This is a genomic window from Micromonospora sp. NPDC049529, assembly GCF_055586685.1.
In genome coordinates this window covers 1-102,552 of record NZ_JBVJHT010000014.1, presented here as the reverse complement: position 1 = coordinate 102,552, position 102,552 = coordinate 1, and the positions used below count along the sequence as shown (strand labels likewise).

93 protein-coding genes, 1 tRNA gene and 2 riboswitches are annotated in these 102,552 nt (G+C 70.9%); of the genes, 44 read left to right on the top strand and 50 right to left on the bottom strand.

Annotated elements, in window-relative coordinates:
* Positions 1-103 precede the first annotated feature (103 nt).
* From ACZ6QQ_RS24635 to ACZ6QQ_RS24615, 5 genes are all read right to left on the bottom strand, one after another.
* Entirely contained in the window at positions 104-424 is a 321-nt protein-coding gene (locus tag ACZ6QQ_RS24635) for a DUF1416 domain-containing protein (RefSeq protein ID WP_465879409.1), read from the bottom strand.
* Positions 425-427: 3 nt separating this feature from the next.
* Positions 428-1,276 (bottom strand): sulfurtransferase, encoded by an 849-nt coding sequence (locus ACZ6QQ_RS24630; protein ID WP_465879408.1) that lies wholly within the window; start codon positions 1,274-1,276, stop codon positions 428-430.
* 162 nt (positions 1,277-1,438) lie between these two features.
* On the bottom strand, positions 1,439-1,516 hold the full coding sequence (locus ACZ6QQ_RS24625) for an Ms5788A family Cys-rich leader peptide (protein ID WP_311202345.1): 78 nt from the start codon (positions 1,514-1,516) through the stop codon (positions 1,439-1,441).
* An 80-nt stretch (positions 1,517-1,596) separates the two neighbouring features.
* Positions 1,597-2,418, bottom strand: a complete 822-nt coding sequence (locus ACZ6QQ_RS24620) for an LmeA family phospholipid-binding protein (RefSeq protein WP_465879406.1) — start codon at positions 2,416-2,418, stop codon at positions 1,597-1,599.
* A gap of 133 nt (positions 2,419-2,551) precedes the next feature.
* The gene (locus tag ACZ6QQ_RS24615) at positions 2,552-3,652 is read right to left on the bottom strand and encodes a hypothetical protein (protein WP_465879405.1); all 1,101 of its coding nucleotides are present in this window, start codon (positions 3,650-3,652) and stop codon (positions 2,552-2,554) included.
* A 260-nt stretch (positions 3,653-3,912) separates the two neighbouring features.
* On the opposite strand from ACZ6QQ_RS24615, the gene ACZ6QQ_RS24610 reads away from it, so the two are divergent.
* From ACZ6QQ_RS24610 to pstB, 7 genes are all read left to right on the top strand, one after another.
* Positions 3,913-4,641, top strand: coding sequence for a winged helix-turn-helix transcriptional regulator (locus ACZ6QQ_RS24610; RefSeq protein ID WP_465879404.1), 729 nt, complete (start codon positions 3,913-3,915; stop codon positions 4,639-4,641).
* Positions 4,642-4,915: 274 nt separating this feature from the next.
* A complete protein-coding gene (locus ACZ6QQ_RS24605; protein WP_465879564.1) occupies positions 4,916-5,842 on the top strand; it encodes a polysaccharide deacetylase family protein in 927 nt (308 codons plus the stop codon).
* Between the two features lie 92 nt (positions 5,843-5,934).
* Positions 5,935-6,882, top strand: coding sequence for a mycothiol synthase (gene mshD, locus ACZ6QQ_RS24600; protein ID WP_465879403.1), 948 nt, complete (start codon positions 5,935-5,937; stop codon positions 6,880-6,882).
* Positions 6,883-7,094: 212 nt separating this feature from the next.
* The gene (pstS, locus tag ACZ6QQ_RS24595) at positions 7,095-8,198 is read left to right on the top strand and encodes a phosphate ABC transporter substrate-binding protein PstS (protein ID WP_465879402.1); all 1,104 of its coding nucleotides are present in this window, start codon (positions 7,095-7,097) and stop codon (positions 8,196-8,198) included.
* A 44-nt stretch (positions 8,199-8,242) separates the two neighbouring features.
* Positions 8,243-9,340 (top strand): phosphate ABC transporter permease subunit PstC, encoded by a 1,098-nt coding sequence (pstC, locus tag ACZ6QQ_RS24590; protein WP_465879400.1) that lies wholly within the window; start codon positions 8,243-8,245, stop codon positions 9,338-9,340.
* Between the two features lie 35 nt (positions 9,341-9,375).
* Positions 9,376-10,419: a phosphate ABC transporter permease PstA gene (gene pstA / locus ACZ6QQ_RS24585; RefSeq protein WP_465879561.1), complete on the top strand. Its 1,044-nt coding sequence runs from the start codon at positions 9,376-9,378 to the stop codon at positions 10,417-10,419.
* Between the two features lie 20 nt (positions 10,420-10,439).
* On the top strand, positions 10,440-11,216 hold the full coding sequence (gene pstB, locus ACZ6QQ_RS24580; protein ID WP_329104898.1) for a phosphate ABC transporter ATP-binding protein PstB: 777 nt from the start codon (positions 10,440-10,442) through the stop codon (positions 11,214-11,216).
* 105 nt (positions 11,217-11,321) lie between these two features.
* Here pstB and ACZ6QQ_RS24575 read toward each other — a convergent pair whose 3' ends face one another.
* Positions 11,322-12,170 carry an NUDIX hydrolase gene (locus ACZ6QQ_RS24575; RefSeq protein ID WP_465879397.1) on the bottom strand — a complete coding sequence of 283 codons (849 nt, stop codon included), beginning with the start codon at positions 12,168-12,170 and terminating at the stop codon, positions 11,322-11,324.
* A gap of 232 nt (positions 12,171-12,402) precedes the next feature.
* Positions 12,403-13,389 carry an alpha/beta fold hydrolase gene (locus ACZ6QQ_RS24570; protein ID WP_465879395.1) on the bottom strand — a complete coding sequence of 329 codons (987 nt, stop codon included), beginning with the start codon at positions 13,387-13,389 and terminating at the stop codon, positions 12,403-12,405.
* Between the two features lie 114 nt (positions 13,390-13,503).
* On the opposite strand from ACZ6QQ_RS24570, the gene ACZ6QQ_RS24565 reads away from it, so the two are divergent.
* The 3 genes from ACZ6QQ_RS24565 to ACZ6QQ_RS24555 all read left to right on the top strand — a co-directional run bounded on the left by ACZ6QQ_RS24565 (position 13,504) and on the right by ACZ6QQ_RS24555 (position 15,977).
* Entirely contained in the window at positions 13,504-14,109 is a 606-nt protein-coding gene (locus ACZ6QQ_RS24565; RefSeq protein ID WP_465879393.1) for a TetR/AcrR family transcriptional regulator, read from the top strand.
* Positions 14,110-14,247: 138 nt separating this feature from the next.
* Complete coding sequence (locus ACZ6QQ_RS24560) at positions 14,248-14,781, top strand: hypothetical protein (protein ID WP_465879391.1); 534 nt, start codon at positions 14,248-14,250, stop codon at positions 14,779-14,781.
* Positions 14,782-14,981: 200 nt separating this feature from the next.
* Positions 14,982-15,977 (top strand): Gfo/Idh/MocA family protein, encoded by a 996-nt coding sequence (locus ACZ6QQ_RS24555; RefSeq protein ID WP_465879390.1) that lies wholly within the window; start codon positions 14,982-14,984, stop codon positions 15,975-15,977.
* Between the two features lie 105 nt (positions 15,978-16,082).
* On the opposite strand, the gene ACZ6QQ_RS24550 is transcribed toward ACZ6QQ_RS24555, so the two are convergent.
* The 4 genes from ACZ6QQ_RS24550 to ACZ6QQ_RS24535 form a co-directional block, all read right to left on the bottom strand.
* Positions 16,083-17,096: an inorganic phosphate transporter gene (locus ACZ6QQ_RS24550; protein WP_465879389.1), complete on the bottom strand. Its 1,014-nt coding sequence runs from the start codon at positions 17,094-17,096 to the stop codon at positions 16,083-16,085.
* A gap of 5 nt (positions 17,097-17,101) precedes the next feature.
* Positions 17,102-17,728 (bottom strand): DUF47 domain-containing protein, encoded by a 627-nt coding sequence (locus ACZ6QQ_RS24545; protein WP_329104909.1) that lies wholly within the window; start codon positions 17,726-17,728, stop codon positions 17,102-17,104.
* A 139-nt stretch (positions 17,729-17,867) separates the two neighbouring features.
* Positions 17,868-18,785 (bottom strand): PPK2 family polyphosphate kinase, encoded by a 918-nt coding sequence (locus ACZ6QQ_RS24540; RefSeq protein ID WP_465879387.1) that lies wholly within the window; start codon positions 18,783-18,785, stop codon positions 17,868-17,870.
* 116 nt (positions 18,786-18,901) lie between these two features.
* Entirely contained in the window at positions 18,902-19,405 is a 504-nt protein-coding gene (locus tag ACZ6QQ_RS24535; RefSeq protein WP_465879386.1) for a DUF402 domain-containing protein, read from the bottom strand.
* Between the two features lie 101 nt (positions 19,406-19,506).
* Between ACZ6QQ_RS24535 and ACZ6QQ_RS24530 the strand changes: the two genes are divergently transcribed.
* On the top strand, positions 19,507-21,681 hold the full coding sequence (locus ACZ6QQ_RS24530; RefSeq protein ID WP_465879384.1) for an ATP-dependent DNA helicase: 2,175 nt from the start codon (positions 19,507-19,509) through the stop codon (positions 21,679-21,681).
* Positions 21,682-21,687: 6 nt separating this feature from the next.
* On the opposite strand, the gene ACZ6QQ_RS24525 is transcribed toward ACZ6QQ_RS24530, so the two are convergent.
* Positions 21,688-22,992 (bottom strand): AI-2E family transporter, encoded by a 1,305-nt coding sequence (locus ACZ6QQ_RS24525; RefSeq protein ID WP_465879383.1) that lies wholly within the window; start codon positions 22,990-22,992, stop codon positions 21,688-21,690.
* Between the two features lie 235 nt (positions 22,993-23,227).
* Between ACZ6QQ_RS24525 and ACZ6QQ_RS24520 the strand changes: the two genes are divergently transcribed.
* Positions 23,228-23,566, top strand: a complete 339-nt coding sequence (locus ACZ6QQ_RS24520) for a GroES family chaperonin (RefSeq protein ID WP_465879381.1) — start codon at positions 23,228-23,230, stop codon at positions 23,564-23,566.
* Here ACZ6QQ_RS24520 and ACZ6QQ_RS24515 read toward each other — a convergent pair.
* Positions 23,557-25,116 carry a PrsW family intramembrane metalloprotease gene (locus ACZ6QQ_RS24515; RefSeq protein WP_465879380.1) on the bottom strand — a complete coding sequence of 520 codons (1,560 nt, stop codon included), beginning with the start codon at positions 25,114-25,116 and terminating at the stop codon, positions 23,557-23,559. The two genes, ACZ6QQ_RS24520 and ACZ6QQ_RS24515, sit on opposite strands and share 10 nt — an antisense overlap.
* A 125-nt stretch (positions 25,117-25,241) precedes the next feature.
* A riboswitch (SAM riboswitch) is annotated at positions 25,242-25,363 on the top strand.
* Between the two features lie 45 nt (positions 25,364-25,408).
* Here ACZ6QQ_RS24515 and ACZ6QQ_RS24510 point away from each other — a divergent pair.
* A complete protein-coding gene (locus ACZ6QQ_RS24510; protein ID WP_465879379.1) occupies positions 25,409-26,695 on the top strand; it encodes an aminotransferase class V-fold PLP-dependent enzyme in 1,287 nt (428 codons plus the stop codon).
* 128 nt (positions 26,696-26,823) lie between these two features.
* Here ACZ6QQ_RS24510 and ACZ6QQ_RS24505 read toward each other — a convergent pair whose 3' ends face one another.
* A complete protein-coding gene (locus ACZ6QQ_RS24505) occupies positions 26,824-27,960 on the bottom strand; it encodes an FUSC family protein (RefSeq protein ID WP_465879378.1) in 1,137 nt (378 codons plus the stop codon).
* Between the two features lie 129 nt (positions 27,961-28,089).
* Between ACZ6QQ_RS24505 and ACZ6QQ_RS24500 the strand changes: the two genes are divergently transcribed.
* Positions 28,090-28,743 (top strand): HD domain-containing protein, encoded by a 654-nt coding sequence (locus ACZ6QQ_RS24500; RefSeq protein ID WP_465879377.1) that lies wholly within the window; start codon positions 28,090-28,092, stop codon positions 28,741-28,743.
* A 98-nt stretch (positions 28,744-28,841) separates the two neighbouring features.
* Here the strand turns inward: ACZ6QQ_RS24500 and ACZ6QQ_RS24495 are convergent, their stop codons facing one another.
* Positions 28,842-29,111: a DUF4031 domain-containing protein gene (locus tag ACZ6QQ_RS24495; RefSeq protein WP_465879376.1), complete on the bottom strand. Its 270-nt coding sequence runs from the start codon at positions 29,109-29,111 to the stop codon at positions 28,842-28,844.
* A 36-nt stretch (positions 29,112-29,147) separates the two neighbouring features.
* Between ACZ6QQ_RS24495 and ACZ6QQ_RS24490 the strand changes: the two genes are divergently transcribed.
* Positions 29,148-30,560 carry an FAD-binding oxidoreductase gene (locus ACZ6QQ_RS24490; protein ID WP_465879375.1) on the top strand — a complete coding sequence of 471 codons (1,413 nt, stop codon included), beginning with the start codon at positions 29,148-29,150 and terminating at the stop codon, positions 30,558-30,560.
* A 21-nt stretch (positions 30,561-30,581) separates the two neighbouring features.
* Here the strand turns inward: ACZ6QQ_RS24490 and ACZ6QQ_RS24485 are convergent, their stop codons facing one another.
* The 3 genes from ACZ6QQ_RS24485 to ACZ6QQ_RS24475 all read right to left on the bottom strand — a co-directional run bounded on the left by ACZ6QQ_RS24485 (position 30,582) and on the right by ACZ6QQ_RS24475 (position 33,787).
* Entirely contained in the window at positions 30,582-31,151 is a 570-nt protein-coding gene (locus ACZ6QQ_RS24485; RefSeq protein WP_465879374.1) for an NADAR family protein, read from the bottom strand.
* A gap of 67 nt (positions 31,152-31,218) precedes the next feature.
* Entirely contained in the window at positions 31,219-31,809 is a 591-nt protein-coding gene (locus ACZ6QQ_RS24480) for a hypothetical protein (RefSeq protein ID WP_465879372.1), read from the bottom strand.
* 169 nt (positions 31,810-31,978) lie between these two features.
* Positions 31,979-33,787, bottom strand: a complete 1,809-nt coding sequence (locus ACZ6QQ_RS24475; RefSeq protein ID WP_465879560.1) for a glycerol-3-phosphate dehydrogenase/oxidase — start codon at positions 33,785-33,787, stop codon at positions 31,979-31,981.
* Positions 33,788-34,078: 291 nt separating this feature from the next.
* Between ACZ6QQ_RS24475 and ACZ6QQ_RS24470 the strand changes: the two genes are divergently transcribed.
* From ACZ6QQ_RS24470 to ACZ6QQ_RS24460, 3 genes are all read left to right on the top strand, one after another.
* On the top strand, positions 34,079-36,601 hold the full coding sequence (locus ACZ6QQ_RS24470) for a S8 family serine peptidase (protein ID WP_465879371.1): 2,523 nt from the start codon (positions 34,079-34,081) through the stop codon (positions 36,599-36,601).
* Positions 36,602-36,663: 62 nt separating this feature from the next.
* Entirely contained in the window at positions 36,664-37,674 is a 1,011-nt protein-coding gene (locus ACZ6QQ_RS24465) for a GNAT family N-acetyltransferase (RefSeq protein WP_465879370.1), read from the top strand.
* 132 nt (positions 37,675-37,806) lie between these two features.
* Entirely contained in the window at positions 37,807-38,055 is a 249-nt protein-coding gene (locus ACZ6QQ_RS24460; protein WP_465879369.1) for a hypothetical protein, read from the top strand.
* A gap of 56 nt (positions 38,056-38,111) precedes the next feature.
* Here the strand turns inward: ACZ6QQ_RS24460 and groL are convergent, their stop codons facing one another.
* Both groL and ACZ6QQ_RS24450 read right to left on the bottom strand, forming a co-directional pair.
* Positions 38,112-39,734, bottom strand: coding sequence for a chaperonin GroEL (gene groL / locus ACZ6QQ_RS24455; RefSeq protein ID WP_465879368.1), 1,623 nt, complete (start codon positions 39,732-39,734; stop codon positions 38,112-38,114).
* An 811-nt stretch (positions 39,735-40,545) separates the two neighbouring features.
* On the bottom strand, positions 40,546-40,749 hold the full coding sequence (locus ACZ6QQ_RS24450; RefSeq protein WP_121157415.1) for a cold-shock protein: 204 nt from the start codon (positions 40,747-40,749) through the stop codon (positions 40,546-40,548).
* A 504-nt stretch (positions 40,750-41,253) separates the two neighbouring features.
* Between ACZ6QQ_RS24450 and ACZ6QQ_RS24445 the strand changes: the two genes are divergently transcribed.
* A complete protein-coding gene (locus ACZ6QQ_RS24445; RefSeq protein WP_465879558.1) occupies positions 41,254-41,724 on the top strand; it encodes a GNAT family N-acetyltransferase in 471 nt (156 codons plus the stop codon).
* 115 nt (positions 41,725-41,839) lie between these two features.
* Here the strand turns inward: ACZ6QQ_RS24445 and paaN are convergent, their stop codons facing one another.
* From paaN to ACZ6QQ_RS24420, 5 genes are all read right to left on the bottom strand, one after another.
* Positions 41,840-43,513, bottom strand: coding sequence for a phenylacetic acid degradation protein PaaN (gene paaN, locus ACZ6QQ_RS24440; RefSeq protein ID WP_465879366.1), 1,674 nt, complete (start codon positions 43,511-43,513; stop codon positions 41,840-41,842).
* Between the two features lie 68 nt (positions 43,514-43,581).
* Positions 43,582-44,622, bottom strand: coding sequence for a GNAT family N-acetyltransferase (locus ACZ6QQ_RS24435; RefSeq protein WP_465879365.1), 1,041 nt, complete (start codon positions 44,620-44,622; stop codon positions 43,582-43,584).
* Positions 44,623-44,943: 321 nt separating this feature from the next.
* The gene (thrC, locus tag ACZ6QQ_RS24430; protein WP_465879364.1) at positions 44,944-46,251 is read right to left on the bottom strand and encodes a threonine synthase; all 1,308 of its coding nucleotides are present in this window, start codon (positions 46,249-46,251) and stop codon (positions 44,944-44,946) included.
* Between the two features lie 11 nt (positions 46,252-46,262).
* A riboswitch (SAM riboswitch) is annotated at positions 46,263-46,393 on the bottom strand.
* Between the two features lie 211 nt (positions 46,394-46,604).
* The gene (locus ACZ6QQ_RS24425; RefSeq protein ID WP_465879362.1) at positions 46,605-47,489 is read right to left on the bottom strand and encodes an ABC transporter permease; all 885 of its coding nucleotides are present in this window, start codon (positions 47,487-47,489) and stop codon (positions 46,605-46,607) included.
* Between the two features lies 1 nt (position 47,490).
* On the bottom strand, positions 47,491-50,469 hold the full coding sequence (locus ACZ6QQ_RS24420) for an alpha/beta fold hydrolase (RefSeq protein ID WP_465879360.1): 2,979 nt from the start codon (positions 50,467-50,469) through the stop codon (positions 47,491-47,493).
* 375 nt (positions 50,470-50,844) lie between these two features.
* Here ACZ6QQ_RS24420 and ACZ6QQ_RS24415 point away from each other — a divergent pair, with 375 nt between their 5' ends.
* From ACZ6QQ_RS24415 to ACZ6QQ_RS24375, 9 genes are all read left to right on the top strand, one after another.
* Entirely contained in the window at positions 50,845-52,056 is a 1,212-nt protein-coding gene (locus ACZ6QQ_RS24415; RefSeq protein ID WP_465879358.1) for a hypothetical protein, read from the top strand.
* A complete protein-coding gene (locus tag ACZ6QQ_RS24410; protein ID WP_465879356.1) occupies positions 52,043-54,988 on the top strand; it encodes a sensor histidine kinase in 2,946 nt (981 codons plus the stop codon). Before ACZ6QQ_RS24415 ends, ACZ6QQ_RS24410 begins: the two co-directional genes overlap by 14 nt.
* On the top strand, positions 54,985-55,461 hold the full coding sequence (locus ACZ6QQ_RS24405; RefSeq protein ID WP_465879354.1) for a roadblock/LC7 domain-containing protein: 477 nt from the start codon (positions 54,985-54,987) through the stop codon (positions 55,459-55,461). Before ACZ6QQ_RS24410 ends, ACZ6QQ_RS24405 begins: the two co-directional genes overlap by 4 nt.
* Positions 55,458-55,958, top strand: coding sequence for a DUF742 domain-containing protein (locus tag ACZ6QQ_RS24400; protein ID WP_465879353.1), 501 nt, complete (start codon positions 55,458-55,460; stop codon positions 55,956-55,958). Before ACZ6QQ_RS24405 ends, ACZ6QQ_RS24400 begins: the two co-directional genes overlap by 4 nt.
* Positions 55,936-56,733 (top strand): GTP-binding protein, encoded by a 798-nt coding sequence (locus tag ACZ6QQ_RS24395; protein ID WP_465879351.1) that lies wholly within the window; start codon positions 55,936-55,938, stop codon positions 56,731-56,733. Before ACZ6QQ_RS24400 ends, ACZ6QQ_RS24395 begins: the two co-directional genes overlap by 23 nt.
* A gap of 39 nt (positions 56,734-56,772) precedes the next feature.
* Positions 56,773-57,525 (top strand): hypothetical protein, encoded by a 753-nt coding sequence (locus tag ACZ6QQ_RS24390; protein WP_465879350.1) that lies wholly within the window; start codon positions 56,773-56,775, stop codon positions 57,523-57,525.
* Positions 57,526-57,615: 90 nt separating this feature from the next.
* Positions 57,616-59,898, top strand: a complete 2,283-nt coding sequence (locus tag ACZ6QQ_RS24385; RefSeq protein ID WP_465879348.1) for an AAA family ATPase — start codon at positions 57,616-57,618, stop codon at positions 59,896-59,898.
* 195 nt (positions 59,899-60,093) lie between these two features.
* Positions 60,094-61,368 (top strand): DUF1996 domain-containing protein, encoded by a 1,275-nt coding sequence (locus ACZ6QQ_RS24380; protein ID WP_465879347.1) that lies wholly within the window; start codon positions 60,094-60,096, stop codon positions 61,366-61,368.
* Between the two features lie 259 nt (positions 61,369-61,627).
* Positions 61,628-62,206, top strand: coding sequence for a CGNR zinc finger domain-containing protein (locus ACZ6QQ_RS24375; protein WP_465879344.1), 579 nt, complete (start codon positions 61,628-61,630; stop codon positions 62,204-62,206).
* Positions 62,207-62,259: 53 nt separating this feature from the next.
* Here the strand turns inward: ACZ6QQ_RS24375 and ACZ6QQ_RS24370 are convergent, their stop codons facing one another.
* The gene (locus ACZ6QQ_RS24370; RefSeq protein ID WP_465879342.1) at positions 62,260-62,751 is read right to left on the bottom strand and encodes a GNAT family N-acetyltransferase; all 492 of its coding nucleotides are present in this window, start codon (positions 62,749-62,751) and stop codon (positions 62,260-62,262) included.
* A gap of 271 nt (positions 62,752-63,022) precedes the next feature.
* Entirely contained in the window at positions 63,023-63,865 is an 843-nt protein-coding gene (locus ACZ6QQ_RS24365) for a hypothetical protein (protein WP_465879341.1), read from the bottom strand.
* Positions 63,866-64,147: 282 nt separating this feature from the next.
* On the opposite strand from ACZ6QQ_RS24365, the gene ACZ6QQ_RS24360 reads away from it, so the two are divergent.
* Positions 64,148-64,360, top strand: coding sequence for a hypothetical protein (locus ACZ6QQ_RS24360; protein ID WP_465879340.1), 213 nt, complete (start codon positions 64,148-64,150; stop codon positions 64,358-64,360).
* Positions 64,361-64,385: 25 nt separating this feature from the next.
* On the opposite strand, the gene ACZ6QQ_RS24355 is transcribed toward ACZ6QQ_RS24360, so the two are convergent.
* The 4 genes from ACZ6QQ_RS24355 to ACZ6QQ_RS24340 all read right to left on the bottom strand — a co-directional run bounded on the left by ACZ6QQ_RS24355 (position 64,386) and on the right by ACZ6QQ_RS24340 (position 67,875).
* On the bottom strand, positions 64,386-64,853 hold the full coding sequence (locus ACZ6QQ_RS24355; protein ID WP_465879338.1) for a DUF3263 domain-containing protein: 468 nt from the start codon (positions 64,851-64,853) through the stop codon (positions 64,386-64,388).
* A 115-nt stretch (positions 64,854-64,968) separates the two neighbouring features.
* Complete coding sequence (locus ACZ6QQ_RS24350) at positions 64,969-65,979, bottom strand: ABC transporter permease subunit (protein WP_465879336.1); 1,011 nt, start codon at positions 65,977-65,979, stop codon at positions 64,969-64,971.
* Positions 65,976-66,998 (bottom strand): ATP-binding cassette domain-containing protein, encoded by a 1,023-nt coding sequence (locus ACZ6QQ_RS24345; protein ID WP_465879335.1) that lies wholly within the window; start codon positions 66,996-66,998, stop codon positions 65,976-65,978. Before ACZ6QQ_RS24345 ends, ACZ6QQ_RS24350 begins: the two co-directional genes overlap by 4 nt.
* 91 nt (positions 66,999-67,089) lie before the next feature.
* Positions 67,090-67,875, bottom strand: coding sequence for a DeoR/GlpR family DNA-binding transcription regulator (locus ACZ6QQ_RS24340; RefSeq protein WP_465879333.1), 786 nt, complete (start codon positions 67,873-67,875; stop codon positions 67,090-67,092).
* Between the two features lie 193 nt (positions 67,876-68,068).
* Here ACZ6QQ_RS24340 and ACZ6QQ_RS24335 point away from each other — a divergent pair, with 193 nt between their 5' ends.
* Genes ACZ6QQ_RS24335 through nagA form a run of 3 tightly spaced genes read left to right on the top strand, consistent with a single transcriptional unit; the run spans position 68,069 to position 71,090 of the window.
* Entirely contained in the window at positions 68,069-68,998 is a 930-nt protein-coding gene (locus ACZ6QQ_RS24335) for an SIS domain-containing protein (RefSeq protein ID WP_465879332.1), read from the top strand.
* On the top strand, positions 68,995-69,969 hold the full coding sequence (locus ACZ6QQ_RS24330; RefSeq protein ID WP_465879330.1) for an ROK family protein: 975 nt from the start codon (positions 68,995-68,997) through the stop codon (positions 69,967-69,969). Before ACZ6QQ_RS24335 ends, ACZ6QQ_RS24330 begins: the two co-directional genes overlap by 4 nt.
* Before the next feature lie 11 nt (positions 69,970-69,980).
* Positions 69,981-71,090 (top strand): N-acetylglucosamine-6-phosphate deacetylase, encoded by a 1,110-nt coding sequence (gene nagA, locus ACZ6QQ_RS24325; RefSeq protein WP_465879329.1) that lies wholly within the window; start codon positions 69,981-69,983, stop codon positions 71,088-71,090.
* A gap of 125 nt (positions 71,091-71,215) precedes the next feature.
* On the opposite strand, the gene ACZ6QQ_RS24320 is transcribed toward nagA, so the two are convergent.
* A complete protein-coding gene (locus ACZ6QQ_RS24320) occupies positions 71,216-72,490 on the bottom strand; it encodes an APC family permease (RefSeq protein WP_465879328.1) in 1,275 nt (424 codons plus the stop codon).
* A gap of 10 nt (positions 72,491-72,500) precedes the next feature.
* Entirely contained in the window at positions 72,501-73,232 is a 732-nt protein-coding gene (locus ACZ6QQ_RS24315; protein WP_465879557.1) for a phosphatase PAP2 family protein, read from the bottom strand.
* A gap of 262 nt (positions 73,233-73,494) precedes the next feature.
* On the opposite strand from ACZ6QQ_RS24315, the gene ACZ6QQ_RS24310 reads away from it, so the two are divergent.
* Positions 73,495-74,721: a DUF4032 domain-containing protein gene (locus ACZ6QQ_RS24310; RefSeq protein WP_465879326.1), complete on the top strand. Its 1,227-nt coding sequence runs from the start codon at positions 73,495-73,497 to the stop codon at positions 74,719-74,721.
* Positions 74,722-74,738: 17 nt separating this feature from the next.
* On the opposite strand, the gene ACZ6QQ_RS24305 is transcribed toward ACZ6QQ_RS24310, so the two are convergent.
* The 6 genes from ACZ6QQ_RS24305 to ACZ6QQ_RS24280 form a co-directional block, all read right to left on the bottom strand.
* Complete coding sequence (locus ACZ6QQ_RS24305; RefSeq protein WP_465879556.1) at positions 74,739-76,805, bottom strand: amylo-alpha-1,6-glucosidase; 2,067 nt, start codon at positions 76,803-76,805, stop codon at positions 74,739-74,741.
* Complete coding sequence (locus ACZ6QQ_RS24300) at positions 76,795-77,202, bottom strand: SCP2 sterol-binding domain-containing protein (RefSeq protein ID WP_465879325.1); 408 nt, start codon at positions 77,200-77,202, stop codon at positions 76,795-76,797. The genes ACZ6QQ_RS24305 and ACZ6QQ_RS24300 overlap by 11 nt, the downstream gene beginning before the upstream one ends.
* A gap of 125 nt (positions 77,203-77,327) precedes the next feature.
* Positions 77,328-77,537 (bottom strand): hypothetical protein, encoded by a 210-nt coding sequence (locus ACZ6QQ_RS24295; RefSeq protein WP_465879323.1) that lies wholly within the window; start codon positions 77,535-77,537, stop codon positions 77,328-77,330.
* Positions 77,538-77,630: 93 nt separating this feature from the next.
* A complete protein-coding gene (locus tag ACZ6QQ_RS24290; protein WP_465879321.1) occupies positions 77,631-79,112 on the bottom strand; it encodes an O-antigen ligase family protein in 1,482 nt (493 codons plus the stop codon).
* A 314-nt stretch (positions 79,113-79,426) separates the two neighbouring features.
* Positions 79,427-80,692 carry an acyltransferase family protein gene (locus ACZ6QQ_RS24285; protein WP_465879320.1) on the bottom strand — a complete coding sequence of 422 codons (1,266 nt, stop codon included), beginning with the start codon at positions 80,690-80,692 and terminating at the stop codon, positions 79,427-79,429.
* A 117-nt stretch (positions 80,693-80,809) separates the two neighbouring features.
* Positions 80,810-82,609 (bottom strand): NAD-binding protein, encoded by a 1,800-nt coding sequence (locus ACZ6QQ_RS24280; RefSeq protein WP_465879318.1) that lies wholly within the window; start codon positions 82,607-82,609, stop codon positions 80,810-80,812.
* A 111-nt stretch (positions 82,610-82,720) separates the two neighbouring features.
* Between ACZ6QQ_RS24280 and ACZ6QQ_RS24275 the strand changes: the two genes are divergently transcribed.
* The 5 genes from ACZ6QQ_RS24275 to ACZ6QQ_RS24255 all read left to right on the top strand — a co-directional run bounded on the left by ACZ6QQ_RS24275 (position 82,721) and on the right by ACZ6QQ_RS24255 (position 85,948).
* The gene (locus tag ACZ6QQ_RS24275) at positions 82,721-83,212 is read left to right on the top strand and encodes an MSMEG_6728 family protein (RefSeq protein WP_465879316.1); all 492 of its coding nucleotides are present in this window, start codon (positions 82,721-82,723) and stop codon (positions 83,210-83,212) included.
* A gap of 10 nt (positions 83,213-83,222) precedes the next feature.
* Positions 83,223-84,755: a hydroxysqualene dehydroxylase gene (locus ACZ6QQ_RS24270; protein WP_465879315.1), complete on the top strand. Its 1,533-nt coding sequence runs from the start codon at positions 83,223-83,225 to the stop codon at positions 84,753-84,755.
* A gap of 144 nt (positions 84,756-84,899) precedes the next feature.
* A complete protein-coding gene (locus tag ACZ6QQ_RS24265) occupies positions 84,900-85,028 on the top strand; it encodes a hypothetical protein (protein ID WP_465879314.1) in 129 nt (42 codons plus the stop codon).
* A gap of 184 nt (positions 85,029-85,212) precedes the next feature.
* Positions 85,213-85,656, top strand: coding sequence for an HNH endonuclease (locus tag ACZ6QQ_RS24260; protein WP_465879313.1), 444 nt, complete (start codon positions 85,213-85,215; stop codon positions 85,654-85,656).
* Positions 85,657-85,711: 55 nt separating this feature from the next.
* Positions 85,712-85,948, top strand: a complete 237-nt coding sequence (locus tag ACZ6QQ_RS24255) for an RNA polymerase subunit sigma-70 (RefSeq protein WP_465879311.1) — start codon at positions 85,712-85,714, stop codon at positions 85,946-85,948.
* A 7-nt stretch (positions 85,949-85,955) separates the two neighbouring features.
* Here ACZ6QQ_RS24255 and ACZ6QQ_RS24250 read toward each other — a convergent pair whose 3' ends face one another.
* Both ACZ6QQ_RS24250 and ACZ6QQ_RS24245 read right to left on the bottom strand, forming a co-directional pair.
* Positions 85,956-86,810 (bottom strand): peptidase, encoded by an 855-nt coding sequence (locus tag ACZ6QQ_RS24250; protein WP_465879554.1) that lies wholly within the window; start codon positions 86,808-86,810, stop codon positions 85,956-85,958.
* A 62-nt stretch (positions 86,811-86,872) separates the two neighbouring features.
* Entirely contained in the window at positions 86,873-88,156 is a 1,284-nt protein-coding gene (locus ACZ6QQ_RS24245) for a VWA domain-containing protein (protein ID WP_465879310.1), read from the bottom strand.
* Positions 88,157-88,306: 150 nt separating this feature from the next.
* On the opposite strand from ACZ6QQ_RS24245, the gene ACZ6QQ_RS24240 reads away from it, so the two are divergent.
* On the top strand, positions 88,307-88,969 hold the full coding sequence (locus ACZ6QQ_RS24240; RefSeq protein WP_465879308.1) for an RNA ligase family protein: 663 nt from the start codon (positions 88,307-88,309) through the stop codon (positions 88,967-88,969).
* A gap of 43 nt (positions 88,970-89,012) precedes the next feature.
* Here the strand turns inward: ACZ6QQ_RS24240 and ACZ6QQ_RS24235 are convergent, their stop codons facing one another.
* The gene (locus tag ACZ6QQ_RS24235) at positions 89,013-89,594 is read right to left on the bottom strand and encodes a hypothetical protein (RefSeq protein WP_465879306.1); all 582 of its coding nucleotides are present in this window, start codon (positions 89,592-89,594) and stop codon (positions 89,013-89,015) included.
* Positions 89,595-89,831: 237 nt separating this feature from the next.
* On the opposite strand from ACZ6QQ_RS24235, the gene ACZ6QQ_RS24230 reads away from it, so the two are divergent.
* A complete protein-coding gene (locus tag ACZ6QQ_RS24230) occupies positions 89,832-90,038 on the top strand; it encodes a hypothetical protein (protein ID WP_465879305.1) in 207 nt (68 codons plus the stop codon).
* A gap of 46 nt (positions 90,039-90,084) precedes the next feature.
* Here ACZ6QQ_RS24230 and ACZ6QQ_RS24225 read toward each other — a convergent pair whose 3' ends face one another.
* From ACZ6QQ_RS24225 to ACZ6QQ_RS24215, 3 genes are all read right to left on the bottom strand, one after another.
* Positions 90,085-90,225 (bottom strand): hypothetical protein, encoded by a 141-nt coding sequence (locus ACZ6QQ_RS24225; protein ID WP_465879303.1) that lies wholly within the window; start codon positions 90,223-90,225, stop codon positions 90,085-90,087.
* A 381-nt stretch (positions 90,226-90,606) separates the two neighbouring features.
* Positions 90,607-91,263, bottom strand: a complete 657-nt coding sequence (locus tag ACZ6QQ_RS24220; RefSeq protein ID WP_465879302.1) for a hypothetical protein — start codon at positions 91,261-91,263, stop codon at positions 90,607-90,609.
* 288 nt (positions 91,264-91,551) lie between these two features.
* Positions 91,552-91,625: transfer RNA gene (locus ACZ6QQ_RS24215), tRNA-Thr, on the bottom strand.
* A 321-nt stretch (positions 91,626-91,946) separates the two neighbouring features.
* On the opposite strand from ACZ6QQ_RS24215, the gene ACZ6QQ_RS24210 reads away from it, so the two are divergent.
* Entirely contained in the window at positions 91,947-93,038 is a 1,092-nt protein-coding gene (locus tag ACZ6QQ_RS24210) for an ABC transporter ATP-binding protein (protein WP_465879300.1), read from the top strand.
* A gap of 87 nt (positions 93,039-93,125) precedes the next feature.
* Here ACZ6QQ_RS24210 and ACZ6QQ_RS24205 read toward each other — a convergent pair whose 3' ends face one another.
* Both ACZ6QQ_RS24205 and ACZ6QQ_RS24200 read right to left on the bottom strand, forming a co-directional pair.
* Positions 93,126-93,755 (bottom strand): C40 family peptidase, encoded by a 630-nt coding sequence (locus tag ACZ6QQ_RS24205; protein WP_465879299.1) that lies wholly within the window; start codon positions 93,753-93,755, stop codon positions 93,126-93,128.
* A complete protein-coding gene (locus ACZ6QQ_RS24200; RefSeq protein ID WP_465879297.1) occupies positions 93,740-95,173 on the bottom strand; it encodes a hypothetical protein in 1,434 nt (477 codons plus the stop codon). The genes ACZ6QQ_RS24205 and ACZ6QQ_RS24200 overlap by 16 nt, the downstream gene beginning before the upstream one ends.
* 355 nt (positions 95,174-95,528) lie before the next feature.
* Here ACZ6QQ_RS24200 and ACZ6QQ_RS24195 point away from each other — a divergent pair, with 355 nt between their 5' ends.
* Positions 95,529-95,849 (top strand): hypothetical protein, encoded by a 321-nt coding sequence (locus ACZ6QQ_RS24195; protein WP_465879296.1) that lies wholly within the window; start codon positions 95,529-95,531, stop codon positions 95,847-95,849.
* A gap of 8 nt (positions 95,850-95,857) precedes the next feature.
* Here ACZ6QQ_RS24195 and recD2 read toward each other — a convergent pair whose 3' ends face one another.
* Positions 95,858-98,050 (bottom strand): SF1B family DNA helicase RecD2, encoded by a 2,193-nt coding sequence (recD2, locus tag ACZ6QQ_RS24190; protein WP_465879552.1) that lies wholly within the window; start codon positions 98,048-98,050, stop codon positions 95,858-95,860.
* A gap of 369 nt (positions 98,051-98,419) precedes the next feature.
* Here recD2 and ACZ6QQ_RS24185 point away from each other — a divergent pair, with 369 nt between their 5' ends.
* On the top strand, positions 98,420-99,013 hold the full coding sequence (locus ACZ6QQ_RS24185) for a hypothetical protein (protein ID WP_465879294.1): 594 nt from the start codon (positions 98,420-98,422) through the stop codon (positions 99,011-99,013).
* 572 nt (positions 99,014-99,585) lie between these two features.
* A complete protein-coding gene (locus ACZ6QQ_RS24180) occupies positions 99,586-100,419 on the top strand; it encodes an endonuclease/exonuclease/phosphatase family protein (protein ID WP_465879292.1) in 834 nt (277 codons plus the stop codon).
* Between the two features lie 69 nt (positions 100,420-100,488).
* On the opposite strand, the gene ACZ6QQ_RS24175 is transcribed toward ACZ6QQ_RS24180, so the two are convergent.
* Together ACZ6QQ_RS24175 and ACZ6QQ_RS24170 are read right to left on the bottom strand one after the other, a co-directional pair.
* A complete protein-coding gene (locus ACZ6QQ_RS24175; RefSeq protein ID WP_465879291.1) occupies positions 100,489-100,728 on the bottom strand; it encodes a hypothetical protein in 240 nt (79 codons plus the stop codon).
* 125 nt (positions 100,729-100,853) lie between these two features.
* Entirely contained in the window at positions 100,854-102,425 is a 1,572-nt protein-coding gene (locus ACZ6QQ_RS24170; RefSeq protein WP_465879289.1) for a pectate lyase family protein, read from the bottom strand.
* Between the last annotated feature and the right edge of the window lie 127 nt (positions 102,426-102,552).

The following is a 102,552-nucleotide window of genomic DNA, read 5'->3' as shown; positions in this document are numbered from 1 at the left end:
CTCCCCCCAACACAAAACACTATGGGTAAGCGCATACAACACACCCCCCCCCCCCCCCCCCCCCCCCCCCCCCCCCCCCCCCCCCCAGTGCTGGTGCTGGTGGTCAGACGACCGTGACGCCGACCTCGTTGATACCCCGGCCGGCGGTGACCAGGGTGTCACCGTTGCCGTGCCGGGACAGGGCCCGCAGGGTCCAGGTGCCCGGCGCGGCGAAGAACCGGAACTGGCCCTCGGGTGAGGTGACGACCTCGGCGGTGAACTCGCCGGTGGAGTCGAGCAGCCGGACGTACGCGCCGGGAACGGCGTCGCCCGAGTCGGCCCGGACCACGCCGGTGATGACGGTTTCCCGGTTCAGGTCCAGCCCGGCCGGCAACGGGGCCGCCTGGTCCGGAGCCGCGCAACCGGCGGCGGTGGGAGCGGTCATGGCTCAGGCCCTCCCCGGTTCGTCGCCGAGCACGATCGGCACGCCGATGAGCGAGCCGTACTCGGTCCAGGAGCCGTCGTAGTTCTTCACGTTCTGGTGGCCGAGCAGCTCCTTGAGCACGAACCAGGTGTGCGAGGAGCGCTCGCCGATCCGGCAGTACGCGATCGTGTCGAGGCTGTCGTCCAGACCGGCCTCGCCGTAGATCTTGCGCAGCTCGTCGTCGGACTTGAACGTGCCGTCCTCGTTGGCCGCCTTCGACCACGGCACGCTGACGGCGGTGGGGATGTGGCCGGCCCGCTGGGACTGCTCCTGCGGCAGGTGCGCGGGGGCGAGCAGGCGACCGGCGTACTCGTCGGGAGAGCGGACGTCGACCAGGTTCTTGACCCCGATCGCGGCGACCGCCTCGTCACGGAACGCGCGGATGCTCAGGTCCGGCTCCTGCGCGACGTACTGGGTGGCGGGGCGGGTGACCTGGCCCTGCACCAGCGGCCGGGCGTCCAGCTCCCACTTCTTGCGACCACCGTCGAGCAGCTTCACGTCGCGGTGGCCGTAGAGCTTGAAGTACCAGTACGCGTACGCGGCGAACCAGTTGTTGTTGCCGCCGTAGAGCACGACGATGTCGTCGTTGCCGACACCCCGCTCGGAGAGCAGGGCCTCGAACTGTTCCTTGTTGACCGCGTCCCGGCGCACCGGGTCCTGGAGGTCCTTGCGCCAGTCGAGCTTGATCGCGCCGGCGATGTGGCCGCCGTCGTAGGCCGTGGTGTCCTCGTCGACTTCGACGAAGACCACGCCCGGGGTGTCGAGGTTCTTCTCGGCCCAGTCGGCCGAGACGAGTGCGGTGTCGCGACTCATCAGATCACTCCTATTTAGGATGATGGATTGGTGAGCCAGCGCGGGTATCGATGATTTTCGTCGCACCACGCGCGGGACCCAGAGCGAGAGGATCACGGGTTCGTGCGACGGCGCCGCTGCCGGGCGTGAAAAATCAGAGGAAACGCGAAAGCAGCCCCGCCGTCAGATGACGGGGCGACACAGGCAGGTGGCCACGCGGCACAGGTCGACCGCGCGCCGTTTGGTGAGGAGCGTCCCCATGGGCAGGGAGCTTACCAGCCGGAAATAATCCCGTCACCAGTCGACCACGATCCGGGACGCACACCCGGTGCGGTCCGGTCTCAGCTGAGCGGCACGTCCTTCGCGGTGGCCCGTACGGCCAGCCCACCGGCGAGCGGCGTGACCTCCTGCACCTGGAGGTTGAACGGCAGTTCCGGCAGCGGCAACCGGATCGCGATCTGCCGGGCGGCCTCCTGCACGGCCAGCCGGGCCAGCGGAATCTCCGGCAGCCCGTCCACGGTCACGTTGCTGAAGCTGAGCGCCACCTCGGCGCCCTCGATCTTCACGTTCGCCGCGCCGTGCACGGTGAACTGCTGCCCCAGCAACTGCAGTGGCGCCGTCACCTGGAGCTTGCCGCCCTCCTCCTTCAACTGGATGCCGGGCTGGTCGATCAGCTTCACCACACTGTCGTACGCGATCGTCGCGGTGCCGTTCACGGTCCCGGCGGTGACCTGCCCCTGCCCGGTACGCAGGGTGTTGATCGACGCGGCGATGTCGCGGGCGTCGATGTGCAGCTCGGGCAGGTGCACCGTCGCCTGGACGTCGGGCACCGGGGCCTCCACGTCCCGCAGCACGATCACGATCGACTCGTAGTTGCCGGCGATCACCTGGGTGAGGAAGGGCGTGCCGTTGACCGTCACGTCCGGCGGGCCGGTCTTGATTCCCTGCCGGGTGGTCTCCTGGCTGATCCGGGTGGCGATCTCGCGCTCGGCGAAGCCGACCGCGTACCGGTCGGCCACCACCAGCGCCGCGATCAGCACCAGCAGCACGATCAGCAGGACGACGAGCAGCTTGCGACCGCGCCGACGCGGTTGGTCGGTCCGGTGCGACCGGGGCAACCGCCGGGGATAGCTCTCACCCTGTGCCGGATAACTGTCTGCCACGCCACCGCCTCCGCCTACCCGGACCGGCGGAGCGACCGATCGGGGAACCGCTATGTACCCGGCCCGCGCGAACCTCAACCCGGGGAATCCCATGATCCCTTATCGCCGGGTCGATGGCCGCCACGTCGGTGCCTCAGAGGAAAAAGACGGTCATCGCGTACGCCGCCGGGGCGGCCAGGGCGAAGCCGCCGAGCGGGCCCTGCATGTGCCGGGCCACCCACATGGTCGGCGGCTCACCGGCCATCAGGCGACCCGCCTCGGAGTAGTTGACGCCGAGGTCGGCGAGGACCGCCGCGGTCGCCGCGACCAGGCCGACGATCGCGCCGCTGGTCGGCGTGAAACCGACCACGTAGCCGCCGATCACGCCGCTGGTCAGGGTGCCGAGCATCGCACCGAGGACCACCCCGGCCGCCCCTCGGGGCACCTGCGGCGCCAGTCGGGGCCAGGGCAGCACCGCGTCGGTCAGCCGGGCGACGACCAGCGCCACCCCGCTCCCGCCGAGGCAGACGAAGATCGCCTGGGTGCCGATCGGCAGCCGGCTGAGCACGATCAGGCTGGCGAACGCCACCACGCCGACCACGATCAGCAGGGTGGCGCCGAGCGACTCGGTGACCCGGGCCCGGTCGGTCCGGCGGACCAGTTGGCCGAGGACGCCGACCACGAAACCCGCCACCGCCACGAAGCCCACCGGTCCGAGGGCGGCCACGTCCGGCACGATCGCGGCGACGTCCGCCCCGACGGCGACCGCCACCGAGACCCCGGCGACCAGCAGCAGCGCCGGTGGTCGCATCGCCATCGCCCAGGCCAGGACGTAGAGCAACTGCACCCCGAACACGACCAGGGCGAACGGGACCCGCGCGCCCGGACCGGAGGTCTGCGCGCCGAAGACCAGGCCCAGGCCGAGCAGCCCGGCGAAGCCGGCCACGGCCAGCGCCAGCGGACGGCGGATCGGTACCGGCTCGAACTCCTCCTCGTCCTCGTCGTCGGTGTCCGGGTCGAGGCCACTACCGGGTACGGGGTCGTCGGCGCCGCGCTTGCCACGCAGCCGCCGCCGCCCCGTCTCGGGCTCCTCGTCCACGGCGACCGGCGGCTCGTCGAAGGGCATGCCGGAGGGGCCCGGTCCGGGCGGATAGCCGCCACGGGGGGCCGGGCCGGGTGGTGGTCCGGCCGGTCCGGTACGGGGCCCGTCGGCCCAGGAATCGCGACCGGTCTCGGGTGACGTCGAGGGGAACACGCACTGATCGTGCCAGATCGGGCCGCAGACGCACGGATTCTGGTTACGGCCAGGTAAAAACCTCCTCCGTTGAGGTGGAGAACACAGCCGAAGGGGCGACCGTCCGGGATCGACGCCCTGGGAATCCGATAAGCTCGGGGCTTACCCCGCCCCGTCAGCGACGCCGGGACCGACACCATTAACCAGTGGAGCAAGCCGGCCAGAGCCGGAGACCCACTGGCCCACCGCGCGGCGATGCGCCGCCGGGACGGAGGTGATGTGTGGAGATCCTGCTGCTGGTCACCGCGCGTGCAGGCGAGCCCTCGGCCGTGCTGCCCGCTCTGGACCTGCTCCCCCACTCGATTCGTACCGCACCCCGGGACGTCCGGACCCTCGTCGCCGGGCCCAGCCCGGACGCCGTACTCGTGGACGCCCGCTCCGAGCTGAGCGAAGCTCGGGCCACCTGCCGGATGTTGCACGCCACCGGGCTCGGCGTACCGCTGATCGCGGTGGTCACCGAGGCCGGTCTGATCGCACTGAACGCCGACTGGGGCGTGGACGACGTGATCCTCGCCAGCGCCGGCCCGGCCGAGGTCGAGGCCCGGTTGCGGCTCGCCGTGGGTCGGCTCACCAACGCCATCGCCGGTGCTGGCGGCCAGATCCGGGCCGGTGAACTCTCGATCGACCCGGACACCTACGCGGCCAAGCTGAAGGGCCGCCCGCTCGACCTCACCTACAAGGAGTTCGAGCTGCTCAAGTTCCTCGCCCAGCACCCCGGCCGGGTCTTCACCCGGGACCAGTTGCTGCGCGAGGTCTGGGGCTACGACTACTTCGGCGGCACCCGTACGGTCGATGTCCACGTCCGGCGGCTGCGGGCCAAGCTCGGCTCGGAGTACGAGTCGATGATCGGCACGGTTCGCCAGGTCGGTTACAAGTTCGTCGTACCGCCGTCGTCCTCCCGCTCGCTGCCCGAGTCGGAGTCGGCTGTCGCGGCGGCCCTGTCCGTCTGACCCTCGCACCACCCGCTACCCGCGCTTTCCGAACGCCATCCGGTGAACCACCGGGTGGCGTTCGGCGCGTTGAGGCTTCCATATCGGGCCATTGCCGGATAACGCCCTTTAGTTGGCAAATCGTACGTACCCTAAGTTTTCAGGTACGGGCGTCAAGGGGGCGGCAGTGGCATCGATTCGTGGCCGCCAGTTGTCGGCCCACCGGTACAAGCGCCAACGACCCGGCGTGGCCAACCTGCGACTGATCCTGGTGCTCACGCTGGCGGTCGGCTCGATGCTCGGCGGCGTGTACGTCCTCGGCCGGGCAGCCAGCGCCCCCGACCCGGCGGCCAACCCGCACCGCATCGGTGCCTCGCCCACCCCGTCCCGGACCGACACCACCGCACCCGCCCCCTCGACACCGACGCCCACCCCGTCGGCCAGCCCGTCCCCGCTCGCGCCGACCAACCCCGACCGCGACTCCACACCCACCGACGACCGCCCCCGGCTCGCCCTGGAACGCAACGGCCCGTACGGCAGCCGGATCACCACCGGGGCACGCGAGGTGGCGCTCACCTTCGACGACGGGCCGGACCCCGAGTACACCCCGCAGGTGCTGGAGATGCTCGACCACTACCGGGTCAAGGCCACCTTCTGCCTGGTCGGTCAGCAGGTCGCCGCGCACCCCGAACTCGTACGGGCGATCGCCGCCGCCGGCCACACCCTGTGCAACCACTCCTGGTCACACGACGTCGCGCTCGGTACGCGTACCCGGACCGCGATCCGGGCCGACCTGTCCCGTACCAACGCGGCGATCCGGGAGGCGGTTCCGGGTGCCCGGATCGTCTACTTCCGTCAGCCGGGCGGGGCCTGGACCAAAGGGGTGGTCGCCACCGCCTGGGAACTCGGCATGACCTCGCTGCACTGGACCGTCGACCCTCGGGACTGGACCACTCCCGGCGCCGGGAACATCGCCTCGACCGTCACGGCCGACGTCGGTGCCGGCGCGATCGTGCTGATGCACGACGCGGGCGGCAACCGCCAGCAGACCATCAGCGCCCTGCGGACCATCCTGCCCAACCTGCTCCGCCGGTTCGAACTGGAATCCCTGCCGACCGGCCTGCCCCGGCCCACCTCGGCCGACACCGACCACGCCGACACGTCGGCGACCGGGCCCGACGGACCGACCCCCACCCCCGCCCCGTCCGCACTCACCGACTGACCGGCAGACCCTCCCGCCGCAAACCAGTGATGTCGCCCTCGGCCGACTGAACCGACCGGGTACACCTGGAACCGGCGGGCTACGGTGGCCGGGTGACCACCGCCGCGCCCGAGGTAGTCCGGACCGATCGACTCGGCCCGGCGGAGATCAGCGACATCCTGGACCTGGCCCGCGCCGCCGACCGGGCGGACGGCGCCCACCCGCTCTCCGAGCAGGCGACGCTGCGACTCCGGCCGGACGGTGCCGCCGTCGTCACCCACCTGGTCGTACGCGACCCGGACGGCACGGCGGTCGGCTACGCGCAGGTCGACCGAGCCGGTGACCCGGCGGTGACCGAGGCGGAACTGGCCGTACATCCGCTGCACCGGCGGTCGGGACTGGGCCGCGCCCTGGTCACCGCGCTGACCACCGCGAGTGCCGGCACCGAGCTGCGGCTCTGGGCCCACGGCGACCACCCGTCGGCCGCCGCGCTCGCCCTCGACCTGGGATTCACCCGCGACCGTGAGCTGTGGCAGATGCGCCGGCCGCTCGCCGGGGACCTCGCCGAGCCCGTGCTGCCCGCCGGTGTGGTCCTGCGGTCGTTCCGTCCGGGTGTGGACGACGAGGCGTGGCTCGGGGTGAACCGGCGGGCCTTCGCCGACCACCCGGAACAGGGCCGGTGGACCTCCGCCGACCTCGCCGTACGAATGGCGGAGCCGTGGTTCGACCCGGCCGGCTTCCTGCTCGCGGTCCAGGAGTCCACCGGCCGTCTGCTCGGCTTCCACTGGACCAAGGTGCACGGCCAGCCGGGGGCGGTCGACGCGGACGGGATCCACCGGCCGCCGATCGGCGAGGTGTACGTGGTCGGCGTCGAGCCGGACGCCCACGGCACGGGCCTGGGCAAGGCGCTGACCTCGGCCGGACTGCGTTATCTCGGTGACCGTGGGTTGACCCGGGTAATGCTCTATGTAGACGAATCAAATTCGTCGGCGGTGGCGCTCTACCGGCGACTCGGCTTTTCCCGTTGGACGACGCACGTGCAGTACCGACGCGCCGCATAACGGACGTAGCGAACACCCGCCCCTCAGTTCACGGAACGGACAACTCGCCCTCAGCTCCGGTCCATCCAGCCGGCCGCACCTGTTCACCCCTCGTTCACTCGCGCCCGGCGAACCGGCTACCTGGCACTTCTAACTTGCGTAGTAGCCAGCGGATAGCCGGCTCCCGGGGCACAGTTCCCGGCGCTCCGTCCATGTGAAGGGAAACCCCTCAGGTGAAGCTCCAGCGGCACGGCATTCTTGCCTGCCTCGCTCTGACTGCGGCACTTGCACTCAGTGCGTGCGGCTCGGACAACAACGAGCCCGCCGGGCCCTCGGCCTCCGGGTCCGCCGCCGCAGCCGACTGCGCCACCGGCACCATCAACGCGCAGGGTTCCTCCGCGCAGAAGAACGCCGTTGCCGAGTGGGTCAAGGCCTACCAGCAGCAGTGCAAGGACGTAACCATCAACTACGAGCCCTCCGGCTCCGGCGCGGGCATCCAGGCCTTCATCGCCGGCACCGCGGACTTTGCCGGCTCGGACTCGGCGCTCAAGGACGACGAGCAGCCGAAGGCCGACGCCAAGTGCCCGTCGGGCAAGGCCATCCACCTGCCGATGGTCATCGGCCCGGTCGCGATCGCCTACAACCTGCCCGGTGTCACCGGCCTGCAGCTCAAGCCGGCCACCCTGGCGCAGATCTTCGCCGGCAAGGTCACCAAGTGGGATGACGCCGCGATCAAGGCCGACAACCCCAGCGCGACCCTGCCGTCGACCGCCATCCAGGCCGTGCACCGCTCGGACGAGTCGGGCACGACCGACAACTTCACCGCGTTCCTGAGCAAGGCCGCCGAGACCGACTGGACCTTCGGCAAGGCCAAGGCGTGGAAGGCCCCGGGCGGCACCGGTGCCAAGGGCTCCGACGGCGTGGCCGCCCTGGTCAAGCAGACCGCCGGCACCATCGGCTACGTCGAGCTCTCGTTCGCCGAGAACTCCGCCCTCAGCACCGCCAAGGTCGCCAACGGCTCCGGCGAGTTCGTCGAGCTGAACGCCGAGTCGGCTGGCAAGACCATCGCCACCGCCGAGGTCACCGGTCAGGGCGACGACCTGAAGCTGTCGATCGACTACAACACCAAGGAGGCCGGGGCGTACCCGATCGTCCTGGTGACCTACGAGATCGTCTGCAACAAGGGCCTCGCGGCCGACAAGCTCGCGCTGGTCAAGGGCTTCCTCGGACACGCGTCCAGCAGCGAGGGTCAGGCCGACCTGGCCGACCTGGGTTACGCCCCGCTGCCGGAGTCGGTCCGTACCAAGGTCGAGGCCGCGGTCAAGAGCATCGCCTGACCCGCTAATCCAGCCCCCGGACACCACACGGAGCGAGCGAGCAGATGGGTGAAACCCCTCCCCGCTCGGCCGACGCCGGCACCGGCGGATCGGGCGTGACGACGAGTCACGACCGGCCCGCCGGTGCTTCGGCGCAATCGGCCGAGTCTTCAGCGATACCGTCCCACCGGGCACCTGACGGGGGCGGACTGGGCGGCGGTGGCGCGCTGCCCCGGCGTCGCGCATTCGGCGCCGAGCAGCTATTCCGCGTGCTGACCCTGGCCGCGGGCACGATGGTGCTGGTCATCATCGTGGCGATCGCGATCTTCCTCGTGAGCAGGGCGATCCCGGCCCTGCAGGCCAACCACGAGAACTTCTTCACCTACAAGAACTGGGCACCGAACGAGGGCGAGCCCCGCTTCGGCATCGCCGCGCTGGCCTTCGGCACCGTACTCAGCGCGGTCATCGCCCTGCTGCTCGCGGTACCGGTGGCACTCGGCATCGCGCTCTACCTCTCGCACTACGCCCACCGGCGGATCGCCACCGCGCTGGGCTTCCTGATCGACCTGCTCGCTGCCGTACCCAGCGTGGTCTTCGGCCTCTGGGGTCGCGACGTGTTCAGCGGACCGGTCACCGACTTCTCTCTCTGGCTCAACAAATACTTCAGCTGGATCCCGCTCTTCGGCGGCGAGGGACCGTTCGGCCGGTCGATCATGCTCGGCTCCGTGGTGCTGGCGATCATGGTGCTGCCGATCGTCACCTCGCTCTCCCGCGAGGTCTTCATGCAGACCCCGACCGCCAACGAGGAGGCCGCCCTCGCCCTGGGCGCCACCAAGTGGGAGATGATCCGCACCTCCGTGCTGCCGTACGGGCGGCCGGGTGTGGTCGCCGCGGTCATGCTCGGGCTGGGTCGCGCACTCGGCGAGACGATCGCCCTGGCGATGACCCTCGGCGCCACCTTCGGCATCACGTTCAACATCATCCAGTCCGGTGGCAACTCGATCGCGGCCAACATCGCCAACGGGTTCAGTGAGTCCAACGACATTGGCCGGGGTGCCCTGATCGCGTCCGGTCTGGTCCTGTTCGCGATCACGCTGGTGGTCAACATGACCGCCCGGGTGATCCTCAACCGCCGCCGCGAATTCACCGAGGGGGCAGCGTGAGCGCATCAACACTGGTCAGCCCCAGCGGAACCGGGGTGGACCTGCGCGGCCGGCGGCTCCCGAAGTGGGCGCCGATCGCCATCGCCGTACTCGCGCTGGCGCTGGCGTCCGTTGTCGTGTTCGGCACCGGCATCGGCAACTGGGTGCTGGCGGTCGTCCTCGGCGCCGTGTTCTACCTGGTCGGCCTCTACCTGGCGGCCCGCAACGTCGAGGGGCAGCGGGCGGCCAACAACCGGACCTGGAGTGCACTGATCCACTCCGCGTTCGTGCTGGCCGTACTTCCGCTCAGCTCGGTGGTCTGGACGCTGGTCTCGAAGGGCGTCGCCCGGCTGGACGGCGACTTCTTCGGCACCTCGATGAACAACATCGGCGCCCGGGACCCGAACGGTGGCGCGTACCACGCGATCATCGGCACGCTGGAGCAGGTCGGGATCGCCACGCTGATCACGGTCCCACTCGGCATCGCCGGCGCGATCTACATCGTCGAGTACGGCCGGGGCCGGTTCGCCAACACGATTCGCTTCTTCGTGGACGTGATGACCGGTATCCCGTCCATCGTCGCCGGTCTGTTCATCCTCGCGTTCTGGGTGCTCATCGTCTCGCCGCACCTCAGCTCGGACGGCCGGCCGGGCTACTCCGGCTTCGCCGCCGCGCTGGCGTTGAGCGTGCTGATGCTGCCGACGATCGTCCGGTCGACGGAGGAGATGCTCCGGCTGGTGCCGGCTCCGCTGCGGGAGGGCTCGTACGCCCTCGGTATCCCGAAGTGGAAGACGATCATGAAGATCGTGCTGCCGACCGCGCTGCCCGGCATCGTCACCGGCGTGATGCTCGCCGTCGCCCGCGCCGCCGGCGAGACCGCCCCGGTGCTCCTGGTCGCGGGTGGTACCGCGGCGATCAACTTCAACCCGTTCGAGAACAACCAGTCCTCGCTCTCCCTGTTCGTCTACGGACAGGCCACCGACGCGGGGCGTTACTCCCCGGATCGGGCCTGGACGGCCGCGCTGACCCTGGTGGCTCTCGTACTCGTCCTCACCATCGCGGCGAAGCTGCTCGCTCGCCGTAGCCAGATCTCCCGTTGAACCCCGGAGGAGCAGTCACCATGGCAAAGCGCGTCGAGGCGGAGGGCGTCACCGCGTACTACGGGTCGTTCAAGGCGATCGAGAACATCAACCTGACTGTCGAACCGAAGACCGTGACCGCCCTGATCGGGCCCTCGGGCTGCGGCAAGTCGACCTTCCTTCGCTCGATCAACCGGATGCACGAGGTGCTGCCGGGCGCTCGGGTCGACGGCAAGCTCACCATCGACGGCCAGAACATCTACGACAACGACGTGGACGTCACCGCCGTACGGCGGCTGATCGGCATGGTCTTCCAGCGCCCCAACCCGTTCCCCACCATGTCGATCTTCGACAACGTGGTGGCCGGGCTGAAGCTCAACGGCGTACGGCGCAAGTCGGTGCTGGAGGACGCGGCCGAGAAGGCGCTCCGCTCGGCGAACCTCTGGGACGAGGTCAAGGACCGGCTCGGCAAGCCGGGCGCGGGCCTGTCCGGTGGTCAGCAGCAGCGGCTCTGCATCGCCCGGACGATCGCGGTCGAGCCGCAGGTCGTGCTGATGGACGAGCCCTGCTCGGCCCTCGACCCGATCTCCACGCTGGCGATCGAAGACCTGATGTTCAAGCTGAAGGACCGCTACACGATCATCATCGTGACGCACAACATGCAGCAGGCGGCCCGCGTGTCGGACCGTACGGCGTTCTTCTCGATCGAGCGCACCGGTGACCCCGGCCGCCTGATCGAGTACGACTACACCCAGAAGATCTTCAGCAACCCGAGCGTCAAGAAGACCGAGGACTACATCACCGGCCGCTTCGGCTGACCGGCGGCACGACCTTCACCGGGCTTCCGGCGACCCACTCGGTCGCCGGGAGCCCGTTTCCGTCTCTCCGATCCCTCGGGATCAGCCGGTCCTTCGGGATGAGGCTCAGCCGAGCAGGAACCGTCCGGTGCCGTCCGGCGCCAACTCGAACCGGGGCAGCACCGGTGTGGCGGCGTCCCGCTCCGCTGCGGCGGCCGGCAACCCGGCCAGCCCGCCCGACGAGGCGATCTCGGCCAGCGTGACCCTGGTCGGCGGCAGCATCGCGATCTCGCCCGCGTCGGCCCGCGCCAGCGCCTCGGTCGGCCGGATCCACATCGTGTGGTCGGCCTCCCCGGAAACGTCGCGGGTCCGCTGCCCCGCCGGCAACAGGGCAACGAAGAAGTACGTGTCGAAGCGGCGCGGCTCGAACTCCGGCGTGATCCACCTCGACCAGGGCAGCAGCAGGTCCGCCCGGAGGGTGAGCCGCTGCTCGCTCAGCAGCTCGGCGAAGCTCGCCCGCCGCTCGACCAGTGCCTGCCGGGCCGACTCCCAGTCGGCACCGCTCACGTCACCGACGATGGTGCCGGCGCCGGGCCCGGCGAGCAGCACGCCGGACTCCTCGAAGACCTCCCGCGCGGCGGCGCAGACCACCGCCTGGGCGGCGTCGGGTGCCAGCCCCAGCCGATCACCCCAGTCCGCGGCGGCGGGACCGGACCAGTCGAGTGCCGCCCGCGAGTCGGACGGGTCGACGCCGCCGCCGGGGAAGGCGTACATGCCGCCGAACGTCATCGCGGCGAGCCGGCGGATGACGTACACCTCGAAGTTGTCCTGACCGTCGACGGCCGGGACCGGGCGGACCAGCAGGACCGTCGCGGCCATCCTCGGCTGTGCCGGCTGACCGCCCTCGGCGTAGAACCGGCGGGCATGCTCGACCAGCGACTCCGGCGCGGCGAACCCGCTGCTGTCGATCGTCATGCCGCCGAGCCTAATGCGGGATCTTGAGTGGCGGACGGGCCGGTCGGGGTGGGTCGCGGTCTCGGCGGGGTCAGCGTGGGAGGGCGAGCAGACTGTCGGCAGTCTCGGCGATGGTGTCCGCGATCGGGCGCGTCTTCCAGCCGAGCAGGCGCTCGGCCTTGGCCGAGGTGGCATCGAGGTTGCGGCCCAGCAGGAGACGCGGCCGGGGTTGCGGTCACAGTGCGCCGAGGAGTCAGGCCTTCCCGACGAGGAACGCACCGACATCGGCGGCGATCCGGTCCGGGTACTCGCCGTTGATCGCGTGCGACGCGTCCGGATAGACGATCACCGCCGCGCCACCGGGAGCACGCCTGGCCACCTCGGCTGCTTCGCCGGTGTCGTGCATCCGCGACTCTCCAGCCAAGATCGCCAGCGTGGGAACCTGCACCCCGGCGAGCTGCTTCTCGGTCAGGCGCGTCGGCCCGCTCTTCTTGCCGACGTAGGTCTGCATGCCAGCCTCGATCATCGCGGCGACCGGAACCTCCTCGACCGGTGCGTCGTTCGCCGTCCAGCTCGCAAAGTCGTCGCGGAACGACTTCGGCAATAACCGCACGCTCGCCGGAATCGACCGGACAATCGCGCCGAACGACAGGTTCGCGTACACCAGAACCGGTTCGACGAGGATCACGCTGGCCAGCTTGTCGGGACGGTGCACGACCAGGTTCATCGCGGTCCACCCGCCGATCGACAGCCCGACCAGGTGCACCTGCGGTTCCGGTAGTGCGAGCAGCATGTCGTGCAGCCACTGCGCGTGGTCGCGCGGGGTGCTGATCGGGCGCTGCTGCACACTCATGCCCGGCTCGCCGAGCATATCGACGGCGTACACGCTGCGTAAGCGCAGCAGTGACGGCAGGTTGTCGGCCCAGACCGGCGCCGCCGACATGGCACCGGGGAGCAGCAGCAGCGGCGCGGCGTCGGGGTTCGCGCCCGTGAAGTGGTACAGCCGCACCACGCCGTACCCGGTGCGGACGTCCAGCGTCCGGTCGGGCACCGGCAGGTCGTCCATCGCGCGCTCGTATGCGCGGAGAAACCGGTCCTGCGCGGTGGCCGAGGTGAAGTAGCCGACCGGTGCCGGCGTGCGTACCGCCCACCATCCCGCGAGCACGGCCACGAGGATCACCGCGATCCCGGCTCGGAGCAGGTGCCGGCGACGGATCCGACCCAAGAACTGCATTGTCATCGCCCCCATCGATTTGACCGATCGGTCAGTTTACTGACCGATCGGTTGAAAATCTAGGTGGGCGGTCGACGGCAGGCTGGACCAGCCAAGTGGGCCCGGTAAGGTGGGTGCGTCATGCCGCCACGATCCACATCGGGCCAGCGCCCGCCCACGTTCATCGAGCAGGCGCGCCGGACACAGCTCATCGACGCGACCATCGGCCTGGTGGCGCGACACGGCTACGCGGGAACCTCCCTCGCCCGCATCGCCGAGGCGGCCCAGATCTCGAAGGCCACCGTGCTCTACCACTTCCCGTCCAAGGAGGCGGTGGTACGGGCCGCCTACGAGTCGGTGATCGAGGGCCTCACCGCACAGGTTGGCGCAGCGGTCGGGACACGTACGGGTGCCGCTGCTCTCTATGCGTACATCCGCTCGCTCGTGGGCCACCTGCACGAGCGGCCGGAACGGGCCCGCGTGATCGCCGAGGCGATCCTGGGCGACGAACAGGTCACCGACCGTCCCGGGTCAGCAGCCCGTTGGCAGGCCGTCGCCGACCTCGTCGAGGCAGCCCGGACCGCCGGTGACTACCGGGCCGACGTCGACCCGCGCGTCACCGCCATCATGATCAGTGGCGCGATCGACGCGATCGTCGCCGAACGAATGGCCGATCCCGCCTTCGACACACCGGGCGCGGCGGAGCAGCTGGTGACGATGCTGAGCCGGTCGCTGGGAACCACCTGACAGCGACGCCTCGATGTTTTCGGCGACGCCAGTAGGTCCGCATGCATAGATCGGGTCGGGTGCTCGACCGGCGATCGGGCAGAGTCCTCGAAGCGTCTCCCTCGTTTCGCCCCGAGTGTCGATCGGGTAGGTGAGGGCATGGATCGCAACATGGTCAGGGTGCTGCTTGCCGCCTGGGACCAACCCGACTTCCGGGCGGGCCTGCGGCACCTGATCGACCTTGACGAGGTGACGTCCCTGCTCGCCGCACTGGCGGTCGACGATCACGACGACGAGGTGCGGCGCCGGGCAATGGAGCTTCTGCGATCGGCGCTGGAGACAGCCGAGATCCGCGATGCGGTCCTGCTGCTGATCGAGACCGACGACATCCGGCACAGCCTCGCCATCGCGATCTCGGACAACCTCGCCGGTCGTCCGGGTCTCGCGTCGTCGATCCGGTCGGCCCTGGACGATCCCGCCGTCCGCGTCGAGATCCGCGACGCCCTTGAGTCGCAGGGGATGCGGACACTGATGTGGAAGCTGGCGGAGGACGAGTTCCGCGGCCGTCGACTGACGCTGGTCGGGGAGGCGACGTTACTGCTCCTGCGGCACCGTCCCGCCCGCCGCCTGGTCTGGGCGCTCAAGCGGCACGGCGTCATCCGAGAGTTGCGCCGAGGACCGGCATCCACCTGATCACAGCCGCAGGCCGGCCGAGCAGCCCAGCCGAGGCGTGGTCACTCCCTGCCGGCGAGCGCCACCGCGACATCCAGCTCACCCATCCGGTCGGTACGGCCCCGGTTGGCGTCCCCCCGGGTCGCAGGGGATGCTTCGACGTGTTCTCACGGGCACGTCATTGCCGGACGTGACCGGCGGCCCGTGGTCGAAGGGGTGACATGGTTCAGCAAGCTGGCTCCGGGGGCGTTACCCGCTGGGGCATCCTGGCCACCGGCCACATCGCGGCCACGTTCGTCGAGGACCTGCGACTGCTTCCGGACGCCGAGGTCGTGGCGGTCGGCTCCCGGTCACTCGACGCCGCCCGGCTCTTCGCCGACCGGCACGACATCCCCCGGGCGTACGGCTCCTGGGCGGAACTGGCCGCCGACGACGAGGTGGACGTGGTGTACGTCGCCACCCCGCACGCCGCCCACTACGACGCCACCATGACCTGCCTCACGGCCGGCCGGGCGGTGCTCTGCGAGAAGCCGTTCACCCTGGACCTGGCGACCAGCACGGAGCTGATCGAGACCGCCCGGAAGCGGGACGTCTTCCTGATGGAAGCCATGTGGATGCGGTGCAACCCGACCGTACTGCGGGTGCTGGACCTGATCGCCGACGGCGCGATCGGCTCGGTCACCGGCGTTCAGGCGGCGTTCGGGGTGTCCGGGCCGTTCCCGCCGGAGCACCGGATGCGGGCCAAGGCGCTCGGCGGCGGCGCCCTGCTCGACCTGGGGGTCTACCCGGTCAGCCTGGCCCACCTGGTGCTCGGTCGGCCGGACCACATCCGGTCCTGGGCGTCGCTGAGCCCGGAGGGCGTCGACGAGAACACCGGCATCGTCTTCGGCTACGACTCCGGCGCGGTCGCGTCGCTGAGCTGCGGCATCGTCGGCGCGAGCCCGCTGACCGCGACGATCACCGGCACCACCGGCCGGATCGAGCTGGGCGAGCCGTTCTTCCGCCCGAGCGCGGCGACCCTGCACCGGGCCGGCGCCGAGCCGGAACACCTGCCCGCCGAGGCGGTCGGCAACGGCTACCAGTACGAGGCCGCCGAGGTCCAACGATGCCTAGCCGCCGGCCTCAAGGAAAGCCCCCTGGTCCCCCACCCCGTAACCCTCGACGTGATGAACCTCCTCGACACCATCCGCACCCAGATCAACGTCACCTACCCCTGACGCGCCTGCCCCTTCGGGGCGCAGATACAGAGAATGAGGGGCTGTCCGCGTGCGGGTAGCCCCTCATTCTCTGCAAGAGTTCTCTACAAGTGCGAGACGTACTCGTCAGAAGAGCGGGCGGACGGCGAAGTAGCAGATGGCGGCGATGGTGGCGGCGGCGGGGAAGGTGAGGACCCAGGCCATCACGATGTTGCCGGCCACACCCCAGCGGACGGCGGAGAGCTTCTTGGTCGCGCCGACGCCCATGATCGCCGAGGTGATCGTGTGCGTGGTGGAGATCGGCAGGCCGAGCCGGGAGGTGGTGAAGAGCACGATGCTGGCGACCGTCTCGGCGGCGAAGCCCTCCGGCGGGCCGAGGTCGATGATCTTCCGACCGAGGGTACGGATGATCCGCCAGCCACCGGCGTACGTGCCGAGCGCCAGCACGGTCGCCGAGGTCCAGAAGACCCACTCGGGAATGTGCGTCTTGCTGTCCTGGTAGCCACCGGCGAACAGGGCGAGCACCACGATGCCCATGGTCTTGGCGGCGTCCTGCATGCCGTGACCGATCGACATCGCCATCGCGGAGGCGGTCTGGGCCCAGCGGAAGCCCCGGTTCAGCTTGGCCGGGTTGCCCCGCCGGAAGATCCACATCACCGCGAGCATCATCAGCGCGCCGAGCGCGAACCCGACCAGCGGCGAGGCCACCATCGGGATGACCACCTTGATCAGGATGCCGCCCCAGAGGACCGTGCCGCCGACCCCGAACAGGGTGGCGCAGAGCGTCGCACCGACCAGCCCGCCGAACAGCGCGTGCGAGGACGAGGAGGGGATGCCGAAATACCAGGTGAGCAGGTTCCAGCAGATGGCACCGAGCACCCCGGCGAAGACCACACCGAGGCTGGCCAGACCGGTCGGGAGTTCGACCAGGCCGTCGCCGACGGTCTTGGCGACGTTGCCGCCGAGGTGGGCGCCGATGAAGTTGCCGACCGCCGCCATCGCCAGCGCCACCCGGGGGGTGAGGGCGCGGGTGGAGATGCTGGTGGCGATCGCGTTCGCGGCGTCGTGGAAGCCGTTGGTGTAGTCGAAGAGCATGGCGACGGCGATCACCGCGAGTACGGCGATCAGTTCGGGAGTCACCGGGATCAGGACTCCTTGACCGCGATGGTCTCGACGGTGTTGGCCACGTGCTCGAAGGCGTCGCAGGCCGCCTCCAGCTCGTCGGCGACCTCCTTCATCTTCAGCACGGTCAACGCGTCGTACTCGCCGGAGAAGAGCCGGACGAGCAGCATCCGGTACGCCTGGTCGCCGTCGTTCTCCAGCCGGTTGCACTCGATCCAGTAGTCCTCAAGATCGCGCATCGAGCGCAGCCGGGGCATCGCCTCGGCGGTCAGCTTCGCCTGCTGGTCGAGGACGTTCACCAGCTCGTGCATTTCGCGGGGCAGCGACGGGAGCTTGGTCAGCCCGTAGAGGTAGAGCAGGTTGCCGACCGCCTCCAGGTGGTCCATCACGTCGTCGAGCAGCGACCCGAGCCGGTAGATGTCCTCCCGGTCGAACGGCGTGATGAAGGTCGAGTTGATCTTCTTGTAAAGCTCGTGGGTGATCTGGTCGCTGTCGTGCTCTACCTCGGTGAGCCGCTCGCTCACCGACTGCACGTCGACACCGGGCAGGGCCAGCTCGTTCAGCAGCTCGGTACCCCGCACCAGGTTCTGCGCGGCCCTGGTGAAGAGCTCGTAGAAGGCGCCCTCGGTGGGGCGGAAGGAAAACTTCACGGCACGGACCTCGTCGCGTCGGCGGTGGGGGTGGCGGGCGTCAACGGACCTGCCTTGGGGAATGCTAGGAAACGACAAAATCCCGCAACCACCGGCCCACCTCTGGCCAGGTGTGATTCACTCGGGGTTTACCTGCCGTTCATCTGGCGCGGGTTGGACCCTCCGGCGCCGAAGGGCGCAGGCCGACCAGTCGCCGCCGCTCCCGCGCAAGATCGAAGGTCGGCGCCGGATAGCTCAGCCCCAACCCCGCGAAGGTCTCCCGCAACAGGTTCGCCACCGCCCAGTCGCGGTACCACTTCCGGTTCGCCGGCACCACGAACCACGGCGACCGAGCGGTGCCGCACCGCGCCAGCGCCTCCGCGTACGCGGCCTGGTAGTCCGACCAGCGGGCCCGCGTGTCCACGTCCCCCGGCTCGTACTTCCAGTGCTTCTCCGGATCGTCGAGCCGACTCAGTAACCGGTCCAACTGCTCGTCGTACGAGATGTGCAGGAACACCTTGAGCAGGGTCACCCCGCCGTCGGCCAGTTCCTCCTCGAACTCGTTGATCTCGTCGTACCGGGCCCGCCAGGTGTGCTCGGGGACCAGTCCCTCGACCCTCGGCACCAGAACGTCCTCGTAGTGTGACCGATTGAACACCCCGACGTAGCCGGGCGCCGGCAACGCGCGCCGGATCCGCCACAGAAAATGGTGCCGACGTTCCTCCTCGGTCGGCCGCCCGAACGACTTGATGTGCAGGCCGAGCGGGTTCATCGTGCCGGCCACCCGCCGGATGGTCCCGTCCTTGCCACCGGCGTCCATGGCCTGGAGCACCAGCAGCAGCCGGCGCCCGGACGCCGGGTCGACCTTGGCCGAGGCGAACAGCATCTCCTGCTGCCGGCCCAGCTCCGCCCCAATCGCCCGTACCTGCGCCCTCGCCCAGGACTTCGGATCGTGCCCGACCACCCCGGCCGGCGGCAGGCCCGGCGTCGTACGCGGATGGATCGCGCCCAGGTCCAGGCCGGCACCGCCGGTCGGCACCCGCAACAGGTCGCGGATCGGCCCCCTCGGACCGCTCATGCCGGCATCCCGGCGCGCTCGCTCATCCCCCGATCATCGCCGACCCGGCGCCGCAGCGCGACGCGACGACGAGTCACGTCTCATCGACCCACCCGTCCGAGTGGGCGGGGCGGTGCTCAGAGCACCAGGGCCAGCCACTTCCGGTACGCGGTGGCGAACGGCTCGGTCCCGTCGCCGAGCGCGTCGTAGAGCCACTCGGCGGCCGCCTCGGCCTGGACGACCACGTCCTCCGGATAGGCGAACCGGACCCGGTTCTCGGCGAACTCGTCCTCGTCGCGCAACTCCACCGCGCCGGTCGCCCGGCGCCGGACCACGTCGAGGTCGAGATCGATCAGGTGGACCGTGTCACCCTCCCAGCGGGCCTGGCTGGTGATGTCACAGTAGACCTCGCTGGTCCTCGGCGGCGGGTTGAACATGCCGGTCCACCACGCCGAATGCGGCACCAGCAGAACGAAGGGGATCTGCTCGACCGAGGGGCGACCGTGGTAGACGGACTCCGTCCCGGCGGTCACCCCGAGCCAGACACCCAGGTCGTCCTCGGTCAGCCGGCGGGCTGGGTAGTCCCGGTGCGCGGTGCCGTCGTACTTGCGGTAGACGACCCGGACCACATCGCTCGACATGCCCGCACCCTAACCGATAGCACCCACTCCGCGCCTGTACGAAGGGCCGCCGTCGGCCGAGGTGCGCGGTCGGTGTCGGCACGGCCAGGTACGGTCCTACGGTGACCGCTCCGACCACCACCGACCACGCCGCCGACTCCGGGAACACCGGCTCCGCCGACACCCCGGCACCGGCCACCCGCAAGCGGCGACGCGCCGGTCGGCCGAGCACCGACGAGCTGCTCGCCGCCGCGGTCGGCGCGGTGCCCGGCGGCTCGGCCCGGCCGGGTCAGCAGCTCATGGCCTCGGCGATCGAGGAGAGCATCGCCACCGGCGAGCACCTGCTCGTGCAGGCCGGCACCGGCACCGGCAAGTCGCTGGCGTACCTCGCCCCGGCGCTGACCGTGGACGGTCCGGTGGTGGTCTCCACCGCCACCCTGGCGTTGCAGTCGCAGCTGGTCGAGCACGACCTGCCCCGGCTCGCCGACGCGGTCGAGCCGGTGCTCGGCCGCCGGCCGACGTATGCGGTGCTCAAGGGGCGGCACCACTACCTGTGCCTGGCCCGGCTGGACAACTCCACTGAGGACGAGCCGGAGGACACCCTCTTCGACACGCCCGGACGCGGCGGGGGCACGAAGTGGCTCGGTGAGGCGGGCCGGCTGGGCAAGCAGGTCGAGCGGCTGCGCGCCTGGGCGGACAAGACCGAGACCGGTGACCGGGACGAGCTCGATCCGGGCGTCGACGACCAGGCGTGGCGGCTGGTGTCGATGCCGGCCCGCGAGTGCGTCGGGGCGGGGCGGTGCCCGTACGGGCCGGAGTGCTTCGCCGAGGCGTCCCGGGTCCGAGCTCGCGAGGCCGACATCGTGGTGACCAACCACAGCCTGCTCGCCGTCGACCTGCTGGCCGACCGGCACATCGTGCCGCCGCACAAGCTGCTGGTGGTCGACGAGGCGCACGAGCTGGCCGACCGGGTCTCGTCGGCGTCCCAGGCCGAGCTCGTCCCGGAGCAGGTCGACCGGGCGGCCCGACGGGCCCGGCCGCTGCTGACACCGGAGATCGCCGAGTCGCTCATCGCGGCCGGCGACGCGCTCGCGGTCGGGCTGGCCGAGGCGCCGGCCGGGCGGATCACCGCCGGGCTGCCGGGTCCGCTGCGCGAGGCGTGCACCCTGCTCGACGCGGCCACCCGTGCCGCGTTGGACAAGGTCGGCGAGATCAAGGCCGATGATCCCGACCCGGTACGCAAGCAGCAGGCCAAGGCGGTCCTCGACGACCTCTCCAAGACCTCGCAGCGGCTACTGGAGGAGGCCGATCACGACGTGGCCTGGGTGGAGAAGTCGGACGGCCCGGGGGCGGGACGCCGGGCCCTGGTCGTCGCGCCGCTCTCCGTCGCCGGGATGCTCGCCAACGAGCTGTACGACGAGCGTACGGTCGTGGTGACCTCCGCCACCCTGGCCCTCGGCGGGCGGTTCGACACCGTCGCCCGCGCCCTCGGCCTCGGCCCGGTGACCGTCGACCCGCCGTCGCCGGCCGCCGCCGCGCTGGCCGCCTCGACCGCCCCGGCGCGGAAGACCAAACCGGCACCGAAGGCCGCCGGGGACGCCGCCCTGATCGAGAGCGAGTCGGGTTCGGGGTGGCGGTCGCTCGACGTCGGCTCACCGTTCGACTACGGCCGCCAGGGCATCCTGTACGTCGCCGCGCACCTGCCCCGCCCCGCCGCCTCCGGCCTGCCCGACGCCGCCGGTACGGAACTGCTCGAACTGGTGACCGCGCTCGGTGGCCGTACCCTCGGGTTGTTCTCCTCGCGGCGGGCCGCGCAGCAGGCGGCGGAGCTGCTCCGGGCGCGGACCGACCTGCCGGTCCTGCTCCAGGGTGAGGAGTCGCTGCCGCTGCTGGTCCGCCGGTTCCGGGAGGACCGGGCGAGTTGCCTGTTCGGGGTGATGTCGCTCTGGCAGGGCGTCGACGTGCCGGGCGACGCCTGCCAGCTCGTGGTGATCGACCGGTTGCCGTTCCCCCGGCCGGACGAGCCGCTGGCGGCGGCCCGGGCGGCGGCGGTCGACGCCTCCGGCGGGTCCGGCTTCGCGGCGGTGAGCGTGCCGATCGCGGCGGTCCGGCTGGCCCAGGGGGTGGGCCGGCTGATCCGGTCGACCGGCGACAAGGGTGTGGTCGCGGTGCTCGACTCGCGACTGGAGACGGCCCGTGGTTACGGCGCCTTCCTGCGCCGGTCGCTGCCACCGTTCTGGTACACCACCCGGCCTGAGGTGGCCCGGGGCGCGTTGCAACGCCTCGCCAAGGACTGACCCGGCTCAGGGGGCGGTGGAGGCGACCACGACCGCGTCCGGCGGCACCTCGGGCGGGCGCCGGTGGGCCAACCGCCGGACCGCCGTGTTGAGTACGGCGATCAGCGGTACGGCCACCAGCGCGCCGACGATCCCGGCGAGCACCACTCCGGCGGCGATCCCGACGATCACCGCGAGCGGGTGGATCGCGACCGCCCGCCCCATGATCAGCGGTTGCAGGATGTGGCCCTCGATCTGCTGCACCCCGACCACCGCACCCGCGATGATCAGCGCGGTCACCGGACCGCTGTCGACGAGTGCGACCAGCACCGCGACCACGCCGGAGAGGGTGGCCCCGACGATCGGGATGAACGCGCCGAGGAACACCAGGGCGGCGAGCGGGAACGCGAACGGCACGTCGAAGATGACCAGGAAGATGCCGATGCCGACCGCGTCGATGAAGGCGACCAGCACGGTGGCGCGTACGTAGGCGACCAGGGTGGCCCAGGACGCGCGCCCGGCGTCGTCGATCCGCCACCGGGCGTTGACCGGCAGCAGCCGGACCAGGAACCGCCAGATCCGTTCCCCGTCGCGGAGGAAGAAGAAGGTCGCGAAGAGCACCAGCAGGGCGCCGGTGAGCAGCTCGAACAGGGTGGTGGCGGTGGAGAGCGCGCCGCTGGTCAGTGCCTGGGTGTTCTGGTCGATCCACTTCTGTGCTTCGTCGATGTACGAGTTGAGCTGGCTGTCCGACAGGTGCAGTGGCCCGGTACGGAGCCAGTTCTGGATCTGCCGGATGCCCTCGGAGGCGTTCTTGCTCAGCTCCGGCACACCGCCGACGAACTCGGTCACCACCCTGGTGAGCGTGCCCACCACCGCGGCCAGGCCACCGACGAGCACCAGTGCGGTGGCGAGCGAGCGCGGGAACCGGGCCCGGAGCAGCCAGCCCACGGCCGGGGCGAGCAGGGCGGAGAGCAGCAGCGCGATGATCAACGGGATGATCACGATGCTGACCATGCCAATGATCTTGAGCAGCGCGTACGTGACCAGGCCGATCGCCAACAGTCGCCACGACCAGGCCCCGGCGATCCGCAACGCCCTCGGCACCTCCGTGTCGTCCCGGCTGGACGTCGAGGAGTGCACCGACGCGACCTGGTCGCCGACGATCGGCGCCCGGGGCGGCGGCACCGGCGACGACGGCGGCTGCTCCGGCACCGGCGGATCGGCAGCCACGGGCACCCCCTCACCGACGGCCGGACGCGCGGCCCGGACCGAGGCTCGGCCGGACTCGTACGCGCGCCGGGCCCTCGCCCGCAACTGCTCGAAGCGGCTCAAGCACACCTCCTGGCTGGAGAACCGGCCCGGTCGAGGCTGGCTGGAAGACCGGCTCACCCGAGGCTGGCTGGAAGACCGGCCCACCTAAGGTAACCGGCAGGAACCTGGCGGAACGTTCCCACCGAGCCCTGAATTCTCCCCCAGTTTGCCCCCATCGGCAGCGCCGCAACCCTCCCGCCCGCCGTGACCTCGACCTCCACCGCCGCCGCTGGGGCCGCACGGTACCGTTCCGGTCGTGACCGCCGACCCAGACCTCGACAACGGCCTACCGATCCGCCTCCTGCACGACCGCGTCCTGGTCCGCCTGGAGGGAAGCGAAGGTGAACGGCGCTCGACCGCCGGCATCGTCATCCCGGCAACCGCCTCGATAGGCCGCCGACTCGCCTGGGCGACGGCGGTCGGTGTCGGCCCCAACGTGCGCTCGATCGTCTCCGGCGACCGGGTCCTGTTCGACCCGGACGACCGCTCCGAGGTGGAACTGCACGGCCGGGAGTACGTCCTGCTCCGCGAACGCGACGTGCACGCCGTCGCCGCCGAGCGGGTGAACACCGACTCGACCGGGCTCTACCTGTAACCACCCGGCGACTTGCCGTAACCGGGCTGACCGTAACCGGGCTGGCCGGTACCCGGCTGTCCGTACCCCGATGGCGGGCCGTATCCCGGTGGTGGGCCGTATCCCGGTGGGGGGCCGTATCCCGACGGCGGCGGGCCGTACGGGCCGTAGCCGCTCGGCACCGGCGGGGGCGTGAGCACCACCGGGATCGGCACCACCGGCTCCGCCGGCTCCTCGACCGTGCGCGGCACCCCGTCCGGGAAGTTCAGGTGGTAACGGGCCCCGTCCCAGACCCCCACCGGCGCCTGCGGATCCCGACCCACGAACGCCCACCGGTACGCCGTGATCGCGTCGAGCAACTGCCGCTCCTCGTACGCCGTACGGGCCCGGTCGGCCGGCTTGGTGTCCAGCCCGCGCAGCATCCCGTCGCGCAGCAGCGCCAGTCGGGTGGCCGAGAACTGGAAACCCCGCATCGCCCGCAGGCCCGGTTCACCGGCGACCCGACGAGCCCAGCGGCGGGCCGAGTGCCGCCGGCCGAGGCTGCCCAGCGCGGCCACCTCCGGCGGGCTGAGCCAGCCGGCGCGTACGTAGTCGGGCAGCCGCCGCTCGGTGAGCCGCCCCTCCCAGCCGCGCAGCCAGACCGCCAGCCCGACCATGCCGAGGAAGATCGGCACCATCACCCCGATGTAGCCGTAGAGCACTATCAGGTTCTGCCCGAGCGCCGCCGCCAGCGACGGCATCAGGTTCCACGTGCCGTGCAGCATCATCGCCGCCAGCAGTCCGGCCAACGGGGCGAAAATCCGGATCCGCCGGTCGGCCGAGCGGGCCGCGATGCCGAGGCCGATCCCGGTCATCGCGGTGAACAGCGGGTGGGCGAACCCGGTCAGCAGGATCCGGACGATGAAGATGGCGAAGACGTTCTGCACCCCGGTCGCCGGGCCGTACTGGTCCGCACCGGCGGCGTAGCCGTACCCGCCGAGGTAGAGGATGTTCTCCACCATCGCGAAACCGACCGCGGAAAGTCCGCAGTAGACGATGCCGTCGGTGATGCCGGACCACTCACGGCGGCGGAACAGCAGCAGCAGGAGCGGCCCGAGCGCCTTCGTCAGCTCCTCGATGAACGGCGCCCCGAGCACCGCGACCAGCGAGTCGGGCAGTCCCCACCCCGCGAACAGCTCGGCGGTCTCCCGGTTCACGTTCAACGAGGCGGCGGTGGCGACGAAGGCACCCCAGGCGAAGCAGAAGATCAGGTAGACCATCGGCTCCGGCTCGTACCGGTCCAGCCAGAGGAAGCAGGCGATCAACACCGGCACCGGCAGGATCGCCGCCGCCAGCCCGATGAGCAGTGCCTGGAGGCCGAGGTCGTCGCCGAGGGTGATCGCCATGTAGACCGCGCAGCCGGCGATCAGCAGGATCACCCCGGCCAGCACCAGCCCACGCCGCCAGGTGATTCCCCGCCCGGCGAACGTTACCGCCCGGGGCGGGATGGCGCTGACGGCCGGCGAGGGCAGCACGGCAGGCGGGGTCGGCGGCGGCGCATAGGGATCTCCGCCGGGCGGGGTGTCGGCCATGCCGCCAGCGTAGTCACCCGCGACCCGCTGGTCGGACCGCAATCCGCCCGGTTATGCTGCCAGCAGGTCACGAGTGCCAGCGACCAACGCATGCCAGCCCGAACAACGATCGGCAACCACCGGACGTTCGAGCGGACGGTGTGCGAAGCCCCAGCTTGCTGGCCGGCAACCCTCGTCGAGTTCGCGGTGGGGTGCCCTGGGTGATGACCGGGCCCAGCCCGATCCGGGTGCTGGGCAAGCGCGGGCCCCAACCCTCAGCAACCGGGGTCCCGGATTGCCGGAGGTCGTACCCATGCGTCCCACACCCGTACCCGTCTCCTCACCCGCCGTACCGCGCCCGACGGCCCCGACCGGGTCCGCCGCCGCACCGGCCGGGCCGCTCGACGTGCTCGGCGTTCCCGACCTGGTCAACCTCGACTACGCCGCCACCGCGCCGTGCGCCCGGGTCGCGGCCGACGCGGTGGCCGAGCTACTGCCCTGGTACGGCAGTGTGCACCGGGGCGCCGGGGCGCTCTCCCAGCGCAGCACGCTCGCCTACGAACGGGCCCGGCAGACGGTGGGCGACTTTCTCGGCACCCGCCCGGACGACGAAGTGATCTTCACCCGGAACACCACGGACGCACTCAACCTGCTGGCCCGCGCGGTCCCGGTCGGCACCACCGTGGTCACCTTCGGTGGCGAGCATCACGCCAACCTGCTGCCCTGGCCGAACACGGTACGACTGCCGGTGCCCCACTCGCCCGCGGCGGCCGTACGGGCCCTGAGCGAGGCGCTGCGCGAACTGCGCCGCGACACCGATCGGGCCGCGCCGGTCCTGGTGACCGTCACCGGTGCGAGCAACGTCACCGGCGAGCGCTGGCCGGTGACCGAGCTGGCCGCCGTCGCCCACCGGTACGGCGCCCGGATCGCGGTCGACGCCGCCCAGCTCGCCCCGCACGCACCGGTCGACATCGCCGAGTCGCAGCTCGACTACGTGGCGATCTCCGGGCACAAGCTGTACGCCCCGTTCGGCACCGGCGTGCTCGCCGGGCGGGCGGACTGGCTCGACGCGGCCCCGCCGTACCTGTTCGGTGGTGGCGCGACCCTCGGCGTCGGCACCGCCACCCACGACGTGCGCTGGGCGGACGGTCCCGGACGGCACGAGGCCGGCACCCCGAACCTGCTCGGCGCGGTCGCCCTCGCCGCGGTCTGTACCGCGCTCAGCGAGGCGGACCGGGACGAACTGCACGCCCGCGAGCAGGAGTTGCTGACCCGGTTGCGCAACGGCCTGCACGCCCTGCCGGGCATCGTCGAGCTGCGTACGTTCGACGCCGACACGCCACGGGTGGGCATCGTCTCGTTCGTCGTCGCCGGCCGGGATTCCGCCGATGTCGCCGCCGACCTGGCCCGGGGTCACGGAATCGGGCTCCGCGACGGACTGTTCTGCGCCCACCCGCTGGCCCGGCGGCTGCTCGCCGAGGCCGCCGGCCGCAGCGGTCGGTCCGACCTGCCGCCGACCGCGCTGCGCGCGAGCATCGGCCTCGGCAGTACCGCCGCCCACGTCGACGCACTCCTCGACGCCCTCGCCAAACTGGGCTGACCGCCCGCCACCGACCCGGCGCGCTGGTGCTCGGCGCGCTGGGCGCTGGTGCGCTGGTGCTTCGGTGCGCTGGTGCGCTGGGCGCTGCTGTCGGGCCGGTGCCCCGACCACCCGGGCCGCCGAGCCGGTCAGTGGGCCGCCGGGCGGGCGGTGTGGGTCGGGCTGGTCTGGGCACTCACCGCCTGGCGGACCAGGCGGTTCGCCTCGGTCCGCTCGACCCCGGTGGCCCGGAGCACGTCACTGGCCGTGGTCCGGACCTGGGCGACCACCACACTGCCGGAGAAGCCAACCCCCTCGTTGTACGCCCGCCCGGCGGCGGTGACCGCACGCAGCACCCGCTCCCGGGCGGCCTCCGGGTCCAGCCCGGCGCCGAGTTCCTGGTGCAGCAGCCGGACCGCGTCGGCCAACTGCCGTACCGCCGACGCCATCGCGGCCGGGATCGGCTCGTCGTCCTCCAGCGCGGTCACCGCCCGCCGGACCAGCACCCCACTGTTGTGTACGGCGTGGTTGATGTACTCGGCGCTTTCCGCGTACCGGGTCAGGGCCCGGCGTCGGTTCCACCGGGCGGGTGCGAGGGTGGCGGTCTCCCTGCCCCCCTCCAGCGCCTCCTGGAGGGTGTCCATGAACTCCTCCACCCGGCGCAGCCGCTCCAGTGCCATCGCGGCCCGGCCGGAGTCGTGTTCGCTCAGCGCGTCGGCGGTCACGGTCAGCTGTTCGGCCAGGGTCTCCAACGCGGGCCGGGCCGCCCGGTCCACGATCCGCAAAGGGTTGAGCGGCAGCAGCAGCGCCACCACGAACAGCCCCACCCCGCCGCCCACCAGCGCGTCGATGACCCGGGGAAACTCGACGTTGCTCATCTTCGGCGCCAACGCGACCAGCAGTACGGCGGTGGCGGCCGCCTGGGTAACCACGGCGACACTTCCGCCGAGGAAGATGGTGACGATGATGGACAGGGTGACGATCACTCCGAGCTGCACCGGTCCGCTGCCGACCACGATGATCAGCAGGTCCCCGATCCCGATCCCGACCGCGACTCCGAGGATCAGCTCGACGGTCCGGCGCAGCCGCTGGCCGAGCGAGGCGGCCAGCGTGCCCACCGCCGAGATCGGCGCGAAGACCGGATCCGTGTTGCCGAGGATGTCGTGCGAGATGTACCAGGAGAGCAACGCGGCCACGCCGGCCTGGAGGGCGAGCACGAAGTTGGCTCGGACGGCGTGCACCCGATCCTGCACCGTCGTCTTCGAACGCGCACTCAGCTCGCTCACTACGTGGTTGACCCGCTCGCTGTCAAGATCTGCGGCTGAGCGGACCTTGTTCCGGGCGGACTCCATGGCCGGGACTACCCACCATCGACCCGTTCAACCTCCAGCCGTGGCGGCGATCGGGGCGGTCGGATGACCGGGCTGACCGAGCGGTGGCGCACCGCCGCCCGGAACGCGGGTGCCACCGCCGCCGACTCCGCCCTGGACGATGCCGGCGGGGACCTGCTCCGGCGGTGGCGGGAGCCGCACCGGCACTACCACACGGTGGATCACCTGGTTGCCGTACTGGACGTGGTCGACGCCGAGGCGGGGTGGACCGGCGACGCCGACCCGGTCCGACTCGCGGCGTGGTGTCACGACGCGATCTACGACCCCCGGTCGCCGGGGGACACGAACGAGCGGGCCAGTGCCGCCCTCGCCACGGAGCTGCTGACCGGACTCGGCCTGCCGGCCGCGGCGGTGATCGAGGTCGAACGTCTGGTCCTGCTCACCGCCGGGCACCGGGTCGAGCCGACCGACCGGGCCGGGGCGCTGCTCTGCGACGCCGACCTGGCCATCCTCGCCGCTCCCGCCCCCGTGTACGACGAGTACGCCGCCGCGATCCGCCGCGAGTACGCCCACGTACCGGCCGAGAGCTTCCGTGCCGGCCGGGCGGCGGTGCTCCGGGACCTGCTCGACCTGCCCACCCGCTACCGGCTGCCCACCCTCGCCGCCCGCTGGGAACAACCCGCCCGCACCAACCTCACCCGCGAACTGACCCGCCTCGCCCCCTCACCCCCCGCCTGACCCGACCACTCTTGTAGAGAAAGAGTGGTTATCCGGCCCCGAATAGGCACTCTTTCTCTACAAGAGTGGCCATCCTCAACGGGAGCGGGGGGCGGGGGTTAGCGGGGTGGGTTGAGGTGTTTGGGGCGGCGGAGGTTGGCGGCGCGCAGGAGGCGGGCGATCTCCCGGCCGGGAACCACTCGGGCGCCGAGCCAGACCGCCATCGCGAAGCGGTTCTCCGGCAGGTCGTAGTGGTCCCGGTCGAACGCCCGGCGGGGTGCGCCGACCATCTCCGCGAAGACGTGCAGCTCGGCGTAGGACACGTCACTGACCAGATGTGACCAGAGTCGGCCACGGGCGGGCCAGGCGGGTGGGTCGACGTACACCATGGCCGTCACGGTAGTCCGGCGGCTAGCCTGCCACCCATGGCCCGATCCCCCCTGATCGACGACCTGCGCGCCGCCATCGGTACGGCCGCCGTGCTGACCGACCCGGACCTGCTCGCCGGCTACCGGCACGACGAGGCCGACCTGTGCGCGTCGGGCACACCGGTGGCGGTGGTCCGCCCCACCGGCACCGCCGAGGTGGTCGCCGTGGTGCGGGTGGCGGCGGCGCACGGCGTACCCGTCGTCCCGCAGGGTGCGCGGACCGGGCTGGCCGGCGGGGCGAACGCGGTCGACGGCGCGGTGCTGCTCAGCACCACCGCGATGGACCGGATCCTGGAGATCGACCCGGTCAACCGGATCGCCGTGCTGCAACCCGGCGTGGTCAACGCCGCCCTGGCCGCCGAGGTCGCCAGGTACGGCCTGCGTTACCCACCCGATCCGGGCTCCTGGGAGTCGTCCACCATCGGCGGCAACGTGGCCACCAACGCGGGCGGCATGTGCTGCGTCAAGTACGGCGTCACCGGCGAGTACGTCCTCGGCCTGGAGGTGGTGCTCGCCTCCGGTGAGGTACTGCGCACGGGTCGGCGTACCGCCAAGGGGGTGGCCGGGTACGACCTGACCCGGCTCTTCGTCGGCTCGGAGGGCACCCTCGGGGTGATCACCGAGATCACCGTCTCGCTGCGCCCCGCCCCGGAGGAGTCACTGACCCTGGTAGCGGTCTTCGAGTCGATCGCCACCGCCGGGGCGGCGGTCGCCGAGATCTCCGCCCGGGGGCTCTCCCCGAGCCTGCTGGAGTTGCTGGACCAGACCCACCTGCGGGCGATCGAGGCGTACCGGCCGATGGGGTTGCGTACGGATGCCCGGGCGCTGCTGCTCGCGGCGGTCGACACCGGCTCGCGGGCCCCGGCCGACCTGGCCCGGCTCGCCGAGGTCTGCACCTCGGCCGGCGCGGCCGAGGTGTTCGCCGCGAGCGACGCGGTGGAGGCCGCCGCACTGCTCGCGGCCCGGCGCCTGGCCCACCCGGCGATGGAGCGGTACGCGGCCGAGGCCTTCCCCGGCGGCAACGGCGGGCTCTTCCTCGACGACGTGGCGGTGCCCCGCAGCGCCCTGGCGGCCCTGCTCGACGGGGTGGAGCGGATCGGGGCCGAGCAGGGGGTGCTGATCGGGGTGGTCGGGCACGCCGGGGACGGCAACATGCACCCGCTGATCGTGGTCGACCGGGCGGATCCGGACAGTGTGGCGCGCAGCCGGCGGGCGTTCGACGCGATCATGGAGCTGGCCCTGTCGCTCGGCGGCACCTGCACCGGCGAGCACGGGGTGGGTCTGCTCAAGCGGGACTGGTTGGCCCGCGAGATCGGGCCGGTCGGCATCCGGGTCCACCAGGCGATCAAGGACGCGCTCGACCCGGCCGGCCTCTTCAACCCCGGCAAGGTCGTCGAGGGCCCGGGATGAGCCCGGTGACCCGATCGGGTCCTATCCGGCGGCCAGCCGGGCGCGGGCCCGCATCAGGGCGAATCCGAGCAGGTTGAGGCCCCGCCAGCCGGCCGGGTCCTGTGCCTGCGGGTCCGTACCGGCGAGGCCGATGCCCCAGATCCGGTCGATCGGGCTGGCCTCCACCAGCACTCGGCCGCCGGTGCCGACGAGATAGTTCCGCAGGTCCGGGTCCTGCCCGAACTTGGCGACGTTGCCGGCCACCACGAGGTCGAAGCGGTGCGCCTCCCAGACCGCCTGGTCGAAGTCACGAACCCGACGCCCCAGGGCCTGCGCGGCGGCAGGATCCGGTGCCGCCAGCACCCGCTCGGCGCTCGACTCGTCCCCGAACAGTCGTGCCTTGCCGGCCATCATGTAGTGCTCGGCGGTGGCGTACCGGATTCCGTCGACGACGAACGGCGACGGCCACCACTGGCTCAGGCAGCCCGCGCCGATGCTGCCGTCGGGCTCCGGCCGGTGCCGCCAGAAGAACAGAAACCGATGCCGTACGCCGGCCTCGGTCAACAGGCGCAGTTCGTCGACGTCACACGGCGGCAGGGCGGTCTCGGACACGCCGCCAGGTTGCCAGAGAACCGTTCGGCGACACCATCCGATTTCGACCCGTGGACAGGGCACCGGGTCAGAGCGGGGTGGCGCCCTCCAACAGCCGGACGATCGCGGTGGCGGTCGCCGGTGCCCCGTTGGGACACGCCTGCCAGAGCACGGTCGTCTGGCCGGTGTTCAGGGCGTACGAGGCGGCGTCGCGGCAACGGGGCCGGTCCCGCTCCCGTGCCTCGGCGTCCAGCTTCGGGTCGGCGAGCAGCGCCTGTAGCCGTTCCCGCTGGGACTGGTTCAACGTGCCGTTGTCGTCCCGCGGGCCGGCCAGGTAACTCCACCGTCCGTCGCCCTCCACCGACAGGGTCCGGGCGCCCTGACCGGCCCCGGTCCGGACGACCGAGACCCGGGCGGTGCCGATGGTCGGCGGTTTCGTGGTTCGGCTCGTACTCGCCCGGGGCGTCGCGCTGGCCCTCGGCGTCGGCGAGGCCGTGGTCGGCGAGGGCACGACCGGGGGCGGTGCGGGGGTGGCCACCGCCTCGCTGCCCTGCGTGGGCGAGCCGGCCTCCCAGACCGGTGGGGCCTGTTCGTCCGCCTGACCGCAGGCCGCCAACGGCACCAGCATCAGGCTCATGGCGATGACGGGTACGGCACGTTGCCACAGCCGGGCGCTCATGCGACACACCGTACGGGCAGACCGGCTCCACCGCAGCCCAGCACCGGCGCGCCGGACCGATTGTGCGTCGGACCGACCGCGCCCCGGGTCCGTGGGCGTCGCCGCGGTGGCCCACCGCGCTCCGACCCACCGTGCCCCGACCCGGTCGGACGGGGCCGCTGCCGCCCGGTCAGCTCGACGCCTCGACCCCGGCCACGTCGACACCCCGGTCGGCGGCGAACCCGCGTACGTCCGGTGCGCCGAGCCGGGCCGCGTCCGCGGTGGCGTCGTCGGGCATCCGCTGCGACTGTCGTTCCGCCTCGACCCGGGTCAGGTAGTGCTCCACCTCGCGGGCCCGGACCGGGGCGTCCCAGCCGAGTACCCGTCCCATGATCTCGGCCGCGTGTTCGGCCGACTCGGTGCCCCGGTGCGCGGTCTCGAACGAGATCCGGGTCCGCCGGGTCAGTACGTCGTCCAGGTGCAGCGCCCCCTCGGCGCTGGCCGCGTACGCGACCTCGGCGGCGAGGTATTCCGGTGCGCCGGCGAGCGGCGCGGCGAGCAGCGGATCGGCCGAGATCAGGGTGAGCAGGTCGACGGTGAGGGTGCCGTACCGCTCCAGCAGGTGCTCGACCACCCCGACCTGCACCTCGTGCCGGCGGGCCAGGTCGGCCCGGTCCCGCCACATGGCCGGGAAGCCGTCCGCGCCGAGCAGCGGCAGGTCGGCCGTACGCGACGGGCGGACCAGCCCGAGCCGGCGGGCCGCCCGGTCGACGACGTCGCTGGCCATCACCCGGTAGGTGGTGTACTTGCCGCCGGCCACCAGCAGCAGGCCGAGCATCGGCTCGACCACCGCGTGTTCGCGGGAGAGCTTGGAGGTGGAGTCCGCCTCGCCGGAGAGCAGCGGGCGCAGCCCGGCGTACACCCCTTCGATGTCCGAGGTGCTCAGCGGCCGGTCGAGCACGGTGTTGACCTGGGCGAGCAGGTAGTCGATGTCGCTGGCGGAGGCGGCCGGGTGAGCCCGGTCGAGCTGCCAGTCGGTGTCGGTGGTGCCGATGATCCAGTGGCCGCCCCAGGGGAGCACGAAGAGCACCGAGGTCGCGGTACGCAGGATCAGCCCGGCCTCGCCGGTGATCGCCGAGCGCGGCACCACCAGGTGGACGCCCTTCGAGGAACGCACCCGCAGTCCGGGGCGGGCGCCGATGTCACCGAGCATCCGCGACATGTCGTCGCTCCACACCCCGGTGGCGGCGATGACCGTACGGGCGTACACCTCGAACTCGGCGTCCGGGGAGCCGGGCCGGGCCTCCATGTCGCGTACCCGTACCCCGGTCACCTCGCGGGCCTGGCGGATCAGGCCGACGGCGCGGGCGCTGGTCACCACGGCCGCGCCCAGGCTGGCGGCGGTCCGGGCCAGGGTGACCACCAGTCGGGCGTCGTCGACCTGGCCGTCGTAGTAGCGGATCGCCCCGGCGACCGCGTCCGCGCGCAGGCTCGGGAAGAGCCGGCGGGCTCCCTCCCGGCTCAGGTGCCGGTGCAGCGGCATTCCCCGACCGCCGCCGAACACGCCCGCGAACGCGTCGTAGGCGGCCACCCCGGCGCCGTAGTAGGAGCGCCGCCAGGCGCGGGCGGGCAGTGCCGCCGGTCCGGCGCCCGACGGCAGCGGGACGAGGATCGGCACCGGCCGGACCAGGTGCGGCGCGAGCCGGGTGGCGAGCAGGCCACGTTCGGTGAGGGCCTCGTGGACCAGCCCGAACTCCAGCTGTTCCAGGTAGCGCAGCCCGCCGTGGATGAGTTTGCTGGACCGGCTGGACGTGCCTGCGGCGTAGTCCCGCGCCTCGACCAGGGCGACCCGGAGTCCGCGGGACGCGGCGTCGAGGGCGGCGCCCGCACCGGTCACCCCACCACCGATCACGAGCACGTCGAACCGTTCGCCGCGCAGGCGACGCAGGTCCGCCGCGCGGCGGATCGGTGAGAGCTGGCCGGCGGTGTACCGGGATATGTTCGGATCGCGCACCCGTCCACGTTAACCGCCTCCGGTGAACAGGTCGCGCTTCCGGTGGGTCGTACTGTTTCGGGCATGCAGGTCGGACCCCCGCAGCCCGCCGACGAACCGTCTCTCCCACCGGCGGCGCCACCGTCAGCGCCACCGTCGGCGGCGGCCGAACCGGCTCCCCGGCCACCGGGGCAACCGCCGTGGCCGCCCCAGCACCCGTCGTGGCCGCCGGGACAGCCGCCATGGCAGCAGCCACCCTGGTCGTCGGGGCAGCCACCCTGGCCACCGGGTTCGGCGGTGGGCCGGCCGGGCGGCGGGCCGTGGCCGGTGGTGGCGGCGGTGCTGGTCGGTTGCTGGGCGGTCGCGGTGACGGTCGGCGCCCAGGCGGTCGGCTGGCTGGTGGAGCAGGTGCTGCTGGTCGGCGGGCTGACCCAACCGGCGTGGGTCTGGCCGGTCACCGGTCTCGTCAACACGGTGCTGGTCGGCGTGCCGGCGGTGCTGCTGGCCGTGCTGCCCCGGTCCGTACCGGTCCGGGCCGCCGGTCGGGTCTGGCTGGTCGGTGGACTCGCCCTCGGCGTCTTCGGCCTGCTCCGGGCCATTCCTCCGGCACAGAACGAGGGCTACCTGGCCGCACTCGCCCTGACCGCCACGCTGGCGACGATTCTCGTACGCCGGTACGCCGGCCGATCCCGCCGCCCGGTCCCCGTCGACCCTGCCCCCGGTGCCCTGTCGGCTTCCGCGCCGGATGCCCCACCGGTTCCCGCGTCAGGATCGGGCTCCTCCGGGGTCGGGCTGGCGGTCGCCGCCGGGCTGGCGCTGCTGCTGCCCTGGGTCTGGCTGGGCGCGCTCGGCGGTCTGCTCGAAACCGGGCTGGCACTGGCCGCTTCGGCGGCCCTCGGCTGGTTCGTCGGCAGCCTGCTCGACCGGGGCTTCTGGACCGGGTACGAGCACCGCTCCGACGGCAGCCCCGCCGGCCCGGCCCGGTTGGTGCTGCTCGGCGGTCTGGTGTCCGGCGTCGCCCTGACCCTCGTCGCGGGCGGGACCGGCCCGGCCGGCACGCAACTCGCCGCCCTGCTCGTCCTGCCGGCGGCCGGCTTCACCATCGCCGCCCTGCGCCGGGTCACCCGCCCGGCCGTCACCGGACCGACTGCCACCCAGCCGGCCGTCACCGGACCGACTGCCGCCCTACCGGCCGTCAGCGGGACGGGGCGTTTCGGCGGGTCGGCGCCGGCTGGTTGGCTGGTCGGCGTGGCCGTACTCGGGCCGCTGGCCTTCGTGGACCCGGAGGAGATCTCGGTCCTGCTGTCCGACAACCGGGACGTACCGTTCTGGGCGGCGGTCGCCGCCGCCGGTTCGCTCGCGGTGGCGCTGCTGCTCGGAATCGCGTACGGCGTCGTCTTCGGCCGCGCCCGGTCCGTCGTCCCGCGTCGCCGGGTGGGAGCGGTGGCGGCGGTGGGACTGCTGCTGGTGGCCGGGGGCGTCTACATCGGACCGGGGCAGCCGGGGTTCCACGGCGAGAAGCTCTTTGTGGTGCTGAAGGAGCAGGCGTCAATGGGCGACCTGCGCGCCGCGCCGACCGGGGCGGCCGGGCAGCCGGCCCGGGTCCGGGAGGTCTACCAACGACTGGTCGACACCGCGTCCCGGTCACAGGTGGACCTGCGTCGCCAGTTCGACCGCTGGCGACTGGACTACACGCCGTACTACCTGGTCAACGCGATCGAGGTGGACGGCGGCCCGGTCGTACGCGCCTGGCTGTCCGGGCGGGACGACGTGGACCGGGTGCTGCTCAGTCAGCAACTGCGTCCACTGCCCGAGCGACCGGAGACCAGTCACGGCGACGGGGCGGCGCCGACCGTACCGTCCTGGAACCTGACCCAGATCGGCGCCGACCGGGTCTGGTCGCAGTTGGGGACCACCGGTTCGGGGATCGTCGTCGGCAGCTCGGACTCCGGCGTGGACGGTCGGCACCCGGCGCTGAGCGGCGGCTTCCGGGGCGGGGACGACTCCTGGTACGACCCGTGGAACGGCACCCGCTCCCCCACCGACCAGGGCGGTCACGGTACGCACACGCTCGCCTCCGCCATCGGTGGGCAAAACGTCGGTGTCGCTCCCGGTGCCCGTTGGATCGGCTGCGTCAACCTCGACCGCAACCTCGGCAACCCGGCGCACTACCTGGACTGCCTCCAGTTCATGCTGGCGCCGTTCCCGAACGGCGGTGACCCGTTCACCGACGGTCGGCCGGACCGCGCCCCGCAGGTGCTGACGAACTCGTGGGGCTGCCCGCCGATCGAGGGCTGCGACGCCGGGGCGCTCCGCCCGGCCACGGCCGCCTTCGCCGCGGCCGGGATCTTCTTCACCGCCGCCGCCGGCAACACGGGTCCGGGCTGTGACTCGATCGACGACCCGCCGGCCCCGTACGCCGATGTCCTCACCGTGGGTGCGGTGGACCGGGAGCGGCGGGTGGCGCCGTTCTCCAGTCGGGGCCCGGCGGCCGGCGGTGCGGCCAAGCCGGACCTGGTCGCACCGGGCGCGGACGTGCTGTCGGCGATGCCAGGCGGCGGGTACGCCGTCCTCAGCGGCACCTCGATGGCGGCCCCGCACGTGGCGGGCGTGGTGGCGCTGATGTGGTCGGCGAATCCGGCGCTCGTCGGTGACCTGGACCGGACCTGGCGGATCCTGCGGGAGACCGCCGCGCCGGTGGTGCCGTCCGAGGACGGTCCGGCCGGGCCGGACACCACCTGCGGTCCGCCGGGCAATCTCACCGGGGCGGGTCTGGTCGATGCGTACGCGGCGGTCCGGGAAGCCGGGCAGGCCCGCTGAACCGGGTACGACCAGCAGGGTGGGCAGCGCGACCGGGCCGCCATGTCCTATGGTCGGCGGTCGTGGACCACGATTTCTCGATCATCGAGCTGACCGACGACGACGTGCCCGCGGTGGTGGCCCTCTGCGGTGAGGCGCTGGATCTGCCGGACGACGCGGCCGAGGCGGCGGTGATCGTGGCCCGACTCCGGGACACCACCACGCTGCCGGGCGCCCCGATCCGCCGCCGTACGGTCGGTTTCGTCGCCGTCGTGGGGTCCGCGACGGTGGGTGTGGTGCTCGGCTCGATCGCCCACCGTGACTCGTCCCTGGGTCACGTCGACCTGGTCGCGGTGCACCCGGAGCACCGCCGTCGAGGGATCGGGCGGGCCCTGCTGGCCCGGATCGAGGGCGCCCTGTCCGGGCTCGGCGCGAGTGAGGTGCTGCTGGCCGGCAACCCGCCGCACTACGCCTGGCCCGGCATCGACGTGCGCTACACCCCGGCGGTCTGTGCCGCGATGGCGCTCGGCTACGAGCAGGAGAACACCGCCTGGAACATGACGGCCGACCTGTCGTACGACGGGTCGCCGGCCCTGCGCGGCACCGAGGACGCCGAACGGCGGCTGGCCGGACAGGGCATCACGGTACGCCGGGCCGAACCGGACGACGCGGCGATGCTGGTCGAGTTCGCGCGGGAGACGTTCGGGGTGGGCTGGGGCGGTGAGGTCGCCGACTCGATCGGCCGTACGGGCGCCGGCTGCCACATCGCCGTACGCGACCGGGTCGCCCCCTCCACCGCCGACGGTCCCGCCCCGGACGCCGCCGGTGCCGCCGGGGACGGCTCGACGGTCGAGGTGCTCGGCTTCGCCGCGTACGGGTCGTCGCGGCCGAGTTGGTTCGGTCCGATGGGCACCGCGCCGGCCGCGCAGGGGCTCGGGATCGGCGGGGTGCTGCTGCGGCGGTGCCTGGCCGACCAGCGGGCGGCGGGACACCTGCGGGCGGAGATCGGCTGGGTGGGCCCGGTGCCGTTCTATGCCAGCAATTCGGGTGCGCGGATCGAGCGGGTCTTCTTCCTCTACCGCAAGCAACTCTGACCGCCGCCCGGCATCCCCCGACGCCTGCCACCGCAGTGCACGAAAAGGGCGAATAGGAGATATCCGTTTATAGTGCCGTTTCTCAGCACCGTCGCCTTCCCGGCTCCTACCGTTTGAGCCAAGGAGGAAGTCATGGCGAAGGACGACGAACCGACTGACGATCTCGCCGCGGCCGCCTGGGCCAGGATGGCTGCGGAGATTCCCGCCGAAACGCCGGTACATCGCCTCGATTACGGCGACGCGGACCAGCGTGCGGAAATGGATCGGCTGGACGAACTCTCATCCGAGGAACCGCTGGAGATGGTCGACGCGCCGATCCAGATCAGGAAGCCGTTCTCCCGTACGGACAAGCAACGCAATCAACGACGACTACCGACATGACGTAAGGGGCGGACCGCTGACGCGGCCCGCCCCTTACCAATGCAACGTGACTGGACTCAGAAGTCCATGTCCCCGCCGCCCGGCGCAGCCGCCGGGGCCGGGTTCTTCTCCGGCTTGTCCGCCACCACTGCCTCGGTGGTCAGGAACAGAGCCGCGATCGAGGCCGCGTTCTGCAGCGCCGAACGGGTCACCTTGGCCGGGTCGATGATGCCGGCCTTGAGCAGGTCGACGTACTCACCGTTCGCGGCGTTCAGGCCGTGGCCGGCCTCCAGGTTGCGAACCTTCTCCACCACGACGCCACCCTCAAGGCCGGCGTTGACGGCGATCTGGCGCAGCGGGGCGTCGAGCGCGATCTTGACGATCGTCGCACCGGTCGCCTCGTCACCCGAGAGGTCCAGCTTGTCGAAGGCGGTCTTGCCGGCCTGCACCAGCGCGACGCCACCACCGGGAACGATGCCCTCTTCGACAGCCGCCTTCGCGTTGCGAACGGCGTCCTCGATGCGGTGCTTGCGCTCCTTGAGCTCGACCTCGGTGGCCGCGCCGACCTTGATCACCGCAACACCGCCGGCCAGCTTGGCCAGGCGCTCCTGCAGCTTCTCGCGGTCGTAGTCCGAGTCGCTCTTCTCGATCTCGGCGCGGATCTGGTTGACCCGACCCTGGATCTGGTCGGCGTCACCGGCACCGTCGACGATCGTGGTCTCGTCCTTGGTCACCACGACCTTGCGGGCGCGGCCCAGCATGTCGAGGCCGATGCCGTCGAGCTTGAGGCCCAGCTCCTCGCTGATGACCGCGCCACCCGCGAGGATGGCGATGTCGGTCAGCATGGCCTTGCGACGGTCACCGAAGCCCGGAGCCTTGACGGCGACGGACTTGAAGGTGCCCCGAACCTTGTTGACGATGAGGGTGGCCAGGGCCTCGCCCTCGACGTCCTCGGAGATGATCAGCAGCGGCTTGCCCGACTGCATGACCTTCTCCAGGATCGGCAGCAGGTCCTTCACCGAAGCGATCTTGCTGTTGACGATCAGGATGTAGGGGTCGTCGAGGACGGCCTCCATCCGCTCCGGGTCGGTCCAGAAGTAGGGCGAGATGTAGCCCTTGTCGAAGCGCATACCCTCGGTGAGCTCAAGATCGAGCCCGAAGGTGTTGCTCTCCTCGACGGTGATGACGCCTTCCTTGCCGACCTTGTCCATCGCCTCGGCGATGATCTCACCGACGGTGGTGTCACCGGCGGAGATCGACGCGGTCGAGGCGATCTGCTCCTTGGTCTCGACGTCCTTGGCGAGCTTGGCCAGCTCCTCCGCCACCGCCGCCACCGCAGCCTCGATGCCCCGCTTCAGGGCCATCGGGTTCGCGCCGGCCGCGACGTTGCGCAGGCCCTCGCGGACCAGCGCCTGGGCCAGGACGGTCGCCGTCGTCGTGCCGTCACCGGCAACGTCGTCGGTCTTCTTGGCGACCTCCTTGACCAGCTCGGCGCCGATCTTCTCGTAGGGGTCCTCAAGCTCGATTTCCTTGGCGATGCTCACACCATCGTTGGTGATGGTGGGGGCGCCCCACTTCTTCTCGAGCACGACGTTGCGGCCCTTCGGGCCGAGCGTCACCTTGACGGCGTCGGCGAGCTGGTTCATGCCCCGCTCGAGGCCACGGCGGGCCTCTTCGTCGAACGCGATGATCTTGGCCATACGGCGTTGTCCTCCTGGACACTCACGGCCACCCGAGCCGGTTGGTCCCGGATCGGCCGCCTGACTTCGCACCTTCGGACGTCACTACTGCGCTGGCGCGCGGTCTGGTCCGGCGCGAACGCACCGGACCGACTCCCGCGCACTAGGCGGCAGTGACGTCCGTCGGTCGGGTCGGACAGCCCGCGACGACCGGCCATGTGCCCCGCCCCGTCACCGGTGCGCGACCGTGGCCCTAACCGCCCCGACCTCTGGCACTCACACCGCGCGAGTGCCAATCACTTGTTTAGCACTCTCCCATGTCGAGTGCAAGCGAGTGGGCCGGAGCCGAACCGGCCGGACACACCTTCCCGCGCGTTCCGCCACCCCGCCGACCAGCGACATCGCCGCCGGGAGCCGGATCACCGCTCCCGGTGATCCGTACGGCACCGGCATCGGCACGGGGCGTCGGGCACACCCGTACGGGTGAACGTCGCGCGGGTGAACATCGGGCGAAGCCAGCCGCACAGTCGTACGGGACGCCCAAATGTGACGAACTGCCCCATCGTCGAGACAGGCTCGGACACCACACGAGCCCGTCTCCCGCCACGGCGGGCCAACGGCGGAGCACCCAGCCGGAGAGCAGCAGTCACCCACTCGGACCGGCACCCGGATCCACGGGCACACGGCAGCGGAACACCGGTGGGCGGAAGTGTGACAGCGGCGCCGTACTCCACGGGGAGACCGGCGCCCTGTCGTTATCGATTCCGGCTGTGATTTTCACGAGCATTCGGTCGGGACTCCCGACCGGTGTCGGACGACGCGGGCGAACCGGTCAGGCGAGGAGGCGCACCTTCTCCGCCTGCGGCCCCTTCTGGCCCTGGGCGATTTCGAACTCCACCCGCTGTCCGTCGTCGAGCGCCTTGTAGCCGTCCATCTCGATCGCGGAGAAATGGACGAATACGTCCTGCCCGCCGTCGACCGCAATGAAGCCGTAGCCCTTTTCACTGTTGAACCACTTGACGGTGCCCTGTGCCACGGTGCACTTCCTCACTTCGATCGTGCTGGGTCAAACACCCCCGGCTCCGGCGTACGCCGACCGGAGCCGCCGACTCGGGACCATATCGATCCACGAATACAGCAACCGAAATCGCACGCTACACGAGGTCCGACCGAGGTGCACTACCCCAAAAGGGACAGCAGCCGGTACGCGCACCCCCACCTGTGACGATTGAACCGCATCGTCGAACGTCTTTACGTCGTACAATTGATCATGTATCTCGCGCAACGCGACGCAACCGTGATCCGCAATCCGGTTGCCGGCCGGGTCCGTCGAGGGTAGGCATGCCCCATGACCAGCCTGCCGGCCACCGCCGCACCACGGGCGGCCGCCACCGCCGCCACCCCGCCGGGTGCGACCGCCACCGCCCGCACACCCGCCCCGGGCTCCCCGGCCGGCGGTACCGACGGCCTCCGGCGCGGCGACGGCGACGCCGACGACCGGCCACGGGTCCGGCGGATCCGGAGCACCGACACCGCACGGATGCGGGCGCTGCGCCTGGAGATGCTCGCCGACGCACCCCTGGCCTTCCTGGAAACCGTCGCCGAGGCGGCCGCCCGACCCCACGCCGAGTACGCCAGCCGGATGCGCCAGAACGCCACCGGCGGCCAGATCGCGGCCTTCGTCGCCGAACCACCCTCGGCGTACCCGGACGGGCGTTTCCTCGGCCACGCGGGCGGGCACGCGGTCCCCGCCGAGCCGGGGCTCACCGTGATCTTCGCCGTCTACGTCACCCCGGCCCGACGCGGCAGCGGTCTGCTCGCCGACCTGATCGAGGGGGTGGCGGACTGGTCCCGGGCGGCCGGACGCCCGGAGCTGATGCTGGAGGTGGTGGTCGGCAACGACCGGGCGATCCGCGCCTACCAGCGGCTCGGTTTCGAGGACACCGGCGTCCGGCTGCCGCACCCACGGATACCGACGCTGACCGAGTTGCAGATGCGTCGCCGCGCCTGAACCGACGGCGGTGTCCCGCCCCACACGAGAGCGGGGAGGCAGCCCCGTCGCCGGTCACCCGGCCCGGACCCGTCGGCAGATCCGGATCTGCCGACGGGCTCGGAGCTCCGGAAACTCAGACGTGCCGGCGGGACTGGACCACCCGGAACCGGCCGGCCACGTACGCGCCGTCGGTCAGGGCCGCGTTCGCCGCCGGATTGGCACCGCTGGCGTGGAAGTCGGAGAAGGCCGCCGACTGGTTGACGAAAACTCCGCCGGTGAGGTTGCAGGACAGGTGCACGCCGGCATCGAGCGCCGCCGACTCGGCCGCGTCGAGGACCTTCTCGTCGCTGGCGTAGACCGCCGCCGTCAACGCGCCCCGCGCCCCCACGGTCTCCCGCAGGATCTCCAGGCTGTGCGTGGTGGAGTCGGTCGCGATCGCGAACGAGATCGGTCCGAACCACTCCCGGCCGTAGGTCCGCACGGCGTCCGCGCCGAGCCGGACGATCGTCGGCGTACGCACCACCGCCTGCGGGTACGTCGGGTGCTCGACCGTACGCGACGCCAGCACGACCTCGCCGACCCCGGCGACCTCGTCCAGCCGGGCCAGCACGCCCTCGTTGACGATCGCCCCGGTGAACTCCACCGCCCGCGCCGGGTCACCGGTGAGCTTGCCGACCGCACCGGCGATCCCGGCCGTCACCTCGTCGAAGCTCTTGTGGCCCTGGTCGGTCTCGATGCCCGCGGACGGGATCAGGATGTTCTGCGGTGTGGTGCACATCTGCCCGCTGTAGAGGGTCAGCGAGAAGCCGATGTTGCGGCACATGCCGGCGAAGTCGTCGGTGGAGTCGACCACGATGGTGTTGACGCCGGCCTTCTCGGTGTACACCGCAGCCTGGCGGGCGTTGTTCTCCAGCCAGTCGCCGTACTCGGTCGAGCCGGTGAAGTCGATGATCCGTACCTCCGGGCGCAGCGCCAGCGTGGTCGCCAGCTTCTCGCCCGGTTCCTCGGCGGCGAGCAGCACCAGGTTGGGGTCGAAGCCCGCCTGCGCCAGCACCTCGCGGGCGTACCGGACGGTGATCGCCAGCGGCAGCACCGCGCCCGGATGCGGCTTGACCACCACCGGGTTGCCGGTGACCAGCGAGGCGAACAGACCGGGGTACGAGTTCCAGGTCGGGAAGGTGTTGCAGCCGACCACCAGTGCCACCCCCCGGGGCACCACGTGGAACGTCTTGACCATCCGCAGCGGCTCGCCCTTGCCGGCCGGCTTCTCCCACTCGGCGCTGCCCGGATGCCGGGTCATCTCCGCGTACGCGTACGCGATCGCCTCCAGCGCCCGGTCCAGGGCGTGCGCCCCGCCGGCCTGGAACGCCATCACGAACGCCTGCCCACTGGTCGCGTGTACGGCGTTCGCCAGCTCGAAGATGTGCCGGTGCAGCCGGGCCAGGATCTCCAGGCAGACACCCGCCCGAGCCTGCGGCCCGGCGTCCCGCCATGCCGGCAGGGCCGAGGTGGCGGCGCCGATCAGCTCGTCCACGTCGACCTGCGGGTAACGCACGCCCAGGTCGAGCCCGAACGGGCTGACCTCGGTGGCGAGCCGGCCCGGCGTTCCGGGCTGGTCGAGCGGGAAGTCGCCGTCCAGGTAGGCGCGGAAGGCCGCCTCGCCCTCGGCGGCGGCGGTCTCGCCGTACACCCGGGGGCTGGGCGACTCGGGGTAGGCCGACCAGTAGCCGCGCTCGCTGATCGCGGTCAGCGCCCGGGCGAGGGTGTCGGCGTGCGTGGCGTAGAGGGGATGCGGGGTCTCCGTCATCCCGCCATCATGCCCCAGCCCGCGCGACACCCTCATCCCCTGCCCACCGCGTCTGCCGCCGGTACGGATCAGAGGGTCAGCTGCCAGTTGTTCCAGACCTCGACGGGACGGAAACCCATCGCCTCGTTGATGGAGATCATGTAGTCGTTGACGCCGGCGTTCCAGGTGTCGATGATCCGCAGGGCGGGCTCGTGGGACATCACGTACCGCAGGTTCTCGATCTTGGCGACGGTGCCGAGCCGGTGGCCCCGGTGCTCCGGGTCCACGATCGTGATCTGCTGGAACGCGTGCCAGTCCGGCGTCGCGCCGACATCGATCATGGTCCAGGCGACGACCCTGCCGGACGCGTCGTGGCGCAGCACGCTGCTGTACAAGCGCCGCCCGCGTACGACCAGCGCCTCGTCCACCGCCCGGATCCGCTCCCGGTCGGGTTTCGCCGCCTCCCACTCCAGGTCGCCCAGGGGCGCGTCCTGGACCAGCCGGCCGTCGAGATAGGCGATGTCGTCGAGGTACGCGTCGGGCGTCGAGCCGATCCACCGCACCAGCGAGTAGCCGTCGGCCCGGCTCCACGCCGAGGCGAGCAACTCGTCGAGGCGCGCCTGGTCCAGCGTGCTCAGGTCGAGCCGGCGGCGGACGTCAACCAGAGCGTTGCGCGCACCGAACGAGGTGGCGAACTCCCGACCGGGCTCCACCCGGGTCGGCTCGCCGGGCAACGGGCCCTGCGACATCCCGTTGATCCGCTTCCGTCCGAGCTCCCGAACGGTGCGCAGGGCGTACGCGTACAGCGCCCGGCCGATGCCCTGGCGCCGGTAGTCCGGCAGCACCTCGATGTCCACCGACGCGTTCTCGGTGTTCTCCAGTTGGGGCAACTCGATGCTCAGGTATCCGACCGCCCGGCCGTCGAGGTGGGCGAGGACGAACCTCGTCTCCTCGCCGGGCATCGGATGGCGCAGCTGACCGTAGAAGCGCTGGCGACAAAGCGGCGGGAAGTCCGGCTGGTCGGCGGCGAGGATCGCGGACCGGACCGCGTACGCCTGCTCGACCGCGAGGTCGTCGGCGACGTCGAGTGGGGTGATGATGAGGCCTACGGAGGTGGCGGCGGTGTCCATGTCCCCGAGGGTGCCCGGCGGCCGCGACGAGCGCGAGCGAATTAGCCGGGGGTCGTTGGTCGGGAGGACGATCGCACAACGCCTCCGGCGCTGGGTCGTAAGAGCTTCAAAAGTCTACGGCGATACGCCCTCCCGCACGGAGCATTTTGCGTCGCCCGGTTCGCGCCGTCAAGCCCCGCGCGGGGTATTTTGCTAACGGGTGGCAAATCACCAGTTACCCACCGCATCGGACACGTCCACCGATCGGCCTAGTTGTCCAGGTCCGATCGGCCGCAGCGAGCACCGACCAGCGGGGCGCTCCGGCCGATCGGACCAGCCGGATCAGCCCAGCAGCCCGGCCTCGCGGGCGGCCTTCAGTGACGGCTTGACCCGGTACGTCGGCCCCACCAGCGACGCCACCGCGTCGATCGTCTTGAGTCCCTCACCGGTGTTGTAGACAACGGTCTCGGCCGTCGGGTCGAGCCGTCCACTCGCCACCAGCTTGCGCAGGCAGGCCACCGTCACCCCGCCCGCCGTCTCGGCGAACACCCCGGTCGTACGCGCCAGCAGCCGGATCGCGTCGCGGATCTCGTCGTCGTCGGCGTACTCCATCCAACCGCCGGTACGCCGCACCGCCTCCAACGCGTACACCCCGGCGGCCGGGTCGCCGATGTTGAGCGACTTGGCGATGCCGGTCGGCTTCACCGGCGTGATGGTGTCGGTGTCGTCGTGCAGGGCGGTCGCGATCGGGTTGCAGCCGGCCGACTGGGCGCCGAACACCTTCCAGCCGTTGGCCGGCGCCTCGACCAGTCCGATCTCGACCAGTTCGCTGAACGCCTTGTCGACCTTGGTCAGCAGCTCACCGCTGGCCATCGGGATGACCACCTGCTCGGGGATGCGCCAGCCGAGCTGCTCGGCCACCTCGTACCCCAGGGTCTTGGACCCCTCGGCGTAGTACGGCCGCACGTTGACGTTGACGAACGCGGTGTCCTCGAACTCGTCGGTCTCCACCAGCTCACCGCAGAGCCGGTTCACGTCGTCGTACGAGCCGTCGATCGCGACCAGGTCACCGCCGTAGACCGCGGTGGTGATGATCTTCCCCTGCTCCAGGTCGGCGGGGATGAACACGATCGAGGGAACCCCGGCGCGGGCCGCGTGCGCGGCGACCGAGTTGGCCAGGTTGCCGGTGGAGGCGCAGGCGAACCGGTTGAAGCCGAGGCCGCGCGCGGCGGTCAGCGCCACCGAGACCACCCGGTCCTTGAACGAGTGGGTGGGGTTCGCGCTGTCGTCCTTGACCCAGAGCGGCGCAGTCATGCCCAGTTCGGCGGCGAGGTGCGGGGCGGCGACCAGCGGGGTCAGGCCGGGGTCGAGGGTGACCCGGGTGGCCGGGTCCTGGCCGGCGGGCAGCAGTGCGGCGTACCGCCAGATGTTCTGCGGCCCGGCCTCGATGTCCGCTCGGGTGACCTTGGCCAGGGCATCCTGGTCGTAGGCGACCTCAAGCGGGCCGAAACACTCGTAACAGGCATGCTGCGCGATCAACGGATACTGCGCGCCGCAGCCCCGACAGACCAGCGCCCGAGCCGGATTGACCGGCACGTCACCGTCAGCAGTGGTGGTGGAACTCTGAGTTTCGCCGAGGATCGCAGTCATGCGATGCCGTCCTCTCATCTTTCCCAACGCCGCGCGGTGCGGCGGGGACGGACTTGGCACCTGCCACCCGGCTCGTCATCGAGCCGGCGGGTGGTTGCCGGGGCTTCATCGGGCCGTATCCCTCTGCCCCTCTGGATGAGGTATTCAGTTGTACGACCGATCCTACGGGTGAACCCCGCCCCAGCGCAGCACCCCCACACCCCCTGTGATCCAGACCCCACCCGCGCGCCACCCCACGCACCACCCCGCGCGCCACCCCAAGATCCGCGCACTTTCACGGAATTAGTGGTTATTTCACGCGCGATAGCCACTCATTCAGTGAAAGTGCGCCGGGTGGGTGGGGCGCGGCGGGGTCAGCTGACCACGTCCTTGCGGGTGAAGCGCCAGAACGCGAGGCTCCAGAAAATCGTGGCGTAGCTGATCGCCGAGATGCAGCCGCGTACCAGGTCGTCGGTCTGGAACGGAGTGGAGAGCAGGCCCAGCCAGGCGGTGCTGTAGTGGGTCGGCAGGAAGTCGCGGACCACCCCGAGCGCCTCGATCTGGTCCAGGATGCTGGACAGGATCCAGAGCAGCACCGCCCCGCCGACCGCGCCGAGGGCCGCGTCGGTGGAGACCGAGAGCAGGAACGCCAGCCCGGCCACCACCAGCAGCGCCACCGCCAGGTAGCCGAGGACACCGAGCAGCCGGAGCAGGCCCTCGCCGGCCGGGATCTGGGCGGCGATCGTGCTCTGCAACGGCTCCCAGCCGTACCGGAGAATGCCGGCGACCAGGGCGGTGCCGGCGAGCAGCAGCAGGGCCAGCCCCGAGTACGCCAGCGCGACCACCAGTTTCACCGCCAGCAGCCGCGCCCGGGGCACCGGCACCGCCAGCAGGTAGCGCAGGCTGCCCCAGTTCGCCTCGCTGGCCACGGTGTCGCCGCAGAACAGCGCCACCACGACGACCAGCAGGAACGACGACGACACGAAGATGCAGAACAGGGCGAAGTTGAGCCCACCCGTGGTGGCCAGGTCGATCAGGCTGGCGAACTCGTTGTTGCCGTTGTCGTCGTCACCGCCCGAGTTGAACTGGAACGCGATCAGCACGATGAGCGGCAGCAGGACCATCGCCGCCAGCGTCAACTGCGTACGTCGCCGGGCGAACTGGCGGCGCCACTCGGTCGCCACCGACAGGGTCGCCCCCGGCCGGTAGCCGGTTGCCGCACCGGCGCTTTCGACGGTCACCTGATCCGTGCCGGCCATGTCAGCGGTCCCCGCTTCCCCGTGAGTTGTCGCCGACCAGGGCGAGGAACGCGTCCTCCAGGCGGCGGCGCGGCATCACCCGGTCGACTCCCACGCCGGCCCGGACCAGTTCGGCGACCACCTCGCTGCGGGCGGTCCCGTTCACGTCCACCACCAGCGCCCCGTCCCCGTTGGACAGCACCTCGACGCCGTCCAGCCGGTCGAGTACGGCCCGTGCGGCGACCGGGTCGCTGACGTCGAACTGCACACTGGGCGACTCGCCGACGATCTCCTCGACCGGCCCGGAGGCGACGATCCTGCCCTTGTTCACCACCACCGCGTGGGTGCAGGACTGCTCCACCTCGGCCAGCAGGTGGCTGGAGACCAGCACCGCCCGGCCGCCGGTCGCGTACCGGCGCAGCACCCGGCGCATCTCGGCGATCTGCGGCGGGTCGAGCCCGTCGGTCGGCTCGTCCAGCACCAGCAGCTCCGGCAGGCCGAGCATGGCCTGGGCGATGGCCAGCCGCTGGCGCATCCCGTGGCTGTACGTCTTGATTTTGCGGTGGACCGAGTCGCCGAGGCCGGCGATCTCCAGTGCCTCCTCGAAGTGGGCGTCGGCGAGCGGCCGCCCGGTCGCCCGCCAGTACGTCCGCAGGTTCGCCAACCCGCTCAGGTGCGGCAGGAAGCCCGGCCCCTCGACCAGCGAGCCGATCCGGGACAGCACCGGCGAGCCGGGGACCAGCCGGTGCCCGAAGACGAAGATCCGGCCGGCGGTCGGCTGGGTCAGCCCCATCAGCACCCGCAGGGTGGTGGTCTTGCCGGCACCGTTCGGCCCCAGCAGGCCGACCACCTGCCCCCGGTGCACCTCGAAGTCGACCCGGGAGACGGCGACGAAGCCGTCCGCGTACTCCTTGCGCAGGTCGCGGATGACCAGCGGGATGTCGGCGTACTCCGCGGTCACCGAGGTGTCGTGGCGGCGGTGCCGGCGGCGGACCACCAGCAGGACCACGACGAGCCCGACCGCGATCGCGGCGAGCAGGGCGGCCAGCGCCCAGCGCCAGAGTACTCCGGTGGTGGGGATCGGCTCCCCGGTCACCGTTGGCAGGGTGATCCGGTCGCCGCCGAGCGCCACCGAGTAGACGGTCGGTTGCGCCGGGGTGGCGTAGCCCTGGTCGGAGGTGGCCAGCACCAGCGCGAGCCGGTGTCCGGCCTCGACCCGGTGCACGATCGCCGGCAGGGTCACCCGCGCGGGCGCGGCACCGGCCAGGTCGGTCGGCAGGCCGGTCAGCCGGACCGGGGCGATCAGGCCGCTGGGCAGTTCGGCGGTCCCGTCCGGGCCGATGTCGTAGAGCTTGGCGAAGAGGACCGCCTCGCCGGTCGGTGACGCGGCCCGGATCGACACCGTCGGGGCGCCGACCACGTCGACCGGGTCGTCCAGCGGTTCGGTGACGAACCGGGCGTGCTGACCGGGCAGGTCCCCGGCCACCCCGCCGACCACGCTGGAGAGCGCCCCGGCGAACGGCACAGTGGAGATCGCGGCCGGGTTGCCGTTCGGCGGGTTGGCGATCTGCTGCGGCGGGCCGGCGACCGCGACCTCGCGGATTCCGCCGCCGGCCGCAGCGTCCGTGCCGGTCAGGCCGGGATAGTCGGCGGTACGGAAGCCGGTCGCGACCAGCCCCCGGTCGAGGGCGTCGAAGCCGGCCAGCCGGGACCAGGTGAAGCTGGTGCCGGGGTCGGCGGCGTCGCCGCGTACGTAGTGGTCGAGCCACTGCACGGTGAGGAACTTGACCCGGTCCTGGTCGGACTGTGGGCCGGCGCCGCCGTCGTGCCCACCGGTGAACCAGGCCACGCGTACGGGGGTGCCGGCGGCGGCGATGCCACGGGCGTTGGCGTCGGCCTCGCTGAGCGGGAAGAGCGTGTCGGCCTCGCCCTGGATGAGCAGGGTCGGCGCCTTGATCCGGTCGAGTACGCCGGCCGGGCTGGACCGGCGCAGCAGGTTGACCGCCGCTTCGCTGGCCCGTCCGGTGGTGGCGATCTCCAGGTAGGCGGCACAGACGTCGGCGGCGAACCGGCCGCAGGCCGGACTGGTCGGCCCGACACCGGGGCCGGCGCCGGGACCGATGCCCGGACCGGGGCGGGTCGACGGTGCCACGCTGGGCGTGACCGTGGGGGCGGCGGTCGGCCCGGTGGTCGACGCGGTGTTGCCGGGCCCGCCGGCCGGGTTGGTGCCGCCCGGTCCGAGGCCGCCGAGGCCACCGGGGCCGGTGCCGCCGCTGCCGAACAGGACTCCGGCCCAGCCCTTCTTGAACACCCCGTCCAGGGTGGACCGGCCGCTCGACTCGGGCAGGAACGACGCGGCCAGATCGTGCCAGGTGATCATCGGGACGATCGCGTCGACGCGAGGATCGGCGGCGGCGAGCAGCAGGGCCAGGCCGCCGCCGTACGAGCCGCCGACGACGCCCACTCTCGGGTCACCGGTCGCGTCGGTACGGATCTCCGGCCGGGCGGCGAGCCAGTCGAGCAGCCGGGCGGCGTCGCGTACCTCGAAGTCGGGGCTGTCCAGGTGGATCTCCCCGCCGCTGCGGCCGAACCCCCGGGCGGTGTAGGCCAGCACCGCGTACCCGTGTTCGGCCAGCTCCTCGGCGTCGGCGCGGACCGATTCCTTGGTCCCGCCGAAGCCGTGCGGCAGCAGGACAGCCGGGACCTTGGCCGTGGCGCCGGCCCCGTCGGGCAGGTACAAGGTGGTGTCGAGGTCCACCGGCTGGTTCCCGTCCGGGCCGGACCGGACACCGATCAGCCGGTCCTCGGTGCGGAAGGAGTCGCCCTCGGGCCAGACCGCCCAGCCGACCAGTCCCGCGAGCAGGGCCACGACCAAGACGGACGCACCAATCCGGCGGCGACTCGATCGTGGCGTCCCGGACCGGCTCGCCCCGGACAGGCTCGCCCCCGGCCGGACACGGTGGAGGGCACGGCGGAGCCGGGACGGCAGCGCGGAAGGCATGGGCACACCGTACGGCCCGGAACCTGTGCTGTGGCTGAGATCCGCCGTACGTCCGTCCGGTCAACCCGATCGGTGAGCGAAACGCATCGTACGAACATCCCAAGGCCAAGCACGGCAGGACAAATTCGGACTATGTGAATTCCGATCTACTGGGGCATATACCTCAATCGATACATGTCGCTCAACAATAAGTACGCAGAGTCACGATTTTGAGTACCCGTGACCACAGGTGAGCAACTGACGTGAAACTGACTGTTCGTCGTGGATGGACGGAGTCGGGCGTTCAGTTAGTTTTCCGCTCCGGTGGGCGGGACCCCGGCGGCCTCCCGGCGCCCACCGCCACCGGACCCTGGCCGTCGCCGGAGGAGACCCACGATGACAGTTCCCGCGCGACGGCCCCGAGGATGGCCGAATGCGCCCGGCAACGCACTGCGCCTGTTCCTCGTGCTGATCTTGCTGGTGCCGATCGCCGTACTCTTCGTGCAGTTGCAGCGATCGGTCGACGCCGATCAGGAACTGGTCGCCCGGGAGCAGCACGGGATCGAGTATCTGCGCTCGTTGACCGATGTGACGGTGGCCCTCACCGAGGCCCAGTCGGCGGCCGTCGCCGGCCGGCCGGTGCTGCGCGAAGCCCTGACCACGGCGGTGGTACGGACCACCGCCGTCGACACCCGCCTCGGCGCGCAACTGCGCACCCGGGAACGCTGGGCCGGCGTACGAGCCAAGATCGAATCCCTGCCCGACCGGGGCGCGACCAGCCCGGACGCGGTCTTCACCGTCTACCGCGAGACCGCCGACCTGCTGCTGGCCCTCTGGGGCAAGGTACGGGAGAGCTCCGGCCTGATGCGCGACCCCGAGGCCGACTCCTACTACCTCCAGGACGCCGTCGGCGAGGAACTGCCCGCCGCCATGGTCGCCGCCGGACGACTCGCCGACCTCGCGGTGATCGGATCCGCTCGGAAGTCGACCGAACGACTACGCACGGTTGCCGAGCTGACTGCCGCCCGTACCTCCCTGCTCGACCCGGCCGCCGACCTGATCGAGTCCCTCCAGGCGGCGGTGGAGAGCACCGACAGCCCCAACCTCGGCGGCAACCTGCTCAACCAGCTCGACAGCTACCAGCGCGCCACCGAGGCGCTCGGCGCGTCGGCCGCCCTGACCGACGGCACCTCCGAGGCCGATCTGACCCAGATCGCCGCAGCCCGGGTGACCGCCCACGCCGCCGCCGAACAACTCTCCTCGATCATCCTCACCGAACTCTCCACCCTGGTCGATGCCCGCAACGACCAGCTGGCCCGCACCCAGCAGGTCACCTACCTCGCCGGTGCGCTGGCACTGCTGCTCATCTTCGGCCTGGCCGTGGCGATCGTGCTCAGCGGCCGTGGCCGCCACCCCGTACCGACCGTCCCCGCAACGCCGGACGGACCGCCGGCCGAACCGGGCGGCACCGAGCCGGGACGGTGGGACGCGCTGGTCGAGTGGTCAGCCGGCGCACCCGGTGGGCCGCCGGCCGGTCGACCGGTCGCGACCGCCGGCGCGGGTTCCGACGGTCCCGGCGGATGGGGGCGTTCCGATGCTGCTCGGTAGGCTGCGGATCCGGGCCAAGCTCGCGCTGCTGGTCATCACCCCGCTGCTCAGCATGGTCGGCCTCGCCGTGCCGGTGGTGGTCGAACGGGTGAACCAGGCGAGCCGGGCCGCCGACACCGCAGAGTCGGTACGCATCGCCGGCCGGGTCGGCTCGCTGGTCCAGGAGTTGCAGCAGGAACGGCTGCTCTCCATCGGCTACCTGATGGGCCACGCCGACCGGTCCGCACTGATCCAGCAGACGGCCACGGTCAGCGACGAGATCGCCGACCTGCGCGCCGACCTCGGGGACCGGCTGACCACCCGGGTCACCGGCGCCATCGCCGGGGTGCAGCAACTGGCCGAGCTGCGCTCCGCGGTGCTCAACCGCCGGGCCACCCCGGACCAGGTGCTCGGCAAGTTCGGGCCGATCCACGTGGCGCTGATCGAGTCCCTGCAACTCACGTACGGGGTGGACACCGCCACGCCGCAGGGACGCCAGGTGGTCGCCCTCGACGCGGTGCTGCGTACGGACGAGGGGATCAGCGCCGGCGCCTCGATCATCGTGCTCGTCGTCGCCAGCAGGAACCAGGGCGCGATCACGGCGTACATCAGCAACATGGCCGCGTTGACGGTCAACACGTCCCGGTTCAGTGCCTTCGCCACCCCGGAACAGAACGCCCTCTACCGGCTGGTCGAGGACGCGGTGGCGAACCGGACCAGCAGCGAGTTCCTCACCAGGTTCGCCATCGACCCCGAGGGCACCGTCGCCGGGTTCAGCATGCAGCGGCTCTTCCCCGCCGTCGCCTCCCTGATCACCCTCGGGCAGTTCGTCGAGAAGCGGATCGTCACCGACGTCATCGCCCAGGTGACGGCGGAACAGCGGTCGGCGCTGAACACGGCGTACTGGGTCGGCGGGCTCGTCCTGCTCATCCTGCTGGTGGTGGTGCTGCTCAGCCTGGCGGTGGCCCGTACGGTCGCCCGGCCGCTGATCCGGCTCACCCAGTCGGCCGACCGGGTCGCCCGGGTCGCCGAGGGGGAACTGGTCCGGATCGCCGACGACGAGTCCGAGTCGTCGACCGCGATCCGGCTCGACCCGGTCGACATCCGGGCCCGCGACGAGATCGGCGACCTGGCCCGCGCCTTCGACCGGGTCCAGGGTACGGCGGCCCGCCTGGTCGAACGACAGGCGGCGAGCCGACGCAACGTGGCACAGATGTTCGGTCACGTCGGCCGGCGGACCCAGAACCTGGTCGGCCGGCAGATCGCGTTGATCGACCGGTTGGAACACCAGGAGACCGACCCCACCCGGCTCCAGCACCTCTACCGCCTCGACCACGTCTCCAGCCGGCTGCGCCGCAGCGCCAGCAGTCTGGTCGTGCTCTCCGGCTCGGCCGGTGCCGACGGTCACGTGGCGCCGATGCCGCTCGGTGACGTCGTCCGGCTCGCCCTCGGTGAGATCGAGGACTACACCCGCGTCGACGTACAGGTACGGGTCGACATGGGGGTGGCGCCGGCGGTCATCGGGGACCTCGTACTCACCCTGGCCGAGCTGATGGAGAACGCCACCGCCTTCTCCCCGCCGCACACCCGGGTGACGGTCACCGGCGAGGTGGTCGAGGACGGGGTGAAGCTCACCCTGGTCGACCACGGCATCGGCATGACCGGCGAACGGCTGGCCGAGGAGAACGCCCGGTTGACCCGGCGGGAACGGCTCGACCTGGCCCCGACCGAGGTGCTCGGCCTCTTCGTGGTCGGCCGGTTGGCCCGCCGGCACGGCTGGCGGGTGACCCTGGCGGCGACCGGCGGCGGCGGGGTGACCGCCGAGATCGAGATCTCCGACCGGCTGCTGGTGGCCCGACGCACCGAACCGTCGGCGGTCGCCGTGGCCCGCGCCAGCGTGCCGTCGGCCTCGTTGCACTGGGCGGACGTCGCTCCGGCCGCCGAGCAGGCACCGGCCGGAGCACTGCCGACCCGGAAACCGGCGCCGATCGGCCCGGTCGCCGACCCGATCCGGGCGCTGGTCAGCACGCCCCTGCCGGCCTCACCCTCGCCACCGGCCCAACCCCCGCGACCGGTGCAGGCACCGGTGCAGTCCTCGCCGCCGGTGCGGACGGAACCTCCGCGTCCCCCGACCGCGCCCTCCCGCCCCTCGGCACCACAGCTCACACCGCTCGGACCCGAACCCACCCGAGCCGGGTCGACCAGCACCGGGCCGAGCAGCACCGGGCCGACCATCGCCGGGGTGACCGTCGCCGGGGGTGGCGCGGCCGGGAACGGTGGCACCGCCCGTACCGATGTGGGCGCCGCACCGGTCGACGACCCGGCGGAACCGGTCTTCGACGCGGCGCTGTTGCAGCGGGCCAGCCGGTCGCTGGCGGCCGGGGAACCCTGGAACGCGTTCGCCGGAGCGCCGGTCGAGCCGTCGACCGCTCCGGCCGAGGTGGGCGAGGTGGGCGAGAACAGGGCTGCGGCCGACGACGCCGGTGCAGCCAAGGCACTCGGGCTGCGTCAACGCGTGCCCGGCGCCCAACTGCCGGCCAACAACGGGCCCGGCGCGGCCGGCCGGGGCGCCGCCCGCAACAGCGGCCCCCAACCGGCCGACCCCTCCGTGGTCCGCGCCCTGATCGAGGAGTTCGAAGCCGGCGTACGCCGGGCCCAGCGCCAACAGCCGGGAACGACCTCACCGGTCGGGGAGCCGGTCGGGGCGGGCCGGGGCGCGGCACCGGAGGTGGCCCCGGTGGGTGCGGGACCGGTGCAGCTCACCCGGCGGGTGCCGGGCCGCAACCTGGAACCGGCCGGGCCGGGACCGCGCTGGGACCGGTACCGGTCCGGCAGCCGCCCGGACGACCCGGACGAGGTCCGGAAGCTCGTCACCCAGTTCGAGGCCGGGGTGGCCCGCGCCCTGGACGAAGTCCGTACCGACCACCATCACGAAGAGGAAAGACCACGATGACCAGCCCCTTCATCCGCGACAGCATCGACCGCGAGCAGTCCGGTACGGCCTCCGGAGAGCTCAGCCAGGAAGCCCGGACGTTCAACTGGCTGCTGGACTCGTTCACCACCAACACGGCCGGGGTGGTCGAGGCGATCGCGGTCTCGTCCGACGGGCTGCTGATGGCCATGTCCGCGATCAAGGACCGGTCCAACGCGGAGCGGCTGGCCGCAGTCGTCTCCGGTATGACCAGCCTCGCCGGGGGCGCGGCCAACTGGTACTCGCTCGGCGGACTGAATCGGGTGATCGTGGACATGACAGATGGGTATCTGCTGGTCAGCTCGATCAGCAGTGGTTCCGTACTCGGCGTCGTCGCCGACCGCTCAGCGAACCTGGGCACCGTCGCGTACGAGATGACTCTCTTCGCGGGCCGGGCGGGAAGTGCGCTCACGCCTCGGCTCATCGTCGAGTTGAAGAACTCCGTACAGTCGTGACCCGGCCCGCGGCCGGCTCCGGGCGAGAGCCCGAGCCGGCCATCCGGATCCGCCCCTATCTCCAGGCGGCGGCGTCGATGCCCGGCGAACCCGATCCGCAGCGCGACACCGACGCCACCGACACGGAACTGGGTCCCGTCGGCCCGGTGCCGCAGGGGCTGCGGCCATTCGTGCTGACCGCCGGCCGGGTGGACAGTGTCGACCCCGCGATCTGCCTGGAGACGCAGGTGACGGCCCGACCGGACGGGCCGTCCTGGACGAGCCCGCCGCTGGGTCGACTCGCACCGGAGCTACAGGACATCGTCACGCTCTGCGCCGAACCGATGTCGGTGGCCGAGATCTCCGCTCGGCTGCGGTTGCATCTCGGCGTCACCAAGATTCTGGTCGGTGACCTCCGGGCCACCGGTCACCTCGATGTGCACACGTACGACATCGAGGATGCCCACGACCCCGACCTCATTCTGCGAGTGATCGATGGACTTCGTGCGATCTCCTGAGTGGCCGGCCGCCCCGACGGCCGCCAGCTCCCCCGTCAACAGCGCGCCCAGCCGGTACGGCGGACCGGCGAGCCACGGCGGACCGGGTGGCAACGCCATCCCGGCCGGGTACGGCGGGCCGTCCGCGCCCGCCGCCCGCCACGCGCGGGCCAGTGCCGGCGTCGACTACGGTGAGCCGATGGGAGCCGGCGGAGCGGCGCCGGGTCGCCCCAAGTCCGCACCGATCCCGGTGAAGATCCTCATCGCCGGTGGTTTCGGCGTGGGGAAGACCACCACCGTCGGTGCCATTTCGGAGATCGCCCCGCTGACCACCGAGGCGGAGATGACCACCGCCGGGATCGGCGTCGACGATCCCGGTACCCGCTCGGAGAAGACCACGACGACCGTGGCGATGGACTTCGGCTGCGTCACCATCGACCGCAGCCTGAAGCTCTACCTCTTCGGCACGCCGGGTCAGTCCCGGTTCGGTTTCATGTGGGACGACCTCGCCCGGGGAGCGCTCGGAGCGCTGGTTGTCGTCGACAGTGCCCGGCTGGATGACTGCTACCCTGCGATCGACTTCTTCGAGCGCGCGAGGCTACCTTTCGTCGTCGCGGTCAACGCGTTCGATGGACAACTCGCCCACGATCTGGACTCGATCCGGTGGGCGTTGGCGATCGGCGAGCACGTACCACTGGTGCGGTTCGACGCCAGGGACCGGTTGTCGGTACGCGACGCCCTGCTGGTCGTCCTGGACCGTGCACTGGACCGGGCGATCCGGGAGCGGGAGTCGTAAGCCCGTGACCAGGGCACGACGGTCGGGAAAGGTGGCGTGATGCGAGGCGAGTTGGACGACGCGCTGGCCCGGATGGCCCGGCGGGAGGAACTGCAACGGCGGCGGTCCGGCGTGCCCACGGGAAGTGAACGGGCGCCGGTCGACGCTCCCCGCCCCGCCGCCGAAGGCAACCGCCCACCAGCCGAGGGCAACCGTTATCCGGACGGCAACCGCCCACCGGCCGACGGTCACCGTTATCCGGTCGAGGGCAGCCGCTACCCGACCGAGGGTGCCATCCGGTCCCCGAACGCCGGTCTGCGCCCACCGGCCGAGACGCTCCGCTCGTCCACGGCAGGCCTCCGTCCCCCGGCCGAGGCGATCCAGCCGCCGGTGTCAATGCCGCTGCCGCCACCGGTGTCCACGCCGGCGCCGCCGTCGGTGCCGGCACAGCGGACACCGGCCGACGACGTGGCCGAGGCGGTCCGGCGGGTGGTCGCGCAGCATCCGGGGCTGACGGTCCGACTGACGATGGAGCAGGGTACGGCGAACGCCAGCGTCCGGGTCGGCTGGTCGGAGGGCCGGGTCACGGTCACCCCGACCGACGCGCCCGTGACACCCCCGCCCGTGCCCACACCGGCGCGGGTGCCCGCCCCGGCGCCGCCGGTGTGGCCGCTGCCGGTGCAGGCGATGCCGGTGCAGACGATGCCGGGCTGGTCGACGGCGACCGGCGATCCCTCCGGCGACTCGGCCGCCCGGCTGGCCGAGCTGATCCGACGTGACCCGTCGCTGCTCGGCGGTTCCGAGGAGCAGTAACGCGTCCGGACCGCCCGGTCGTCGGCAGGATGTTCCGGCCGGCCGGGCGGAAGACGGATCAGGGGTGCCGGCGGCGGCTACGCTCGGCCGGTGGCCGAGCCCGATCTCACTCTCACCGCGAACCTGCGATCGGCGACCCTGGACGCCCGACGGGGAATCGTCCGGCTGCACCCGACCGTACTGACCGCGCTGGGATTGCATCCCGGTGATCCGGTGCGGCTGACCGGTCGCCGCACCACCGCCGGCATCGTGGCCCGCGCGGAGCCGGCCAGCGGCCGGGACCTGCTGCACGCCGATGATCTCCTGCTGGGCAACCTGGGCGTGCGCGCCGGTGCCCCGGTGACGGTCGCACCGGTGCCGGTGGTGGCCGCCCGTCGGGTGGTGCTGACCGGGCCGGCGGAGGTCGCCGCAGTCGTACCGGCGGAGCTGCTGCGGCTCGCCCTGCTCGGCAAACTGGTCACCGTGGGCGACGACGTGTCGCTGCTGCCGCGTGACGTACTGCCGGACGACGGGGCGCGGGCGCTGGTCGACGCCGCCCGGCGGAGCCTGGCCAACACCATGGGGTACGCCTGGACGAGCACCCTGCTGACCGTCACCGCCGCCGAGCCCGCCTGCGCCGCCCTGGTCACCATGGACACCGTGGTCGGCTGGGCGGACGGTTCCGCGACGGGCGGGGCCCCGCCGTCGACCGGTGACAACGGGGCGGGTGTGACCGTGGACGACGGCCAGGCCGGGTCGGGTTACCGCAGGGCCGTACCGGCCGGGAGCACGGCGCCGTCACGCGTACCGGTGGTCGAGGCGGAGCCGGCGCCGACCCTGGCCGACCTGCCCGGCGTACGGGACCAGGCGCAGGCGCTGACCGAACTGCTCGACCTCGGTTTCCACCACGGGGAGGTGCTGGGGCGGCTCGGCACCAAGGTCTCCCTCGGCGTGCTGATCACCGGTGCGGCCGGCTCCGGCAAGTCGGCGCTGGTACGGGCGGTCGCCAACACGGTCGGCGCCCGGATCGAGACGCTCTGGGCACCCGAGCTGGCGGCGCTGACCAACGACGCCGCCGCCCGCCGGCTCGACGCGCTCACCTCCTCCGTACGCGGTGACGGCCCCGCCGTACTGCTGGTGACCGATGTCGAGGCGCTTGCCCCGCGCGACGAGCCGGGGCCGCTGGCGACGGTGTTCCGGCAGGTGCTGGGCGAGACGATCCGGTCCGGTGCCGCCGTGGTCTGCACGACCAGCCGACCGGAGGCGGTCGACCCGTCGCTGCGTGCCCCGGACCTGCTGTCGCTGGAGCTGGCGGTGCCGTTGCCGGACACCGCCCTGCGACGGGAGCAGTTGGCGGTGCTGACCCGGAAGATGCCGCTCGCCGAGGACGTACGGCTGGACGAGGTCGCCGCCCGTACGCCTGGTTTCGTCGCCGCCGACCTGGCCGCGTTGGCGCGCGAGGCCGGGGTCCGGGCGGCGTTGCGCCAACGCGCCGAGTCCTCGCCGGTGGTGGCGATGGTCGACTTCACGGCCGCGCTGGAGGTGGTCCGTCCCACCTCGATGTCGGCGTCGACGCTGCGGCTGGCGACGGTGACCCTCGACGACGTCGGGGACATGGCGCAGGTGAAGGAGACGCTGACCGAGTCGGTGCTCTGGCCGCTGACCTATCCGGACACGTTCGCCCGGCTCGGGGTGCAGCCGCCGCGCGGGGTGCTGCTGTACGGGCCGCCCGGTTGCGGCAAGACGTTCCTGGTGACCGCGCTCGCCGGCTCGGGGCGGGCGAACGTGCTCTCGGTCAAGGGCGCCGAACTGCTCTCCAAGTGGGTCGGCGAGAGCGAACGTGCCGTACGCGAACTGTTCCGCCGGGCCCGGGACGCCGCCCCGACGCTGATCTTCCTGGACGAGGTGGACGCGCTCGCTCCGACCCGGGGTCAGGCCACCGACGGCGGTACCACGGATCGGGTGGTCGCCGCCCTGCTGACCGAGCTCGACGGGGTGGAGACCCTGCGTAACGTGATCGTGGTCGGTGCGACGAACCGGCCCGATCTGGTCGATCCGGCGCTGCTGCGGCCGGGTCGGTTGGAGCGGTTGGTCTACGTACCGCCGCCGGACGCCGGTGGGCGGGCCGACATCCTGCGGGCGGTGGCGAAGTCGGTGCCGCTCGCCCCGGACGTGGACCTGGTCGCGGTGGCGGAAACGTTGGACGGGTTCTCGGCGGCCGATTGTGCCGCCCTGATCCGGGAGGCCGCGCTGGTCGCGATGCGGGAGTCACTGTCCGCGGCGACGGTCACCGCCGCGCACGTCACCGCCGCCCGCAAACGGGTACGCCCGTCGCTCGATCCGGTACAGGTCGCCTGGCTCGCCGCGTACGCGGAGCAGCACAGTCCCGGCTGACCCACGATATTGTCAGTTGTTTTTTCGTAATCCCGATGTGCAGAAATGGTCCTTCGATGCTTTCGAAGGGCAATTAGCGCTACCCGCTTTAAGAAGGCTTTAAGAAACTTTCGGGCACGGGTCGAAAGCGCCTAACATACGGCGGCCGTGGCCGTCCGGTCAGCTTGTCGTGTCGTGCTTGTTGGGGAGTAACACGTGTCATACAGCTCGTTCCGCGAACCCGACGCAAGTCCGCCGCCGCCACGTCCCGGCCTCCTGGGGCGGCTCGCCGGTAACAGGCTGGGCATGGTCGCCGGTGTGACCGCCAGCGCGGCCGCCGTCGTGATCGTCGTCGCGGCCGCAGCCGTGTACCTGGGTGGCGAGCCGGCCGCCGAGCCCGATCCGGCGAACGCGGCCAACGCCCTCGCGTACGCCTCGCCGTCGACCGGGCAGACGAACGGTCAGCCGGCCGGGCAGACGGAGGGGCTCGGCTCGCTGCCCTCGGCGGCGGCGTCGCCGTCGGCGTCAGCGGCCGGTGGGACGTCGCCGTCGGCAGCGGCGGGTGCGGCCGGGCCGCAGGCCGTGACCAGGCCGAAGAACACCGCGCCCGGTTGGGTCCCGGTGAACGACGCGGCGTGGAAGGCGCAGGTCAACGCGTACAACGCACTGAAGATCGACCCCGTTCCGGCCGGCGTGGGCAATCTCCCGGAGTTCCGGGCGGACTGCCAGTACAGCCACCGGCTGCCGGACGACCCGATCGTCGCGCCCGGCCTTCCGGGCGCCTCGCACATGCACTCGTTCGTCGGCAACAAGGCCGTCAACGCGCAGACCGTGGCCGAGGACCTGACGAAGTTCACGGCCACCTCCTGCAAGCCGGTCCAGGACCACTCCGCCTACTGGGTGCCGACGCTCTACGACAACGGGACCGGCCAGCCGGTCGAGACCACGGGTTTCCGGGTCTACTACCGCGCGCAGACGAAGAACCCGGCCGGTCAGCTGCCGATGCCGAACGGCCTGCGCATGATCAGTGGCGACGCCAAGAAGAAGACGCCGACGCCGCGCGGCGCGACCGGCCAGTTCTACTGCGCCTTCTACGGCCCCGGCGACCTCGACGGCATCGCCCGCAGCACCAACGGCAACTGGCCCATCTGCGGCGGGGACGCCACGCTGCACTTCATGATGCAGTTCCCGGGTTGCTGGGACGGCAAGCACCTGGACAGCCCCAACCACAAGGACCACGTGGCGTACCCCTCCGGCGACGCCTGCCCGTCGAGTCACCCGGTGAAGATCCCGGCGATCACCTTCGACATCCAGTACGGGGCGAAGGGCACTCCGGCGGGCTACTACCTCTCCTCCGACAAGGAGGGCAAGAGCGCCTCGTCGATGCACGGTGACGCGTTTGTCATGTGGGACACCACCACGATGAACAAGCGCACCAAGAACTGTGTTTTCCAGCGCCGGACCTGCGACAACTACGGGTACCAGAAGTAACGCGAGCGCGACTGGCGTCCGGCTCACGGCAGAACAGCGCCGTGAGCCGGACGGGTGTGTTTCGGGGGCCGATGCCGGGCGCTCAGCTGACGTGTACTCCGGCCTCGGTGAGCGGGCAGGACCACAAGGATCGTATCGGTTTCGATAGTAACGGCAGTCCAACTACCAGCTGAATCGTTATTGTCGTACTGACTTAGCTCATCACCTCGGCATCGGGCCCGAGGTACGGTAACTTTGTCGCACGAGGAGGTGGTTGACCATGCCGGGAACGGAGGCGGACGCCTGTGCGCCCAGCGTGCGCGACAGCTCGGATCTGATCCTGGGCTTCGTCAACACCCGCCCCACGGGCGACGGACGACCCGAGTTGCTCGACGGCCGGACCGGGCTGGCCGACTGGCTGACCAGATCCGGCCTCGCCGACGCCGCCCCCTCCGCCACGTATGCCGACGCGGTCGCCGCCCAGGAGCTGCGCGCGGCCTTCGTCACGATCCTCCGGTCGCACGCCGGCTGCGTCGACGACGAAACGGCGGTTCCGGACGCCGAGGCATATCTCCAGCGCATCGCGGAGCGCTACCCGCTCACCCCGAGGATCAGTGCCGAGGGCTGCACGCTCGTCGCGTCCCAGTCCGGCGTACCGGGAGCGTTCGGCTCGCTCTTCGCCGCCGTCGCGGACCTCGCCGCCCGGGGCGGCTGGTCGCGGGTGAAGGTGTGCAAGAACTCCTCCTGCCACTCCGGCTTCTTCGACAAGACCCGCAACACCTCCGGCCTCTACTGCAGTGCCGCGTGCGGCTCACAGGCGTCGATGCGCGCGTACCGCAGCCGGCTCAGGACCGGTTAGTGCGGGTGTCCGCGTCACACCTCCTGCTCGGTGCGCTGCGGAACGTGGGCCGGTCAGCCGAGCCGGATGCGGGCCGTGATCGTCTCGCCGTCGCGTTCGAACTCGGCGCCGGCCCGGCGCAGGACGCCGAGCGCGGGTCCGTTGTCGGCGGTGGTCTCGGCCACCACCAGCCGGGCGCCGGCTCCGACCGCCTCGGCGAGCAGTAGCCGCAGCGCGGTGGCGGCGATGCCCTGACCACGCGCCGACTTGCCGAGCCACATCCCGGTCTCCATGGTCGCCGGCCGGTCGTGGTGGCTCATCCGGATCATCCCGACCACGTCACCGTCGACCTTGATCGCGAACATCAGCGTACGGGCGGAGCCGTCCAACCCGTCGAACCGTGCCCGGTGGAACTCCCGGAACGCCTCGCGACGCGCGTGTGACCAGCCGGCCGGTGCCGTCACAGGCGGCATCACATCGTCGGGTTCCGCCTCCGCGACGGCTACTGAGAGCAACGGCTCCAGGGTGTGCTCGTCGATCGGCGTCAGTTGTACGTTGCTGCTCACGACCGCAGTGTTCCCGCGCCGGAGCCGCCTCGTCCACCGCTTTGGCCAAGCGTTGCCGATATGCCGGAACGCCCTGTCCGGTACAGCCGGACCGGGGCCTGAACGGCCGGGCCGGTGGTGACCGACAGTAGGCCGGCCCCGTCGATCGGCGGCGGCGTGAGACACCGACGTCGGACCCGGATTCGGCTGCCCTCACGGGGTCGGCATCGGCTGATCGCCGTGACCGAGGGTGCCGTACCGCACCCCGGGGACAGGACGGCCATTTCCCCGATCAGCGGTCGAAGCGGCAGAGGGCGACGGTCGCGTCGTCGTACCGCTTGAACCGGTGTCGGTCCCCGCCCTCGGCGGTCTCCTGCTCGGCGGCCCGGACCCGGCGGATCAACTCGCTCGGCCCGTCGGCGGTGAGCAGGGCGAGCAGGGTGTGCCAGTCGAACAGGCCCAGCTTGTCCACCGCGTACGACGCGCCGTCGGTGAGCAGCGCGACCCGGCGTACCCGGTCCGGCCCGGCCAGCGACAGCCCGCCGCCGATGGCGTGGTACGCCGCCTCCGGATCGGCGGCGGCCACCCAGTAGCCGCCGGGGGTGTTCATCTGCTGCCGCTGCCAGGTCACCGAGCGGCGGAACCGGGCCTGCGGGTCGTCGTTGTCGTGGCCGGCGCCGCCCGCGAAAGCGGCCGACTTCATCCCGACCATCGTCGTCTCCAACCGGTCGTCGGTGATCACCTGTAACCGGCTGCCGAGGTCGACGACCAGCGGACTGTCACAGAGGACCAGGTAGTCGACGTGCTCGCTGCCCTCGCGGATCAGGCAGACGGTGGACGACGGGGTGCCGGGATGACCGAGATCGCACCGATTGCCGTGATCGCCCCGCACCGCGTCGATCGCCGTGGCCAGGATCTCCATCAGCGTGGCGCCGGGGCGGTCCGCCGCGACCAGGCCGATCCGCGCCGCCAGCCGGCGGACATACCAGGCCGGACCATGTACGCATCCGGTGTCGAAACCCTCCGGGACGGTCGCCCCGTCGAGTACGCCGACCAGTTGCCCGTACTGGAAGACGTGATCCTCGTTGGCCAGTCGGTCCGGTGCCGCTTCGGAGGCGGACCATACCTGCATCATCCTGAGGTCTCCGGCTCTGCCGCGAGGCAGCGGGGCTGCGCTCGATCGAAGGGGTGTCGAAGAAGTTTCGCCTTGCCCCTGTCTACCCGACCGGACCCGCACCCCCGCAGGGTTTGAGTCCCTTCCCACCACTGGAATACCCGCGCAGCCGGCGAAAGTACGTGCCGGCCAGACCGGTTGTCACGAACACGAGGATCCTTCGTCGTCACCGACGGTAACGTCAAGCCCGAACGGTGTGCCCACCCGCGCCCGGGTGACGACACCGCACGATTGGGGGGCCAGATGTTGAAGAAGCTGCACGAGATGGGCTTGCGGTCGGACCACTGCTACGCGGCGGGTTTCGCGAGTATCGCCCTCTCCTTCGGCTGCTGGTTGATGTCGAAGCAGTTCGAAAAGGCGGAAATCGACCGGGCGGACCGCTGGGGCATCTTCGTCGGCGAGTGGGCGCCCACGTTCATCGCGCTCGGCAACGGCCTACAGGCGTACGAGAAGTAGGAAACTCCCCGCAGGCCGACCCCGGTCAGCGGCGGCGGGTACGGGAGCGGGCGGCCCGCAGCCGACGCAGCCGGGCCACCAGCACCGGTTCGGCGGCGAGCGCGGCCGGGTTGTCCAGCAGGCCGTTGAGCAGCTGGTAGTAGCGCGTCGCGGAGATGTCGAAGGAGTCCCGGATCGCCTGTTCCTTGGCTCCGGCGTGCTTCCACCAGCGCCGCTCGAAGGCGAGGATCTCCCGCTCCCGCCCGGTCAGCACGGCAGCCCGCGCGGACGTCGACTCCGGCTCGGGCGTCGACTCCGGCTCGGCTCGCTCGGGACCGTGGTCGGGTTCGTGGTCGGCGACCGAGTCCGGATCGGTTCGCTGCTCCGGGCCGACCCGCTGGCCCGGTACGACCGGCCCCGTGCTCGCCGCGACAACCGGTCCGGTGCTCGCCGCGACCGCCTGCTCGGCGTGATCGTCGCCGTCGGTGGCTGGAGCGTCAGCACCCGGCTTCATGGCGCTCCTCGTTGACTTCGGCAGCCGCACCCGCCGTACGGCCCCACCAGCCTAATCGCGCCCGCCCCGAAGTCCCAGGTCCCACTGCGCGGGGTTGGCCGACGACCGGCCCCGATCAGGTGACGTCGCGGCGGCGCATCGCCCAGATCGTGGCGGCGAGCACCAGTGCCGTACCGATGCCGAAGACCAGGCCGGAGTCCTGCCAGGTGAGGACGAGTTCGCCGGGCACGCACTCGCCCTGGCGAAAGTTGCACGACTCGTAGTCGAGGAGCGTCCACGACTTCTGGAACCAGGCGAGCGCATACGTGGACAGGACGTACCGGTCGCCGAACGGGGTGCCGATCAGGCCCATGATGGTCCGTACGCCGATCTCGCTGACCACGGTGACGCCGACCGCGACCCCGAGCGCCATCGCGGTGTGCCGACCCAACGAGGCCAGGCCGAAGGCGATCGCGGCGACGGCGAGCACCAGTCCGACCGCGCGCAGGCCGGAGAGCGCGAACGACTCCCAGACGCCCCGGGTCAGTTTTCCGGTCACCCCGTCGTACCGGCCGATCAGCCAGAACGCCGCCGTCCAGAGTGCCCCGAGCACCAGGCTCAGCCCGAGAATCGTGCTGAGCAGCGCGGCGAGCTTGGTAAGTAGCACGGTCAGCCGTTTCGGCCGCCAGAGCAGCAGGTTGGTCATCCCGCCGGTGTGCCACTCCGCCCCGACGTACGAGGCGCCGACGACGAACCCGAACAGCGCCAGGATGCCGGCGAAGATGGCGATGAAGGCGCCGAACTCCTTCCGGAAATCGAACTGGTACGGCATGAACCACTGCGCCTGGAAGTTGTCCCGGGTCGGTGCCCACTCCCGCCCGCAGTCCGGCGGGAACTGCTCCACACCGGCACCGGCCGCCTTCGCCGCCTCGCAGGCGCGTACGGATTCGTCGTGGTAGCGCACCTGCTCCTGGTACGCCGCCTCGGCCCGGACCTCGGCGGCGGCCACCTGCGCCGGACCGACCTTGTGGCTGTTCACGGTGAACGCGATCGCGATGCCGGCCAGCCCGAGTACGACCAGGCCCAGCATCAGCCGGGTCAGCCGGCGCTTGAAGATCCGGCGCAGTTCGGTGGTGTAGAGGCTCATACTCCCCAACCTCCCGGTGTACCGCCGGATCCGGCGGCCCCTGGATCGGTGCCGCCGACGAGCGCGGACTCGTCGACCTGGCGGTGTTGACCGGGCACCGGTGCGGTGGCGGTCAGGTCCAGGAAGACGCTCTCCAGGTCGGCGGTGACCGGGACCAGTTCGCTGACGTACAGGTCGTGGCCGGCGAGCAAGCGGCTGACCTGGGCGGGCTGTTCGACGCCGTACACCATCAGGTGGTCGGCTTCGGTGGTCACCCGGGCGCCGGACCGGGCCAGCACCTCGGCAGCCGCCGGCAGTTCGGTGACCGCCTCCAGGCGTACCCGCAGGCCGCTGCCGGCGTGCTGGGCGAGGACCTGGGAGACCGGTCCGGCGGCGACGCGCCGACCGCGCGAGATGATGGTGACGGAGTCGCAGATGAGCTGCACCTCGCCGAGGATGTGGCTGGAGAGCACCACCGTCATGCCGGAGGAGGCCAGGTTGCGCATCAGCGCCCGCATCTCCCGGATGCCGCCGGGGTCGAGGCCGTTGGCCGGCTCGTCCAGGATCAGCAGTCGCGGGTTCTTCAACAGCGCGGAAGCGACCGCCAGCCGCTGCTTCATGCCCAGCGAGTAGGACCTGACCCGGTCACCGGCCCGGTCGCGCAGGCCGACCAGTTCGAGCACCTCGGTGACCCGTGTCTGGGGCACCCCGCCGGCACCGGCGAGCAGGGAGAGGGTGTCGGTGGCGGTGAAGTTCGGGAAGAACTGCGGGCTCTCGACGATCGCGCCCACCGAGCCCGCGACCTCGGGCAGGGCGGCCGGCACCTCACGGCCGAGGATCGCCATCCGGCCGTCGTTGGCCCGGAGCAGACCGAGCAGCGTACGCAGGGTGGTCGTCTTACCGGAGCCGTTCGGACCGAGGAAGCCGTGCACCTGCCCCGCCTCGACCAGCATGTCGAAGCCGTCCAGGGCGTGTCGGGTGCCTCGGCGTCTACTCCGGTAGGTCTTCCGCAGACCCTCGATCTCCAGTACGGCCGTCAACGCCGACCTCCCGTGCAACGGTTGCGACTCGCGCCACCGTAGTCGATGTGTCGGCCCGACATGCCCCGAACACGGAAAACGGCCGCTTCGGTCAGGCGGTGATGACGTGTACGCCGGCCTGGCGGAAGCCCTCGACGATGGTCGGGTCCGCGCCGGAGTCGGTGACCAGGGTCTCGACCCGTTCCACCGGGCAGATCCGGGCGAAGGCGTGACCGCCCAGTTTGGAGGAGTCCGCGATGATCACCACTCGCTTCGCCCGCGCCACCATCAGGTTGTTCATCGACGCCTCGCCCTCGTGGTGGGCGGCCGCGCCGAGTTGCACGTCGATCGCGTCCACCCCGAGCAGGGCGACGTCCAGGGTGACCTCGCGCAGCAGCGCCCCGCCGAGCGGTCCGACCAGTTCGAACGACTGCGGGCGGACCACGCCGCCGGCCACCACGATCTTCATCCGGGACCGGACCAGCAGTTCGTTGGCGATGTTCAGCGCGTTGGTGACGACGGTGAGCTGGGAGCCGTCGGCGCTGGTGTTGAGGTCGGGCCGGACGGCGAGGGCGCGGGCGACCTCGGTGGTGGTGGTGCCGCCGTTGAGGCCGACCACCATGCCGGGCGCGACCAGTGCGGCGGCGGCGGTGCCGATACGCTGCTTCTCGGCCGAGTGCTTGGCGGTCTTGTACCGCAGCGGCAGGTCGTAGGAGACTCCGTTGGCGACCGCCCCACCGCGGGTCCGGTTGATCATCTGCTGCTGGGCGAGCTGGTCGAAGTCACGCCGGATGGTCGCCTGCGAGACGTCGAGCCGCGCGGCGGCGTCCTCCACGCTGACCCGGCCGCTCTCGGTCAGCAGCTCCAGCAGTGCGTTCCATCTCGCGTACCGGTCCACCGCGAGCCTCCATGCACGTACGGTGATTGATTGCGTGCACACTAGTGCGCGAAACTACGGTGACGCAAAGAGTACGTCTGCGCGAAGCTGCACCACAGTTGCCAGGCCGAACGTGTTTCGAGCAGAATAACGCGCGAAAGACGGTCGGAACGAACGGTATCGCGCAGCAGTTCACGCCAGCGAGGGAGCCCTGATGGCGTACGTCGACGCGGAGATCAACAGCCAGCCCGACTGCTGGTTGCAGGCCGCCGCACTCGCCGGCCCGTCGGCCGACGCACTACCCCGACGGGGCGAGCGGGTCGCCGTCGTCGGCTGCGGCACCTCCTGGTTCATCGCCATGGCGTACGCCGCCCTGCGCGAACGCGCCGGCCACGGCGAAACCGACGCGTTCCAGGCGTCGGAGTTCCCCACCGGCCGCCACTACGACCGGATCATCGCGATCACCCGCTCCGGCACCACCACCGAGGTCCTCGACCTGCTCACCGAGGTCCACGGCCGGACCGCCAGCACGGTCATCGTCGGCGACCCCGCATCACCCGCCGTCGGGCTCGCCACCACGAACGTGCAGCTGCCCTTCGCCGACGAGCGATCCGTGGTGCAGACCCGCTTCGCCACCAGCGCCCTGGCGCTGCTGCGGGCACACCTCGGCGAGAACCTCACCGCCCTGGCCCACGACGCCGAGGTGGCCGTACGCGCTCCGCTGCCGGTCGACCCGGCCCAGATCGAACAGGCCACCTTCCTCGGCCGGGGCTGGACCATCGGGCTGGCCCAGGAGGCCGCCCTGAAGTGCCGGGAGGCGGCCACCTTCTGGTCCGAGGCGTACCCGGCGATGGACTACCGGCACGGCCCGATCGCCATCGCCGGCCCCGGTCGGATGGTGTGGGCGTTCGGCGACATCCCGGAAGGGCTGGCCGAGGAGATCACCACCACCGGCGCCGCCTTCGTCCACAGTCGCACCAACGGCACCCACACCGTGCTCGGTGACTGGGCCGCCGGCCGTACGGCGCTCGACCCGATGGCCGACCTGATCCTCGCCCAGCGGTTCGCGGTGGCCCTCGCCGCCACCCGTGGCCTGGACCCGGACACCCCGCGCAACCTCACCCGCTCCGTGGTGCTGACGTGACCCAGGCCGCCCCGCCGGCCCGGTCCACCCCGCCCACCGATCCGTCCGTCGTCATCGCGCTCGACGTCGGCGGCACCGGCATCAAGTGCGCGCTGGTCCGTCCCGACGGCACCAGCCACCACACCGAACGGCACCCCACCCGCGCCGACCGGGGACCCGACGCGGTGGTGCGGACCATCCTCGACGTGGCCGGGGGCCTCGCCGACCGGGCCCGCGCCGACGGGCTCGACCCGGTGGCCGTCGGCATCGCCGTGCCCGGGGTGGTGGACGAGGCCGCCGGGGTGGCGGTCTGGTCGGCGAACGTGGGCTTCCGCGACGTACCGCTGCGGGCCCTGGCCGGCGAACACCTCGGGCTGCCGGCGGCGCTCGGCCACGACGTGCGCGCGGGCGGCATCGCGGAGGCGCGGATCGGCGCCGGCCGGGGCGGCCGGTACGTGCTCTTCGTCGCCATCGGCACCGGCATCGCCGCCGCGCTCACCATCGACGGTACGGCGTTCGTCGGCGCCCACGGCGCGGCCGGCGAACTCGGGCACATCGTCGTACGCCCCGACGGACCCCGCTGCGGCTGCGGCCAGGTCGGCTGTCTGGAGGCGGTCGCCTCGGCCGCCGCCGTCGGCCGCCGTTACACCGAACTGGCCGGTCGACCGGCGAGCGCCGCCGAGGTGGCCCGCCGGGCGGTGGCCGGGGAGAAGCTCGCCACCCGGATCTGGCAGGAGACCGTCGAGGCGCTCGCCGACGGGCTGCTGACCGCGCAGGCGCTCTACGACCCGGCGGTGGTGGTGGTCGGTGGCGGCCTGGCCGAGGCGGGCGACGAGCTGCTCGTCCCGCTGCGGGCTGCCCTGCGCGCCCGGTTGACCTTCCACCGGGAACCGGAGCTGGTCCCGGCCGCGCTCGGCGACGAGGCCGGCTGTCTCGGTGCCGCCCTGCTCGCCCTCGACGCCATCGGCACCGCCCCCATCCCCGACCGCTAGTAGGAGCCCTCGTGACGGAACGCGTGACTGGCAAGGTGGTTACCCCGACCGGAGTCATCCGGCAGGGTTGTGTGGAACTCGACGGCGAGCGGATCACCGCGGTCGCCGAGTACCCGTCGATCCGGGACGGGAACTGGATCGTGCCGGGCTTCGTCGACATCCACACCCACGGCGGCGGCGGGCACACCTTCACCACCGGGGACGCCGACGCGGCCCGCGCGGCGGCCGGTTTCCACCTCTCGCACGGCACAACCACCCTGCTGGCCAGCCTGGTCAGTTCGCCGACCGAGCTGATGCACCAGGCAACCTCCGCGTTCGCCCCGCTGGTGAAGGAGGGGGTGCTCGCCGGGGTCCACTTCGAGGGGCCGTACCTGTCCGAGGTCCGGTGCGGGGCGCAGAACCCGGAGTTCCTGCGCGACCCGTCGCTCGACGAACTCGGCGAGCTGATCGACGCCGGCGAGGGCGCGATCCGCATGGTCACCATCGCCCCGGAGCGTCCCGGTGCACTGGACGCGATCCAGCTGCTCGTCTCCCGTGGGGTGGTCGCCGCGGTCGGGCACACCGACGCCACGTACGAGCAGACCACGGCCGCGGTGAACGCCGGGGCGACCGTCGCCACCCACCTGTTCAACGGGATGCGCTCGCCGCACCACCGCGAACCCGGCCCGGTCTTCGCGCTGCTCGGCGCCCCGGGCGTGGTCTGCGAGCTGGTCGCCGACGGTATCCACCTGCACGACGGCACGCTGCACTTCGCCGCCTCGGTCGGCGGCGCGGACCGGTCCGCCCTGATCACCGACGCGATGGCCGCCGCCGGCATGCCCGACGGCGAGTACGAGCTGGGCGGTCAGGCCGTCGTGGTGGCCGACCGGGGGGCCCGGCTGGCCCGCGACGGTGCCATCGCCGGCAGCACCCTCACCATGGACGCCGCCCTGCGCCGCGCGGTAGAAGCCGGGATCGCCCTCCCCGACGCCTGTCGGATGGCCTCCACCACCCCCGCCCGCGCCATCGGCCTCGGCGACCACCTGGGCGCCCTGATCCCCAACCACCGCGCCGACCTGGTGGAACTCGACGACAACCTCCAGGTCGTCCGCGTCATGCGCGCCGGCACCTGGCTCCCCTAACCCCCTAACCCCCTCCCCCCTCCCCTCCCCCTTCCCCCCTCCCCGCGCCGCCTCACTCCACCCGCGATCTAGGGCAAATGGTTGCTAGTTGATCTTTATCAACAACCATTTGCCCTAGATCGCGTTCAGGGGACGGTGGGGCGGCGGGAGAGGAGGGTGTGGGTTAGGGCACCGAGGACGAGTACGGCTAGGCCGGAAAGGACGCTGGTCAGGGGGAGGGTCGCTGCCAGGGTGAGGCAGCCGATCAGGCCCAGGGCGGCCAGCGGTTGTACGGGCAGCCGACGGCCCGGGTCGCGCCCGAGGGTGAGGGCCGCCGCGTTCGTGATCGCGTAGTAGACCAGCACGGTGCAGCTGGAGAAGCCGATCGCCGTACCGAGGTCGCCGAGGCTGACCAGCACGATCACCACGCTTGCCACCAGCAGCTCGGCCCGGTGCGGAACCCGGCGTCGGGGGTGTACGGCGGCGAGCGCGCCGGGCAGGTCACGGCGGCGGGCCATCGCCAGCATGGTCCGGCCGACCCCGGCGACCAGCGCCAGCAGTACGCCGGTGACGGCGACCGCCGCGCCGACGCGTACCGGCCAGGTGAGGGCGGGTAGGCCGGCGGCGGTGACCACGTCGGCCAGTGGTGCCGACGAGGCGGCGAGCCGGTCGGCGCCGAGCACCGAGAGGCTGATCGCGGCGAGGCTCAGGTAGACCAGCAGCACCAGGCCCAGTGCCAGCGGCACCGCGCGCGGGATCGTCCGCTCCGGATCGCGTACCTCCTCGCCGAGGGTGGCGATCCGGGCGTACCCGGCGAAGGCGAAGAAGAGCAGCCCCGCGGCGCCGAGTACGCCGTACCCGCTGATGCCGGCGCTGTCGGTGAGCCGGGACGCGTCGAGGGACCCGGCGGTGAGGCCGACGATCGCGACCACGCCGAGCACGGTGAGGGTGGCGGCCACCAGCCAGCGGGTGGCGCGGGCGGTCTTGGTGATCCCGCCGAGGTTGACCGCGGTGACGGCGAGCACGGCGATCACCGCGACGATCCTGGCCTGCCCCGGCCACAGGTAGGCACCGATGGTGAGTGCCATCGCGGCGCAGCTGGCGGTCTTGCCGGCGACGAACGCCCAGCCGGCGAGGAAGCCGGCGAGGTTGCCGAGCCGCTCCCGTCCGTAGACGTAGGTGCCGCCGGACTCGGGGTAGCGGGCGGCGAGCCGGGCCGAACTGGTGGCGTTGCAGTAGGCGACGAAGCCGGCGACGGCGAGCGCGGTCAGCAGGCCGGTGCCGCTGCCGGCGGCGGCGGTCGCCGGGGCGAAGACCACGAAGACGCCCGCGCCGAGCATCGAGCCGAGTCCGATGACCACCGCATCGGGTACGCCGAGCCGCCGGTCCAGCCGTGCTGCCGTCGCCTGTTGTCGCTCCACGGCCGGCAGCCTAGGAGGTGGAGGTGAACACTCCGGGTCGGTCGACGCCGCCGGGCAGGCGGGGCAGTGGGACATCGTCCCAGGGCACGCGGGTGAGCAGCCGGTCGACGAAGAGCCCGAGCAGCAGTCCCGCGACGCTGTCGGTGATCCAGTGGAAGCTCAGGTAGGTGGTGGTGCAGAAGACGATCGCCGGGGGCGCGATCCGGATCGCCAGTGCCAGGCCGGCGGGCGGGTGCGGTCGGCCCAGCGTACGCAGCAGCGCGACCAGGAGCAGGGAGATGACGCCGTACCAGATGATGGCGTTGGCGACGTGCCCGGACGGATAGGACATGCTGTATTCGTCGACCGGCAGGTGACTGTTGAAGATCTTGACCGACTCGGCGGGCGGCAGATCCGAGCTGGGTGCGGCCCGGTCGGTCCAGATCTTGAACGGCCCGATGGTGACGTACGTGGCGACGAACGCGGCGGCGACCACCAGCAGCGGCCGGATCGAGCGGGAGCGCAGGCCGGTGGCGATGCCGAGGATCGCGGCGAGCGGGGTGAGCAGCCAGCCGCCCTGACCGAGGTAGTTGAACACCCGGGCGAACCAGTAGGCGACGTCGGGGCGGTGGGTGTCGCTCCACTCCCGTACGGACTGGTCGAGGCCGTATAGGTGGCCGTTGGCGAGGGCGAGGGTGATTCCGGCCAGGCCGATCAGCAGCAGTGCGTCGAACCACCAGCCGGCCGGGTACACCGGCCGCAGCCGAAAAGCTGATCGCCGTACCGTCCCGGTCCCCCGCCCACTGTCTCGCACCCGCCCACGCTACCCCGCCCCCACACCCCGCCCCCGTGCCCGCACACACCCCCCACTCCCCCCGCCCAAGATCCGCACACTTACAGAGAATGAGTGGTAATTACGCCCTCCCAAGGCACGTTTTCTCTACAAGAGTGGGGTCCTGACCGGGGTGGGGGTGGGTGGTGTGTGACGGGACACGGTGGGGGGTGGGAGCGGGGGTGGAGGCGGCATGCTGGTCTCCGTGCGTATTACTTCGGCCCTCGTGGATCCGGCACTGCTCGATCTACCGTGGTCGACGCCGCTGGAGCAGTGGCCGGCTGACCACCTGGTAGCCCTTCCGCAGGGCATCTCCCGGCACATCGTCCGTTTCGTCCGCCTGGCCAACACCGTGTACGCGGTCAAGGAGACCGGCGAACGTGTCGCCGAGCGCGAGTACGACCTGCTCCGGGCCCTGGAACGGATCGACTTCCCGTCGGTGCAGGCGGTGGCGATCGTCGCCGACCGGCAGGACGACGCCGGGGAGCCGCTGGACCCCGTACTGATCACGAAGCACTTGCAGTTCTCGCTGCCGTACCGGGCGCTGTTCTCGCACACGCTGCGCCCGGAGACGATGACTCGGTTGCTGGACGCGCTGGCCGCGCTGATCGTACGGATGCACCTGACCGGTTTCTTCTGGGGCGACTGCTCGCTGTCGAACACCCTGTTCCGCCGCGATGCCGGGGCGTTCGCCGCCTACCTGGTCGACGCGGAGACCGGGGCGTTGCGCACCAAACTGTCGAACGGGCAACGCGGCGAGGACATCGAGATCGCCCGGGTGAACATCTTCGGCGAGGCGCTCGACCTCCAGGCGGCAGGCCTGCTGCACGAGGCCATCGACCCGGAGGAGGTCGCCGACCAGGTGGTCGAGCGCTACGAGCGGCTCTGGCACGAGATCACGTACGAGCAGCAGGTGGAGCGGGACGACCGGCACGACATCGAGGGCCGGATTCGGCGGCTGAACGAGATGGGCTTCGACGTTGCCGAGGTGGCGATGTCGCTTGTGGACAACGGGCGGTACCTGGTCCGGCCGAAGGTGGTCGACGCGGGTTACCACAGCCGGCGGCTGCTCCGGCTGACCGGCCTGGACGCCGAGGAGAACCAGGCCCGGCGGCTGCTCAACGACCTGGACACCTACCGGGCCGAGAGCGACCTGTCCGACGAGCAACAGTCCGCGCACCGCTGGCTGACCGAGGTCTTCGAACCCGTCGTACGGGCGGTTCCGGCGCATCTGCGCAAGAAACTGGAGCCGGCGGAGCTGTTCGTGCAGATCATCGAGCACCGGTGGCGGTTGTCCGAGCAGGCCGGGCGGGATGTCGGGCTGGCCCCGGCGGTGCAGTCGTTCCTGGCCGACGTACTGGTGCACCGGCCGGACGAGCAGGCGGTGCTGGGCGTACCCGTACCAGCCATAACGGGCTGATAGGCACCGCTACACCGTCAGGAGTACGGGGCGGAGGCGCTGGGGCGGCCGAGTGCGTCTGCCATGCCCCACGGTCCGCATAGGTGAAGCAGGGCGATCTGTCCCAGTTCGGGGGGCACGGCGGCCTTGACCACCAGGTGATCCGCGTACGGCTCCAGGCCGAGCACGGTACGCAGCAACGACAGCACCGCCCCCGCTGACCACCCCTGCGGGCTGGTGGCCGTGGGAAAGCGCACCGGGGCGGTGGTGAGCTGCCGGTCGTAGCCGGCGAACGCCTCGGGCAGCCGCCCCTGGAAGTAGCGCGCCGCCTCGAACGTCACCCGCGCGATCGTTCCCGCCTCGGCCGCGTACCCGTAGCGGCGCAGGCCCTCGGCGATGATCGAGTTCTCGTACGGCCAGACGGCGCCGACGTGGTAACCGACCGGGTTGTATTTTGCCTCGCCGTCGGCGAGTGTGCGCACTCCCCAACCGGAGAAGAGTCGGGGCCCGAGCAGGTGCTCGACCAGGGCGTCCGCCCGGTCCGGCTCGACGATGCCGCTCCAGAGCAGGTGTCCCAGGTTCGAGGCGAGCGCGTCGACCTGGCTGCCGTCGGCCTCACGGGCCAGCGCGTAGTACCGCCGGTCGGGCAGCCAGTAGTCCCGGTTGAACCGTTCCCGCAGCTCGGCGGCCTGGTCTTCGAGTCGGTCGGCGTACGCGGGATCGTCCCAGAAGGTGCGAGCCAGCCGGGCACCGCGCACCTTCGCCGCGTACGCGTAGCCCTGCACCTCGCAGGTGGCACGGGGGAAGCCGGGCAGCCGGCCGTCGGCGTAGCAGATCGCCCGCTCGGATTCCTTCCACGACTGGTTGGGCTCCTTGCCCGAGGCGCGGGGCGCTTGGTACCAGAGGTATCCGTCGCCGACCAGGTCGCCCCACTCGTCGATCCAGTGGAGTGCGGCCCGCGCCTCCCGCTCCAACTCGCGGACCAGTTCCGCGTCGCCGGTCCAGCGTTCGTATTCGTCGAGCAGGACGACGAAGAGCGGTGTCGCGTCGACCGAGCCGTAGTAGCGGGCGTTCGGGGTTTCCCGGAAGGCTGCGGCCTCGTTCCAGCGAAGCAGGTGGACAATCTTCCCGGGCTCCTCCTCCCGGAAGTCGTCGAGCTTCGTCCCCTGGAAGGCAGCCAACGTCCGCAGCGTGGTCGAGGCCAACTCGGGCAGGTAGGGCAGTGTTTGCAGGCTGGTGAAGATGTTCTGCCGGCCGACCACCGTGTTCAGCCAGGGCAGGCCGGCGGACGGGATCGGGCCGATGCCGTCGAGCCCCGGAATCCGCAGCGCGGCCAGATCGACCAGGCTCCGGCGGTACGCCTCGGCGAGCGGCTCGTAGTCACACTCCAGCCGGGGTGCATGGGCGACCCACTGGTCCAGTTCCTCCCGCATTCCCTCCTTCGTCTTGCGCATCAGGGCTTCCTTGCTGGCGGTGTCCTCGCCGCCGGGCGCCCACATGTCGGTCATCACCCGAAACGAGGTGGTCCAGCTCCCCTGGGCCGGAATCAGGACGGTGAAGGTCATCCCGCCCTGGTCGACCCGCGCCGCCTCAGTGGTCTGTATCAGCGTCGCCCGGTGGAATTTCTCGCGGACGTAGCACAGGTGCAGGTGGTTGTCGCCGGCCTCGTGGTAGAACCTCCCCTTCTTCCCGGGTCGAGGGTCGTCGTGTACGTCCGGGAGGCTGATCCGGTCGACGTCGGCGAAGTCGCTGGCCGCATCCAACCGGATCGTCACCTCGGCCGGCTCACCGCTGCTGTTCAGCACCGTCACCTCTTCCTCGAAACCGGCCGCGATCGAGCGGTAGCGGATCACCGAGAGGGTGGTGTTGACGTAGTGCGTCGGTTGACCGGGTACGAGGAAGAATCGCGCCTCGAAATACTGGAGGTCGTCGACGGAGAGCGGGGTCAGGCGCTCCCCGTTGACCGTCAGAATCCACCTGGACAGGAACCGGGTGTCGAGGAAGTAGAGCCCGTCCGGGTCACCGGGGGCCGGGTCAACGTCTCCGCTGCGATCGCTGACGACGTAGGCCAGCCCGGCCAGGATGCTGATCTGCTCAGACTGCACCATTCTGGCCGCCCCCGACGTGATGCCGCCCGCCCGTGCTGGCGCCGGACACCCGCTCCGGGCCGCGCGCGCCCGGTGGGCCGGGCAGCAGGCGTTCGAAGTAGACCAGGGCGCGCTGCGACCCGACGTACGTCACCTCGTGGCGCAGCGTCGCCGTCGTCACGTCGCCCCCGGTCACCAACTGGTCGAACACCTCACCGTCGGCACCGAGTACGCCGTCCGCCTCCCGCTCACCGTCCGGCCAGACGGAGAGGCCCTTGTCGCTCACGGTCAGGTACCAGTGGGTCATGCCGTCGGGCCGGCGCAGGTCGATGCGTACGGTCGCCGCGAAGCCACGGGGCAGCAGATGGATGCGCTGCCGCGCCGGACCCGCGAAGTACTCCCCCGTCCGGTCCACCCATCCGCCTCCTCCGAGCTGGCCCGTCCGGCCCGCGTGCACGGGTCAGGGTCAGCGTGACCCGGCGAAGGTTGGTTCTGCATCACCCCGATGGGATGAGCTGTCTTCTCAGGCGGGAGGCTGTTTCAGTCGGCGGTCGGACGTAGCCTGGCCGTCCAGTAGGTCAGGTCGGAGTGGTGCTCGACAAGGGTGACGGGCTCGCCGCACGCCTGCTGGATCAGGTCGGCCGCCTCGTCCAGGTCGCCCGGGTTGTGGTCCCAGTCCCCGTTACGGAACATCCGCAACCCCACGTCCGTACGGTCGTAGCCGATCACCTCGGCCGCGTCGGGCGGCACCAGCACGATCGTGTACCGGTGGGGCCGGCCAGAACGCCCAGGTCAGCAGGGCGGTGACGACCACCACGGCGCTGACCAGCCACCACCCGGTGGTCAGGATTGCAGGGTCATCTCTCCGACCCGCGGTTCCACCCGAGCACGCCGGCGGCCCGGAAGGAGGGCTCGGGGCGACGGGGTCACCCATGCCGGGTTGCCCGAGGCGCCCATGCCGACGGCCAGGACGAACACGGCCACCGCACCGATCCAGAGCCACACGTCGAAGAAAAACACCTGGGCCGCGAACCCGACGAGCAGCACCCGGGTCGGCAGCGACCGGAACCGCGAGTACGCACCCAGCAGGAGCGCAGCCAGGCAGGCCACGCCGATGAGGCCGTAGTTGTACCAGAAGCTCAGATAGGTGTTGTCGAAAACCTGTGCCTGACCGTCGCCGATACCGGTCCCCTCCAGGTAACGCACGTTCGCCTCCGGCCCGTGGCCGAAGACGACCGTGGACCAGTTGTCGGTGATGCCGTCCCAGGCCGCTTCGATACGGGTGAATCTCGCGTTCGCACTGGCCGAACCGATGGGGTCGGACATGCGTGCCCCGGCCGCCCGGACCGAGTCGCTGGACCGGGTGCTGGAGCTGGAGCTGTTCGGCGAGGAAGCCGACGGAGTCGGGTTGCCCGAGTGGATGGGTGGGTTCACCGCCACGAACCCGAAGGCGATCACGGCGATGGCCACCGCGCTGGCGAGGCCGCGCCAGGAGACCTTGCGCCATTCGTAGAGCAGCCACAGGGTGAGGGCGAGGACCATGCCGACCCACGCGCTGCGCGTACCGGAGAGCACGAGTCCGACCAGGTTTGCGGTGAAGGGGACGTACCAGTACCGACCCCGGACGATCAGCGCGACAAGTGCCATCGCCATGGCGAAACTGCCGTAGATGATGGGATGTCCCGAAAGACCTGCGGCTCGGGTCGGGTCGAACAGCGAGGTGTAGGTCCAGTGGTACGCGAGCTGGTCGAAGATCGGCCAGGTGCCGGACATGCTCTGGTATTTGGCGAAAACGGCGACGGCAACGCTGAACCAGGTGAACGCCTCGGCTATCCGCCTGATCAGCTGGGGATTCCGACGCGATTCTTCGATAACGCGCCAGCACCATGTGCCGATGGCCAGCAGGGGTGCGATGCCGACGATAACCGGTTTGATTCCGTACCAGTGCACCAGGCCGGCGAGCAGCGCCGACGCGGGAAGCAGGAGCACCGCACCGAACAGCATCGGATGCCACCGGTCGTTCCCGGCGCGGAGCACACCACCCCAGACTGCGAGGACGAACAGCAGAAACAGCAGCGTGTAGGAAGGATTGGTCGGATAGCCGAAGTTGATTGTCACCGGAAGAGCGAAGGCTACGATGAATATGGCCCAGGTGACCCTTACCGGATCCTTCATCGCCCAACCGAGTAGTGCGCCGGCACCGACCGCGAGCGAGAGGTCCCACCGGCCGGCCACCAGCAACCCGGCCGCCAGTACGCCAAGACCCAGGCTGAGGTAGCGCGAACGACGCGACATGCTCTCGACCCAGTCCGTCCATACTCGCACCGTGGCATACTACGCACCGACCCGAGCGCCTGTTGGCCCGGCGGTCGCCACCGGCCCGGGTCTGGTTCGACCGTGTCGGCACGATCGAACCGACGGACCCGCAACTGCGCCGAGTCCGGTGCGGGCCCGGGATTGCCTCCACTCACAGGGAAGCAGCCCTCGTTACCCGGTATTAACAAAGCAGTAACCCGGCCGGCAGAAAAGCGGCTCCGCCGGCAGAGTTCTTCGAACTTCGACAGGCGCCGGATTACTCCCGCAGTTTGCCATTCTCGGAAAGTCGGCGCCCGCCGAGGTGATCGAAAGGCGGTACCGGCTCAGCCGGCCCTGGTTACCGCAGCCGGATCCCGAGCGACCTCCACCGCCCCGAAACGGACCGGCGCCGTGGCCGGACGGCCGTCCGGCACGTCCGCTGTCGGCCGGCCGCCGTCCGACGGCTGCGGCGGGCCGTCGGACGACTCACGCAGGAGGGCCGGCGTCCAGTCCTTGAGCCGCAGCGCCTGCTTCTCCACCAGGTGCCAGGAGAGCACCGCGAGTACGGCACTGATCAGGGAACTGACCACGAAGAAGCCGAAGACCCCGATCGCCTGCACCCCGGCCTTGGCCATCAACTGCTGCACGATGAACGAGTAGATGTAGATACCGTACGAGTAGTCGTTGGTCTGTCCGACCCGGTGCAGGGCTTTCGGCAACCGCACCGCGAGCCAGAGGATGACGTACGCGTAGGCGATCAGGCCCGGACCGAGGATGCCTCCGTTGAAGACGAACCAGCCCATGACCGCGAGCGCGAGCACGCCGAGTACGTCGTTGATCGGCAGGCGGTCGGCGTACAGCTCGGCGACGCCGCCGACGAGGAACATGAAGCCGTACCAGAGAAGGTAGTTCTTCTGGAGCGCGCCGAGCAGCGGCAGCGGACCGATGGCGCCGGTCATGGCGATCCCCTCACCACCGGCGGTCTGCTGGTAGTAGTTCCAGCAGAGAACCACGAGGACGGCCACCATCGCGAGCAGCGGGAGCCAGCGCAGCTGCCGGCGCAGGATGGTGAGCGCGGCCAGGACGGCCACCACGAGATAGCAGAAGATCTCGTACGCGAGGGTCCAGAGCGATCCGTTGATCGTGTTCCCGGCCTGCCAGTGCCAGTACGGTGTGTCCCCCACCAGCAGATCGGCGATGCCCAGCTGCCGCAGGCCGCCCCACCAGTTGTTCACCAGGTAGTCGACCACTCCGACGCCCGGGGTCCGCCACAGCCCGTCGAGCGTGCCGTGCCGGAGCTGGTACAGCACCGGGGCGACGACGAAGCCGGTGAACAGGAGGCAGGCCCACAGGCCGGGCCAGATTCGCAGGGCCCGGTGCCAGAGAAAACGGGGTACCGAGGTGCGGCGCCCACTGCGGGTGATGAGGAATCCGGAGACCAGGAAGAAACCGGACACCGCCAGGGCGCTCAGCTCGAACCGCTCCGTCAGCGGACGCGCGAAGCCGAGCGCGGCCGAGTGGGACAGCACCACGGCGAGCGCGAACACGAGCCGGAGAAACCCGAAACTGTTCGCCCGCCCGAGGTATGCCTTGCCCAACGGCACCGACATCGTTGATCGTCGCGCCGCGCGCCGGAGGAGAGGGAACAAGGAAGACCGCCCTAGCAAAAAGGAGTCTGAGGCAAGACAGCATCCCATAAACCGAAGAACGCGTACGGGGCCGGTCGGTCAGCCGGGACCGCCGGTGGGGACGCCCGGTTGGGTCGGCAGGGCCGGGGGCTCCGGGTCGGCCTGTGGCGGGCTCGCCTGCTTCAGCAACGCGCTCAGCGCCGCCCGGCGGACCACCACCAGGAGCCGGTCACCGGCATGGAGCCGCTGTTCCCGCGACGGGGACCAGAGCAGGTTCGCCTGCCCGGCCGGGGTCAGCCCGATCACCCGTACGCCGATGGCCTGGTCGACGTCGGCCAGTTTGTGGCCGACCAGCGGCGCCCCGGCGGCGATCGGGACCTCGGCCACCAGCAGCGCGTGCCGGCTGATCGGGATGGTCGCGATCATCTCGCGGTTGAGCAGGGCGGCGGCAAAGGACGGCGCGGCCAGGTAGGACACGCTCCGGGAGATGTTGATGTTGAACGCCCGCTGGATCCGGTCGGCGAAGTCCCCGTCGTAGAGGCGCAGCACGACCCGCAGGTCGGGCTTGGCCGCCCGAGCGTTCAACGCCGCCTGGAGGTTGGTGACGTCGTCGGTGGAGACCACCACCAGCGCCTGGCAGGTGGCCACCGACGCCGCCTCCAGGGTCTCCTCCCGAGCGCCGTCGCCGACGATCAGCGGGATGTTCAGCCGGCGGGCCACCGTCGCCCCGCGTGCCTGCGGGTCCTTGTCGACGGCGACCACCTCGATGCCGAGGTCGTGCAGCTGCCACATCACCCTGGTCCCGACGTTGCCGAGCCCGACCACCACCACGTGTCCCTTGCGGGGGCGGCGCAGCCGGCCGTCGTCGAGCGCCAACCGGGCGTTGACCATGCCGTCCACCACGGCGGCGGTGATCAGCGGGATCAGTGCCAGCCCGGCCAGGTTCAGCACCACCTGCATGGCCTGCGCCGACGCGGCCTTGCCGGGGTCCGGGTCGGCGCCGCTGATCGTCGTGACCAGCGCGACGTAGAGCGCCTCGGCGAGACTGAGGTGCTCGGCGCGGGCGAGCAGGAAGCCGAAGACCACGATCACCCCGAGCACCGCCAGGGTGGCGATGCCGATCTTGCGGGTGGCGAACGAGCGCAGCGCCCGCCACAGCACCGAGGTGGGGCGCTGCTGGCGACGCCGGGCCCGCTTGATCCGGCGCGCGGCGACCTCCGTACCGGGCGGTTGGCCGGTCGCCTCGGCCAGCACCAGGTCGGCCCGTGCCTCGTCGGCGGGCAGGATCCGTACGTGCCGGGGGTCGGTGGTGTCGGCCAGGCCGGCCACCACGTGCTCCGGGCGTACGTCGGCGCGCTGCGCCACCACCAGGGTCCGGCCCCGGTACCGGAAATGGGTCGGCGTCACCGCGCCGAGCGCCGCCGCGACGAAGGTGGGCGCGGCCATCGAGGCGTCGGAGAGGACCGCGCAGTCGGCGAAGAGCGGCCGTACGCTGTTGCCGAGCCCGGTGTTGAACATCCGCAGGACCAGCCGCAGCCCGGGTTCGACCTCCTGGGCGCAGAGCGCCGCGTGGATGTTCCCCACGTCGTCCTGGTGCATCAGGGCGAGCCCCTGCGCCCCGGCCACCCCGGCGGTCCGGAACGTCTCCTCGTCGAGCCGCTCCGCCGGAAGCACCCGTACGCCCCGGATCGCCCGGATGTCCGGGCCCTCCACCCGACGGCGCGGCGGAACGATCACGGTTACCCGTACCGACTCGGCCAGCAGCGCGTTGACCAGATGGATGGCCAGGGCGTCCTGGCCGCAGACAACATAGTGGGGACGGCCTTCGTTGGTCCGCAGCCCGTCGCGCAGCCGGGTCTCGACCGCACGCCGGGCCCGAAAACGCCACGGGTCCGCCATGCCCGGATCGTAGTCACCACGATCATCCCGCGCTGCCCGCCGAGCCGTGGTCCGGGTGGACGGTCCGGCCAGCGGCCACCTGCGGGCACTGGTCAGGGGTGGTGGAGTCGGATGCAGACGTTCCTGCCGTACCCGGACTTCGGTGCCAGTGCCCGGTCGCTGGACCCGTTGCGGCTGGGCAAGCAGCGGGTCGAGGCACTCCAGGTGCTGCGCGCGTTGACCTGGCCCCGGTACGGCTGGCGGCACCATCCGGCGGTGAAGATGTGGGCCGGGTACGAGGAGACGCTGGTCCGGTACGGGCTGGACGTCTGCGACGCGTGGTGCGCCACCGGTCGGGCCGACACCGTCGCCGACACCCTGATGGTGGACCTGACCGCCGCCTGCGGCATCGACCACGTACGTTCCCAGCCCGAGTTGGCCGACGCCGGTGAGATGCCGCCCTGGCTCGGTCGGGAGGACCTGCACCTGAGCCACCGGGCGTCGCTGCTGCGCAAGAACCCGGACTTCTACCGCCCGCTCTTCGGTGACCTCCCACCGGACCTGCCGTACGTCTGGCCACCGTCGGACCGCCCACCGGGCTGCCCGGCCCCGGACATCGGTTAGGAGGGGCGGGATGGAGCTGGCGCGAGACCTGGGTCGGCTGCTCGGCGTACACCCGGTCCGGATCGAACCCGACGGCGGTGCGGGCGGCACGGCCCGGGTACCCGACGGGGTGGACGCGCTGGTCGTCGGCGGTGGGATCGCCGGCATGTCGGCGGCGGTGGTGCTCGCCGAACGCGGCGTACGGGTGACCGTGCTGGAGGCCCGGCCGACGCTTGGCGGACGACTGGCGTCCTGGCCCGACCGGCTCGCCGACGGCAGCGCCCAGGTCGTCGACCACGGCTTCCACGCGTTCTTCCGGCAGTACTACAACTGGCGGTCGATCCTGCGCCGGGTCGACGCCGGCCTCGGTTTCCTGCGACCGGTGGCCGGATATCCGGTCCTGTCGGCGGACTGGCCGACCGAGGAGTTCGCCCGGCTGCCGACCGCGCCGCCGCTGAACCTGCTCACCCTGATCGCCCGCAGTCCCAGTCTGCGCCTGCGTGACCTGCGGACCATGGACGGGAACGCGGCGCTGCCGCTGCTGGCGTACCACCCCGTGCGCAGTTACGCCGAGCTGGACGGGACCACCGCGAAGGAGTTGCTCGACTCGCTGCGCCTGCCGGACCGGGCGCGGGCCATGCTCTTCGAGGTCTTCGCGCACTCGTTCTTCAACCACGAAAACGACATGTCGGCCGCCGAGCTGGTGGCGAACTTCCACTTCTACCTGCTCGGCAACCCGGAGGGGTTGGGCTTCGACGCGCCGGACCGGGACTACGAGTCGGCCATCTGGCGCCCGCTCGCCGCGTACCTGCGGCAACACGGCGGCCGGGTGCGGGTCGGCGAGCCGGTGACCCGGATCGGGCGCGACGGCACCGGCTGGCAGGTGTCCGGGGCGGCCGGCACGCGGCACCGGGCCGGGCTCCTGGTGCTCGCGGTCGACCCGCCGGCCCTGCGTACGCTGCTCGCCACCGCGCCGGAGCTCGCCGCCGAGGCGCCCCGGCTGGCGGAACAGGTCGCCGCGTTCGAGGCCGGACCGCCGTACGCGGTGGCGCGGTACTGGCTGGCCGGGGACGTCGCCCCGGACCGGGCCGTGTTCAGCGGGGTGTCCCGGCAGCCGACCCTCGACTCGGTGACGCTCTACCACCGGCTGGAGGCGGGGGCCCGGCGGTGGGCCGAGGAGACCGGCGGATCGGTGGTCGAACTGCACGCGTACGCCTGTCCGCCGGACCGGCCGGCGACCGAGGTGGCCGAGCGGATGCGCGCCGAGCTGGCCGGGCTCTGGCCGGAGGTGGCCGGTCTGCCGGTGGTCGAACTGCGCGCCCGGGTGGAACGGCAGGCGCCGTCGTTCCGGCCGGGAGGTCACGCCGCCCGCCCGACGGTGGTCACCGACGCCGACGGGCTGTTCCTGGCCGGTGACGGGATCCGGGCCGACCCGCCGAGCGCGTTGATGGAACGGGCCGCCGTCACCGGGATCCTGGCCGCGAACCAGATCCTGCGCCGGTACGGCACCGCACCCGAACCGATCTGGTCCGTACGCCCACGCGGTCTGCTCGCCCGCCGGTGACCCCAGACGCCGCGTCACGCCCCGGGGCGCGACGCCGACCGAATTCGCCGCCATCCCTGCGGCTGATCAAATTTACTGGCGGACGCGGGTGGACGCGAATACCGTTTAGCGCGTCAGGTTCTCCACCCGATCGAGGGGTCGACCATGAGGGCGTACGGCAACGGCACGATGCGGCGGTTCCGACCGCTCGTCGCCGCCGTGCTCCGCGCCGACCGGTCGGCCTGTTGGCACGTGTTCAGCGCGGAACACCGCTGGGGCAGGCTTCCCGGCTGACGTCGAACCGACTTCACGCCGTAGCCGCCCGCCCCGCAGACAGGGAATCCGGGCGGCTTTCTGTATCGGTCGCCCGAACCACGGGAGTAGTCGTCGGTCGATCAACGACCGGCGCCGGACAGGTCGGGCGATCGGCGGATCGCGGGTTGGGCCCGACGGATCATCGAATCGAAAGGAGGACCCGGTGGACGCGGTGCTCGTCATCAACGCCGACCTCGGCCCACTGCACAAGGTCAGCGTCCAACACGCGATCCGGATGCTCTGCCGCCGGGTCGCCGAGATCCACGAGGCCGAGCCGGACCGGCGGATCGGGGTCTTCCCGATGCCCCGGGTGGTTCGGTTGGTCCGGTACGTGGTGACCCGTTGGCGGTTCAGCTCCGGGCCGGCCTGGTCCCGCTCGGGGGTGCACCTGCGCGACGGCCAGCGGTGTGCGTACTGCGACGGGCGGGCGACCACCGTCGACCACGTCCTGCCCCGCTCGCGGGGTGGGCGGAACACGTGGAAGAACACGGTCGCGGCGTGTTACGGCTGCAACCAGCGCAAGGGTGACCGTACGCCGGCCGAGGCGGGCATGCCGCTGCGGCACGAGCCGACGGTTCCCGGCTGGGCGACGCTGGTACGCCTCTGACCGCCGTCGTTCCCGACCGCGACGAGGGCACGTTCCGTCAGCGTATATTGACGGCGTGTCGGACGAACCGCTCCGGGAACTGCTCGAACTGAGCACCGGCCCCGATCCGCTGGCGAGTCTGCGGGCCGCGGCCGAGTTGCGCCGTGGGGTCGAGCGGATGGAGGCGGTGCTCGTCCGCCGGGCCCGGGTCGGCGGTGCCTCCTGGGCCCAGGTGGCCGAAGCACTCGGCGTCTCGAAACAGGCCGCTCACCGCAAGTACGGCGGTGGCGGCCTGTTCCGTGCCGAACCGTGAGTACGGGTCAGCGCACGACGACGCGGCGGGGCCGGCGGGTCAGGGCGAACCCGACCACCCCGGCGACGGCGGCCAGTACGCCACCGACGGCGGTCCAGATCCACCGGGACGAGAAGCCGTCGAACCAACCGTCGAACCAACCGAAGAAGAAGCCTTCGTCCTCGTTCGCCGACTGGGCGCCGGGATCGGGGCTGGCACTCGGGTCCGGTGTGGCGGCGGTGCCGCCGGCCGGCACGATCGCACCGGGCTCGACCGCCGGTACGAGCGGCGTCTTCAGGTTCCCGTCCTCCGGCACGATGTTGTCGTCGTCGACCGCCCCGACCAGCAACTGCACCTGGATCGGCAGGCCGAGGTCCTGCTCGGGCAGGTTCGTGGTGGACAGCCGCACGTAGTAGGTGCCCGGCAGCGGGTCACCGGACCACGGCTCGGCCCACGCCCGGACCTGACGCAGGGTGCAGTTGAGCGCCACCGTCGTATCGGTGACCGCGACCGTCGGCGCCTGGGCCCCGGCGGTGCACGCCTGCCGGCGGCGCAGGCCGTCGAAGACGTCGACGGCCCAGGTGGACGGGCCGTGCCGGTCCGCCGTCGGGGGCAGGGTCACGCTGATCGCCACGTCGTTGGTCTGCCCGGCGGAGGCGGCGAAGGACCAGTAGAGGTAGTCGCCGGTCGAGCCGGCGACGTTGACCGGCTGACCGGCACCGATCCCGGTGGCGGTGAGGAACGAGGTGCCGGCCTTGGTCACGGTGACCGCGCCCGGTGAGGGCGTCGGCAGCGGCGAGCCGCCCGGTGCGGCCGACACCGCGCCGGCCGGCAACAGGATGCCGGCGGCCACGGCGACCGCCGTCACACCGAGCCGCGCCATCGTGGTCGTCCCGGTCCGGTCGGGGCGATTCGGTCGCCGGTGTCGGGCGAGTGCGGCGCGCATCAGTTCTCCCTCCAGGTGGCAACCCACCAGCGGGTCAGCCAGCCGGCGATCAGCCCGGTGAGCAGGCCGGCAACGGTCAGCAACAGCAGCAGCACCCAACCCCGGCCGAGACCGGGACTGTTCGGCGCGGGCGAGAAGTCGACCACGTCGATGGTCAGCTCGACCGGCATGCCGGGCACCTGCGCGGCGGCGGTGGGGCTGGAGAAGGAGTTGCTCACCACCAGGCAGACGGTGGGGGTCTCGGCGACCGTGACGGCCCCCTCCGTCGGGGCCTCGGTCGGCTCCTCGTCCGGTTCCGAGGCCGACCAGCGCAGGCCGGTGGAGAGCACATCCGTACGACCGCTGCCCGCGTCGGTGCCCCGGACCAGTTCCCGGCCGTCGGCGGCGGTGGCCCGCAGCAGTACGCCGTAGTCGCGGTTGAGCGGCCGGTCCAGGGCGATGCTCACCGAGGCACGCAGTTCCTGGTCGGCCCGGACCGGCACCCGGTAGTAACGGTGCTCGGAGAACTTCTCCCGGTCGGTGTAGACGCCGGGGCTCAGGATTGGCGCGTCGCCGCACCCGCCGGTGCCGGTGACCAGCGCCGGGGTCGCGGTATACGTGTCCTTCGCCCGGTCGACCAGTTGTTTGATCCGGCCGCTGAGCTGCTCGACGCTGTTCGCCGAGGTGTACGTCCCGCCGGTCGCGGCGGCGATGCAGACGAGTTGCTTGCGTACCTTCTCGTCCGGGGCCAGGCCGAGCGTGTCGACCACCAGGTGGGTGCCCTGGGCGGCGAGTTCGCGGGCGACCTCGCACGGGTCGGGCGGCGCGCAGGTGTCCTCGCCGTCGGTGATGAGCACGATCCGGCGGGTGGTCCCACCGGTGCCGAGGTCCTGGGCGGCGCCGCGCAGCGCGAGCCCGACCGGGGTGAATCCGGTGGGGCGCAGTCCGGCGATCGCGGCCTTGGCCTGTTCCCGGTTGACCGGGCCGACCGGCACGATCTGCTGGGTGTCCTGGCAGCCGATCTTCTTGTCGTCGCCGGGGTAGGTGGCGCCGAGCACCCGGATGCCGAGTTCCGTCTCGTCCGGGAGCGCGTCGACCACCTCGTGGAACGCCTCCTGCGCGACGGCGATCCGGGTCCGGCCGCCGATGTCGTTGGCCCGCATCGACCCGCTCACGTCGAGCACCAGCTCCACTTTGGGCGGTTCGGAGGTGGGTTCTTCGGCCGAGGCCGGTGGAATACCAAGTGGCGTAAGGGCGGCCAGTAGTCCTAAGAGGACCGCTATGGACCGTCTCATGATGATCACGCCGAGATCCTAGTGAGGACCGAATGGGCGATCTCAGTGGTATCGACCGAATCCGACAGCCGGTCACGGCCACCACAATCACCTGGTCACGGCCACCGCCACCACCGCAAAGGAGGTGCTCGGCCGGGAGTGGTGTGCCACGATCTGGCGATGGGACAGGAGTCGGGGTCGACCCCGGTACGCAAGTATCCGCGTACCCACCACCTGCCCGACTCTCCGGGCGCGACGAGCGACGACCGGATCGTGACCGACCTCGACGGGCTGACCGGCGAACTCGTGGTGACCGAGAAGATGGACGGCGGCAACGTCACCTTCACCCGCGACCTGATGTACGCCCGCTCGGTCGACTCGGGCACCCACCCCTGGGACCGCCCGACCAAGGCACTCTGGGCACGGGTGGCGCACGAGATCCCGTACGGCTGGCGGGTCTGCGGCGAGTCGATGTGGGCCCGGCGCAGCGTCGCGTACCCGGATCTGCCCGGTGTCTTCCTGGTCTTCGCCGTCTGGGACGCCGACCACACGCTGCGCGGCTGGACCGAGACCACCGAGTGGGCGGCGCTGCTCGACCTGCCGCTGGTGCCGGTGCTCTACCGTGGCACCGACCTGGCGAGGGCCCGCGCGGCCTGGTCGGCGCAGCGCGACGCGGACCGCTCCGAGGGCTTCGTGGTCCGCACCACCGCCCCGGTTCCGGAGGCCGAGTTCGGCCGCCGGGTCGCCAAATGGGTACGCCCCGGACACGTCCGCACGAACGCCGCCTGGCGCCACCGCGACGACTTCGCCGTCAACGGCTTCACCCGACCGGTCGCCGGCTGACCGCCGTCAGCGCCAGGTCCGGGACGGTCCGGGGCGGTCCCGTTCAGCCGGTGGCGGTGAAGCGGACCCGGAGTTTGTGCGACTGGACCATTTCGACCAGGCGCGGACTGCACACCACGGTCCGGTAGCGGGCGTCGCGAGCGATCAGGAACCGGTCGGCGTACTCCTCCCGGAAGAACGGCTCGGTCAGGATCGGCGGACCGTCGCCGGCCGCCGGCCGTTGCCGTGACCGGGCCTCGTCGATGAGCGGCAGCACGGTCCTCACCCGGGCCACCGAGAAATCGTCGTACTCGTCGTCCTCGCAGCGCACCACGCAACGGTGGAACTCCAGGTCCCGGTCCAACTCGGTGCGCAGCGCCGCGACGAACGCGGCCGAGAAGATCGGAATCCGTACGCTCGCCGTGAGGTAGTCCGCCGCCCGGACCAGCCGTGCCGGCAGCCCCTCCTGGGCCCGTGCCACGACGGTGGTGTGTTCGAGGAAACCGTCGTCGTCGCTGTTGTCGACGAAGTATGCCGTGAGCCTGGCGCTGGTGTCCGGACTCGGCTCCCCCGTTTTGGCCGAGACGAAGTCGAGCAGGCCGGGAACCCGGGCCAGCGTGGGCGAGGTGAGGTAGTGGTATGTCATGTCAGAACCGCTCGACAATCAGGCGGGCGGGGATCTTCGTACCGTTGGGGATGGCCGCGACCAACCGGTCGCGCAGTGGCCCGGAAAAGGCGAATTCGGCCTTCGGCAGGTCATGCATCCCCAAAGGCTACCCACCGATCCGCCGTGAAGCCCTGCCCCATCGATCTATGTTGGAAGGGCGCACGTGTTCGTACGTGCTCAATCAGGGCGTGAGTAGACCGTGCGGAAGGGGGACCCGTGAGCTCGCAGACGATCCCGCACGCCATCTGGACCCGGGTTGCCGGGACCGAGGTCGAGGCGTACCAGGACACCGGCGACGATGTCGTGCTCTTCGTCGACGACGCGGCCACCGAGATCACGGTGCCGATCGCGTCCGCGCTCAACCTCCGCTTCCGCGCCGCGCTGCGCCGGCTCAGCGACGAGGACGAGGTGTGGGGCAGGTGACGGGCGCGGAGCGGGCGTGGCCGCGTCGCGGCCACGCCCGGTTTCCTCAGAGGTTGCGTTGCTCCGGCAACTGGATGCACGGGTGGAACACGTGCCCGAACTTGTCGTTCCTGTTCGACTTGACCACTCGACCCCCGACCTCGACCGTGGCGCAGGCCCGGTTGCTGGTGTTGGCCTTCTGAGTCATTCCTGGAGGTCGTTGTCGCTCTTGGAGAACTCGCTCTTCCGGCCGATGACTGGTCTTGACCTTCGCGGGTTGGTGCCTTGCGCGCTGCCTGGGCGGTAACCGCACCCGCGCCGAGCATCGCGAGAATTCCGGCCAGGGCGAGAATCAGGGTCAGGGGACGTCGTTGTTGGCGACTCGTCGTGGTAACTCCTGAATGATTGGGTCGATCGGAGTCAACCGGTGTCCGAGCGGGGGTTCAACGGATCCGCCCGTCCCGGAAAGTACGGACCGGTCCGGCTCCGGCACGGCAGTTCGTGGGACAGTTCGGACGCCTGTACGGGACAGGCCCGTGGGCCTCCCGGACGGGGTTCCGGGAGGCCCACGATCACTGGGAAGGGTCGGTCAGCTGGCCCCACCCCGGGTGGTGATCTTGCCGGTGTACGTCGAGTCGATCCGGATCCACGAGGTGTAGGTGGTGCCGACCTCGATGAACTGAATCTTCCAGTCGCCGCCCACGTTCATCTTCTTGGTGCCGTTACTGATGTGCCCGCACCACTTCCGGTCCATGTCCCACACCCGGCCACCCTCGGAGCAGCTCACCCAGTTCGCCCAGACCTTCTTCTTCTTCGGGTCGTAGACGAACTTCGCCCGTACGATCAGTCGGCCCGCCGCGCACGCCGGCCCGCTCGGTTCCTCCAGCTTCGGCTTGGTGATGCCGTGGCACATGTTCGCCACCACGGTCTTCGTCTTCAGCTTCGGCTTTGCGCTGGTCGAGGTCGCGGCAAGGCCGACAGCCTTGAGATCCGCGGCGGAGGCGGTTGTCTCCGCCGACACCTGAAGGCTGGTGGTCGCCTTGCACGACTCGACGGCGGCACCGCCGCTCTTTGCCAGATCGGCACAGAGCTTCGCCGGCAGCTTCCGCTCGCTGGTGGTCTGGTATGCCCGGCTGCCGGCCGCACTCGCGTTGTTGGAGACGATCGCGATGACGCCCGCCAGTGCGATCACCACCGCACCCAGCATGGCTACCTGCGCCATTCGATTCTTAACCACGGAAAACATTTTTCCTCCTGTTGGAATTGCGCGGTGCTTTCGGTGCTTGCCGCGCCACCAACAGAAAACAGCATTCACCGGGAACAAAAAGGGTATCCGGCCGTATCGCATTGTCTCGAACAGCAGGACAGAGCAGAAAATGTTTACCAATGGCCATACGAATTCGGGGTGTACGGGTAACCGCGTACGTCCGGGCCGCCGGGACGGGACGGGACCGAGGGACGGCGCAGGACGGCCGGCGCGGGCGCGTGCGGCCCGGCGAGCGGGACCGCCGGGCGGGCGGTTGAGGAACGGTTGAGCCCCCGGCCGGGATCGAACCGGCGACATCCCGCTTACAAGGCGGGTGCTCTGGCCAGCTGAGCTACAGGGGCAGTGGTGCGGGCTCAGCATAGCCAGTGCGGTGCCGATCCGATCGCCGCCACGGTCGTCGGCGTCAAGTTCGGCACATTCGCGGTACCCATTGATGGCCTGCCGTGCCCTGATGCCCGAAATGTGAACCGGCCACGGCTTCCCGTACGCCAGTGACCTTGGCAGGTTGGGCCAGGCGGTTTACGGTGGCGTGACACGGGCGACACGCCAACCACCCCCAGTGGCCGTCGGCGCGTCACCCGGACCGGAGCGGCCCCCGCTCCGGCAGCTCCTTCACTCGGATCGTCCGGCACGTTCCTGCCGGTGAAAGGAAGCGCTTCACCATGGCTACGGTCACCTATTCCAAGGCCACCCGCATCTACGCGGGTACCGAACGCCCCGCGGTCGACCACCTCGACCTGGAGATCGGCGACGGCGAGTTCCTCGTCCTGGTCGGCCCCTCCGGCTGCGGTAAGTCCACCAGCCTGCGGATGCTCGCCGGCCTGGAGGACGTCGACGACGGCTCGATCTTCATCGACAGCCGGGACGTCACCCACCTGCCGCCGAAGGCCCGGGACATCGCGATGGTGTTCCAGAACTACGCGCTCTACCCGCACATGACGGTCTACGAGAACATGGCGTTCGCGCTGAAGCTCCGCAAGACCTCGAAGGCGGAGATCGACCGGCGGGTCAAGGAGGCGGCGGCGCTGCTCCAGCTCGACGACTACCTCAACCGCAAGCCGAAGGCGCTCTCCGGTGGTCAGCGCCAGCGGGTGGCGATGGGCCGGGCGATCGTCCGCGAGCCGCAGGTCTTCCTCATGGACGAGCCGCTGTCGAACCTCGACGCCAAGCTGCGGGTGCAGACCCGTACGCAGATCGCGTCGTTGCAGGCCAAGCTCGGCATCACCACGGTCTACGTCACCCACGACCAGGTCGAGGCGATGACCATGGGTCACCGGGTGGCGGTCATGCTCGACGGTGTGCTCCAGCAGGTCGACACCCCTCGGGCGCTCTACGACACCCCGTCGAACGTCTTCGTGGCCGGCTTCATGGGCTCCCCCGCGATGAACATCAAGACCGTGCCGCTGACCGAGTCCGGCGCGAACTTCGCCGAGCTGATCGTCCCGCTCACCCGCGAGCAGATCGAGGCGGCCAAGGCCGACGGCGGCAACGGCAACGTCACCGTGGGCTTCCGCCCCGAGGACTGCGACCTGGTCAGCCCGACCGAGGGCGGCCTGCCGGTGGTTGTCGAGCTGGTCGAGGACCTCGGCTCGGACGCCAACATCTACGGCACCGCCACGATCAACGGCACCTCGGAACGGTTCGTGGTGCGTACCGACCGGCGCACGATGCCGAACATGGGCGACACCGTCTACGTGAAGCCGCGTACCGGTAAGAACCACACCTTCCACGCCACCACCGGCGTGCGCATCTGAGGCAGCCCGACACAGGCGACAACACGAAGGGGCGGTCCGCTGACGCGGACCGCCCCTTCCTCGTACGCCCGACGAGCGGGCCGTCGGTCACGGGTAGATGGTGTTGAGTTCGACGTAGGTCTGGGTCTGGCTGGGCGTGGGGGTGGGCTTCGGCTTCGGCGACTCGCCGCCCGACGGCTTCTTCGGGTCGTTCTTCGGCTTGGTCGGCGAGATCCGCTTGGCCGTGTCCAGGTGCTGCTTGTAGTACGAGCTCAGCGCGACCTTCTTGACCTTGCCCGACCCGGACGAGGCGTGGACCATCTTGCCCTTACCCGCATAGATGCCCACGTGGTCGACGTTTCCGTCGTTGTTCCAGTCGAAGTAGAGCAGGTCGCCCTTCTGGAGGTTCTTGACCGAGACGGTCTTCCCCTTGTGCGACTGCGCCTCGGCGGTGGTACGGGCCAGGCTCGCCCCTGTCCCCTTGTACGCGTAGTGGACGAGACCGGAGCAGTCGAACGAGTTGGGTCCCTCGGCGCCCGGGACGTACCTGTCGCCGATCTGCTGCTCGGCTCGGCAGACCGCCCGCTCGCCCGCGGTGCCGCTGTTGCACGACTTGCCCGCGGCGCTGGCGAGGCTGCTTACTCCGAACAGGGCGCCACCGATCAGGAGCAGGGCGCAGAGGAGCTTGGCAAGGGACTGGAGTCCCGGCCGGGTCTCGGGGGTCAGGGTCGGTCGCACGGTGCCTCCTTCGGGGTCGTGCCGGTCTGGCCGGCGGCAGCCGGTTCCACCACACCGGGCTTGTTGCTCACGCCGGACGGGTCGATGCTGACGATCCTGTTGTCGATCACGTGGTCGTCGACGCAGTCGTCGGTCGCTTCGGGGGTCGACTCCTCACCGGTCCCCGGGTCGTCGCCGGTCGACTCGTCGGTCTCGGCGGTCTCGGCGCAATCCGCGCCACCGTCGGTCTCCGCGTCGCCCTCCGGCGTACCGGTGTCGCCACCGTCGCCGTCACCCTCCGGGGTGTCGGTGTCCGCGTCGCCCTCGGGGGTGTCGGTGTCCGCGTCGCCCTCGGGGGCGTCGGTGTCCGTGCCGTCCTCGGGAGTGCCGGTGTCCGTGCCGTCCTCGGGAGTGCCGGGGTCGGCGTCCGGGTCGGTCGGGCTGTTGTCCGGGTCGGAGCCGGCGCCGTCAGGCTCCGGCTCCGGCTCCGGCTGTGTTTCCGGCTGCGGGGCGGCGTCCGTGGGGGTGCCGCCGCCGCTCGTGGTGGTGGTCGTGGTGGTGGTTCCGTCGCTGTTGGTCACCGTCGTGGTGGTCGTGGTGACGCCATCGGAGGTGCTCGTCGTCGTCTCCCCCTCGGCGGGAGCCGAGCCGCCTTCCGGCTCGGTGGTGTCACCTTCGGGTGCGGTGCCGTCGCCCTCGGGCTCGGTCGTGTCTCCCTCGGGTTCAGTGCCGTCGCCCTCGGGCTCGGTCGTGTCTCCCTCGGGTTCAGTGCCGTCGCCCTCGGGCTCGGTCGTGTCGCCCTCGGGGGCGGTGCCGTCGCCCTCGGGGGTGTCCTCCTCCGGGGTGCCGCCCTCGGGTTCGGGGCACGATTCGGCGGCGTCCTGATCCGGCCTGGCCATCTTCACCTCGACCACCCTGGCCGACGAATCGGCGAGCACGGGACGTATCGCCAGATTGTTCAGTTGCTTGATCCGGCTCGCAGTCAACTCGACGAGCTTGAAGGTTTCGGACTTCTTCGACGACGGCACACCCGTCGCGATGATCACCTTGTTGCTTCCGGCGAAGATACCGACCCGGTCGGCGTCCTTTCCGGGCGAGTCGAAGTAGAGCAGGTCCCCGGCCATACGTTCCTTCACCGGAACCGTCCAGCCCATTTCCCCGGCCTTCTTCAGGCCGCCTGCGGCAGCCAGAGATTTGCCCGTCAGGCCCGCCTTACGGTACGCGTCGTAACCGATCCGGGCACATGCGACGAGCTTCGTCTGCTTCGTGTCCCAACTGCACTTCTTCTCCACCTGCACCTTGGCGTGGCACACCGCCTTCTTGTTGACGTTGCCGGTGCAGTTGGGCGCGGCACTGGCCAGGCTGGTGGTGAGTGCGATCGCCCCGCCGATCAGGGTTGTCGCGAGCAGCAGCGGCAACAGCTTGCGGATCCGTTTCATTATCGTCGTCCTCCAGAGCCCATCGAGCTGGCGAACACGCGGACACGGCCGGCTCGGCCCACGCGCGTGGAGACCAGTGCACCGCCTGGCGACGTGTCCTGTCTGGAATCGCGACGTACGGGAAAGTACGGACCACGACGACCCCACCGTCCCGTCCGGCCCCCGGCTGTCCCGCACCGGTGTGACGACGTACGTGCAGGCTGGACCGTCCCGTACGGGCCGGGGAGGTGGGTCCGCACTGTCCCGTACGGGGTTTCGCTTGGCTTGGTGGTGGCGCCGTCGTTGACTGTGACAGCCGGTTCGCCGACGGAAACAGGAACGTCGGTCCCGTCGCATTCCAGAATGGAGCGAGCAGATGAGAGCCGTACTGCGTAGGAACTTCGTGCCCCTCGCGCTCGGGTTCATCATGGTCACCTCGGCGCTCACCGCCGGTGCGACGGTGGCGAGCGCGGCCACCACCTACGACGAGACCTACACGATCGTCAAGGAGCTGTACTCACAGCCGGTGAAGCGTTGTATCCGGGTCACGCTCTGGGGCAACGTGAACTTCCAGCTGAAACAGCGGACACAGTTCGGCGGGATCATCGAATACGTCGGTCGCACGATCGAGAACACCACGATCGGTGCATCGATCCTGGACAGGTGTGGAGCCGGCGCCGAATCGGCTCGGCGATAGGCGAAGATCTACGACGGCGACGTGAGTCGGTGGGTCAGGGCGGTGTGCCGGCGACCGGTTCCGGCGGTACGGACCGCGATCGCGATCGCCTTGCGCGAACCGGCGAGCACGACGAGTTTCCGGGCTCGGGTGACCGCGGTGTAGAGCAGGTTGCGCTGCAACATGGTGTACGAACTCATCGTCACCGGAATCACCACCGCCGGATACTCACTGCCCTGCGACCGGTGCACGGTGATGGCGTACGCGTGTTGGAGCTCGTCCAGCTCGTCGAAGTCGTACGTCAGGTCCTCGTCCTCGTCGGTGCGGACGGTGAGTTGGCGGTCCTCGCCAATGAGCGCGGTGATGACGCCGACCGTGCCGTTGAAGACCCCGGCCTTTCCCTTGTCGTAGTTGTTGCGGATCTGGATCACCTTGTCGCCGACCCGGAACACCCTGGCCCCGTGCCGCCGCTCGGGCATCGACTCGCGGTGCGGGGCGAGCGCCTCCTGGAGAATCGTGTTGAGGTTGCCGGCGCCGGCCGGACCCCGGTGCATCGGGGTGAGCACCTGGATGTCCCGCGAGTGCAGTTTGAACTTGCGTGGGATGCGCCGGGCGACGATGTCGACCACGAGTTTGGCCGCGTCCTCCGGTTCGTCGACCGGGAAGAGGAAGAAGTCGGGGTAGTCGCCGATCGCGGGCGGCTGGCCGGCGTTGATCCGGTGCGCGTTGACCACCACGCCGGACTCCTGGGCCTGACGGAAGATCTTCGTCAGGCGTACCCGGGGGATGGCCTCGGCGCCGAGGACGTCGCGCAGCACCTCGCCCGCGCCGACCGACGGCAACTGGTCCACGTCGCCGACCAGCAGCAGGTGTGCGCCGGGGGCGACGGCCTTGACCAGCTTGTTGGCCAGGATCAGGTCGAGCATCGACGCCTCGTCGACCACGATCAGGTCGGCGTCGATCGGGTTGTCCCGGTCGTGGGTCGGTTCGCCGCCGGGGCGCAGTTGCAGCAGCCGGTGCACGGTCGCGGCCGGGTGCCCGGTCAGCTCGGTCATCCGTTTCGCGGCCCGGCCGGTCGGTGCGGCGAGCACGATCTTCGCCTGCTTCGCCGCCGCCAACGCGATGATCGACTTGACGGTGAAGGACTTGCCGCAGCCGGGTCCGCCGGTGAGGACGGCGACCTTCGCGGTCAGTGCGAGCCGCACCGCCCGTTCCTGTTCCTCGGCCAGGTCGGCCCCGGTCCGGGTACGCAACCAGGCGAGCGCCTTCGTCCAGTCCACCCCGGCGAACGCCGGCATCCGGTCGCTGCGATGGTTGAGTAGCCGGAGCAGGCTGTTGGCGAGCGCGGTCTCGGCCCGGTGGAACGGCACCAGGTACACGGCCGGGATGGTGGCACCCTCGGTGCTCGGGTTCGGCACCTGTTCGCGTACGACGCCCTCGTCGGCGGCGAGGGTGTCCAGGCAGGTTCGGACCAGGTCGGCGGGGACCTGGAGGATCTCGGTGGCGTCGGCGACCAGGTTCGGTTCGGGCAGGTAGCAGTGGCCGCTGTCGGTCGCCTCGGAGAGCGTGTACTGGATGCCGGCCTGGACCCGCTGCGGACTGTCGTGCGGGATGCCGACCGCCTGGGCGATGGTGTCGGCGGTCTTGAAGCCGATCCCCCACACGTCGGCCGCCAGCCGGTACGGCTCGTCGCGGACCACGGCGACGGAGGTGTCGCCGTACTTCTTGTAGATCCGTACGGCGAGCGAGGTGGAGACTCCGACACCCTGAAGGAAGATCATCACTTCCTTGATCGCCTTCTGTTCCTCCCACGCGGCGCCGATCATCGCCGTACGTTTCTTGCCGAGCCCGTGCACCTCGACCAGCCGACCCGGCTCCTCCTCGATGATCCGCAGGGTGTCCGCCCCGAACAGCTCCACGATCCGGGCCGCCATCTTCGGGCCGATCCCCTTGATCAGCCCGGAGCCGAGATACCGTTCGATGCCCTGGATCGTCGCCGGCAACACCGTCGTGTACGAGTGCACCTCGAACTGTCGCCCGTACTTCGGGTGCGAGCCCCACCGCCCGACCAGCCGCAGGCTCTCCCCCGGCTGTGCCCCGAGCAGCGCCCCGACCACGGTCAGGAGGTCGTTGCCGGACCGTTCGGTCGCCACCCGCGCGATCGTGTACCCGGTCTCCTCGTTGGCGTACGTGATCCGCTCCAGCACCGCGTCCAGCAGCACCGTCCCCGGCGGGCGACTCCCGGCACCGGCCGGAGCGGGTGGTACGCCGGTCCCGGTCGCGGTCAGACTCACCCGAACATCATGCCCGCACCGACGCCGCCCGATCCTGCGGTACGGGCTCAACGGCAGCCAGACGGCAATCCAATACTGGCGGAGTCCAACTAGCCGACCCTGTTCACTGGACCTGCAACGCCGGAGGAGGCGAAGGTGCGGCGCCTGGTCGCGCTGGCCATCGTCGTCTCTGCTCGATGTTCGGGACTGACCCGATTACCACATGGCTTGTCCAGGCCTGTCCTGGTGGTTGTACGGAACTGTCCCAGGACGACGGAATGCTTGCCGGAATCATTTCGTACAGGTGCACTGAAGGGCATGAGAACCCAATTGATTGCGGGCGGACTTCGCCCCAACACACGGAACGCAGTCATCGGCATCATCTCCCTACTTGGCGCGCTCACCGTTGTCCTCGCACTGGTTACCGGGGTAGGCGGCAGCGCCAACGCAGCGAAAGTTCGTGCCAACGCATCCGCCGAACTGTCCAGCAGCGAACTGAACCGGGTCGAGGAATCACGAGCCACTGCGGACTCCAACAAGGCCGCCGCCGCGAATAAGGCCGGACCATGCTCGGGGCACAACTGGAAGCGGTACAGCCCGCCCAAGAAGTTCGTGTGGCAGAAGACGTCGGGCTGGCTGTGGAGCAGCCGCAACTCAAAGCCCGGCGACACGTACGTGCAGTTCCGCTCCCTGGGCGGCGAGTACGTCTACAAGGAAATGAAGGACTGTAGCATCGTCCGCGGTCGACTGGCCGGTGCCACCTCCTACCACTACAAGCACTGCGGTGACATGCGTGCGTGCGAAACCACGGGCTGGAGGACGATCACGACGCGAGGAAACTGCGTCAAGGTCTACAACAAGATCATGGCGTACGACCCTGAGTACCGGAAGTGCTTCACGTACGCATCCTGATACATCTCGGATGCCGGGCCACTGAGCTGATGTCCGTGCCGAAGGCGAGTCGTCCAAGATGGGCTCGCTCGCCACAACACCGGTTGTTGCACACCCGCGAGGGGCGGCCACCCTCGTACGGCAGGCATGTCGAGATCCGGATCGACCGTGGGCCCGCCGACCGGCGAGACCGCTGTTCCAACGGCGGCCGCGCTACGTGATATCAGCTCTGTTGGCAGCAGTCGTTGCCGCCTGAACGCCCCCCAGGCGGCAACGACTGCTGTGGTTTACCACTCCAAGGGGATGTTGACCATGGCTGATCGCGCGCGTCTTGGCAAGACATCCCGCTGTCCCGTCCCGGTGCCGTCCTGTCGCCGAGGTGCTGTTCCGTCCATCCCGCTGTTCCGTCAGCTACGGAAATCGCTCCTTCCGGGTCGACCAGACCCGAACAGACCCATACAGCCCGAGCCTTCGCCGAACGCCCGGCAGCGGTTTAGCTGAAATGAGTCATTCGGGAGGTCCTCCTCGATGGATCGGCCCGGATCAGATCGCTCGCTTGTCGACTCTGACCAGACACCGTAAGGGAGTCACCCATGCAATTGGTACGACGACACCTGCTCACCGCGAAGGTGGTGCCACTCGCCCTGGCCACCGCCGTCGTCGGCGCACTCATCGCCGGCACCGCCGTGCTCGCATCGGCCGCCAAGTCCACCGCAACCCAGTCCAATCGCGTGATGACCTGGAACATCCACGTCGGGAAGGACGGTGGACCGGCGGAGAAGGCAAAGGAGATCGCCCGGTTCAAGCCACAGGTTCTCGGCATGCAGGAAGCCTGCCGGGAGGACGTCAAGAAGACGGTCGCGATCCTGAAGACCAAATACAAACTCAATTACCACATCGCGTACGGCACGGTGAGGAACGACCGGGCCAACTGCGGACTGTTCGGCGGGAACGCGTTCGGGCAGGCAATCATATCGGCGGCGCCGATAACGAATAGGGGCAACACGCTCTACGCCAAGGGCGGCACCGAGGCTCGGGGTTACATGTGGGTGGAGACCACGGTCAACCGCAAGAAGACCCGGGTGTACAACACCCATCTGTCCGAGCACGGCCAGGGCACACTCCGGGCCGCACAGGTCCGCACCCTGGTCGAGGTGGCGAGACAGCACGCGGGATCCATCGTGCTCGGTGACTTCAACGCACAGCCGCACCTGTCGGAGATCCGGCCCATGTGGGCGTACTACCGCGACGCCGATCCCAACTGTGGCACCAAGGAAAACCCCGCGTGCAAGGCAACCGCGGACGCGGGTCCCCCACGCAAGAAGTTCGACTACATCTTTCTCCGGAAGAACATGACCCCGCGCGGCGTGACCGTCGTCAACTCGCCGTACTCCGACCACGACATCGTCTACACCGACCTGAGGTAGCAGCCGGACCCGCCTGAGCATCGGGAAGGGCCCGTTCGCGCAGCGGGCCCTTCCCGACACATTCGTGAACTAGATCCGGCCGGTTCCCGCTCCGGCGGTCACCGCCGCGATCACCGACGAGGTCGGGTCGAGCGAGTACGCGAATGGCGGGGTGGTGAGGCTGCCGACCTGGGTGATGTTGTTGACGCCGCCACCGAGGTCGTTGCCACGACCGACTGCGTACGCGTCCTGGACCGTGTCGGCGTACGCGAATCCGCCGCCGAGCGCGACGGACAGTGCGATGGCGGTGCCGGCCGCGGTGGCGACCAAGCCGCCCCGCCGGAATCGGGATCGATTTTTTCGTGGCCCTCCAGCCAGATGTGCCGCAGGGGCCCCGCCGGACCGGATGACCGGAGGAGCCCCAACGAACCGTGTGTCAGAGACCGAACCGTGCGTCAGAGGCCGATCCGGCCGGTGCCGGCGCCCGAGGTGACGATGGACTTGACGCTGCTCGCCGTGTCGAGCTGGTACGAGTACGGAATGCTGGCGACACTGCCGCCGGCCTGGCCGGTGCCGGAGTTCACGAAGTGGTTGTTCCGGGCGACCAGGGTGCCGGGGCCGGAGGCGGCCTCACCCAGGTGGTACGGGTCCGGCACGTTCTCGAAGAAGTTGCCCTCGACGAGCACGCCGGCCCCCTCGGTGGAGGCGACGCCGTAGCCGCTGTTGTTGCTGTAGTAGTTGTTGTAGACGTGCACCGGGTTGGCGAACCGGACCCGGGGGTTGCGCTGGGTGGTGCCGTCGAACCAGTTGTGGTGGTAGCTGACGCGCAGGTGGCCGATGTCCTGGCCGCCGTTGTCGTCACTGTGGCCGAGCAGCATGTTCTTGTCGTGGCCGTAGACCCTGTTCCAGGAGACGGTGACGAAGTCGGAGCCGCGCTTGATGTCGACGGCGCCGTCGTACCCGTCGGTGAAGCTGTTGTGGTCGACCCAGATGTTCGTGGCCGACTGCTCGATGTTGATCCCGTCGTCGTCCCAACCCCGGAAGTTCAGGTTGCGGATGATGACGTTGCGGTCGCCGTTGATGGTGAAGCCGCAGCCGTTGATGGTGGCACCCGAACCGACCCCGAGGATGGTCTTGTTCGACCGGACCCGGAGCATGCCGGAGCAGGAGATGGTGCCGGAGACCCGGATCACCGCCGCGCTGCTGGAGCCGAGCGCGCTGGTCAACGCACCCGCGTCGGAGACCGTGATCGGGGAGGCGCTGCCGCCGCCGGAGGTGCCGCCGTTCTGGGTGGCCCAGCCGACCAGCCCGGTCTGCGGCGGCAGGGTCGGACCGGTGGTCGGCGGGGTGGTCGGCGGGTTCGTCGGGTTCGACGTCGGCGGGGTGGTCGGCGGGGTGCTGCCACCGCTGTCCACCGAGATGTCGTCGAAGACCGCGCTGGCGTACGTGGTGACCAGGGCGATCCGGCCGGCGCCCTGGGCGCTGTTGCTGCCGGAACCGATCTGGCTGCCGTTGACGAAGCCACGGATGGTGCTGCCGCTCGCCTCCAGGCGCAGGGTGTACCAGGTGCCGGCCGAGACCGAAACGGCGGCCGAGCCGATCACCGTGACCGCGCCGCCGTTGACCACCTGGAGTTCGGCGCGGCCGTTGTTGACCAGCGCCAACCGGTACATTTTCGTGGCGCTGTTGGACCGGGAGGCGATGGCGACGATCCGGTTCGCGCCGTTGAACGCCAACGGCTTGACCCGCGCCTGCACCTGGTAGTCGGTCCAACTCGTCTGGCCGGCGAAGGCGCGGGCGAGTTCGCTGCCGGTGTTGCCCTGCTGGTAGGCGCCGCTGCCGTCGGTCACCACCGACCAGTCGCCGCCGGACTTCGACCAGCCGTCGGCGTTGCCGTCGTCGAAGTCGTCCGCGAACAGGGTCGCGGCCTGGGCGGCGGTGGTGAGGCCGACGGTGAGTGCCACCGCGACACCGGCCGCGCCGAGCGCGACCAGCAGGCCACGGCGGTGGGTGCTCGTTCTTCTCACTGTGTGCACGTTCCCTCCGGGGATGGGGCGGGGGGGGGGGGGGGGGGGGGGGGGGGGGGGGGGGGGGGGGGGGGGGGGGGGGGGGGGGGGGGGGGGGGGGGGCGGGGGGGGGGTGGGGGGGGGGGGG

Coding starts and splice junctions, on each gene's coding strand:
- ACZ6QQ_RS24635 (WP_465879409.1), bottom strand. CDS start 424: ATGACCGCTCCCACCGCCGCCGGTTGCGCGGCTCCGGACCAGGCGGCC.
- ACZ6QQ_RS24630 (WP_465879408.1), bottom strand. CDS start 1,276: ATGAGTCGCGACACCGCACTCGTCTCGGCCGACTGGGCCGAGAAGAAC.
- ACZ6QQ_RS24625 (WP_311202345.1), bottom strand. CDS start 1,516: ATGGGGACGCTCCTCACCAAACGGCGCGCGGTCGACCTGTGCCGCGTG.
- ACZ6QQ_RS24605 (WP_465879564.1), top strand. CDS start 4,916: ATGCTCGGCGGCGTGTACGTCCTCGGCCGGGCAGCCAGCGCCCCCGAC.
- pstC (WP_465879400.1), top strand. CDS start 8,243: ATGGGTGAAACCCCTCCCCGCTCGGCCGACGCCGGCACCGGCGGATCG.
- pstB (WP_329104898.1), top strand. CDS start 10,440: ATGGCAAAGCGCGTCGAGGCGGAGGGCGTCACCGCGTACTACGGGTCG.
- ACZ6QQ_RS24575 (WP_465879397.1), bottom strand. CDS start 12,170: ATGACGATCGACAGCAGCGGGTTCGCCGCGCCGGAGTCGCTGGTCGAG.
- ACZ6QQ_RS24570 (WP_465879395.1), bottom strand. CDS start 13,389: ATGACAATGCAGTTCTTGGGTCGGATCCGTCGCCGGCACCTGCTCCGA.
- ACZ6QQ_RS24565 (WP_465879393.1), top strand. CDS start 13,504: ATGCCGCCACGATCCACATCGGGCCAGCGCCCGCCCACGTTCATCGAG.
- ACZ6QQ_RS24560 (WP_465879391.1), top strand. CDS start 14,248: ATGGATCGCAACATGGTCAGGGTGCTGCTTGCCGCCTGGGACCAACCC.
- ACZ6QQ_RS24555 (WP_465879390.1), top strand. CDS start 14,982: ATGGTTCAGCAAGCTGGCTCCGGGGGCGTTACCCGCTGGGGCATCCTG.
- ACZ6QQ_RS24540 (WP_465879387.1), bottom strand. CDS start 18,785: ATGAGCGGTCCGAGGGGGCCGATCCGCGACCTGTTGCGGGTGCCGACC.
- ACZ6QQ_RS24535 (WP_465879386.1), bottom strand. CDS start 19,405: ATGTCGAGCGATGTGGTCCGGGTCGTCTACCGCAAGTACGACGGCACC.
- ACZ6QQ_RS24515 (WP_465879380.1), bottom strand. CDS start 25,116: ATGGCCGACACCCCGCCCGGCGGAGATCCCTATGCGCCGCCGCCGACC.
- ACZ6QQ_RS24510 (WP_465879379.1), top strand. CDS start 25,409: ATGCGTCCCACACCCGTACCCGTCTCCTCACCCGCCGTACCGCGCCCG.
- ACZ6QQ_RS24500 (WP_465879377.1), top strand. CDS start 28,090: ATGACCGGGCTGACCGAGCGGTGGCGCACCGCCGCCCGGAACGCGGGT.
- ACZ6QQ_RS24495 (WP_465879376.1), bottom strand. CDS start 29,111: ATGGTGTACGTCGACCCACCCGCCTGGCCCGCCCGTGGCCGACTCTGG.
- ACZ6QQ_RS24490 (WP_465879375.1), top strand. CDS start 29,148: ATGGCCCGATCCCCCCTGATCGACGACCTGCGCGCCGCCATCGGTACG.
- ACZ6QQ_RS24480 (WP_465879372.1), bottom strand. CDS start 31,809: ATGAGCGCCCGGCTGTGGCAACGTGCCGTACCCGTCATCGCCATGAGC.
- ACZ6QQ_RS24460 (WP_465879369.1), top strand. CDS start 37,807: ATGGCGAAGGACGACGAACCGACTGACGATCTCGCCGCGGCCGCCTGG.
- groL (WP_465879368.1), bottom strand. CDS start 39,734: ATGGCCAAGATCATCGCGTTCGACGAAGAGGCCCGCCGTGGCCTCGAG.
- ACZ6QQ_RS24445 (WP_465879558.1), top strand. CDS start 41,254: ATGCGGGCGCTGCGCCTGGAGATGCTCGCCGACGCACCCCTGGCCTTC.
- paaN (WP_465879366.1), bottom strand. CDS start 43,513: ATGACGGAGACCCCGCATCCCCTCTACGCCACGCACGCCGACACCCTC.
- ACZ6QQ_RS24435 (WP_465879365.1), bottom strand. CDS start 44,622: ATGGACACCGCCGCCACCTCCGTAGGCCTCATCATCACCCCACTCGAC.
- thrC (WP_465879364.1), bottom strand. CDS start 46,251: ATGACTGCGATCCTCGGCGAAACTCAGAGTTCCACCACCACTGCTGAC.
- ACZ6QQ_RS24425 (WP_465879362.1), bottom strand. CDS start 47,489: ATGGCCGGCACGGATCAGGTGACCGTCGAAAGCGCCGGTGCGGCAACC.
- ACZ6QQ_RS24420 (WP_465879360.1), bottom strand. CDS start 50,469: ATGCCTTCCGCGCTGCCGTCCCGGCTCCGCCGTGCCCTCCACCGTGTC.
- ACZ6QQ_RS24415 (WP_465879358.1), top strand. CDS start 50,845: ATGACAGTTCCCGCGCGACGGCCCCGAGGATGGCCGAATGCGCCCGGC.
- ACZ6QQ_RS24410 (WP_465879356.1), top strand. CDS start 52,043: ATGCTGCTCGGTAGGCTGCGGATCCGGGCCAAGCTCGCGCTGCTGGTC.
- ACZ6QQ_RS24405 (WP_465879354.1), top strand. CDS start 54,985: ATGACCAGCCCCTTCATCCGCGACAGCATCGACCGCGAGCAGTCCGGT.
- ACZ6QQ_RS24395 (WP_465879351.1), top strand. CDS start 55,936: ATGGACTTCGTGCGATCTCCTGAGTGGCCGGCCGCCCCGACGGCCGCC.
- ACZ6QQ_RS24390 (WP_465879350.1), top strand. CDS start 56,773: ATGCGAGGCGAGTTGGACGACGCGCTGGCCCGGATGGCCCGGCGGGAG.
- ACZ6QQ_RS24375 (WP_465879344.1), top strand. CDS start 61,628: ATGCCGGGAACGGAGGCGGACGCCTGTGCGCCCAGCGTGCGCGACAGC.
- ACZ6QQ_RS24365 (WP_465879341.1), bottom strand. CDS start 63,865: ATGATGCAGGTATGGTCCGCCTCCGAAGCGGCACCGGACCGACTGGCC.
- ACZ6QQ_RS24360 (WP_465879340.1), top strand. CDS start 64,148: ATGTTGAAGAAGCTGCACGAGATGGGCTTGCGGTCGGACCACTGCTAC.
- ACZ6QQ_RS24355 (WP_465879338.1), bottom strand. CDS start 64,853: ATGAAGCCGGGTGCTGACGCTCCAGCCACCGACGGCGACGATCACGCC.
- ACZ6QQ_RS24350 (WP_465879336.1), bottom strand. CDS start 65,979: ATGAGCCTCTACACCACCGAACTGCGCCGGATCTTCAAGCGCCGGCTG.
- ACZ6QQ_RS24335 (WP_465879332.1), top strand. CDS start 68,069: ATGGCGTACGTCGACGCGGAGATCAACAGCCAGCCCGACTGCTGGTTG.
- ACZ6QQ_RS24310 (WP_465879326.1), top strand. CDS start 73,495: ATGCTGGTCTCCGTGCGTATTACTTCGGCCCTCGTGGATCCGGCACTG.
- ACZ6QQ_RS24285 (WP_465879320.1), bottom strand. CDS start 80,692: ATGTCGGTGCCGTTGGGCAAGGCATACCTCGGGCGGGCGAACAGTTTC.
- ACZ6QQ_RS24280 (WP_465879318.1), bottom strand. CDS start 82,609: ATGGCGGACCCGTGGCGTTTTCGGGCCCGGCGTGCGGTCGAGACCCGG.
- ACZ6QQ_RS24275 (WP_465879316.1), top strand. CDS start 82,721: ATGCAGACGTTCCTGCCGTACCCGGACTTCGGTGCCAGTGCCCGGTCG.
- ACZ6QQ_RS24270 (WP_465879315.1), top strand. CDS start 83,223: ATGGAGCTGGCGCGAGACCTGGGTCGGCTGCTCGGCGTACACCCGGTC.
- ACZ6QQ_RS24265 (WP_465879314.1), top strand. CDS start 84,900: ATGAGGGCGTACGGCAACGGCACGATGCGGCGGTTCCGACCGCTCGTC.
- ACZ6QQ_RS24250 (WP_465879554.1), bottom strand. CDS start 86,810: ATGGCGCGGCTCGGTGTGACGGCGGTCGCCGTGGCCGCCGGCATCCTG.
- ACZ6QQ_RS24240 (WP_465879308.1), top strand. CDS start 88,307: ATGGGACAGGAGTCGGGGTCGACCCCGGTACGCAAGTATCCGCGTACC.
- ACZ6QQ_RS24235 (WP_465879306.1), bottom strand. CDS start 89,594: ATGACATACCACTACCTCACCTCGCCCACGCTGGCCCGGGTTCCCGGC.
- ACZ6QQ_RS24225 (WP_465879303.1), bottom strand. CDS start 90,225: ATGACTCAGAAGGCCAACACCAGCAACCGGGCCTGCGCCACGGTCGAG.
- ACZ6QQ_RS24220 (WP_465879302.1), bottom strand. CDS start 91,263: ATGTTTTCCGTGGTTAAGAATCGAATGGCGCAGGTAGCCATGCTGGGT.
- ACZ6QQ_RS24210 (WP_465879300.1), top strand. CDS start 91,947: ATGGCTACGGTCACCTATTCCAAGGCCACCCGCATCTACGCGGGTACC.
- ACZ6QQ_RS24200 (WP_465879297.1), bottom strand. CDS start 95,173: ATGAAACGGATCCGCAAGCTGTTGCCGCTGCTGCTCGCGACAACCCTG.
- ACZ6QQ_RS24195 (WP_465879296.1), top strand. CDS start 95,529: ATGAGAGCCGTACTGCGTAGGAACTTCGTGCCCCTCGCGCTCGGGTTC.
- ACZ6QQ_RS24185 (WP_465879294.1), top strand. CDS start 98,420: ATGAGAACCCAATTGATTGCGGGCGGACTTCGCCCCAACACACGGAAC.
- ACZ6QQ_RS24180 (WP_465879292.1), top strand. CDS start 99,586: ATGCAATTGGTACGACGACACCTGCTCACCGCGAAGGTGGTGCCACTC.